Origin of the sequence: Inquilinus sp. CA228, assembly GCF_052078665.1 — a bacterium.
Classification (GTDB): Bacteria; Pseudomonadota; Alphaproteobacteria; order DSM-16000; family Inquilinaceae; genus Inquilinus.
Genome location: NZ_JBQJIK010000016.1, coordinates 1 through 106,631, shown reverse-complemented (window position 1 = coordinate 106,631; position 106,631 = coordinate 1). Strand labels below are relative to the sequence as shown.

Sequence of the window (106,631 nt, the reverse complement as noted above, 5' to 3'; positions counted from 1 at the left end):
CCGGGCCAGCCCGGAGGTCCGCGCCGCCTATCTCGGCGAGGAGGCGGCGTGACCGCGCTCCTGGAGATCGAGGGGCTGGAGGCCGGCTATGGCGGCGCCCAGGTGCTGTTCGGCGTCTCCCTGACCGTGGCGGCGGGGGAGATCGCGACCCTGCTCGGCCGCAACGGCATGGGCAAGACCACGACCATCCGCAGCCTGCTGGGCCTGCTGCGCCCCGGCGCCGGTCGCATCCGCTTCGACGGGTCCGACATCACCGGCCTGCCGCCCTACCGCATCGCCCAGGCCGGCATCGGGCTGGTGCCGGAGGGCCGGCAGATCTTCCCGACCCTGACGGTCGAGGAAAACCTGGTCGCCACCGCCGCGGACCGGTTCGGCCGCGCTGCGCCCTGGAATCTCGACCGGGTCTACGCCGTCTTTCCGCGGCTGGCGGAGCGGCGGCGGCACCGCGGCAGCCAGCTCTCCGGCGGCGAGCAGCAGATGCTGGCGATCGGCCGGGCGCTGATGACCAACCCGAAGCTCTTGGTGCTGGACGAGGCGACCGAGGGGCTGGCGCCCTTGATCCGGGCCGAGATCTGGAGCTGCCTCGACCGGCTGAAGGGCGAGGGCCAGTCGATCCTGATCGTCGACAAGACGCTCGACGCCCTGCTGCGCCTGGCCCAGCGCCACGCCGTGATCGAGAAGGGGCGGGTGGCGTGGAGCGGCAGCAGCGCCGAGCTCGCCACAGCCGAGGGCATACGGGAGCGCTATCTCGCGCTATGATCGGGGCATCGTCGTCCAGCCCGGAGTGCCAGATGAACACCGCCAATCTCCAACTCGAAGGTGTCTACGCCGCCCTGACCGGGCTGATGACGGCGCTGCGCGACAAGGGGCTGCTCAGCCTGGACGAGATCGACCAGGCGCTGGCGAAGGCGGAGGCCGGCCTGGTTGCCGATGTCCGGCGCCCGGCCGAGGTCAGCGCCGCCAATGTCGAGGCGATCTGCTTCCCGCTGCGCTATCTCCGCATGGCCAACCGGGCCGCGGCCGAGGAGCCGGCGCCGGCCTTCTCCGTCCTCGCGGCCCGCGTCGGGCAGAGCAAGGTGCGGGCTCCATCTGTCTGACAAATAGCCGTTGCGTCGCCTCCCGACCGCTGCCAGAGTTTCGCCGGGGCTCGGAAGAAGCCCCTGGTGACTGTGTTTCGACAGCACGATTTTGGGAGGACGTTCATGGGCGATCGCGAGCATCGCAGCCGGCGTGATTTCATCATGGCCGCTGCGGCCACGGCCGGCGCGGCAGCCGCGCTCGGCGGGCTGGATTTCAAGATGGCGGCCCAGGCGGCGGAAGCTGCCGGCCGGTCCGAAAAGCCGCTGAAGGCCGCCTTTTCCAACGCCGGGCTGCAGGCCACCTGGTGCGCCCAGGGCAAGCAGGCGGCGGAATACTGGGGCAAGCTGTTCAACGTCGAGATCACCTGGTTCGACGGCGAGCTGGCGGCGCCGAAACAGCGCACCGCGATCGACAACATGGCCTCCCAGAAGTGGGATTTCGTGGCGATCCAGGCCTTCGGCATCGGCACCCTGACCCAGCCGGTGCAGAAGATGATCGACGCCGGCACCCCGGTGATCGACATGGACACGCTGATCGCGCCGCTGGACCAGCTCAACGTCCATTCCTTCCTGGCCCCGGACAACGAGTTCATGGGCGGGGCCGTGACCCAGGCGCTGTGCAACGCCATCGGCGGCGAGGGCACCATCATCATGACCCAGGGCGCGCTCGGGCACACCGGGGCGCAGGGCCGGGCCCGCGGCTTCGAATCGGTGGTCAAGCAGTTCCCGAAGATCGAGGTGCTGAACACCGACCCGGCCGACTGGGACGTGTCGAAGACGGCGCGCATCTGGGAAACCCACCTGACCAAGTATCCGAAGATCAGCGCCGCCTTCTTCCACAATGACGACATGGCGCTGGCCGCCTACAACGTGATGAAGGCCCGCAACCGGACCGACATCCTGATCGGCGGCGTCGACGCCATGCCGCCGGCGATCCAGGCGGTGGCGGAAGGCCGCATGTTCGCGACGGTGCGCAACCCGTCCTGCCGCATCCATGGCGGCGCGGTGATCGCCGGGGTCGCGGCCGTGACCGCCGGCGAGAAGAGCGGGGAGGGCGGCATCCCGAAATCCGTGGTCACCGACGGTCCGGTCGTGACCAAGGCGAACGCGGCCGGGATGCAGTGGATGCAGGATCACTTCCTGATCTGATCGCGGCCCGCGGCAGGACAGATGGTTCCGAAGTACCCCGTACCGTCATTGCGAGCGCAGCGAAGCAATCCAGAGGCCCCACGATCCAGCCCCTGGATTGCTTCGTCGGCTTCGCCTCCTCGCAATGACGGCGGGTGGCTGAAAGCAGACAGACCCGGACGATGACCCAGACCCCTGTGCTCGAGCTCAGCGGCATCTCGAAGGCGTTCGGCGGCGTCCGCGCCCTTCGGGATGTCGACTTCGTGCTCAAGGCCGGCGAGATCCATGGCCTGGTCGGCGAGAACGGCGCCGGCAAGTCGACCCTGATGAAGATCATCGCCGGCGTGCATTCCGGGTATGAGGGCCGGATGCGGATCGACGGCCATGACGTGCGGTTCCGCTCGGCCCGCGACGCGCTGGCGGCCGGCGTCGGCATGGTGCATCAGGAGCTGAGCATCGTGCCGGACCTCAGCGTGGCCGAGAACGTGTTCCTCGGCGCGCAGCCGCTGACCCGGCTCGGCCTGGTCGACTGGGCCGGCATGCGGCGCGCGGCGGAGGAGCAGCTGCGCCGCCTCGGCATCGATCTCGACCCGCGCACCCCGGCCGGCGCGCTGCCGATCGGGCTGCAGCAGCTGATCGAGATCGCCCGGGTGCTGTTCTCCGGCGCCCGCATCATCATCCTGGACGAGCCGACCTCCGCCCTGTCGCCGCCGGAGATCGAGCGGCTGTTCGGGGTGCTGCGGCGGCTGCGCGACGAGGGCCGCAGCTTCGTCTTCATCTCGCATTTCCTCGACGACATCCTGCGGATCTCCGATTCGGTGACGGTGTTCCGCAACGGCCAGCGCGTCATGAGCGGAGCGGCGGCCGAGACGAGCAAGACGATGCTGATCGATCGCATGATCGGCAGCGGCCATGACGAGCTGGGGGAGAGCTATACCGGCGAGTTCCGGCTCGACCCGAAACCCGGCCATCCGGTGGCGCTGTCGGTCGACGGGCTGTCGCTGGCCGGCCGCTACCGCGACATCTCGCTCGAGGTACGGGCCGGCGAGGTGCTGGGCATCTACGGCTTCATGGGCTGCGGCCAGCTCGAGCTGGCGCGCACCCTGTTCGGCAAGCTGCCGTCCGACAGCGGCCGGATCTCGGTCGCCGGGCGCCCGGCGCGGCTGTCCAGCACCGCCAAAGCGCGCCGCGCCGGCATCGCCTTCGTGCCCGAGAGCCGGCGGGCGATGCTGTTCCACCACGAGCCGATCTACAAGAACGTCTCGATCGCCATCCTCGACCGGATCTCGCGCTGGCTGCTGAAGCCGGAATCCGAGCGCGGCATCGCCCGCAAGCATGTCGAAACGCTGCGCATCCGCACCCCGCATGTCGATGCCGAGCTCGGCGCCCTGTCCGGCGGCAACCAGCAGAAGGTGGCGCTGGCCAAGTGGCTGACCTACCCGCCGCGCGTGCTGATCCTGAGCGAGCCGACCCGCGGCATGGATGTCGGCGCCAAGGAGGATGTCGTCGGCATCGTCCGCGGCCTGCGCGACCAGGGCATCGGCGTCGTGGTGGTCTCGGCCGAGCCGGAGACGGTGCTGGCGCTGGCCGACCGCATCCTGGTGATGCGCAAGGGCCAGATCGCCCGTGAATTCGCCGACGGCACGGTCAGCAAGGACCGCCTGCTCGAGGCGGCGTGACAGGGGGCGGAAACCAGATGGACGCGCAGATCAAACCGACCCGCAGCGCCGGCGCCCGGCTCGGCGCCATGCTGGGCAGCCAGTTGCGCAACATCGCGCCCTTCATCACGCTGATCGCCCTGCTGGTGTTCTTCGGCGTCGCCAGCCCGTCCTTCCTGACGGTCGACAATTTCAGCAACATCCTGAACCAGGTGTCGGTCACCGCGATCATCGCCGTCGGCCTGACCTTCGTCATCCTGTGCGCCGAGATCGACCTGTCGGTCGCCGCCATCGCCAATGCCGCCGGCATCGTCGTCGCCTTCCTGACGGTGCAGGAATCCTATGTGAACATCGCCAATGTGCCGCTGCCGGGCTGGGCCGCGATCCTGGTGGCGCTGGCCAGCTGCGCGGCGCTGGGCCTGATCAACGCCTTCGGCGTGACCCGGATCGGCATCCCGTCCTTCATCATGACGCTGGCGATGATGCAGATCGGCGCCGGCATCTGCGCCATGCTGGTGCGCGGCCAGATCGCCTATGCCGTGCCGCCGATCCTCGTCACCCTGGGCTCGGGGTCGATCGGCGGCGTTCCCTGGATCGTGATCGTGGCCGGAATCACGCTGCTGGTCGCGCATCTGGTGCTGACCTATACGCGCTTCGGCCGCTACGTCTACATGGTCGGCGGCAATCGCGAGGCCGCCGAGTTCTCCGGCGTCAACGTCCGGGTCGTCATCGGCGCGGTGCTGGTGATCTCGGCGGTGTGCTCGGGCCTCGCCGGCATGCTCGGCGTCGCCTATTTCGGCAGCGCCCAGCAGAATGAGTTCGATACCTTCCTGCTCGACGCCATCGCCGCGGTGGTGGTCGGCGGCACCAGCCTGTTCGGCGGGCGCGGCGGCATCGGCAACACCATCATCGGCGTGCTGATCCTGGGCGTGCTGAACAACGGCCTAGACCACGTCGACATCGACAGCTTCCTGAAGATCCTGATCCGCGGCCTGATCCTGCTGGCGGCGCTGGTGATCAACGTCTACGCCCAGCGCCTGAGAACGGTGCGGAACCCGGTGGCGTAGCGGACCGCGTCTCGCCACAATCCTGCGCCACAACTCGGGATCGGCGAGATGGGGAGGGGGCCACCTTGCAGACCGCCTTCACCCGGGACCAGCTGGCGCGGCCCGACATCGCCGAAGCCGACGGCATCCTGAAGACCTGCGTCCATTACGGCTTCTGCACCGCCACCTGCCCCACCTATGTCCTGTTCCGCGACGAGAACGACTCGCCGCGCGGCCGCATCGACCTGATCCGGGCGATGCTGGAACGGGACGGCCCTCCCGATGCGAAGACCGTGCATCACCTCGACCGCTGCCTGTCGTGCCTGTCCTGCGTGACGACCTGCGCGGTGAAGGTCGATTACGCCCATCTGATCGACATCGCCCGCAACCATATCGAGAAGACCTTCCGGCGTCCCTGGTCCGACCGCCTGCTGCGCGGCCTGCTGGCGCGGACGCTGCCCTATCCCGGTCGGTTCCTGGCCGCGCTGCGCCTGGCGTCGCTGGCACAGCCGTTCGCCGGCGCGATGCCGGGGCGGCGGCGCGGGCTCCTGGCCTTGGCGAAGGCGCGGCCGGCGAGACCGGGCCTGCTGGCGCCGGCGGCCTATCCCGCCCAGGGCGAGCGGCGGCTGCGCGTGGCGCTGCTCGCCGGCTGCGCGCAGCAGGCCCTGGACCGCGAGGTCAACGCCGCCACGATCCGCGTGCTGCAGCGGCATGGCTGCGAGGTCGTCGTCGCGGCCGGTGCCGGCTGCTGCGGCGCGCTGCCGCTGCATATGGGCCGCGAGGTACAGGCGAAGTCGCTGGCGGCGGCGACTGTTGCCGCCTGGTCCGGCCTGCTCGACCGCGGCCTCGACGCCGTGGTCGTCAACGCCTCCGGCTGCGGCACCACGGTGAAGGATTACGGCCATCTGCTCGGGACGGACCCGGCGCGGCGCATCGGCGCCCTGGCGCGCGACGTCACCGAGATCCTGGCGCAGCTCGGCCTGCAGGCGACCGGCGGGATGAAGCCGTACCGTGTGGCCTATCACGACGCCTGCTCGCTGCAGCACGGGCAGCGGGTGACCGAGCCGCCGCGGCAACTGCTGCGGCAGGCAGGCTTCGCCGTGCTCGACGTGCCGGAGAAGCATTTCTGCTGCGGCTCCGCCGGCACCTACAACCTGCTGCAGCCCGACATCGCCGATGCGCTGGGCCGGCGCAAGGCGGCGCATGTCGAGGGCGTCGACCCCGACATCGTCGCCGCCGGCAATCTCGGCTGCATCGTGCAGATCGCCCGGTTTTCCGCGGTGCCTGTGGTTCACACGGTCGAGCTGCTCGACTGGGCGACCGGCGGACCCGAACCGGGCGATGTGCGGAGCCGACCCCTGAGGGAGCCGGCTCCGGTCGTTGCAACCGTCGAGACGGACGCAACGCCCGCCGCACCGGGTGGAGCGCCGTCCGGCAATCCGGGATTCTGGTGAAGGGGGGATGATCATGGCTTCCGAAGCATTCTTCTCCGAGATCGGCAGCGTGCTGGGCGCCGACGGCGTCAACCGGTCCGAAGAGACCATCCGCCGCTACGGCGAGAACACCATGCCGGGCGGCGATGTGCGGCCGGCGGGCGTGGTCACTCCGCGCTCCACCGCCGAGGTGCAGGCGATCGTGCGGGCGGCCAACACGCATGGCGTGCCGCTCTATCCGGTGAGCACCGGCTACAATATCGGCCTCGGCTCGCGCTCCGCGCCGCGCTCGGGCCAGGTCGTGGTCGATCTCGGCCACCGCATGAACCGGATTCTCGAGATCGACGAGACGCTGGCCTTCGCCGTGGTCGAGCCCGGCGTCAGCTACCAGGCGCTTTACGACGAGCTGGTCCGCCGCGGCGACCGGCTGATGCTCGACGTCACCTCCGGCCCGCCGCAGGGCGGCATGATCGGCAACGCCCTCGACAAGGGCGCCGGCTACACGCCGTATTTCGACCATTTCGGCTTCGCCTGCGGCCTCGAGATCGTGCTCGGCACCGGCGAGATCCTGCGCACCGGTGACGGCGCGCTGGATGCCGACACCCTGGCCAACTGGCACGTCTCGAAATACTCCTTCGGGCCGATCCTCGACGGCCTGTTCGCGCAGTCGAACTACGGCATCGTCACCCGCATGGGCGTCTGGCTGCTGCCGCGCCCGCCCGCTGTGCGGTCGTTCCACTTCACCTTCCCGGAGGATGACGACCTGGCGGAGGTCGTCGATCTGTGCCGGCCGATGAAGCTGTCGAATTTCGTGCCGACGCTGTTCCGGGTGGCGAACGACCTCTACCTCTGCGGCTCGGAGGGCGAGAGCCCGGAATACCAGGCGTCCGGCGGCAAGCGGTCGATCTCGGACGAGGGTCGCCGCGCCTTGCGCGAGCGGCATGGACTCGGCGCCTGGACCGTGTCCGGCGCCTTCTACGGCCCCAGCGCGGCCGCGCTGGAGCCGATGGTCCAGCGCGTGCGCGACCATTTCGGGCGCAGCGGCAAGGCCCGCTACATCGAGCATGCCGATGCCGGCGCGATCCCGCCGCTGCAGGTCGCCATCAACGCCTTTTCTGGCATCCCGAGCCTGGGCGAGCTCGGCCTGCTGAAATGGCGGCCGGGCGGCGGCAACCTTTGGTTCCTACCGGGCACGCCGATGGACGGCAAGGTCGCCAACGAGTTCCAGCAGCTGTGCCGCGGCATCTGCGAAGCCCATGGCATGGACTACATGGCGATGAATGTCTGCGGGCCGCGCTTCGCCCGCGGGCTGCATGTGCTGACCTTCAACCGCGAGGATGCCGGCGAGTGCGCCCGCGCCGATGCCTGCTACCGCGCAATGTCCGAGGCGGTGGCGGGGCGTGGCGTCTTTGTCGGGCGGGCTCCGGTCCAGTATCACGACTTCCATATGGCGCAGGCCATGCCCGCCTACCGCGATGTCTGCAACGGTGTGAAGCGGGCCCTCGATCCGAATGGTGTCATCGCGCCGGGGCGGTACGGGATCGGCTGACGGGCGGTCCGTCCGCCGGTTGACCGGCTGATCCTGCTGGCGGCGCTGGTGATCACCGTCTACGCTCAGCGCCTGCGGACGGTGCGCGGCGCTACGTCCGCTTGACGGCGCTGCGCCGATCCTTATCTAGGGGACGCCCGACGCCCCCTCGTCGGGGTCGATGCACCATTAGATGACGGAGCCCATGGCCACCTCGCAGACCGGTCCGGCCGCGCCTACGGACGACCACGAGGACATCCTGTATCCGGAGGCGGGCCCGTTCGTCCTGCTCCATCTCGCCAGCTTCGCAGCGATCTGGACCGGCGTCACCTGGCAATCCCTGGTGATCTGCGTGGTCCTGTATTTCCTGCGCATCTTCGCGATCGGGGCCGGCTACCACCGCTATTTCGCCCATCGCGCCTATTCCACCGGCCGGGTGTTCCAGTTCATCCTGGCCTTCCTGTCGCAGAGCACGGCGCAGAAGAGCACGCTGTGGTGGGCCGCCAAGCACCGGCACCACCACCTCCATTCCGACACCGGGCAGGACGTGCATTCGCCCCGGCACCGGGGCTTCGTCTATGCCCATCTCGGCTGGATCTTCTCGACCCGCCACCGCACCACGGATCTGAGCAAGATCGCCGATTTCGCGCGCTATCCCGAGCTGATGCTGCTGCACAAATACGAGCTGACCCCGGCCGTCATCCTGGCGGCGATCACCTTCCTGATCGGCGGTTGGCCCGGGCTGGTGGTCGGCTTCGTCTGGAGCACGGTGCTGGTCTATCACGGCACCTTCTGCATCAATTCCCTGGCCCATGTGCATGGCCGCAAGCGCTATGTCACCGGCGACGATTCCCGCAACAACTGGCTGCTCGCCCTGATGACCATGGGCGAGGGCTGGCACAACAACCACCACGCCTATCAGAGCAGTGTGCGCCAGGGCTTCAGGTGGTGGGAGGTCGACCCGACCTTCTACATCCTGAAAGTCCTGTCCTGGTGCGGCGTGGTCTGGAACCTCAAAACTCCGCCCGAGGCCGTGCTGCGCAACGAGCAGCGCCTCGGCAGCAAGATCATCGAGCGCGCGGCGGCCGAGCTGGCGGCGAGCTTCCCGACGGAGCGGATCGCGGCGGCGCTGCACGAGGCGCTGGCCCACGCCCATGCGCCGACCCTGGCCGACCTCCGTGACGCCCTGGCGACGGCGCAGCACAAGACCGTGGACCTGCTGGCCAAGGCGCATCTCCCGAGCTTCCCGACGCGGGACGAGGTCCGGTTGCGGGCGGCGGCGATGTTCGCGAAGTCCCGGTCGATGGAGGACATCGTCGAGCGGGCCCATCGCCTGGTCCTGGAAGCCGTCGGCCGGCGCCTCGCCGCGGCCTGAGCCGCGCCATCGATTGACCACCCGTCCCGCGCCGCCTACTGTGCCGCCATCGCGCAGCCGGTTCCCCGAAGGCGGACGCCAGAGGGGTGAAAAGGGAACGCGGGACGGTCTGTCCTTTCAGGCCTGATCCGCGGCTGCCCCCGCAACTGTAGGCGGCGAGCCCACCTCCGACAGCCACTGGCCGATGGCCGGGAAGGCGGAGGCAGGCGATGACCCGCGAGCCAGGAGACCTGCCGGCGAGGCGATGCGTGCGAACCGCCGGGCGGGGTGAACCGGTGGCGCGGGATGCGCGGCGCCTGCGGGCACCGTCTCCGGCGTCCAAGCCCTGTCCGGCCGAGCGAAGGGCGAGGGCGTGTTGCATCGACCAATCCATGGCTGAGCTGGCGGCGGCGACGCTGGTGCTGGGCGGCGCCCGGTCGGGCAAGAGCCGCCATGCCGAGGCGCTGGTCGAGAGCCAGCCCGGCGACTGCGTCTACCTCGCCACCGCCGAGGCCTGGGATGCCGAGATGGTGGAGCGGATCTCCCGCCACCAGGCGCAGCGCGGCTCGCGCTGGCGCACGGTCGAGGCGCCGCTGGATCTGGTCGAGACGCTTGGCCAGGTGGCAGGCCCCGGCCGCGCCGTGCTGGTCGACTGCCTGACCCTCTGGCTGTCCAATCTCATGCATGCCGACCGCGACATCGCCGCCGAGACCGATCGGCTGGTGCGCTGGCTCGCCGCGCCCCCGGGCCCGGTGGTGCTGGTGTCGAACGAGGTCGGGCTCGGCATCGTCCCCGACAACGCCCTGGCCCGCGCCTTCCGCGACCATGCCGGGCGCCTGCACCAGGCCGTGGCCGCCGCCGTGCCCAAGGTCGTCTTCGTCGCTGCCGGCCTTCCCCTGACCCTGAAATCCGCCTGAAGGATCCCCATGCCCGCAAAGATTCCGGCCACCGTTATCACCGGCTTCCTCGGCGCCGGCAAGACCACGCTGATCCGCCACCTGCTGCAGACCGCGAATGGCCGCCGGCTGGCCCTGATCATCAACGAGTTCGGCGATGTCGGCGTGGATGGCGACCTGCTGCGCAGCTGCGGCGACGCCACCTGCCGCGAGGAGGATGTGGTGGAGCTGGCCAATGGCTGCATCTGCTGCACCGTGGCCGACGACTTCATCCCGACCATCGAGAAGCTGCTGAACCGCGCCGAGCCGCCGGAGCACATCGTGATCGAGACCAGCGGCCTGGCCCTGCCCAAGCCCCTGGTCAAGGCCTTCGGCTGGCCGGAGATCCGCACCCGGGTGACGGTCGACGGCGTCATCACCGTGATCGACGGCGCCGCCATGTCGGAGGGCCGTTTCGCGCCGGACGAGGAGGCCTTGGCGGCCCAGCGCGCCGCCGATGAGGCGCTGGACCATGACAGCCCGCTGGAGGAGCTGTTCGAGGACCAGCTGGCCTGCGCCGACATGGTGATCCTGAATAAGACCGACCTGCTGGACGACGACTCGCTATCCGCCGTCTCCACCGATCTCGCCGCCCAGCTGCGGCCGGGGGTGAAGGTGGTCAAGGCCCGGCACGGCGCCATCGACGCCGCGGTGCTGCTGGGCCTCGGCGCCGCGGCCGAGGACGACCTGGCGGCGCGTCCCTCGCATCACGATGCGGAGGAGGAGCACGACCACGATGATTTCGAGAGCTTCCATGTCGACCTCGGCACGGTGGTCGACCCGGACGCCCTGGCGCGCAAGCTGAAGCCGGTGATCGAGGCGCACGACATCCTGCGGCTGAAGGGCTTCGCTGCGGTCGAGGGCAAGCCGATGCGGCTGGTGGTGCAGGCGGTCGGCGGCCGCATCCAGCATTATTACGACCGCGCCTGGCGCACCGACGAGGCCCGCGGCACCACCCTGGTGGTGATCGGCGAGCGCGGCCTCGACCGCGCCGCCATCACCGCGGCGCTGGCGGCCTGATGCATCTCCTCGCCACCAGGCCGGGCAGCATCGCCGACGGGTCGGAGGCGGTCGATCTGGGCCAGAGCCCGGGCGACATCGTCGTCCTGACCGCGGCGGACACCGAGCTCGCCTGCCTGTCGGCGGCACGGTCCGGCTTCGGCGAGGAGTTTCCGCGACTGCGCCTGGCCAACCTGCTGCAGCTCGGCCACAACCTGTCGGTCGACACCTATGTCGACGATGTGGTCAGCCGGGCGAAGCTGGTGGTGGTGCGCCTGCTGGGCGGGGCCGGCTATTGGCGCTATGGCATCGAGCAGGTGCACGCCGCCTGCCGGCGCGAGGGCATCGCGCTGGCCGTGCTGCCGGGTGACGACAAGCCGGATGCCGATCTCGACGACCTCTCGACATTGCCGGCGGAGGCGAGGGGGCGGCTGTGGCGGTATCTGGTCGAGGGCGGCATCGAGAACGCCCGCAGCTTCCTGGCCTATGCCGCCACCCTGGCCGGCCACGACCTGCCCTGGGCCGAGCCCCGGCCGCTGCTGCGCGCCGGCCTGTACTGGCCCGACCTGCGGCACCCGTCCTATGCCGAGATCGCCGGGCGCTGGCAGGACGGCGCCCCCGTCATCGGCCTCGTCTTCTACCGCGCCCTGGTGCAGGCCGGGAACCTGGCGCCGGTCGATGCGCTGGCGGCGGCGCTGCGGCAGCGCGGGCTGAACCCGCTGCCGATCTTCGTCTCCAGCCTCAAGGACGCGGTCTCGGCCGAGCTGGTGGCGGAAGCCTTCGCCCGCCACCCGCCGGCGGTGATTCTGAACGCAACCAGCTTCGCCGTCTCCAGCCCCGGCGGCCCGGCCCAGCCGACGCCCTTCGACGCGGCGGACTGCCCCGTCCTGCAGGTGGTGTTCGCCGGCGGCGGCGAGGCGGCGTGGCGCGACGGCACGCGCGGGCTGTCGGCCCAGGATCTGGCGATGAATGTCGCCCTGACCGAGATCGACGGACGGGTGCTGACCCGCGCCGTGTCCTTCAAGTCGGAGGCGCGCTGGGATCCCCTGACCGAATGCACCGTGGTGTCCTACCGCCCGGTGCCCGACCGGATCGATTTCACCGCCAACCTCGCCGCCGCCTGGGCCGGGCTGCGCCGCACGCCTCCGGCCGGGCGCAAGGTCGCGCTGGTCCTGGCCAACTACCCGAACCGCGACGGCAGGCTCGGCAACGGCGTCGGCCTCGACACCCCGGCCGGAACCGTCGAGGTGCTGCGCGCCCTGGCCGCCGCCGGCTACCGGGTCGAGGACGTCCCGGCCGATGCCACCGCCCTGATGGCCCGGGTCTCCGCCGGCCCGACCAATGCGCTGGAGGGCCGGGCCGGCCGCTCCGGCGGCGTCTCCTATCCCCTGGCCGACTACCGCGCCTTCTTCGACGACCTGCCTGGGGCCGTTCGCACCGCAGTGACGGCCCGCTGGGGCACGCCCGAAGCTGATCCCTTCGTCGAAGGCGACGCCTTCCGCCTTGCGGTGCATCGCTTCGGCCATGTCGTCATCGGCGTGCAGCCGGCGCGCGGCTACAACATCGACCCGCAGGCGACCTATCACGACCCGGCGCTGGTGCCGCCGCACGGTTACCTGGCCTTCTACGCCTGGCTGCGGCAGGGCTTCGGGGCGCAGGCGATCGTGCACATGGGCAAGCACGGCAACCTGGAATGGCTGCCGGGCAAGGCGCTGGCGATGTCGCAGGACTGCTTCCCGGAGGCCGCCTTCGGCCCTGTCCCGCATCTCTACCCCTTCATCGTCAACGACCCGGGCGAGGGTACCCAGGCCAAGCGCCGCACGGCCGCCGTCATCATCGATCACCTGACGCCGCCGCTGACCCGGGCCGAGAGCTACGGCCCGCTGAAGGATCTGGAGGCGCTGGTCGACGAATACTACGAGGCCGCCGGCATGGACCCGCGCCGGCTGGCCCATCTGCGCGACCGCATCCTCGACCTCGCCCGGTCGACCGGCCTGGACCGCGACTGCGGCGTGGCGGCGGATGCCGATTCCGACTCCGCCTTGGCGCAGATCGACAACCATCTCTGCGAGCTGAAGGAGATGCAGATCCGCGACGGGCTGCACATCTTCGGCCGCTCGCCCGAGGGCGACCAGCGCACCGACCTGCTGGTGGCGCTGACCCGGGTGCCGCGCGGGACGGGGCAGGGCGGCGACGCTTCGCTGATCCGCGCTTTGGCGAATGATCTGGGCCTCGGCTTCGACCCGCTGGACTGCCGCTTCGGCGACGCCTGGGCTGGGCCGCGGCCGGCGGTGCTGGGGCCGGAGACGGGCTGGCGGACCCATGGCGACACGGTCGAGCGGCTGGAGGCCTTGGCCCACGATCTGGTCGGCGGCACGCGCCAGCCGGATGCCGGCTGGGCCGCCACCGCCGCCGTTCTGGCGGAGATCGAGGCGGCCGTTGCTCCGTCCGTCGACCGCTCTGGTGCCGCCGAGATCGACGGGCTGCTGCGCGGCCTGGCCGGGCGCTTCGTGGCGCCGGGATCTTCCGGCGCGCCAACCCGCGGCCGGCTCGACGTGCTGCCGACCGGCCGCAACTTCTACTCGGTCGACAGCCGCACGGTGCCGACCCCGGCCGCCTGGCATCTCGGCTGGAAATCCGCCTCGCTGCTGGTCGAGCGGCACCGGCAGGAGCATGGCGACTGGCCGCGCACCATGGCGCTGAGCGCCTGGGGCACCAGCAACATGCGCACCGGCGGCGACGACATCGCCCAGGCCCTGGCGCTGCTGGGCGTGCAGCCGCGCTGGGACCCGGCGTCCCGCCGCGTCACCGGATTCGACGTGATGCCGGAGGGCGTGCTGGGCCGGCCTAGGGTCGACGTGACCCTGCGCGTCTCCGGCTTCTTCCGCGATGCCTTCCCCAGCCAGATCGACCTGTTCGACAGCGCCGTCCGCGCCGTCGCCGCGCTGGACGAGCCGGAGGCGGCGAACCCGCTGGCCGCGCGCGTCCGGGCCGAGACCGCGGCGTTGGTCGAGGGCGGGATGCCCGAGGCCGAGGCGCGCCGCCGTGCCGGCTTCCGGGTGTTCGGCTCCAAGCCCGGGGCCTATGGCGCCGGTCTGCAGGCGCTGATCGACGAGAGGCTGTGGCGCGACGAGGCCGATCTCGGCCGCGCCTATCTGGAATGGGGCGGCTGGGCCTATGGCGACGGCGCCGAGGGCGCGGCGGCGCACGACCTGTTCGCCCGCCGGCTGGAGACCGTCGAGGCGGTGGTCCACAACCAGGACAACCGCGAGCACGACCTGCTCGATTCCGACGACTACTACCAGTTCGAGGGCGGGCTGGCGGCGGCGATCCACCATTTGTCCGGCGCCCGGCCGGCGGTCTGGCACAACGACCATTCGCGGCCCGAGCGGCCGGTGATCCGGACCCTGCGCGAGGAGATCGCCCGCGTGGTCCGCGCCCGGGTGGTCAACCCGAAATGGATCCGCGGCGTGATGCGCCACGGCTATAAGGGCGCCTTCGAGATGGCGGCGACGGTCGACTACCTGTTCGCCTTCGCCGCCACCACCGACGCGGTGGCCGACCACCAGTTCGACCTGGTCTATGACGCGATGCTCGGCGACCCCGAGGTGCGCGCCTTCCTGGAGCAGGCCAACCCGGCGGCGGCGCGCGAGATCGCCGAGCGGCTGCAGGAGGCGCTGGATCGCGGCCTGTGGCAGCCTCGCGCCAATGCCGTCTACCATGAGCTCGATGTGCTGACGAAGGAGCCCGGCCGATGAACACCGACGGCATGACCGAGGACGAGATCAACGCCCGCCACGCCGAGAAGATGGCGAAGAAGAAGGCGGTGCGCGACCGGATGCTGGCCGGCAAGACCATCGAGAAGGGCCTGCTGATCGTCCACACCGGCAAGGGCAAGGGCAAGTCGACTGCCGCCTTCGGCATGGTGCTTCGGTCGATCGGCCACGGCTTCCGCACCGGCGTGGTCCAGTTCGTCAAGGGCAGCTGGGACACCGGCGAGCGCCATGTGCTGGAGCGGTTCCCGGACCTCGTGACCATCGCCGCGATGGGCGAAGGCTTCACCTGGGAGACGCAGGACCGCGAGCGCGACATCGCCGCCGCCCACGCCGCCTGGGAGGCCGCCAAGGTGATGATCCGCGACCCGTCCTACCGCCTGGTGCTGCTGGACGAGCTGAACATCGTGCTGCGCTACGACTACCTGCCGGTGGCGGAGGTGGTGGCCTTCCTGCGCGACGAGAAGCCGGCGGACACGCATGTCATCGTCACCGGCCGCAACGCCAAGGACGAGCTGATCGAGATCGCCGACCTGGTCACCGAGATGACGATGATCAAGCACCCGTTCCGCGACGGCGTGAAGGCGCAGGCCGGGATCGAGTTCTGATGTCCTCCGGTGGGCGTCCGCCCGCCCTGATGATCCAGGGCACCGGCTCCGATGTCGGCAAGTCGCTGATCGTCGCCGGGCTGTGCCGGGTCTTCGCCCGGCGCGGCCTGCGGGTGCGGCCGTTCAAGCCGCAGAACATGTCGAACAACGCCGCGGTGACGGCCGATGGCGGCGAGATCGGCCGGGCCCAGGCGCTGCAGGCGCGAGCCTGCGGCATCGACCCGACCGTGCACATGAACCCGGTGCTGCTGAAGCCGGAGAGCGAGACCGGCGCCCAGGTCATCGTCCAGGGCCGCCGCATCGCCACGCTGAAGGCCCGCGACTACGCCGCCCGGAAGCCCGAGCTGCTGGCGGCGGTGCTGGACAGCTGGCGGTCCCTGTCGGCCGAGGCCGACCTGGTGCTGGTCGAGGGCGCCGGCAGCCCGGCCGAGGTGAACCTGCGGGCCGGCGACATCGCGAATATGGGCTTCGCCGAGGCGGCGGACCTGCCGGTGGTCCTGGTCGCCGACATCCATCGCGGCGGCGTCATCGCCAGCCTGGTCGGCACCCATGCGGTGATCGCGCCGGCGGAAGCCGCCAGGATCCGCGGCTTCATCGTCAACCGCTTCCGCGGCGACGCGGCGCTGTTCGCCGACGGCATGCGCATCGTCGCGGAGCGCACCGGCTGGCGCGGTCTCGGCATCGTGCCGCATTGGCCCGAGGCCGCCCGGCTGCCGGCCGAGGACGCCAACGCCCTGGCCGAGATCGAGACGCCGCGGGGCCGGGCGATCACCGTCGCCGTGCCGGTGCTGTCGCGCATCGCCAATTTCGACGACCTCGACCCGCTGCGGCTGGAGCCGGATGTGGCGGTGCGGATGGTGCCGCCCGGCGAGGCGCTGCCGGGCGACGCCGACCTGGTGCTGCTGCCGGGGTCGAAATCGACCATCGGCGACCTCGCCTTCCTGCGCGCCCAGGGCTGGGACATCGACTTGATGGCCCATGTCCGGCGCGGCGGAAGGGTGCTGGGCCTGTGCGCCGGCTTCCAGATGCTGGGCCGCCGGCTGCACGACCCGGACGGCATCGACAGTGCGCCCGGCTCGGCCGACGGGCTGGGCCTGCTCGACCTCGAGACGGTGATGACGCCGGAAAAGAGCCTGGTCGCCGTCGCCGGCACGCACCGGCCGACCGGCACCGCCATCCGCGGCTACGAGATGCATGTCGGCCGCACCGAGGGCCCGGCTTTGGCCCGGCCGCTGCTCGATCTCGACGGTCGGCCGGACGGCGCAGTGTCTCCGGACGGCCGGATCGCCGGCTGCTATGTCCACGGCCTGTTCGCCGCCGACGGTTTCCGCTCCGCCTTCCTGGCCGGCTTCGGGCCGCGCGCGCAGGCCGGCCTGGCCTATGACGCCACGGTCGACGCCACGCTGGACGGGCTGGCCGACCATCTGGAGCGGCATCTCGACCTGCCGGCGCTGTCGAAGATCGCCGGGCTTGCCGCGTAGGTTGGGTTCGCAAGGCGAACCCAACATTTCGATGCCGATCTCGCGGTTGGACGTTGGGTTCGCGTCGCGAACCCAACCTACAGAATCAGTGCTATCGCGACCGTCACCAACACCAGCATCACCCCAGCGCCGCTGGTGACCGCGAGCGCCCGGCGGTTGTCGCGCGGCGTCGCCTCCGCCCGGCCGCCATCGCCCATCCAGGAATCGGGTACCACCGTGCCGTGGTACTGCCGCGGCCCGGCCAAAGCCAGGCCGAGGCCGCCGGCCATCGCCGCCTCCGGCCAGCCGGCATTGGGCGAGCGGTGCTTCGGGGCGTCGCCGAGCATCGCCCGCCACGCCGCGCCGATGCGGCCGCCACCGAACGGCGCGGCCAGGGCCAGCAGGGCGCCGCACAGCCGGGCCGGGACCAGGTTGAGAAGATCGTCCAGCCGCGCCGAGGCCCAGCCGAACGCCTCGTGCCGGGCGGTGCGGTGGCCGACCATGCTGTCGGCGGTGTTGACCGCCTTGTAGACCAGGATGCCGGGCAGGCCGAGCAGCGCGAACCAGAAAGCCGGCGCGAACACGCCGTCGGAATAGTTCTCGGCGTCGCTCTCGATCGCGGCGCGGCACACCCCGGCCAGGTCCAGGCTCTGCGGGTCGCGGCCGACGATCATCGACACGGCGCGGCGCCCGCCCTCCAGCCCTTCCAGCTCGCAGGAAGCGGCCACGGCGGCGACATGGTCGTGCAGGCTGCGCTGGGCCAGGAAGATTGCAGCGATCACGATCTCCAGCAGCCAGCCGAAGGGCAGGGCGCGCAGCAGGGCGGAGAGGACCCAGCCGATGCCGCCGGCCAGCAGCACCAGCAGCAGCGTCGCGGCGATGCCGGCGGCCCGGCGCCGGGCCGGGGCGTCGCCGTCATGGTTCAGGCGGCGGTCCAGCCCGCCGATCAGCCGGCCGGCCAGAACGACCGGATGCGGCAGCCGCCGCCACAGCCAGGGCGGGTCGCCGACCAGCGCGTCGAGCAGCAGGGCCGCGGCCAGGATCCAGAGGTGGTGGTAGATGTCGAGCATGCCCACGCTCTGGCCGTCCCGGCCGCCGCGGTCAAGCCCGGCCTGACGGAACGGCCGTCACTGCTTGCCGTAAAGACTCGCGAACAGGACCGCCACGGCAACCGCAGCCAGCGCGACGAGGCCGATCTTGATCCAGCTCCAGGGCCGCTGGCCCTGCACCTCGCCGGTGCGGCCGTTGATCACGAAGCTGTAGGTCTTGCCGCCATAGCGGAAGCTGTTCAGCCAGATCGGCAGCAGGACGTGCTTGAAGGTCACCCCGGCGTAATCGGTCTGCAGGGCGTTGATCATCTGCTGGTTGCCGCCGATGTCGCTGCGGACATCGCCGCGGATCACCGACTCCATCTTCGCCTTCGCCGTCTCGAAGCCGTCGGCCAGGCCGACCTGATAGTGCTGGGCGCCGAAGCCGCTCAGATAGCGCCCGTCATAGGGAATCAGCGCCCCCAGATCCCATGGCTCCAGCCGGTCCAGATAGCCTTCCGGCAGCGATCGGCTGGCCACCACCGTGACATCGTCGAAGTCGCGCGCGACCCGGCCGCTGCACGGCGTCCAGCGCGTCTCGGTCACCGTGCGCGTCTGGTTGCCGTCCCGGACCGTCCGCACGATGGTGATGCCGCGCTGGCCGGTGTAGTCGCTCTGCGTCGCGGCGTCGTAGGTCCAGTACGGCACATACATGCCGATGAAGCCGGCATCGGTCCTGGCCAGGCGCTTCACGTCGTTCGGCGCGAACCACAGGCCTAACAGCCAGGCCTCATATTTCGCCCGCGCCGCCTTGCCGTCGAAGCCGAAGGGCAGCAGGGCGCCGGGCGTCAGATGGGTCACGGCGCGCGGTTCGAGCACGATCGGCGTGCCGCAGAACGGGCAGCGCGACGCCTGGATCGCCGGGTCGAGCTGGAATTCGGCGGCGCAGCGCTTGCAGGAGACGACCGACACGGTCTCGGTCGGCGCCTGCTGCTCCGCATCCGCCAGCCCGGCCGCATAGTCGATCTCGGCGACGGTCGACCAGGGCGAGACGGCGATCGGGTTCTCATGCCCGCAATAGGGGCATTTCAGCACCTGCGTGCCGGGCGCGTATTCGAGCTGCGCGCCGCAGGACGCGCAGGCAAAGGCCATGTCCGCCATGATCCGGAATCAGGCCTGCGGCAGCGGCGGCGGCAGGTCGGTGAACAGCGCGGCCAGGCCAGCGACCTCGCCGGCCTTGCTCCAGCTCGCCATGCCCTGGGTCCAGACCAGGCTGTCGCGGGTCAGGCGACCGTCGCGCACCATCCCCTGCAGCTCGGCTGCCGGGAACGGGCCGGACTGCTTGCCGCCGATGGCGACGTGGTAAGCCTCGGCCCCGGGCAAGGGCGGCGGCGCCGAGCCGGCGGCCGGAGCCGAGGCCTGCTGCACCGCGCCACCCATGGCGGAAGCGAGCCCCCCGGCCGTCGCCATACCGATGCCGATGCCGGCGGCCCCGCCCGGGTTCTCGGCCGCGGCCTTGATCGCCTCGGCGGTCTGAAACTGGGTGTAGCGGCCGAGATCGCCGACCACGCCCATGCTGCTGCGGCGGTCGAGCGCCTTCTCCACCTCCTCGGGCAGCGAGACGTTCTCGACCAGCAGCGTCGCGATCTCCAGGCCGTAGGCGTCGAACTCCGGCTGGATCGCGCCGCGGATGACTTGGCCGACCTTGTCGTAATTGGACGACAGGTCGAGCACGGGGATGCCCGACTTCGCCACCGCCCCGGCGAAGCTGGTGACGATCAGGTTGCGCAGCTGCTCGGTGATCTCGTCGGTGGTGAAGCGGCCGTCGGTGCCGGCGATCTCGCGGATGAAGGCGGCCGGGTCCTTGACCCGGATGGCATAGGTGCCGAAGGCGCGCAGCCGCACCGGCCCGAACTCCGGGTCGCGCAGCATCACCGGGTTCATCGTGCCCCATTTCAGGTCGGTGAACCGCTTGGTGTTGAGGAAATAGACCTCGGCCTTGAACGGGCTCGCGAAGCCGTATTTCCAGCCCTGCAGCGTCGACAGGATCGGCAGGTTCTTGGTCTCCAGCGTATACATGCCGGGCTGGAAGACGTCGGCCACCTTGCCCTCGTTGACGAAGACGGCGACCTGGCTCTCGCGCACCGTCAGCTGGGCGTTGTACTTGATCTCGTTGTTGTGCCGCTCGAAGCGGTAGACGATGGTGTCCTGGGTATCATCGGTCCATTCGATGATGTCGATGAATTCGCCGGCAATCTTGTCCCACAGGGCCATGGCCAATCTCCGTCGCCGGCCCCCCACGGGCCGGATCGCAGGCGGACGATACTATCAGCTTGGGACGAAAAAGAGGCGGAACGGATGGTGACGGTGCGGCCGGCGGGGCCGGGTGATCGCGCAGCGCTGCAGGCGGCGCTGGTCGACATGCAGGAGTACGAGCGGGCGCTGCACGACACCCGCCTGCCGGGCAGCAAGACCGCGTGGCCCTATCTGGACTGGCTCGAGGGCCATGCGGCGGAGCGCGGCGGGCTGGTCCTGGTGGCGGTGTCGGCCGAGGGCGACCTCGCCGGCTTCGCCGCCGGCTGGGTGCAACAGGACGACCTGATCTCCGAGACCGCGGATTCGAACCGCTTCGGCTACGTCTCGGACGTCTACACGGCGCCGGCCTGGCGGGGGCACGGCGTCGCCGGGCGGCTGCTGGCGGCGATCGAGGCCCATCTGCGCGGCACCGGCGTAGTCCGGATGCGGATCGGCGTGCTGGCGAGCAACGACAGCGCCATCCGCGCCTACCGCAAGCACGGCTTCGATCCCTACGAGATGGTGCTGGAGAAGCGGCTGTGACCGCTTGGGCCGGGACGGAGCGCCCCGGCCCGCCGCGACGTTAGCTGCGCGAGTGCGGCTGCGGCGCCCGGGCCGCGGGCGGCGCCAGCTTCACGCCCGGCATGGTGCGGGGCAGGGCGCGCGGGTCGAGCCTGAGGTCGTAGCGCTCGGCCAGAAGCGCGGTGCCCATGATCAAGAGCCCGGTGCCGGAGACGACCAGGAACGGCAGGTACCAGGCCAGGTCGGTCAGCACCATGCCGAGCAGCACCACGCCGGCCGCCGTCTCGGGGATGCCGCTGCCGGCGCCGCTGCGGTAGCCGGAGCGGCGCGAGCTGCCCTTCTTCGGCGTGCGCACGAAGCCGCTGCGCCGGCCGAGGAAGGCCTCGATCACGCCCACCGAGTTCGACAGCGACAGGCCGGCGTTCAGCGCCATGGTGGCCAGCATGTCCATCGCGGCCTGGCCCAGCCGCTCGCGCCGCACGGCGCAGCGGCCGGAGATCAGGAAGGCGGCGGTGCCGGAGATGCCGAGCACGGTCGAGACCACGCCCAGCACGGTCAGCGCCACCGGCTGGTCGAAGCCGATGCTCAGGAACATCAGCGTGTTCACCATCGCCAGCGCGCCGAGCGGGTAGAACAGGCACTGCAGCAGCTGCAGGGTGACCACGACCTTGGTCTTGCGCGGCAGGGCCGAGCGCCAGATCGTCGGCAGCAGCTTGCAGGCGACCTGGGCGAAGCCCTTGGTCCAGCGGAACTGCTGCACCCGCCAGGCGGCGATGCTCGACGGCAGCTCGCCCGGCACGGTGATGTCGGACAGGTAGCGGGCGCGCCAGCCTTTGAGATGGGCGCGCAGGCTGAGGTCGAGGTCTTCGGTCAGCGTGTCGGCCTTCCAGCCGCCGGCGTCCTCGATCGCGGCGCGGCGCCAGATGCCGCAGGTGCCGTTGAAGGGCAGGGGTAGGCCGGTCATGCTGCGGGCCGGCTGCTCGATGCCGAAATGCGCGTCCAGCATCAGCGTCTGGGCGCGGGTCAGGCGGTTCTCGTCGCCGTTCAGATGCTCCCAGCGGCCCTGCACGAAGGCCAGGCGCTTGTCGTTCTCCAGCACGCCGACGGTGCGGCGCAGGAAGTCCGGCCGCGGGATGAAGTCGGCGTCGAAGATCGCGACATAGGGGTGGTCGGTGACGCCCAGCCCGGCATGCAGCGCCCCGGCCTTGAAGCCGATGCGGTCGACCCGGTGAAGGCGGTGGGCGTCGACGCCGGCGGCGCGCAGCTCCTGCACCGCCGCCTCGGCGATCTCGCGGGTCTCGTCGATGCTGTCGTCGAGCAATTGGATCGTCAGCTTGTCCTGCGGCCAGTCGAGGGCCGCGGCGGCGCCGAGGATGCGGCGCACCACATGCCGCTCGTTGAACACCGGAATCTGGATCAGGACCCTGGGCAGGTCAGCGTCCGGGGTCGGGGCCGTTCCCTGATTCGGCAGGCTCTGCCCCTGTGACTGATGCCGCCAGAAGGTGATCGCGAGCCAGAGCAGATTGCATGACAGGAGGCACAATAGCGTCAGCGCGATGGCCAGTAGACCGTAGACGCTGAATTCGAAGATCTCCAAGGGGGTCAAGATGGCCCGGCCTTTTCTTGCGTATAGTCAGAACTCAAAACAGCCGACTCATGTCGTTGTTCCGTCATAGTACCGTATCGGCACCCATGCGACATCAAACGCAGCGGAACGTGGCGTCAGCATGGCAGCCATCGGGCGGCCGGTGGAAACGACTGTCGGAAGGCCTTGAATCGTCGGACTTGTACGATAGGCTGGGCACCGGCCCGCCGTCCCGGGGGCGCGAGAGGAAACCGCCATGACCAAACCCGTCGTCCTCGCCCTGGCCGGCCTGATGCCGGGCCCCTTCGCCGAGCTGGAAGCGAACTGCACCGTGCACCGGCTGTGGGAGGCCGAGGATCGCGAGGGGCTGATCAAGCGCGTGGCGCCGGAGGTCCGCGGCATCGTCACCGGCCCGGGCGTTTCGGCGGAGCTCATGGACCGGTTCCCGGCGCTGGAGATCATCGGCAATTTCGGCGTCGGCTACGACAAGGTCGACACCGTCCATGCCAAGAAGCGCGGCGTCCGCGTCACCAACACCCCCGGCGTGCTCGACGACGAGGTCGCGGATCTCGGCCTGCTGCTGATGCTGGCGACGGCGCGGCGGCTCTGCGTCGGCGACCGCTTCGTCCGCGCCGGCAAATGGACCCAGGGCGGCCTGCCGCTGGCCCGCAGCCTGCGCGGCAAGCGCCTCGGCGTGGTCGGCATGGGCCGGATCGGCCAGGCGGTGGCGGAGCGGGCGAAGGTGTTCGGCCTGTCGATCGCCTGGCACGGGCCGCGGGCGAAGCCGGAGATCGACTCTCCCTATTATCCCGACCTGGTGGCCCTGGCCCGCGACAGCGACGTGCTGGTGCTGTGCTGCCCGGGCGGCGCCGCCACCCACCACATCGTCAACCGGGCGGTGATGGAGGCGCTGGGCCCCGAGGGCATCCTGGTCAACATCGCCCGCGGCACGGTGGTGGACGAGCCGGAGCTGGTCTCGGCCCTGGTCGACGGCCGCCTGGGCGCCGCCGGGCTCGACGTGTTCGAATACGAGCCGAAGGTGCCGGAGGCGCTGTACGGCCTCGACAACGTGGTGCTGCAGCCGCATGTCGGCAGCGCCACGGTCGAGACCCGCAACGCCATGGCCGACCTCGTCGTCCGCAACATTCTGGCCCATTTTGCCGGCCAGCCGCTGCTGACTTCGGTGGTGTGAGGAAGGGGGCGATCTCGCCCCCCTGTTCCGCCTACCGCCCGTTCGCCTTGCGCCAGGCGGCGAAGTCGAGCTTGGTCTGCTCCTCGGTCGCCGGGTAGAGGCCGAGGATCGAGCGGCCCTTCATCACCTCCTCGGTGACGAAATCCTCGAAGGCGGTCATCTCGACCGCCTCGTCGGCGATCTCGTCGGCGATGTTCGCGGGGATCACCACCACGCCCTCGCCGTCGCCGACCACGATGTCGCCGGGGAACACCGGCGCGTCGCCGCAGCCGATCGGCACGTTGATGTCCAGCGCCTGGTGGCGGGTCAGGTTGGTCGGTGCGGCCGGGCGGTTGTGGTAGGCGGGGATGTCGAGCTTCGCGATCTCCGGTGAATCGCGGAAGCCGCCATCGGTGACCACGCCGGCGACGCCGCGCTTCATCAGCCGCGCCACCAGGATCGACCCGGCCGAGGCGGCGCGCGGGTCCTTGCGGCTGTCGATGACGAAGACGGCGCCGGGCGGGCAGTCCTCGACCGCCTTGCGCTGCGGGTGGGCGCGGTCCTGGAACACGCTGAGCGGGTTCAGATCCTCGCGCGCCGGGATGTAGCGCAGGGTGAACGCCTCGCCGACCATCGGCGCGCCCGCTGGATTCAGCGGGTGCACGTCCTGGATGAACTGGTTGCGCAGGCCGCGCTTGAACAGGGCTGTGGTCAGGGTGGCGGTGCTGACGGTCTTCAACTTGTCCCGGGTCTCGGGCTTCAATCCGGTCATTCGATCATCCTCGTTCGGAAGGGTCAGCCGCCGACGGCGCCCTGGGTGCCCACATAGAGCGCGTATACGGATTGGCTGGAGGCCATGAACAGGCGGTTGCGCATCTCGCCGCCGAAGCACAGATTGGCGCAGCGCTCGGGCAGGGCGATCCGGCCGATCGGCTTGCCGTCGGGGTTGAAGATCTTCACCCCGTCCAGTTCGTCGCTGCCCATGCCCCAGCCGCACCAGAGATTGCCGTCGACATCGACGCGCAGTCCGTCCGGCGTGCCGGGGCCGGCGTCGATCAGCACCCGCCGGTTGGCGATGCGCCGGCCGCCCTCGACAACGTCATAGGCGACGATCAGCCGGTTCGGCACGGCGCGGGATTCGACGAGGTAGAGGAGCGACTCGTCGGGCGAGAAGCACAGGCCGTTCGGACCCTTGACGTCCTCGGCGACGACGGTGAGAGCCCCGGTCTCCGCATCGATCCGGTAGACGTTGGCGGGCAGCTCCGGCTCCGCCTTGCGGCCCTCGTAGTTGCCGGTGATGCCGAACGGCGGGTCGGTGAACCAGACCGAGCCGTCGGACTTGACCACGACGTCGTTCGGGGAGTTCAGCCGTTTGCCGTCCAGGCCATCGGCCAGCACGGTGACGGTGCCGTCATATTCGGTGCGGGTGACGCGGCGGCCGAGATGCTCGCAGGTGACCAGCCGCCCCTGGCGGTCGCGGGTGTTGCCGTTGGCGTTGTTGGAGGGCTTCCGGAAGGCGCTGACCGCCCCGGTCTCCTCATCCCATTTCAGGATCCGGTCGTTCGGGATGTCGCTCCACAGAAGGGCACGGCGGTCGCCGAACCAGACCGGCCCCTCGGCCCAGCGGCAGCCGGTGGCGATGCGCTCCACCGCGGCGCTGAAGATCCGATAGGGCGCGAAGCTGGGGTCCAGCACCTGCACCGCCGGGTCGGGGTACCGGGTCGAGGGCGTCCAGCCATCCCGGATCTCATCCTGTCCGCTCATCGCCGGTCCCTTCAGAAGATGTCCGGTTCGGCCACCGGGGCGCCGAAGCCGGTCTCGAGGAAGTCGAAATCGCAGCCCTCATGCGCCTGGCGGATGTGGCGGTTGAACATCCAGCCATAGCCGCGCTCGTAGCGGGGCTGCGGCGGCGTCAGCTCGGCCCGGCGGCGCGCCAGCTCCGCCTCCGGCACCTCCATGTCGATGCGGCGGGCGGCGACGTCGAGGGTGACGATGTCGCCGGTGCGCAGCAGCGCCAGCGGGCCGCCGATATAGGATTCGGGCGAGACATGCAGGATGCAGGCGCCGTAGCTGGTGCCGCTCATCCGCGCGTCGGAGATGCGGACCATGTCGCGGATGCCCTGCTTCACCAGCTTCTTCGGGATCGGCAGCATGCCCCATTCCGGCATGCCCGGCCCGCCCTGGGGCCCGGCGTTGCGCAGCACCAGCACGTGGTCGGCGGTGACGTCCAGGTCGTCGCTGTCGATCGCCGCCTTCATCGCCGGGTAGTCGTCGAACACCAGGGCCGGGCCGCTGTGCTTCAGGAAGCGCGGGGCGCAGGCGCTGGGCTTGATGACGCAGCCATCCGGCGCCAGGTTGCCGCGCAGCACCGCCAGCGCGCCCTCGGCATAGAGCGGGTTGTCGATCGGCCGGATCACGTCCTCGTTGTAGATCTCGGCGCCGGCGATGTTCTCGCCCACGGTCCGGCCGCTGACGGTCAGCGCGTCGAGCTTCAGGTGCCCGCGCAGCCGCGTCATCAACCCCGGCAGGCCGCCGGCATAGAAGAAATCCTCCATCAGGTACTGGTCGCCGCTGGGGCGGACATTGGCGATCACCGGCACCACCCGGCTGGCGGCGTCGAAATCATCCAGCGAGATGTCGTGACCGGCGCGGCGCGCCATGGCGACGAGATGGATGATGGCGTTGGTCGAGCAGCCCATCGCCATCGCCACCACGATCGCGTTCTCGAAGGCGGCGCGGGTCTGGATCCGGGCCGGGACCAGATCCTCCCACACCATCTCGACGATGCGGCGGCCGCAGGTCGAGGCCATGCGGATATGGCCGGCATCGGCGGCCGGGATCGAGGAGGCGCCGGGCATGGTCAGCCCGAGCGCCTCGGTGATCGCGGTCATGGTGCTGGCCGTGCCCATGGTCATGCAGTGGCCATAGCTGCGGGCGATGCCGCCCTCGATGTCGAGCCAGTCCTGGTCGCTGATGTTGCCGGCCCGGCGCTCGTCCCAGAACTTCCAGGCGTCGGAGCCGGAGCCGAGCACCTTGCCCTTCCAGTTGCCGCGCAGCATCGGGCCGGCCGGCATGAAGATCATCGGCAGGCCGGCGCTGGTCGCGCCCATCAGCAGGCCGGGGGTGGTCTTGTCGCAGCCGCCCATCAGCACGGCGCCGTCGACGGGGTGCGAGCGCAGCAGCTCCTCCGCCTCCATCGCCAGCATGTTGCGGTACAGCATGGTGGTCGGCTTGACGAAGCTCTCCGACAGCGACAGCGCCGGCAGCTCCATCGGGAAGCCGCCGGCCTGCAGCACGCCGCGCTTCACATCCTCCACCCGGGTCTTGAAGTGGGCGTGGCAGGGGTTGGCGTCGGACCAGGTGTTGAGGATCGCGATCACCGGCCGGCCGGCCCATTCCTCCGGCGCGTAGCCCATCTGCATGGCGCGGGAGCGGTGGCCGAAGGCGCGCAGGTCGTCGGGCGCGAACCAGCGGGCGCTGCGGAGGGTGTCTGGCGTCTTGCGGCGAATGTCGGTCATGGCTCGCTGCCGTCTGGAGGGATCGGTGGCTGGGGCAGGGGGACTCGGGTCTCGGCAACACTAATGCATTAGTGCATCGGCATCCAGGCAGGTATGATCTGACCATGGCAAACAGTGCGGACCTTCGCAGCATGACCGTCACGGCGATCCAGCTCGACCGCGCCCGGCAGGCGGCGCCGCAGGTCTATGAGCGGCTGCGCGGGCAGATCATCGCGCTGACCCTGGCGCCGGGCTCGGTGCTGGCGCGCAACGAGTTGATGGCGCAGTTCGGGGTCAGCCAGACGCCGATCCGCGACGCCCTGCTGCGGCTGGCGGAGGAGGGGCTGGTCGACATCTTCCCGCAGCACGCCACGGTGGTCAGCCCGATCGACCTGCCGGCGGCGCGGCAGGCGCATTTCCTGCGCCGGTCGGTGGAGCTCGAGGTGGTGCGCAGCCTGGCGCAGCGCGAGGACCGGTCCTTCGTGCCGCGGCTGCAGGCGCTGATCGCCCGCCAGCGCGGCATGCTCGACGCCCAGGATCTCGAGGCCTTCGCCGAGACCGACCAGTCGCTGCACCGCCGGCTGTGCGAGGCGGCGGAGGTGCCGGACCTGTGGGCCCTGATCCGCAGCCGCAGCGGCCATCTCGATCGCCTGCGGCGGCTGCACCTGCCGGCGCCGGGCAAGGCGCAGTCGATCCTGGACGACCATGCCCGCATCCTCGACGCCATCGCCGACGGCGACGCCGACCGGGCGCAGGAGGTGCTGCGCCAGCACCTGTCCGGGACACTGGCGCAGGTCGACGAGATCCGCGCCAGGTTCCCGGATTATGTGAGAGGGTAGACTCAGTCCGGAACCCGCTGCTCCCGCCACCAGACAGAGGCGCCGGCGGCGACGATGACGGCGCAGCCCAGGGTCGGGCGCGCGCCGATCACGTCGCCGAACACCAGCCAGCCAAAAGCCAGGCCGTAGATCAGCTGGCTGTACTGGAACGGCGCCAGGGTGGAGGCGGGGGCCTGGCCGAAGGCCGCGATCAGCAGGGTGTGCGACAGCAGGCCCAGCAGCCCCATGGCCACCATCAGGCCCCAGCCGGCCGCGTCGGGCGGCGTCCAGACGAAAGGCTGCGCCAGGCTCAGCAGCACCGTCCCGACCAGCGCGGTGATGAACAGGGTGGTGCGGGGATCCTCGCCGTCCAGGCGCCGCGTGGCGACCAGGCCGATCGCCCAGAACAGCGCCGACCCGAAGGCGACCAGGCCGCCGACGAATCCGACACCGTCGCCGCTGGGCCAGACGATGATCAGCATGCCGGCGAAGCCGGCCGCCACCGCGGCCCAGCGGTGCGGGCCGACATGCTCGCCCAGGAACAGCACCGACAGCACGATCACCAGCAGCGGCGCGACGAAGGAGATGGCGAACAGGTCGGCCAGCGGCATCAGGCTGAAGCCGACGATCGCGAGCACCGCGGAGGCCAGCAGCGCCAGGGCGCGCGCCAGTTGCAGCGCCGGCCGGGCGGTCGCGGCCATCCGCCGGAAGCAGGCGGGACCCGCGATCAGCAGCATCGGCAGCGCATGGAAGGTGTAGCGCGCCCAGGTCACCTGGATCGGGTCGTAGCTGCCGGTCAGCACCTTGGACACGGTGTCCATGGTGGTGAAGCTGCCCATCGCCGCCAGCATGAGCAGCATGCCGGCGGCGGGGGCGGCCGCGGTCCGCGGCAGGGCGGTCATGGCCTGCGGGTCCGTCAGGGCGTCTGCACGCCCCGCGTGTTCAGGTAGACCGCCCGCAGCGAGGTCGTGGCGCAGATGAACAGGCGATTCTTCTTGACCCCGCCGAAGCAGACATTGGCCACCACCTCCGGCACCTTGATCTTGCCGATCAGCGCGCCGTCCGGGGCGTAGCAATGCACGCCGTCGCCGGCGCTGGTCCAGATGTTGCCGTGATGGTCCAGGCGGAGGCCGTCGAACATGCCGAAGGTGCAGTCGGCGAAGACCTCGCCGCCGGCCAGCGTGCCGTCGTCGCGCAGTTGGAAGCGGCGGATGTGCTTGGGCCCGTTCGGGTCGTGGCTGGCGCCGGTGTCGGCGACGTAGAGCAGCTTCTCGTCCGGCGAGAAGGCGATGCCGTTCGGCTTGACGAAATCGGTGGCGATGGCCTTCAGCGCCCCCGATTTCGGGTCGAAGCGGTAGACGTGGCAGCCATCCTGCTCGATCTCGGACTGGTGGCCTTCGTATTCCGACAGGATGCCGTAGGACGGATCGGTGAACCACACCGTGTCGTCCGACTTCACCACCACGTCGTTCGGCGAGTTCAGGCGCTTGCCGTTGTGGCTGTCGGCCAGGACGGTGACGCGGCCGTCATGCTCGGTGCGGCTGACGCGGCGGCCGCCATGCTCGCAGGACACCAGCCGGCCCTGGCGGTCACGGGTGTGGCCGTTGGTGTAGTTCGACGGGTTACGATAGACGCTGACGCTGCCGTCGGTCTCGTCCCAGCGCATGATCCGGTTGTTCGGGATGTCGCTCCACAGCAGGGTGCGGGCGTCGCCGAACCAGACCGGCCCTTCCGACCAGCGCAGCCCGATGTCGCTGGCCAGCACGTCGATATGGACATTGCCCATGACATAGCCCGCGAAGCGCTTGTCCAGCACCTCGAAACAGGGGTCGAGCATCCCGGTTTCCTCCCTTGGCCCGGGCCTGGCCCGGACGGTCCCATTGATCGGACATAACCGGCCGGAGTGTTGCGCCCCGCTGCGGGACCCGTCAACGATTCGGCGGATGAAAAATCGGTCAGGCTGTAGAGCGGCCGCCGCGGCCATACAGCACCAGCATCAGGATAATGACCAGGCCATAGATGATCTGCCGCCCGGCCTCCGGCATCTGCATCACCGACAGCACGCTCTGCAGCAGCACGATCAGGATGGTGCCGACCACGGTGCCGGCATAGCGGCCCTGGCCGCCCAGGATGTTGGTGCCGCCGATCACCACCGCGGCGATGGCGGGCAGCAGGTAGGGGTCGCCCATCGCCTGATAGGCCTTGCTGGAATAGCCGGAGAGCAGGATGCCGGCCACCGCCGAGCACAGCCCGCACAGGATGAAGCCGCCGAGGATGACGAGCCGGGTGTTGACGCCGGACAGGTAGGCCGCGGACTCGCGGTTGCCGATGGCGTAGATGTAGCGGCCCATCGGCGTGCGGGTCAGCAGGAAGACGATGCCGAGCGACAGCAGGGCCCAGACGAACACCGCCATCGGGATCCCCAGCACCTCTGTCTTGGCCAGGAACTGCATCGGCGGCGTGGCCATGGTGGTTGGCGAGAAGCCGCCGGTCAGCATCACCATCAGCCCGCGCAGCACGGTGTTGACGCCGAGGGTGAAGATCATCGACGGCACGCGCAGGAAGGCGACTCCGAGGCCATTGAACAGCCCGACCAGGGCGCCGACCGCCAGGCCGACCGGGATCGCCTCGGGCCCGCCGATCGCGGTCGCCAGCATGGCCGAGGCGGCGACGGTCCATGGCACCGACAGGTCGATATGGCCCATCAGGATCACCAGCATCATCCCGGCGGCGACCACGCCGAGGAAGGAGGCGACCTTGAGCTGCTGCAGCAGGTAGGTCGGCGACAGGAAGGTGGCCGTGCCCTGGGTGATCGCGGTGTAGGCGGTGCCCGCCGCCAGGATCAGGATGACGAAGCCGCAGGCCACCAGGATCGGCCGGTCGATGGAGCGGAGATAGGCTTGCATCGGTCCTCCGCTACCCGAACAGCTGCAGGCGGTTCTTGACCGTGAACACCCGGGCGGCGCCCAGCGAGACCGCGGCCAGCAGGATGATGCCCTCGGACAGCGGCTGCAGCAGCGGGTTGGCCAGGAAGCCGACGATGCTGTCCTCCGGCACCACGCGGAAGCAGAACGAGATGGCGCGCAGCACCATGACGCCGATGATGGAGGCGACGGCGCCGCCCGATCCGCCGAACAGCGAGGTGCCGCCGATCACCACCGCGGCGATCGAGTTGAGGGTGTAGCCGCCGGCCATCGGCGTGTCGGCGTTGCCGCTGCCGGTCTGCAGCGCCAGATAGACCCCGGCGATCGCGGCGAACAGCCCGGCCAGGGTGAAGGCCGCCAGCTTCGACCGGTCGATGGCGACGCCGGACATGAAGGCCGCCTGCTCGGACGACCCGATGGCGTAGCAGCCGCGCCCGGTCACCGAGTTCTTGAACGGCAGCCAGACCAGCAGCACCACCAGCACGATCAGGATCATCGGCACCGGGATCGCCTGGATCGCCTGGAACCAGCCCGGCAGGTCGCCGCCCCACCAGCCATAGGTGTCGGCCACGTCGAACAGCGTGTTGGTGGCGGCCCAGGACAGGTCGCTGTCGACCGCGCCGCCAGGGGTCGGGCGCAGGAACAGGGCGATGCCGATCAGCACCGCCCCGGTCGCCAGCGTGGCGATGATCGGCTGGATCCGGCCGTAGACCACCAGGGCGCCGTTGACGAAACCGGCCAGCAGGCCGGCGCAGAGACACAGCACGATGCCGAAGGCCAGCTCCCAGCCGCTGCCGGTCAGGAGATGCGAGGCCAGGCAGTTCACCATCGTCATCAGCGGCCCGACGGAGAGGTCGAGCCCGCCCAGCAGCACCGGCACCGTCTGGGCCATCGCCACCAAAGCCAGGGTGAAGGTCTCGTTTGCGTTCTGGACGATCAGGTCGGCGCTGCCGCCGCGCGGATGCTGGTAGGAGTAGAGGCCGTAGAACAGCACGAACAGGGCGATGGCCAGCAGCAGGCCGCCCTGGCGCGAGGCGCGGTGGAGCAGGTTGGTCATGCCGGCATCGCCTCCGCCGCCTGGCCGTTGGTCTCGAGGTTCAGGGCGCTGGCGACGATGTTGGTCTCAGTGATCGCGCCACCCTCCAGCGTCCGGATCACCCGTCCGCCATACAGGATCAGCACCCGGTCGCAGCAGCCGATCAGCTCGTCATAGTCGGTGGAATAGAACAGGATCGAGGTGCCGGCCGCCGCCAGGTCGTGCAGCAGCTGGTAGATCTCCTGCTTGGTGCCGACATCGATGCCGCGGGTCGGGTCGTTCAGCAGGACGATGCGGGCCTCGGTCAGCAGCCATTTGGCGATCGCCACCTTCTGCTGGTTGCCGCCGGACAGGGTGCCGACCGCGGCGTCGGCCGACCCGATCTTGATCCGCAGCGCCTCGACCATGCGGGCGATGCTGTCCGCTTCGCGCTTGCGGTCGATGACGCCGCCCCGGGCCATGCCGCCCAGGGCCGCGAGGGTGATGTTCTCGCCGACCGACATCGGCAGCAGCAGCCCCTCGGTCTTGCGGTCCTCCGGGATCAGCGCCATGCGGATGCCGGCGCTCTTGGCCTTGCTCGGGCTGCCGATCCGCACCGGCCGGCCGTCGACCAGCACGCTGCCCTCGACCCCGCGCAGCACGCCGAACAGGGCCAGCAGCAGCTCGCGCTGGCCCTGGCCGTCCAGCCCGCCGAGGCCGACGATCTCGCCGCGGCCGACGGTCAGCGAGATGTCGGCCAGGCGATGGCCCCAGCGCAGGCCGCGGGTCTCCAGCACCGGGGACGGCGCCTCGGTCCGGACCGGCTTCGGCGGATAGACGTTGTGGATCTCGCGGCCGATCAGCATCCGCACCACCTCGTCGTCGCTGCGCGCCCCGGCCGGGAAGGTGTCGATGTGCCGGCCGTTGCGGAACACCGAGCAGGTGTCGCACAGCGCCTTGATCTCCGGCATCCGATGGGAAATATAGAGGATCCCTAGCCCCTCGCGGCGCAGCCGGTGCAGCAGGGCATAGACCTTCTCGACATCCGCCGCGGTCAGGGCCGAGGTCGCCTCGTCGAGGATCAAGAGGCGCGGGTCGCGCCCCAGCGCCTTGGCGATCTCGACCATCTGCCGGCGCGACAGGGGCAGCGCCTTGACCGGCAGCCGTGGGTCGATGTCGGCGCAGCCGATCCGCGCCAGCAGCTCCTCCGCCCGCCGCCGCTGGGCCTGGTGGTCGATCAGGCCGAGGCGCCGGGGCGGCCGGGTGATGCAGATGTTGTCGGCAACCGACAAATCCGGCACCAGCGACAGCTCCTGGAACACGCAGACGACGCCGGCCGCATTCGCCGCCTGCGGCGAGGCGAAGCTGGCCGGGCGGTCGTCGATCAGCATCTCGCCGGCGCTGGGCTGCACCACCCCGGCGATGATCTTGATCAGCGTGCTCTTGCCGGCCCCGTTCTCGCCCAGGACTCCGTGGATCGACCCGGCGCGGGCCGCAAACTCCACCTCGCGCAGCGCGTGCACGCCGCCGTAATGCTTGCTGACCCCGGTCAGGCGCACCAACGGCGGCGTGTCCGCGGCGACGGTCATTGCCGACGCCACCGTGCTTACTTGTTCTCGGCGGTCTGGGCCATGATCTGCGGCGCCGTGAAGGTGATGCCGCAGGGTTCGAACGCGTTCGGCGCGAAGAAGTCGACCGTCAGGTTCGACCAGTAGTTCTCGCCGTCCTTCAGCGTCTTGTAGTCCGCCACCGGGATCGGGATCGACACCATCTGCGGCATCGTCTCGCCCTTCAGCGCGGCGATCGCCGCCTTGGTGGCGATGGCGACGAGGGCCGGAGACTGGCCGTAGGACAAGCCCTTCAGCCCTTCGCCCTGGAATTGGGCGATCTGCTGCCGGAACAGGTTCTCGCCTTCGCCCGACATCGGCACGAACGGATGCTTGGCATCGATCAGCGCCTGCACCGTGCCGTTCGACCCGCCCTGGGTGAAGATGCCGTCGAAATGACCGTGCACGGCCAGCGCATCGGCCGTGGCCTTCTGCGAATCGCCCGGCGCCCAGTTGCCGACGACCTCGACGATGTCGAAGGGCTTGGCCGCCTCCTTCATCGTCTTCTGGAAGCCCTCGTGCCGGTCGCGGTCGACCGAGTTGCCGGGCAGGCCGCGCACCTCGAGGATCTTGCCGCCATTGGGGATGTGGTCGATCAGGAACTTGGCCGACATCACCCCCATTTCCCACTGGTCCTCGTTGATCTGCATCACCTCTTTGGTGTCGAGGACATTGTCGAACGGCACCAGCACGACGTTCTTGCGGTTGGCCAGCTTGATCACCCGGTCGAAGCCGGTCGGGCTGACCGCGATGGTGACGATGGCGTCGAAGCCCTGGTTGATGAAGTCCTCGATCGTGCCCAGCTGCGCCGCGGCGTCGGTGCCGGTGGAGACGACCTTGAACTCCTTGATGTCCTTGGCGACCTCCGGCAGGGCGGCATAGGCCTTGGCGGTCTGGATCATCTGGATGCGCCAGATGTTGCCGACGAAGCCGTTGACCAGGGCGATGCGGTACGGCCCCGGGCGGGCGTCCCATTTGAAGAACTTGGTGTCCTTGGCCCAGGGCGCGAAGCATCCGGGCAGATAGCCCGGCCCGTCCACCGTCTTCGGCGCCGCGACAGCGAGGGCGGTCAGGGCCGTGGTGGAGAGAATGACAGCCGCGGCGACCGCGGCGAAACGGTGAAGCAGCATATGGGTCCTCCCTGAAATGGGTCTATTGCCCGGCGAACGATTCAAACTCGTCCGACTTATTTAACGGCCGAAATGTTGCGCCGATCGGGGACAGCCGTCAATTCATCAGACAGAATGCAGCGTCGTTCCCATCTCTTCAGGAGGATGGCGCGGCCCAAAAGTCCGACGTAAAGTAGCGGCCGCCCAAGATCCGCCAGGCAAGCCCAAGAACGCGTGCAAAACCGATGCCCAGCCCCAGCCTCTTCATCCGCCTGAACCGCGACGACAATGTCGTTCTCGCCCGCGCCGACATCACGCCGGGCACGCCGATCCCGGAGGAGGGGGTGACCACCGCCGGCCACATCCCGGCCGGCCACAAGATGGCGACCCGGCCGATCGCGGCGGGCGAGCCGATCCGGCGCTACAACCAGATCATCGGCTTCGCCACCGAGGCGATCGGGACCGGCGAGCACGTCCATGTCCAGAACTGCGCCATGGGCGATTTCGAGCGCGACTACGCCTTCTGCGCCGACGCCAAGCCGACCGCGATGCTGCCGGAAGCCGAGCGCGCGACCTTCCAGGGCTTCCGCCGCGCCAACGGCAAGGTCGGTACCCGCAACTACATCGGCATCCTGTCGTCAGTGAACTGCTCGGCCACCACCAGCCGGATGATCGCCGCGCATTTCGAGCGCTCCGGCGTGCTGGAGCAGTTCCCGCATGTCGACGGCGTGGTGGCGATCACCCATTCGACCGGCTGCGGCATGGCGGATTCGGGCGAAGGCTACGACAACCTGCAGCGCACCCTCTGGGGCTACGCCCGCAACCCGAACTTCGCGGGCGTGCTGATGATCGGGCTGGGCTGTGAGGTCAACCAGATCGACTTCCTGCTCGACGCCTACCAGATCGAGCGCGGGCCGCTGTTCCAGACCATGAACATCCAGAACCTGGGCGGCACGCGGAAGACGGTCGACCACTGCATCGCCAGGGTGATGGAGATGCTGCCGGAGGCCGACCGCGCCCGGCGCGAGACCGTGCCGGCCAGCGAGCTGATGGTGGCGCTGCAATGCGGCGGCTCGGACGGCTATTCCGGCATCTCGGCCAACCCGGCGCTGGGCGCCGCGGTCGACCTCTTGATCCGCCACGGCGGCAGCGCCGTGCTGTCGGAGACGCCGGAGATCTACGGCGCCGAGCATCTGCTGACCCGGCGTGCGGTCAACCGCCAGGTCGGCGAGAAGCTGATCGCCCGGATCAAGTGGTGGGAGGGCTACACCAGCCGCAACGGCGGCGAGATGAACAACAATCCGTCGCCGGGCAACAAGCGCGGCGGCCTGACCACGATCCTGGAGAAGTCACTGGGCGCCGCGGCCAAGGGCGGCACCACCAACCTGGTCGAGGTCTACAAATACGCCGAGCAGATGACGGCCAAGGGCTTCGTGTTCATGGACACGCCCGGCTACGACCCGGCCTCGGCCACCGGCCAGGTGGCGGGCGGGGCGCAGATCGTCTGCTTCACCACCGGCCGCGGCTCGGTCTCCGGCTTCAAGCCGGCGCCCTGCATCAAGGTCGCCACCAACTCCACCATGTACCGGCACATGGAGGAGGACATGGACATCAACTGCGGCACCATCATCGACGGCGACGAGTCGATTGAGCAGGCCGGCCGCCGCATTTTCGAGATGTTCCTGGCCGTGGCCTCGGGCGCAGAGACCAAGAGCGAGGCCCAGGGCTTCGGCGACAACGAGTTCGTGCCCTGGCAGATCGGCGCGGTGATGTGAACGGCGGCAACGCCGGACGAGAAGAGAAGCGGGAAGGGATACCCATGAAGAACACCATCTCCGTCGCGGCCTGCCTGCCGGCGGATGCCGACCGCGCCACCCTGGTCGGCCGGGTCTGGCTGCCGCAGGTCGAAGGGCCGGCGGTGGTGGCGCTGCGCGGTGGCCAGGTGATCGACATCACCCGGGCCGCGCCGACCGTCGCCGACCTGATCTCGGCCGCCGACCCGGCCGCGCTGGCCAAGGCCGATGGGCCCGTGATCGGCAGCGTCGCCGACCTGCTGGCCAATGCCGACGAGACCGCGCGCGACACGTCGAAGCCCTGGCCGCTGGCGCCGATCGACCTGCAGGCGGTGAAGGCGGCGGGCGTCACCTTCGTCGCCTCGATGCTGGAGCGGGTGATCGAGGAGCAGGCGCGCGGCGACGCCACCAAGGCCGACGCCATCCGCCAGCGCATCGTCTCGATCATCGGCGACGACCTCGCCGCGATCCGGCCCGGCTCGGCCGACGCGCAGCGAATCAAGGACGTGCTGCTGTCCCAGAACGCCTGGTCGCAGTATCTCGAGGTCGGCATCGGCCCGGACGCCGAGATCTTCACCAAGAGCCAGCCGATGTCCTCAGTCGGCCTCGGCGCCGAGATCGGCATCCTCGCGATCTCGACCTGGAACAATCCCGAGCCCGAGATCGTGCTGGTGGTGGCGCCGAGCGGCAAGGTCGTCGGCGCCACGCTGGGCAACGACGTCAACCTGCGCGACCTCGAAGGCCGCAGCGCCCTGCTGCTCGGCAAGGCCAAGGACAACAACGCATCCTGCGCCATCGGCCCCTTCATCCGGCTGTTCGACGGCGGCTTCGGCATCGACGACATCCGCAAGGCGGACCTGGCGATGGCCGTGCACGGGCCCGAGGGCTACACCCTGCAGGGCCACAGCTCGATCTCCAAGATCAGCCGCGACCCGCTCGACCTCGCCGGCCAGATGCTGGGCCCGAACCATCAGTATCCGGACGGGGCGGTGCTGTTCCTCGGCACCATGTTCGCGCCGACCGACGACCGCGACGCGCCGGGCATGGGCTTCACCCACAAGATCGGCGACATCGTCACCATCTCGACCCCGAGCCTGGGGACGCTGGTGAACCGGGTGAACCACAGCGACAAGATCGCGCCCTGGACCTTCGGCGCCCGGGCGCTGATGGCCAGCCTGGTGAAGCGCGGGCTGCTGTGAGGCCCGCGGCCGGGTTCGCTCCTGGCGGACCCGGCCGACCCGCTAATCGAACCGGCTGAAATCCGGCTTCCGCTTCTCCATGAAGGCGGTGAAGGCCTCCTTGGCCTCGGCGGATTTGAGCTGGGCGCCGAAGGCCTCGACCTCCAGGGTCATGGCCTCGCGCACGGCGTTGCGGTGCGGCGCCTGCAGCAGCGCCTTGGTCTGGCGGACAGCGGCCGGCGGCAGGGCGGCCAGGCGCGCGGCCAGGGCGTTGAGCTCGGCGTCGAGCGCGGTCTCGGCGACGGTCTTGGTGATCAGCCCCGCCGCCAATGCGGCCTCGGCGTCGAAGCCTTCGCCGGTCAGCAGCCACCAGGCGGCCTTCAGCCGGCCGACGGCTGCAGGCAGCAGCAGGGTGGAGGCGGCCTCCGGCACCAGGCCGAGCTGGACGAAGGGCAGCTGGAACCGCGCCGAGGGCGTGGCCAGCACCACGTCGCAATGCAGCAGCAGGGTGGTGCCGATGCCGATCGCGGCGCCGCGCACCCCGGCGACCAGCGGCTTGGGAAAGCCGGCCAGGACATCGAGGAAATCCAGCACCGGCTGCATCCCGGCCGACTTGGCGTTGGCGAGGAAATCGGCGATGTCGTTGCCGGCGGAGAAGTCGTCGCCACCCCGGAGGACGACGACGCGCACCGAACGGGACGTGGCCGCAGCGCGCAGCGCGGCCGTCAGCGCCTCGTACATGGCGCGGTTGATCGCGTTCTTCTTCTCCTGCCGGTTGAGCCGGATCGTCATGACCGGGCCCGTGGTGCCGGTCAGAACCGGGTCGGCCATGGCGTTATCCTTCCAGGATGTGAGAGAGGCGCAGGCTAGTCAGTTGTGCCCGGGTCTGTCGAGGCAGGACGCGATGACCCGACCAACCCCCGGGCGGCGGCGGCGCCGGTGGCGAAGCAGCCCTGCAGCAGGTAGCCGCCGGTCGGCGCCTCCCAGTCCAGCATCTCGCCGCAGGCGAAGACGCCCGGCAGGGCCTTCAGCTCCAAAGCCGGGTTCAGGGCATCGAGGCAGATTCCGCCGGCGGTGGAGATGGCGCGGTCGAGCGGCCGGAGGCCGGTGACGCGCAGCGGGATCGCCTTGATCGCGGCCGCCATGGCCTCGGGCGCCGCCAGCGCGTCGGCGGCGAAGCCTTCGCGCAGCAGGGAATAGGCCGGGCCGGTCAGCGACAGGGCGCGGCGCAGCCGGTTCGGGGCGCTGTCGCTGCTGCCCGCGTGCGACAGCCGGTCGGCGATCTCCGCCGCATTCATGTCCGGCCGCAGGTCGAGCGTCAGCGCCGCGCTGCCATCCCGCGCGATCGCCTGGCGCAGCCCAGGCCCCAGCGCGTAGACGGCGCCGCCTTCCAGGCCGGTGGCGGCGATCACCGCCTCGCCGCGCACGGTGCGGCCGGCGAAGGTCAGGGCGATTCGCTTCAACGGCGTGCCGGCGAAGCGGTCACGCAGATGCGCCGACCAGGCGATCTCGACGCCGGCATTGGCCGGAAGCAGCAGCGCGATGCCGACGCCGCGCGCCGCCAGGATCGGCGCCCAGCCGCCATCAGCGCCCAGCCGCGGCCAGCTGGCGCCGCCGAGGGCCAGGATGGTGGCGTCGGCCCCGGCTTCAAACTCTCCCTCCGGCCCGCGCAGCACCGGCCGGTTGCCGGCGGTGAGGCCGATCCAGTCGTGCCGGGTGCGGATCTCGACGCCGAGCTGCGCCAGCCGGACCAGCCAGGCGCGCAGCAGGGGCGAGGCTTTCAGGCTCTCCGGGAACACCCGGCCGCTGGAGCCGACGAAGGTCGGGACGCCGAGGTCCCGGCTCCAGGCCTGCAGATCGTCGGGCGTGAAGGCGCGGACCAGCGGCTCGATCCAGCCCTGCGCCGCACCGAAGCGGGTGACGAAGCGGTCGAGCGGCTCGGAATGGGTCAGGTTCAGCCCGCCGCGCCCGGCCATCAGGAACTTGCGTCCGACCGTCGGCATGCGGTCGTAGACGGTGACGCGCCGCCCGGCCTCGGCCAGGCGCTGCGCCGCGATCAGCCCGGCGGGGCCGCCGCCGATGATGGTGATGGATTGCGACATGGCGCGGACCCTAGCAGCCTGCGCCAGCCGTTCAATCGTCGTGATGCCCTTCGATCAGCTTGCGCTCGACCGAGCGCAGGTGCCGGCGCATGGCCCGCCCCGCCGTCTCCAGGTCGCGCTCGGCGATCGCGTCGACGATGGCGTCGTGCTCGGCGAAGCTGTGATGGTCGGCCGGCGGCCGCGGGATGTCGGCGCGCAGCCGGCCCCAGACCACCGTCCGCCGCACCGTGTTCAAGAGGTCGAACAGCGCCACCAGCACGGTGTTGCGGGTCGCCTCGGCGATCAGGCGGTGCAACTGGTTGTCGAGCGTCTCGTATTGCCGCCAGCTCTCCGCCGTGCGGGTCTTGGCGATGACCAGGCGCAGCTTGCGCAGATCCTCGGCCGAGGCGTGCAGCGCCGCCTCCTGCGCGATCTGCGGCTCGACCAGGAGGCGCGCGCGCATCACCGCGGCGGGGGAGGTGCGCGACGCGATCGCCGCCGCGTCGTCGACCTCCTCGATCGGCCGTGACCCGAGGAAGGTGCCCTTGCCGACATGGCGCCAGATCTGCCCCTCGGCCTCCAGCGCCGCCAGGCCCTTGCGCAACTCGCCGCGAGACAGGCCCAGGGTCTCGCACAGCTCGCGCTCCGGCGGCAGCCTGCCGTCGGAGGACAGCGCCTGCTGGGCGAGATAGGCGCGGAGCTGGGTGAGGGCTCCCTGGTCCTGATCGAGCGACATGGTGAAACCAATTTCCATATTGGTTCAGGCTTACCGAATTTCGGCCGGCATGGTCAAGTCGAGGATTGACCGGAAATCCCCGGCCTGCTAACCAATATTTAATTGGTTAAGGAATAATTCCGACATTGGTCAAAGCGCGGGCGCAAAGCCCGCCGATGCGAGGGAGGAGAGAGCCATGCCGTGCCTTGCCACCCGATTCACCCGCCGCGCCGCGATCCTGTTCGCCCTGCTGTTGGCGCTGCCGCTGTCCGCCAGGGCGGCGGACCCGGTCCGGATCGCCTTCGGCGACATCCCGTCGGTCGAGAGCCTGAACTTCCTGATCGCGATCGAGCGGACCCGCGCCCGCGGCGTCCCGGTCGAGCTGACCTTCTTCAAATCCGAGGACATCGCCGCCCAGGCCGTGGTCAGCGGCCAGGCCGATATCGGCGTCGGCACGCCCTATGCGCTGCTGCAGAAGGTCGGGGCGCCGATCCGGCTGTTCTTCCAGATGAGCACGCTGCGCTTCTATCCGGTGGTGAACACCGAGTTCTACCAGGACTGGAAGGACCTGGACGGGCAGGAGGTGGCGGTGCATTCCCGCGGCTCCGGCACCGAGGCGATCATGATGCTGATGGCCCAGCGCAGCGGCATCAAATACGGCAAGGTCAGCTACGTGCCGGGGTCGGAGGTCCGCACCGGGGCCCTGCTGCAGGGCGCGGTCAAGGCCACGATCGTCGACTCCGCCGGCTGGCGCCTGCTGCAGGAGAAGGGCGGCGGCAAGTTCAAGCTGCTCGAGGTCGGCGAGGTCAACGCCAGCGACGAGGCGCTATTCGCCAACACCGAGTTCCTGGAGAGCAACGCCGAGGCCGCCGGCATCCTGGCCGAGGAGCTGCTGAACACCTGGCGCGAGATCGCCGCCAACCCGGCCAGCGTCGGGGAGCTGCGCAAGACCTACAAGCTGCTGGCCGACCTGCCGGCCGAGCTCGAGCCCGAGATCGTGCCCTTCTACCAGGACTCCGTCACCGCCGGCATGTATCCGCTGAATGGCGGCAGCGAGGTGGCGGTGAAGGACGACTTCGCCTTCTACGCCGTCGCCGGCCAGCTGCAGGGCGACCCGGCCACGCTCAAGGTCGAGGATTTCTGGACCTTCACGCCGCTGAACAAGGCGCTGAACAAGGTCGGCCGGAAGTGACGGTTGTCGCCGAAGCCGGGCGGAGGGGGAGTGTCCTCTCCGCCCTGGCCGCCGACCCGCTGTTCTGGCGCCTCGCCTCGATCGTCGTGCTGTGCGGCGGCTGGGAGATCGCGGGCCGGATCCCGGTCAACTACGCGCTACCCTCGTTCAGCGCCACGGTCGCGGCGTTCGGGCGGCTGGTGGCCGACGGCAGCCTGGCGATGGCCTATCTCGACACGCTGCAGCCGCTGCTGCTCGGCCTCGTCATCTCTGCCGTCGCCGGGATCGGCTGCGGCGTCGCCATGGGGCTGAACCGCAGCCTGGAATGGGCCGGGGCTCCGATCTTCATCGTCATGCAGGCGGCGCCGATGGCGGCGCTGATCCCGCTGACCACCTTCATCTACGGCATCGGCCTCACCGCCAAGATCGTCGCCGTGGTCATGCTGGCCCTGCCGGTGATCGTGCTCAACAGCTACCAGGCGGTGCGCCATGTCGGCCCGTCGCTGGTCGACATGGCCCGGTCCTTCATGGCGACCCGGCGGCAGGTCGTACGCAAGATCGTGATCCCGGACGCCAGCCCGATGATCTTCGCCGGCCTCAGGCTCGGCATCTCGGCCGGCTTCATCGGCGTGGTCCTGGCCGAGTTGCTGATCACCCCGACCGGGATCGGCGACCTGATCACCTATCACCGCTCGGTCGCCGACTATCCCGAGATGTACGCGACCATCGCCTCCATCATCCTGTTCGCGGCGGTGACCGTGGGCGCGCTGCAGCGGCTCGAAGTCGCCCTGTTCCGGCCGGAAAAGCGAGGACAGCCATGAGCAAGAGCAGCGCCGCCATGCCGTTGCCCCGGAACCAAGCGGTAGCAGAGCCGGCCGAGCCCGCAGTCGAGGTCCGCGGCATCGTCAAGCGCTACGGCACCCAGGTCGTGGCGCTGGACGGCGTCTCCCTGGCCTTCCGCGCCGGCGAGCTGACCAGCCTGCTCGGCCCGTCCGGCTGTGGCAAGACCACGCTCCTGAAGATCATCGCCGGGCTGTTGGAGCCGACCGAAGGCGAGGTGCTGGTCCGTGGCCGCGCCGTGGCCGGGCCGGGGCCGGACCGCGCCTTCGTGTTCCAGGACTTCGCGCTGATGCCCTGGGCCACGGTGCTGCGCAACGTCGCCTTCGGCCTGGAGCTGAAGGGCGTACCGAAGGCCGAGCGCGAGGAGACGGCCCGCCGCCACATCGCCCGGGTCGGCCTCGCCGGTTTCGAGGACCGCTACCCGCACCAGCTGTCCGGCGGCATGCGCCAGCGCGTCGGCCTGGCCCGGGCGCTCGCGGTCGACGCCGAGGTGCTGCTGATGGACGAGCCGTTCAGCGCGGTCGACGAGCAGACCCGGCGCAAGTTCCAGGAGGACCTGCTGGCGCTGTGCCGCGAGGAGCGCAAGACCTTCATCGTCGTCACCCATTCGATCGAAGAGGCGGTCTACCTCTCCGACCGCATCGTCCTCTTGTCGCCGCGGCCCGGCCGGGTGTCGGAGATCGTGGTGCCCGAGATCCCGCGCCAGGGCACGCCGGACGAGATCCGCCGCGACCCGGTCTATATCGACACGGTCGAGGACATCTGGCGCGGCCTGCGGCGCTATGTGGAGTAGGGGGTCATGACCGTCTTCGGCCACCGCATCCCGATGATGGCGTCGCTGATCCTCTGGGCCCTGGTCTGGGAGGTCGTGGGCCGGCTCGACCTCGTCCTGCTGCTCCCGCCCTTCTCCGAGGTCGTCGCGGCGCTGTTCACCGTGGTGCCGACAGGCAGCTTCCTCGACGCCGCCCTGATCACGGTGGTCAGCTTCGCCCTCGGCATGGCGCTCGCCATCGCCGTCGGCGTGCCGCTCGGCGCGCTGATGGGCCGCTTCACCGCGGTCGACCAGTTCGCCGGCATGTGGGTCAACCTGTTCGTCAGCGCGCCGCTTTCGGCGCTGGTGCCGGTGATCATGCTGCTGTTCGGCATGGGCACGACGACCGTCGTGGTCACGGTCTTCCTGTTCGCCGTCTGGATCATCGCGCTCGACACCCGCGCCGGCATCCGGCACGTGCCGCCCTCGCTGGTGGAGATGGCGCATTCCTTCGGCGCGACGCGCTGGCAGACCGCCAGCCGGATCCTGCTGCTCGCTGCCTTGCCGGAGATCCTGGCCGGCATCCGGGTCGGGCTGATCCGCGGCGTCAAGGGCGTGGTGGTCGGGCAGCTGCTGGTCTCGATCATCGGCTTCGGCGCGCTGTTCGAGCTCTATTCCCGCAACTTCCTGATGGCCGAGTTCTGGGCCCTGACCCTGGTCCTCTTCGCCTTCGCGCTTGTCCTCTCCGGGCTGGTCTCCCGGCTCGAGCACCGCATCGCCTATTACGCAGGAGTACGACAGTCATGAATATGGCCACGCCCGGGACCACGGAATACGTCATCGCGCCGCCGCCCGTCCCGGCGCTGCCCGTGCTCGGCACCGGCCGGCTGTTCCCGGTCCACCGAATCTACTGCGTCGGCCGCAACTACGCGGCGCATGCGGTGGAGATGGGGCACGACCCGGATCGCGAGCCGCCGTTCTTCTTCCAGAAGAACCCGTCCAACCTGCGCAGCGATGGCCGCTTTCCCTATCCGTCGGCGACCTCCGACGTGCATCACGAGATCGAGCTGGTGGTGGCGCTGAAGTCGGGCGGCCGCGACATCCCGCTCGAAACCGCGCTCGACCATGTCTTCGGCTATGCCGTCGGGCTCGACATGACCCGGCGCGACCTGCAGGGGGAGGCCAAGAAGCTCGGCCGGCCCTGGGAGGTCGGCAAGGCGTTCGAGCATTCGGCACCCTGCGGCCCGATCCGGACGGTCGCCGAGATCGGCCACCCCGCCGCCGGCACCGTCTGGCTCGACGTCAACGGCCAGCGGCGGCAGGAGGGCGACCTGAACCAGATGATCTGGAAGGTGCCGGAGATGATCTCCTACCTCTCCGGCCTGTTCGAGCTGCAGCCGGGCGACCTGATCTTCTCCGGCACCCCGGCCGGGGTCGGGGCGGTGATCCGCGGCGACGAGATGGTCGGCCACGTCGACGGCATCGGCGAGATCCGGGTGGCAGTGGTTTGACCGGGGCGGTCGGGTCCGCGGGGGGCGGACCCGACTGGCTCTACCCGAAGTTCAGCATCACGTGGCGGACGACGGTGTAGTCCTCCAGCCCGTACATCGACATGTCCTTGCCGTAGCCGGACATCTTCAGCCCGCCATGCGGCATCTCGCTGGTCAGGGTGAAATGCGCGTTCACCCAGACGCAGCCATACTGCAGCCGGGCCGCGGTCTTCAGCGCGGTCTTCACGTTGCTGGTCCAGACCGAGGAGGCGAGGCCGTAGTCGCTGTCATTGGCCCAGGCGATGGCGGCGTCCGGATCGTCGAATCTGGTGACCGAGACCACCGGCCCGAACACCTCCTTGCGCACGATCTCGTCGCTCTGCAGCGCGCCGGCCACCAGGGTCGGCTTGAAGAAGTAGCCGTCGCCCTCGGCCTTGCCGCCGCCGGTCACGATCTCGGTGTGCTTCTGCGCCGCCGCGCGCTCGACGAAGCTGGCCACCCGGTCGCGCTGGCGCTCGCTGATCAGGGGGCCCAGCTCGGTCGCCGCGTCGTCGGGAGAACCGTATTTCAGGCTGGCGACGGCGCCGGCCAGGTCGGCCACCAGCCGGTCGTAGATCTTCGGCCCGGCATAGATCCGGCAGGCGGCGGTGCAGTCCTGCCCGGCATTATAGAAGCCGCCGGCGCGCACCCCCGCCACCACGGCGTCGAGGTCGGCGTCGTCGAACACCAGCACCGGCGCCTTGCCGCCGAGCTCGAGATGGGTGCGCTTCAGGTTCTTCACCGCCGCCTGCAGCACCTTCTGGCCGGTGGCGATGTCGCCGGTCAGCGACACCATCCGCACCTGCGGATGGGCGGTCAGGGCCGAGCCTACGGTCTCGCCGCGGCCGGTGACGATGTTGATCACGCCCTTCGGAAACAGCTCGGCCAGGGTGCGGCCCAGCTTCAGCGCGGTCAGCGGCGTCTGCTCCGACGGCTTCATCACCACGGTGTTGCCCGCGGCCAGGGCGGGAGCCACCTTCCAGGCCAGCATCATCAGCGGGTAGTTCCACGGCGCGATCGACCCGACCACGCCGATCGGGTCGCGCCGGATCATGCTGGTGTGGTTGGCGACGTATTCGCCCGCGGCCGAGCCGGTCAGGCAGCGCGTCGCCCCGGCGAAGAAGCGGAAGGTGTCGATGATCGCCGGCAGCTCGTCTTCCAGCACCCGGGCATAGGGCTTGCCGCAGTTCAGCGATTCCAGCCGGGCGAAGGCTTCGGCCTCGCGCTCGATCGCATCGGCCAGCCTCAGCAGGTGCCCGGCGCGCTGCGCCGGCGTGGTGACCGACCAGCTCTCGAAGGCGCGCGCAGCGGCGGCAACCGCGGCGTTGAGCTGGGCCTGGGACGCCTCCGGCACCTCGACGATCAGCTTGCCGGTCGCCGGGTTCAGCACCTGCTCGGCCTGGCCTTCGCCCTTTGCCAGGGCGCCGTCGATCAGAAGCTCGATGTCCATGGAATGTCTCCCTGAGGGCGCTCCGCGCTCACTTGCCGGAGCCGGAGAAGTCGTGGGTGTCGCGGGTGAGGTAATAGGCGCCGAGGATCGGCAGGAAGGTGACGACGATGACGATGATCGCCACCACATTCGTCACCGGCCGCTGCCGCGGCTTGATCAGCTCGCTCAGCATCCAGATCGGCAAGGTCTGCTGCTGGCCGGCGGTGAAAGTGGTGACGATCACCTCGTCGAAGCTGAGCGCGAAGGCCAGCATGCCGCCGGCCAGGAGGGCCGTGGCGATGTTCGGCAGCACCACGTGGCGAAAGGTCTGGAAGCCGTCGGCGCCGAGGTCCATCGAGGCCTCGATCAGCGAGCCGGAGGTGCGCCGGAACCGGGCCAGCACATTGTTGTAGACGACGACGATGCAGAAGGTGGCGTGGCCGATGACGATGGTCCAGAAGCTGAACGGGATCTCCATCAGCGAATAGGCCGAGCGCAGGGCGATGCCGGTGATGATGCCGGGCAGGGCGATCGGCAGGATGATCAGCAACGACAGCGACTCCCGCCCGAAGAAGCGGCTGCGCCAGACCGCGGCGGCGGCGCAGGTGCCCAGCACGATCGCCAGCAGCGTCGCCATCGCCGCCACCTTCACCGACAGCCACAGCGCCGCCCAGATGTCCGGCCGGTCCAGCCAGGCGACGGCGAACCATTGCAGCGTCAGGCCGGGCGGCGGGAACTGGAAGGTCTTCTCGTCGCTGGAGAAGGCGTAGAGCAGGATGAACAGCAGCGGCACATGCAGGAACAGGATGCCGCCGAGCGCCATCATCCGCAGGCCGAGCGGCGCGCTGGTGCCAGCCGTGGCTTTGCCACTAGAGCGCATCGAAGGCCCCCAGGCGCTTCGCCGCCGTCAGATAGACCGCCATGATCACGATCGGCACCACGGTGAAGGCGGCGGCCAGCGGCACGTTGCCGGCGGTGCCCTGCAGCTGCAGCACCACCTGGCCGATGAAGGGGCGGGAGGAGCCGATGATGCCGGGGATGATGTAGTCGCCGAGGGTCAGCGAGAAGGTGAAGATCGACCCGGCGGCCACGCCCGGGAAGGCCAGTGGCAGGATCACCGTCCAGAAGGTCTGGGAGGGCCTGGCGCCGAGATCGGCCGAGGCCTCGGTCAGCGACCGCGGCACCCGCTCCAGCGCCGCCTGCACCGGCAGGATCATGAAGGGCAGCCAGATGTAGACGAAGACCACGGCGGTGCCGAGATAGGCGCTGGACAGCGACGCGCCGCCGACCACCGGCAAGGCCAGGATTCCGTCCAGCAGCCAGGTCAGGTGCAACTTGGCGGCCAGCCAGGTGACCACGCCCTCGCGCGCCAGGATCAGCTTCCAGGCATAGACCTTGACCAGGTAGCTCGACCACAGCGGCAGCATGATCGCGATGTAGAAGGCGGCCTTGGCCCGGCCGCGGGCGTAGCGCGCCGCGTAATAGGCGATCGGGAAGCCGATCAGCGCGCACAGGATCGTCACCGCTGCGGCCATCCCCGCGGTGCGCAGCACCACGTCCATGTTGGCGGCGGTCAGCAGGTCGGCATAGGTCGACAGGGTGAATTCCGGGACGATCATCCCGGTGAAGCCGTCGACCGAATAGAAGCTTTGCAGCAGCAGCGCGAACAATGAGCCGAGATAGACCACGCCGAGCCACAGCAGCGGCGGCGCCAGCAGCAGGATCAGCAGCAGCCAGCCGTTGCGGTACAGCAGCCGCGCCGCGCGCCGGCCGATTCCGTCCGCCGCCGGGGCGGGCAGGGTGGCGGCCATGGTCATGCCGCGACCTCGGCCAGCGGATGGGCGTGGTCGCGCCGCCAGGCCAGCCGCACCGCCTGTCCCGGCGTCTTGGGTGCCGTGTCGAGATTGGATTCGACCACGTCGACGGCGCCGCCGGGGCCCAGCGCGACGCGGTAGCGCGTGGTGGCGCCGAGGAAGCTGACGCCGTCGACCGTGCCGGCCACCTCGACCGCATCGGCCGGCGCCGGCTGGCCGTCGTTCAGGATCCGGATGCGCTCCGGCCGCAGGGCGAAGGGCCGGGCCTGGCCCATCAGCTTCCCGGCGGTGGCGGCGTCGACCATGTTGGAGGCGCCGACGAAACCGGCGACGAAGGCGGTGGCCGGCCGGTCGTAGATCGCGGCGGGCGTGTCGATCTGCTCGACCCGGCCGCGGTTGAACACCGCCACCCGGTCGCTCATCGCCAGGGCCTCGCCCTGGTCGTGGGTGACATAGACGAAGGTGATGCCGACCTGGCGCTGCAGCGCCTTCAGCTCCTCCTGCATCGCCTCGCGCAGCTTGAGGTCGAGGGCGCCGAGCGGCTCGTCCAGCAGCAGGACGGAGGGGCGGTTGACCAGGGCCCGGGCCAGGGCGACGCGCTGGCGCTGGCCGCCCGACAGCTGGGCCGGCCGGCGCCCGGCGAAGTCGCCGAGCTTGACCATCGCCAGCATCTCCTCGGCCCGGCGCCGCCGCTCCGGCTTCGGCACGCGCCGGATCATCAGGCCGTAGGCCACGTTCTCCCACACGCTCATATGCGGGAACAGGGCGTAGTCCTGGAACACGGTGTTGACGTCGCGGTCATAGGGCGGCGTGGCCGAGACGTCGCGGCCGTGCAGCAGCAGGTGGCCGGCGGTCGGCTGCTCGAACCCCGCGATCAGGCGCAGGCAGGTGGTCTTGCCCGAACCCGAGGGCCCGAGCATCGAGAAGAACTCGCCGTCGCGGATCTCGAAGCTGGCATCGTCCACCGCCCACACCGACCCAAAATGGCGGCTGACATGGTCGAAACGGACGGCGGTGCTGCGGTCGGTCATGGGATCGGCCCGTCGGTATGCAGGTGCGATGCGGCCTGGCCGGCTCCCCCTCACCCGAAATCGCTGCGCGATTTCGACCTCTCCCAAAGGAGAGGTGAAGGGCCACGCCTCCGATTCCCTCTCCTCGGGGAGAGGGAGGGGCCCGGCCCGCTTGGGCCGGGAGGGTGAGGGGGCGAGAGCGGTCTACCGCCCGCCGAGGACGGCGATGTAGTCCGTGGCCCAGCGCAGATAGGGCACGCAGCCTTCCGGATGCGCCTCACACTGCTGGCGCGGCGTGGTCCAGAAGTGGATCTTCTCGAAATTGTCGAAGCCGTTGGTCTTGCAGCCCTCGGCGCCGAGCAGCTCGTTGCCCTTGCAGGCGTCGGGCACCACCGGCACCGAACCGAACCATGCCGCGAGGTCGCCCTGCAGCTTGGGGTTCAGCGAGTGCTGCAGCCATTTGTAGGCGCAGTTCGGATGCGCCGCGTCGACATGCAGCATGGTGGTGTCGGCCCAGCCCGTCGCCCCTTCCTCGGGGATGACGCTGGCGATCGGCTTGTTCTGCGACTTCAGCAGGTTGACCTGGAACGGCCAGGTCGAGGAGGCGACGACGCCCTCGTTGACGAAGTCGTCGACCTGGGCCATGGCGTCGTGCCAGTAGCGCATCACCAGCTGGCGCTGGCCGCGCAGCAGGTCGAGCGCCGCCTTGTACTGGGCCTCGTTCAATTGATAAGGATCTTTGATCCCCAGTTCGGGCTTCGCCTTCATCAGGTACAGCGCCGCATCGGCGATGTAGATCGGCCCGTCATAAGCCTCGATCCGGCCCTTGTTCGGCTTGCCGTCGGGCAGGGTGGTCGGCTCGAACACCACGCTCCAGCTCTTCGGCGGCTCCTTGAACACCTCGGTGTTGTAGGCCAGCACGTTCGGGCCCCATTGGTAGGGCACGCCGTAATGCTTGCCGTCGACGGTGAACCAGGGCGCGTTCTGCAGCCGCGGATCGATCGTCTTCCAGCCGGGCACCAGCTCGGTGTTGATCTCCTGCACCCGCTTTCCGTAGATCAGGCGCAGGCTGGCGTCGCCGGAGGCGGTGACGAGGTCGAAGCCGCCCTCGTTCATCAGCGCCACCATCTCGTCCGAGGTGCCGGCGGTCTTGACGCTGACCTTGCAGCCGGTTTCCTTCTCGAAGCCGGTGACCCAGTCATAGGCCTTGTCGGTGTCGCCGCGCTCGATATAGCCGGCCCAGGCGACGATATCGACCTGGCCCTCGCCCGTCCCGATGGCCGTCAGCGGCGCGGCGCCCGCCAGGGTGGTGGTGCCGAACACGGCGAGGGCGCTGCCCAGGGCGAGCATCCGGCGAAGCTGCGATCCCATCTCGATCTCCCCGTTGTTTGTTGGGGAGAATGGTAGGTCCGTTGCCGGAATGCCGAGAAATATGAAATATCCTGTTTTGCTATCGGAGAAACCGATGGCTACAGCGACCGCAGGCGCGGCGCCGGATGGGTGCGGGCGACCTGGATGAAGGTCTCGGCCTGGGTCGACAGCGGCGAGCCGCGGCGCCAGACCACGCCGACATCGAGCGTCGGCAGCGGGTCGGCCAGCGGCCGCGCCTCGATCCGGTCGCCTTCCAGCGACCACGGGCGGTAGGCCATGTCGGGCAGGATGGCGACGCCGGCGCCGGTCGCCACCAAGCTGCGCACGGCCTCGACCGAGGCGGTGCGCAGCACCCGCTTCGGGATCAGCCCGGCCGCCCGCCAGAACAGGTCGCTGGCCTCGACGATCTCGTCCACCGCCAGCGCGATCAGCGGCTCGTCGACGATCTCGGCCAGCGGGATCGCCTCGCGCCCCATGAAGCGGTGGTCCGGCGGCAGCCACAGCCGGCTCTCGGAGCGGACCAGGATCTCGCTCTCCAGCGCGTCGCGGTTGTCCAGGGTCGAGACGATCATCACCGCGACCGCGATCTCGCCGTTGATCATCAGGTGCTCGATATAGGTCCGCTCCTCCTCGATCACCTCGACCGTGACGTTCGGGAACACCCGCCGGAAGCGGGCCAGCAGATCGGCCAGGAAATAGCCGGAGACCATGGTGGTGACGCCGAGCGGCAGCGTGCCCTGCACCGCCTCCGGCAGGGTCTTCAGCGCGTTCTGGGCGTCGGCCACCGCCGCCAGGATGGTGCGGGCATGGCGCAGGAACTGGTGGCCGGGATAGGTCAGGATGACGCCGCGGGCATGGCGCTCGAACAGCCGGGCGCCGGTCTGCTCCTCCAGCGCCTTCAGCGCATCGGTGATCGCCGATTGCGAGATGCCGACCGCCGCGGCGCCGCCGGAGACTGAGCCGGCCTCCGCCACCGCGGTGAAGTAGGCGATCTGGCGCAGCGTGACGTTCATGCCGCCACGGTCCCGCGGCCTAGTCTCAGCAGCAAGAAAAATCGATGGGAGGGGGCATGGATCGGCAAAACCGAACGAAATATCCTGACCTGTCATGCAGGGCAGGAATGCGATCGGCGGTAAGCCTTGACTTTTGTGCACTGCGCAACGACATTCCGGTCGCTGCCAATGCAGCCGTCGGCCACCGATCGCGTGAGCGCTCCCTCCGGGATGCGTCCTGTCGGTCCCGATCGAAGTCATCCGACTGCCCAGATCGCGCGGGGCGTCATCGTCAACCCCGCGCTTATCGCCATGACTCCGGCACGAACCGGAGTCCAGTGGTTCGGCGTCGTTGTTACTGAAAGCATCCCTTGACCAACTTTACCGATCTCGGCCTGAACCCGCTCCTTCTCAAGGCGCTGTCGGCTGAAGGCTACGAGACCCCGACGCCGATCCAGGCGCAGTCCATTCCTCATCTGCTGCAGGGCCGCGACCTGCTGGGCGTCGCCCAGACCGGCACCGGCAAGACCGCCGCCTTCGCCCTGCCGATCCTGCACCGGCTGATGGCCGACCGGCGCACCCCGCCGCGCCGCGGCTGCCGCGTGCTGGTGCTGAGCCCGACCCGCGAGCTGGCCAGCCAGATCGCCGAGAGCTTCCGCGTCTATGGCCGCCACCTGCCGCTGACCCGCACCACCGTGTTCGGCGGCGTCGGCATGGGCCCGCAGATCCGCACCATGGCGCAGGGCGTCGACATCCTGGTCGCCACCCCCGGTCGCCTGCTCGACCTGATGTCCCAGAACGCCATCCGGCTCAGCGATCTCGAAGTCTTCGTCCTGGACGAAGCCGACCAGATGCTCGACATGGGCTTCATCCATGCGATCCGGAAGATCGTCGCCACCATCCCGGCGAAGCGGCAGAGCCTGTTCTTCTCCGCCACCATGCCGTCCGACATCTCCGACCTGGCCGGCCGCCTGCTGACCGACCCGGTGCGGGTCGAGGTCGCGCCGGTCGCGACCACGGCCGAGCGCATCGACCAGCGCGTCATGTTCGTCGAGAAGGACGACAAGCGCTCGCTCCTGACCGAGATCCTGCGCGACGACGAGAGCATCCGCCGCGTCCTGGTGTTCACCCGCACCAAGCACGGCGCCGACCGCGTCGCCAAGCAGCTGGTCCAGGCCGGCATCAACGCCGACGCGATCCACGGCAACAAGTCGCAGAGCCAGCGCGAGCGGGCCCTGCTGGGCTTCCGCAACGGCAAGGTCCGGGTCCTGGTCGCGACCGACATCGCCGCCCGCGGCATCGATGTCGACGGCGTCTCCCATGTGATCAACTTCGAGCTGCCGAACGTGCCGGAGAGCTATGTCCACCGCATCGGCCGCACCGCGCGCGCCGGCGCCGACGGCATGGCGATCTCGTTCTGCGACGTCGAGGAGCGGGCGTTCCTGCGCGACATCGAGAAGCTGATCCGCCAGCCGGTGCCGGTGGTCGAGGACCACGCCTACCGCTCCACCATCCCGTTCCGTCAGGGCGGCGCCGGCCCGGCGCCGCGCCAGAGCCAGCATCGCGGCGGCCGGCCGCAGGGCCAGGGCCAGCGTCCGCAGGGCCATCAGGGCCAGCGCCCGCACGGCCAGGGGCAGCGGCCCCAGGGCCAGGGCCAGCGTCCGCATGGCCATGGTCATCAGGGGCAGGGCCAGCGCCCGGCGCAGCCAAGCGGCGACCGCCGTGCGGCGCCGGCCAATGATGGCGGCGCGGCGCCGATGCGCCGCCGCCCCGTCGGGCGGTAACCAAAGGATGCGCCGGGGCTTCGGTCCCGGCGTCCTTCCCGATAGACTGCGGCCATGACCTCGACCGCCGACACGCACCGCCTCTCCGTGGCGCCGATGATGGACTGGACGGACCGGCATTGCCGGTTCTTCCTGCGCCAGGTCTCGCGCCGCGTCCGGCTGTACACCGAGATGGTGACGACCGGGGCGGTGCTGCATGGCGACCGCGAGCGCATCCTCGGCTTCTCCGAGGCGGAGCAGCCGGTGGCGCTGCAGCTCGGCGGCAGCGACCCGGAGGCGATGGCCAAGGCCGCCGCCATCGGCGCCGACTGGGGCTATGCCGAGATCAACATGAATGTCGGCTGCCCCAGCGACCGGGTGCAGTCCGGCCGCTTCGGCGCCTGCCTGATGGCGGAACCTGCGACCGTCGCCGCCTGCGTCGCCGCGATGCGCGCCGCCTGCGACGTGCCGGTCACGGTCAAGTCGCGCATCGGCATCGACGATCGGGACAGCTATGAGGCGCTGGTGGCGTTCATCGGCACCAGCGCCGAGGCCGGCTGCGACACCTTCATCGTCCACGCCCGCAAGGCCTGGCTGAGCGGGCTGAGCCCGAAGGAAAACCGCGAGATCCCGCCGCTGCGCTACGAGGTGGTGCACCGGCTGAAGCGCGATTTCCCGCACCTCACCATCGCCATCAATGGCGGCATCACCTCGCTCGACATGGCCGCGGAGCAGCTGACCCATCTCGACGGCGTCATGATCGGCCGTGAGGCCTATCAGAACCCTTGGATGCTGGCCGAGGCCGACCGCCGCATCTTCGGCGAGGACGGCCCCGTCCGCAGCCGCCGCGACGTGGTCGACGGATTCCTGCCCTATGTCGAGGCGATGCGCTCCCGCGGCGTGCCGCTGGGGTCGATGACCCGCCACATCCTCGGCCTGTACCAGGCCGTGCCGGGCGCCCGTGCCTTCCGCCGCCACCTGGCCGAGAACGCCCATCGCCCGGGGGCGGGGCCGGAGGTGCTGCGCGCCGCCGTCGACCTGGTCGAGACGGCGATCGAGCAGCGGCGGGCGGCCTGACGACAAGACGATCGGGCCGCCGCATTGCGGCCTTGACAGCCGGGGTGTCGCCTCGTACTTAGGCGGCCCCGACGACGCGGGGGCGCGTAGCTCAGCGGGAGAGCACTCCCTTCACACGGGAGGGGTCACAGGTTCAATCCCTGTCGCGCCCACCATCCTTCTCAAGCACTCAGCTGCAGTTCGGCACCACGTCCGGTGCCTCTCCGGACACCAGCCCGATCTGGCCGTGCTCAGCGTGTCTGCGCCGGCTGCCGATGCGGCCCCGACGCTTTCCGGGCGTTCCCGATCCAGCGCAGCAATGGGCGTTCAACGACGGCATGGAAGGCGCACCCGACCGCAACCGTGACGCCGCCGATCAAGAGGAACGACAGCCACTCCGGCACCGATCGCAGGCCGGCCGCCACCGCAACCTTGCCGAACAGAGACAGCAGCGGATAGTGCGTCAGGTAGATCGAGTAGGACGCAGCACCGAGGAACACCAGGATTCTCGGAATGCGGATCCGAGCGGTCGCCTCCAGCCGCCCAAGACCGACGATAAGCAGTGCGCTTCCGAGGCCATAGAGCAGCGGTCCGGCCTTCGAGCGACCGTAGACCAGCTCGGCGCCGCCGTAGGCCAGGAAAACCAAGGCGCCGACTGCGGCGACAGTCCCGGCAGGCAGCTTGACGCCCGATCTGTAGACGACGGCCGACAGCATGCCGAGCGGGAACAGCAAGTTCATCGGCGAGGCCAGGAAACCAATGAAGGATGGTGCGTCCGGAGAGATGGCATGGAAGATGACGATGCCGACGCCCCAGGCGCCGAAGAGGACGAGGCCGGCTGTCCGATTCCAGATCAGCACAGCAAAGGCCGCGTAGAACAGGACCTCGTGGTAGAGGGTCCAGGCCACCGCGACGACGTTGTTGCCATCCGCATAGACCAGCGTAAAAGACGACAGAATCGTAACGGGGTCAGTTTCGTAGCCCTTGCCGAATGACGGAACCGCGAAATAGATCGAAACGACCCCGACGAGCACGACCCAGTAGATTGGATAGATGCGCTGGAATCGGCGCCAAAGATAGCGAGCCAGCTGGTCGACACGACCGACGTCGCGTCCGTGAGCGAAGACAATAATAAACCCGCTGAGGACAAAGAAGAACTCAACGCCCGCATGGCCGAAATCAAATATCGGCCCGAATGGCCGGCCGGAAAAGTATTTTGGTCCATGGAATATATCCGTATTCAAATGATAAAGCACGACCAGCAGCGCGGCAATGCCTCTGCACGCTTGAATTGACAGCAGCAATCAATTTCCCCCATATCGGAATAGACAGACGGTGATGCATCAGCGCCACGGTGTCAAGAAGCGCGTACTTGGATGTCAAGGCGGTCGAAACAGGCCTCGGATTTCCTCGGCTGAGACGCGGCTCGGCTGAAAGGTGAGCTGGCTCTTGGCCGGGCACCCCTGGTTATCGCCGCAATCGCGCCCCAGTTTCTTCCCAGTCTGGCGCCCCGTCGCCACTGCGAGGTACAAGACGCGCATGCCCCGTCTCCTCCCCAACGCCATCGCCGCCCTGGCCGGCGTCCTGGCTGCGGCAAACCCCGCCGCGGCCGCCGATGCCAGCGCCCGCATGACCTATGATGTCTATGTCGGCGGCGTGCGCATGCTGGAGGTGACCTCCGGCGTCTCGCTGGCGGGCGACCGCTACGACGTCGGCCTGTCGGCCCATGTCGTCGGCATCGCCGCCACCTTCAGCGACTGGCGCTCGAACGTGCAGTCGAGCGGCGGGCTGGACGGCGCCCGGGTGCGCCCGGCCCGCAACGTGGTCGAGCGGATCAACGGCGACGACGCCAGGACCACCACCATCACCTTCCTCGGCGGCGGCCGGATGGATGTCGAGATCGTGCCGAGCAAGAAGCCGAAGCGCGAGCAGACCATCCCGCCGGAAAAGCTGGTCCATGCGGTGGACCCGCTGAGCGGCGTGGTCGCCATCCTGCAGGCCCTGCATCTCGGCGCCGAGGCCTGCCAGGGCCAGGTGCCGGTGTTCGACGGGCGCCGGCTGTACCGCGCTGACCTGGCCGATGGTGGCACGGTGACGGTGGAGAAATCGGATCTCGGGATGTATGGCGGGTCGGCCCAGCGCTGCACTGTGTCGCTGACGCCGATGGTCGGCGATTTCAACTTCGGCGACGAACGGCGCAACGCCAAGCCGACCGAGTATCTCCAGCCCAGCTCGCGGGCGCCGGACCAGCGGGTGATCGACACCTGGCTGGCCTCCCCCGGCGCCGGATTGCCGGCGGTGCCGGTGCGGATCCAGAGCGAGTCCCCCTGGGGCCGCGTCATCGTGCATCTCCGCGCGATCCAGGTCGGCGCCTCCTGATCTCAACCGATGCGCGTAACCCGTCGCAACAATAATTGAATTTCGCTTTCGCGGCGTCCGTGGCAGACCACGCGGGACATGGTCCGTGATTGTGGAGCCCCCGTGAGCGCTGTCGCCTGCCTCATCCTCGCCGCCGGCAAGGGCACCCGGATGAAATCCGACCGTCCAAAGGTGATGCACGAGATCGCCGGCCGGTCGATGCTCGGCCATGTGGTCGCCGCCGCCCAGGCGCTGGCGCCCGAGCGGATCGCCGTGGTGGTGGGGCCGGGGATGGAGGCGGTGGCGCAGAGCGTCGCCCCGGTCCCGACCGTGATCCAACCGGCGCAGCGCGGCACCGGTGACGCGGTGCGCGCGGCGCTGCCGGCGATCGTGGGCTTCGAGGGCGACGTCATCGTGCTGTTCGGCGACACGCCGCTGCTGACCACGGCGACGCTGGAGCGGCTGGTCGCGGCCCGCCGCGCCGCCGAGGATCCGGCGGTGGTGGTGCTGGGCATGCGCCCGGCCGACCCGCTGCAATACGGCCGGCTGGTGCTGACCGGCGACGGCGGCCTCGACCGCATCGTCGAATATTCCGAAGCCAGCGCGGACGAGCGCCGGATCGGCCTCTGCAATGCCGGCATCATGACCTTCGACGGCCGCCGCCTGGCGGAGCTGATCGCGGCGCTGAAGGCCGAGAACGCCAAGGGCGAGTTCTTCCTGACCGACACGGTCGAGGCCGCCCGGGCCCGCGGCTGGGCCTGCAGCGTGGTCGAGGGCGACCCGGCCGAGGTGCTGGGCATCAACTCCCGGGTCGAGCTGGCCGATGCCGAGGCCATCCTGCAGGACCGGCTGCGCCGCCAGGCCATGCTCGGCGGCGCGACGCTGGTCGACCCGAAGACCGTCTGGCTCTCGGCCGACACGAAGCTCGGGCGCGACGTGGTGATCGGGCCGTCGACCTATTTCGGCCCCGGCGTCACGGTCGAGGACGGGGTCGAGATCCTGGGCTTCAGCCATATCGAGGGAGCGACGATCCGCACCGGCGCCCGCATCGGTCCCTTCGCCCGGCTGCGCCCGACCACGACGGTGGGCGAGGGGGCGCATATCGGCAATTTCGTCGAGCTGAAGGCGGCTGATCTCGGCGCCGGCGCCAAGGCCAACCATCTGACCTATCTCGGCGACGTCTCGGTCGGCGAGAAGACCAATATCGGCGCCGGCACCATCGTCTCGAACTACGACGGCTACAACAAGTTCCGCACCAGCATCGGCGCCGAGGTCTTCGTCGGCTCCGACACCGTGCTGGTGGCGCCGCTGACGGTCGGCGACCGCGCCAACATCGCCGCCGGCAGCGTCATCACCCGCGACGTCGCCCCGGACGCGCTGGCAATCGGCCGCGCCCGGCAGGAGGAGAAGCCCGGCTGGGCGCCGCGCTACCGCGCGAAGAAGAAGGCGGAAAAAGCCAAGCGCGAGCAGGAGAAGGGCTGATGTGCGGCATCGTCGGCATCGTCGGGACCCGGCCGGTCGCCTCCCGCCTGGTCGAGGCGCTGAAGCGCCTGGAATATCGCGGCTATGATTCCGCCGGCATCGCCACCCTGGTCGACGGCCGGATCGAGCGCCGCCGCGCCGAGGGCAAGCTGGTCCATCTCGAGAGCCGGCTAGGCGAGGCGCCGATCGACGGCACCATCGGCATCGGCCACACCCGCTGGGCCACCCACGGCCGCCCGAGCGAAAACAATGCCCATCCGCATGCGACCGACCGGGTCGCGATCGTGCACAACGGCATCATCGAGAATTTCCGCGAGCTGCGGCAGGAGCTGGAGGCGCTCGGCCACGTCTTCGCCACCGAGACCGATTCCGAGATCGTCGCCCATCTGGTCAGCCACTATCTCGACCGGCAGATGGCGCCGCGCGAGGCCAGCGCCGCGGCGCTGAAGCGGCTGGAGGGCGCCTTCGCCCTGGCCTTCCTGTTCAACGGCGAGGAGGACCTGCTGGTCGTCGCCCGGCGCGGCTCGCCGCTGGCCATCGGCTTCGGCGACGGCGAGATGTATGTCGGCTCCGACGCGCTGGCGATCGGGGCGTGGACCGACAGGATCTGCTATCTCGACGAGGGCGACTGGGCGGTGATCGCCCGGTCGGGCGTCGAGATCTATGACGCCGCGGACCGGTCGGTCGCCCGGCCGGTCAAGCCGATCGCGACCACCGGCGCGCTGATCGGCAAGGGCGATTTCCGCCACTACATGCTGAAGGAGATCTACGAGCAGCCGGCGGTGGTGGGCGACACGCTGCGCACCATGCTGGACCCGGCGACCCGGGCGATCGTGCTGCCGCCGCTGCCCTTCGACTTCGCCACGGTGCCGCGCGCCACCATCGTCGCCTGCGGCACCGCCTTCTATGCCGGCATGGTGGCGAAATACTGGTTCGAGACCGTGGCCCGGCTGCCGGTCGAGCTCGATATCGCCTCGGAGTTCCGCTACCGCGAGGCGCCGCTGCCCGAGGGCGGCCTGGCCATCTTCGTCTCCCAGTCGGGCGAGACCGCCGACACGCTGGCGGCTTTGCGCTACGCCCGGTCGCAGGGCCAGCGCATCCTGTCGATCGTCAACGTGCCGGACAGCTCGATCGCCCGCGAGAGCGACGCGGTGATCCAGACCCTGGCCGGGCCGGAGATCGGCGTCGCCTCGACCAAGGCCTTCACCACCCAGCTGACCGTGCTGGCCTGCCTGGCCGTCGCCGCGGCCCGGGCGCGCGGCGCCATCGACGCGGCGCGGGAGGCGGCGCTGTCCACCGCCCTGACCGAGGTGCCGAGCCGCCTCGCCGACGTGCTGAACCACGACGCCACGATCCGCGACCTCGCCCACCAGGTGGCGCTGGCGCGGGACGTTCTCTACCTCGGCCGCGGCCTGTCCTACCCGCTGGCGCTGGAGGGCGCCTTGAAGCTGAAGGAGATCAGCTACATCCACGCCGAGGGCTATGCCGCCGGCGAGATGAAGCACGGGCCGATCGCGCTGATCGACGACAAGGTGCCGGTGATCGTGCTGGCGCCGCGCGATCCTGTCTTCGACAAGACCGTGTCGAACGTGCAGGAGGTGATGGCCCGCGGCGGCAAGGTGATCTTCTTCTCCGACCGGGAGGGGATCGAGAGGCTGGGGCCAGGCCCGGTGGCGGCGATCGACCTGCCGGGCATCGACCCCTTCGTCGCGCCGATCCTCTACGCCGTGCCGGTGCAGCTCCTGGCCTACCACACCGCCGTGGCCAAGGGCACCGATGTCGACCAGCCCCGCAACCTCGCCAAGAGCGTCACGGTGGAGTAGGGGCTGTCGGTCCGCCGATGCCTATGCCGGCTTTGAGAAGCTGTACCTTCCGAACTCTGCAGCAAGGACCTCCGACATGCCCCCGCATTCCGGCTTTCTCGATTTTCCCGCACACCTGCCCGGCGGCGTGCAGCCGCGCATCGTGCTGTTCGGCGCGCCGCATGGCAGCACCTATCCCGGTGCCGATCCTTCGGGCTTCGCCGGCGCGGCGGCCGCCATCCGCGCCGCCAGCCAGGACGATGCGCAGTTCCTCGACAGCTGGGACTTCGACCTTGGCGGCCCTCTCTTCGAGGGCCGTGAGCCCTGCTGCGTCGATGCCGGCGATCTGCCGACTTCGGTCTTTGACAATGCCGGAAATCGCAAGCTGATCGAAGAGAGGACGCGCGCCATCCTCGCCGCCGGCGCCGCACCGCTGATGATCGGGGGCGATGATTCCGTGCCCATCCCTTTCATCGCCGGCTTTGCCGATCATGGCCCGATCTGGATCCTGCAGATCGATGCCCATATCGACTGGCGCGACGAGCGCTATGGCGAGCCCTTGGGCTATTCCAGCACCATGCGCCGGGCGAGCGAGATGCCACATGTCGCCGGCATCGTGCAGGCGGGTATCCGGGGCCTTGGCAGTGCCCGGCCCTTGGAGGTCGAGGCCGCCAGGCGCTGGGGCGCGCGCCTCGTCACGGCGCGGGAGATCCACGCCGAAGGCGTCGAAGCCGCCCTCGGGCACATGCCCGCGGGCGCGCGCGTCGTTGTGACCCTCGACTGCGACGGGCTCGATCCCAGCGTGATGCCGGGCGTCGCCGGCCGCACGCCCGGCGGGCTGACCTATCAGCAGGCGATCGGACTGATCGAGGGGGTGAGCCGGCGCGGACGCCTTGCCGGCTTCGACCTCATTGAATTCCAAACGCCCGCTGATATGGACGGCATCACGGCGCTCACCGCTGCGCGCCTTCTCGTCAATGTGATCGGACGCATCGTCAGGCAGGCTTGAACCGGTCATCGGCGCGTGTCTGATGCCGATGCCGCGCGAACCATTAGGGGTCACTGCAAGAGTAGGGCGTAACCGTGTTCCGACGACCGCGGCCATCGGATCACGGTTGCCGACGAGGGGCGGGCGGTGCGGTTATCCTTGACTTATTTGTTCCCTTTATGTTCCAATGATGGCATGGACAGTGCCTCCACCAGGGATGAGATCCCGTCCGTCGCATCGCCGGCCACGGACGAGGCTGCCCGGGACATCGAGATGCTGTCCGAGATGGCGGAGCTCGGCCTGGAATTCGCCCGGGCGTTCCAGGCCGCGAGCGTCAAGGCCATCAAGGACGGCGATCTCGACAAGGCCGGGGAAGCCCATTTCAGCAGCCTCGCCCTCGGTGTCCGCCGCGCCATTGCCCTCAAGGTTCGGCTGCGCGAGCGGCAGGAGGAGGCCCGGCGCGAGGCCGAGGACGGATGGAGCCGGCGGCAGGCGGCGAAGGATGACCGCCGCCGTGGCGTCGTCCGCGGCGTCACCCGGGCCATCGACACCGCACCCGATGCTCCTGAGGCCCGGGAGCGGCTGACCGTCGATCTGTGGACGCGGGTGTCCGAGACCGACCGGATCGACGCCGACCTGGCCGACACCGCCCTGCCGATCGAGACCCTGATCCTGCGCCTGTGCCGCGACCTCGGGATACAGCCCCACTGGCCCGCGGTCGCGGCTGCGGCGCCGGCCGTATCCCGGACCGCGCCGCCACCACCGTGGCCGCGCGACTGGAGTCCCCGGCACGGCCGGATGCGCGAGCCCGACCCCGCGCTTCCGCGCGAAGAAGACGACACCAGCTGAGCGCCGGGCGCGTGCCCCATTCTGGATCTTGCCGAAACTATTTGCGTCGCCCCTCCCGCCCTGCAGGAGAGGGCGGAGGCGCTTGCGTGTCAGGCGCAGATTGGGTTCGCCTCCGCGAACCCAATCTGCGAGGCCGCTCTTTGCCGCCGCGGGGCGAGGCGCCGCGGAGCCGTTCGCTCAGCCCGCCAGCCAGACCTTGTTCAGATGCATCTCGCGGGCGAAGTGGTATTCGAAGCCCTGCACCTTGTCGGTGCTGGCGGTGAAGATCTTCAGCCAGAACGGGATGATGGCGATCGCGTCCTCCTGCATGATCTCTTCCAGCCGGTGCACCAGCACCTTGCGCTTCTCCAGGTCCAGCGTCGCCTGGGCCTGGTCGAGGATCTTGTCGAACTCCGGGTTGGCGTAGCCGGTCTCGTTCCAGGCGACGCCGCTGCGGTAGCCCAGTGCCAGGACCTGCACCGCCAGCGGCCGGGTCAGCCATTGCGTCACCGAGAACGGCCATTTGGTCCAGCGGTCCCAGAAGGTGGCGCCGGGCAGGACGTTGACCTTGAGGTCGATGCCGGCCGGCTTGACCATCTCGGACAGCACCTGGGCGGTGTCGATCTCGTGCTTCAGCGCGTCCTGGCAGCTGATCTCGATCGACAGCCCGTTCGGATAGCCGGCCTCGGCGAGAAGCTTCTTGGCCTTGTCGATGTCCGGCGCCGGCAGCGGCAGCGGCGTGTATTCCGGGTGGATCGGCGAGACGTGGAAATCCTCGCCGGGCGTGCCGAAGCCCTGATAGGCCAGCTCGGTCAGGCGCTTATGGTCGACGCAGGCCTGGATCGCCTGGCGCACCGCCTTCTTGTCGAAGGGCGGCTCGCTGAGGCGGAAGCGGGCGACGCCGGTCTCCGCCGTCAGCTTCTCGTACTGCTTCAGCCCCGGCACGCCCTGCACCGCCGGCAGCAGGTTGACCGGCACCTGGCTCACCAGGTCGACCTGGCCGGAGCCCAGTGCCGCCAGCCAGGCGGCCGGGTCGCTGCCGAGGTCGATATACTCGACGCCGTCGAGATAGACCTCCTCGCCCCAATACTCCGCCGCCGGCCGCTTCTCGAACACGGCGCGCGACCCCACCGCCACCTCCTTCAGCCGGAACGGCCCGGTGCCGACCGGGGCCTTCATCAGGTTGGCGCCGGACTTGGCGAAGTCGCGATGGGTGATCAGCGCCGGATAATCGCCCAGGCTTTCCGGGAATTGCAGCATCGGGCTCTGCAGATGGAAGCGAACGGTGTGGTCGTCGACCCGCTCCAACGCGTTCGGCGCGATCTTGACCGCGTCGCCGTCCTTCACCGTCAGGCCGCTGAACCGGCCCTGGTTGGACGAGCCGGTCTTGCTGTCGAGCCAGCGCTCGAAGGTCTTGATCACGTCGTCAGCGTTGAAGTCGTCGCCATTGTTCCACTTCACGCCCTTGCGCAGATGGAAGGTCCATTGGCTGACATCGTCATTGGCCTCCCATTTCTCCGCCAGCCAGGGCCGGGCGACGTCGTCGGTGCCGATCGACACCAGCGGCTCGATGATCAGCCGGCCGACATTGCCCTTCTCCGACCAGTCGTAGATCGCCGGGTCGGCGCAATCCATCACCGGCATGCCGATGCGCAGGATCCCGCCCTTGCGCGGCGTCTCCTGCGCCAGGGCCTGCGGGATCGCGGCCTCGCCGGTGATCCGCCCGGCCAGGGCGTAGGCGGCCGGCGCCGCCATGCCCAGCAGCGCCGCGGTGCGGATGAAGTCGCGCCGTCCGATCCGGCCGGCCTTGAGCTGCTCGGCCATCGGCGGAATCGCGGGATGAAGCCTTGTCTCGTCGTCCATGAAGCGCCCCTGTTGTTGGTGTCCGGTCCCTGATGAACCGGTTTCGGTACGGTCAGTTCAGCGGCAGCCGGCGGAAATGCCCCGGCCGGAACGGGTCGTGGAAATGCTGCATCGGCCCGTGCTCGACGAAGTGGCGGTGCCAGCGGTCCAGCGCCTGGCGGTCGAGGGTGACGCCGAGCCCAGGCCCGTCCGGCACCCGCACCGTGTTGCCGGTCTGGCGGAACGGCCCGCCCTCGATCACGTCGCCGACCTGCCAGCGGAACAGCGACTGCGCCGGCTCGCGGATCCAGGCTGTCGCCGCCGAGACCTGGAGATAGGCGGCGGTGCAGATGCCGGTGTCGCCGCTGTAGCACCAGAAATCGACGCCCGTCGCCTCGCAGCCAGCGATGAAGCGCAGCGTCCGGCCAATGCCGCCATGCACGGCGAAGTTGGTGACGAAGGCGTCGGGCACGCCCAGCGCCAGGGCGCGGCGCAGGTCCGGCACATGCGAGGAGAACGGGATGGCGCTGTGCTGCCGCAGCTTCTGCATCTCCTCGAAGGTCGCGACCGGATCCTCGTAGTTGCGGATGTTGTAGGGCTCGATCGCCTGCAGCACATGGCGCGCCGTGGGCAGCGACCACTGCATGTTGGAATCGAGCCGGATCATCGCCTCCGGCCCCAGCGCCTCGCGCAGCTTGCGGACGGTTCGGATCTCCAGCTCCGGGTCGCCGAGGCTGAGCTTGCCCTCGAACATGGTGGAGCCATGCGCCTCGCGCATCCGCAGGCAATAGTCGACGATGGCCTCGGCCGACATCTCGCCGCCGGCCGCGCCCGCGGCCTCGCGGAAGCTGAAATACTCGGTGAACGGGATGTCCTGCCGCACCGCGCCGCCGAGCAGCTTGTGGATCGGCTGGCCCCATTCCTTGCCGCGGATGTCCCACAGCGCCATCTCCAGCGCGCCGAAGGCGATCACCACGGCGTTCTCGCCGGTGTTGGCGGTGATCTGGATCGATGGCAGGCACAGGCTCTCGATCGCGGCGATGTCGAGCGGGTCGTGGCCGATGATCCGCGGCGCCAGCTCATGCTCGATGATCGGGCCGAAATGCCACCACGGCGCCTCGCCGAGCCCGGTGATGCCGGCATCGGTCTCGACCTCGACGATGCATTTGGAGGAGCCGGGATAGGCCCCGACCGACCAGTGGAACGGCGCGTCGAGCGGGATGTTGACCGGGGTCGTCCGGATCCGGGTGATCTTCATGCGGCCCTCCGGGAACGTAGGTCACAACCGTCCCCGACCGCCCGGGGCAGCGTAAACCGAATTCTCCTCACCCCTGCATGAGGTCAATCGATGCAAGAGGCCAGCTCATGGAAGGCACGGGCCACCATCAGGTCGAGATGGCCGCCGCCGGCATTCTTGAACAGGGTGATCTCGTCGGCCGAGCGGCGGCCCGCGGCGCCGGCGCACAGTTCGGCCAGATCGGCGACGACATCCGCCGGGGCGATGGCGCCGGCGGCGATCGCCTGGGTGAACTCGCCGCAATGGCCGACGGCGAAGCGGCGCGTGTCGACGAACAGGCGGGCCCGGCGCATCGCCGCGTCATCAGCCTCGCGCATCTCCGGGGTGAAGGATCCGACCAGGTCGACATGCGCCCCCGGCTTCAGCCAGGCGCCGCGCAGCACCGGCTCCCGGGACGCGGTGACGCAGGAGACGATGTCCGCCGCCCGCACCGCCGCCTCGGCGTCCTCGACCGCGCCGATCTCGATGCCCGGGACGGAGAGGGCGGCCGCCAGATCTCGCGCCTTCTCCGCCGTGCGGTTCCAGATCACGACGCGCCGGATCGAGGGGCGGACGGCCAGCAGGTAGCGGATCTGCGTCTCCGCCTGCGCCCCGGCGCCCAGCACCGCCAGCGTCGCGGCATCCGGTCGGGCCAGCAGGTCGGCACCGAGGGCGGAATCGGCCGCGGTCTTGGCGCGGGTGAAGCTCTCGCCGGTGATCACCGCCTGCGGCTTGCCGTCCTGCCCGTCGAACAGCACGACGACGGAGCGGATGTTCGGTCCGGCGCCGCGCCCCTCATTGCCCGGAAACACCGCGGCCAGCTTCGCCCCCAGCGCCGCGCCCGGCTGCCACGCCGTCCAGGTCAGCAGGCTGTTGGGCGCGCCCGGCTCTTCCAGCAGCAGGCGCTCGACCGCGCCGATCCCCTGCCGGTGCCCGTCGCGCAGCCGTTCGACCAGCCACAGCGGATCGAACTCCAACGCATCGGCGTCGATGGCGAGGATCGGCGCCATCACAAATCCTTCAGCAGCCGCAGCGCGTCGTACACCGCGGCGTGGATGTTGCGGGAGGAGACGGCGTCGCCGATCCGCCACAGCACGAAGCGGCCCTCCGGATTGCGCCTCACCGCCTGCGGGCGGTTGGCGATCATCGCCTCGTAATCGACCGCGCCGAGGTTCGACGACAGCGGCTTCAGCGCGAAATACAGCTCGTCGAGCGGCAGGGTGCCGTGCTCGACCACCACCTGGTCGGCCCGCTTCTCCACCGTGCGCCGGCCGTATTCGTCGCGGAAGCTGGCGACCAGCCGGTTGCCGTCGCGCCGCACGCTCTCCAGCCGCAGGTTGATGGTGACCTGCACGCCATGCTCGGAGAAGGCGCGGAAATAGGCCGGATAGCTGGTGCCGCCGACATCCGGGGCCAGCATCCGCTCCGGCGTCACCAGCTCCAGCCGGCTGCCGGCGCCGGCGATGAACTCGGCCGCGGTCAGGCCGGGATGGGCGCCGTTGTCGTCGTACAGCAGCACGGTCTCGGCCGGCTTGGCGGCGCCGGACAGGATGTCCCAGCTGGTGGTCACCAGCTCCTCGCCGGCATCGAGGAAGCCGGTGTTCGGCAGGCCGCCGGTCGCCACCACCACCACGTCAGGCGCCTCGGCCAGCACGTCGCCAGCCTCGGCATAGGTGTTGAACCGCATCGCCACGCCGTGGCGCTCGCATTCGGCCATGCGCCAGTCGACGATGCCCAGGATCTCGCGCCGGCGCTGCAGGCCGGCGGTGATGCGGATCTGACCGCCCGGCTGGTCCGCCGCCTCGAACAGGGTGACGGCATGGCCGCGCTCGCCGGCCACCCGCGCCGCCTCCAGCCCGGCCGGGCCGGCGCCGACCACCACCACCTTGCGCCGCGGCCCGGTGCTGCGGGGCACGACATGCGGCATCGTCGCCTCGCGCCCGGTGGCGGCGTTGTGGATGCAGGCCGCCTGGCCGCCATAGATGCTGTCGATGCAGTAGCCCATGCCGACGCAGGGCCGGATCTCGGCCTCGCGCCCCTCGATCACCTTGCGGGCGATGTGCGGGTCGGCCATGTGCGGCCGGGTCATCCCGACCATGTCCAGCTTGCCGCTCTCGATCGCGTGGCGGGCGGTGGCGACGTCCTGGATCCGGGCGGCGTGGAAGGTCGGCACCTTGGCCGCCGCCCGCACCTCGCCGGCGAAGTCGAGATGGGGGGCGGAGCGGGCCCCCATGCCGGGGATGACATGCGACAGCGCCTCGTCGGTGTCGATGTGGCCTTTGATGACATTGACGAAGTCGATCAGGCCGGAGGCGACGAGCCGGCGCGCGATCTCCAGCCCCTCGGCCTTGGACAGGCCGCGCTCCCAGTCCTCGTCGCAGACCATGCGGGTGCCGACGATGAAACCCGGCCCGACCCGCTCGCGGATGGCGCGCAGCACCTGGAAGGCGAAGCGCAGCCGGTTGTCCAGGTCGCCGCCATATTCGTCGTCGCGCTGGTTGGTGGCCGGCGACCAGAACTGGTCGATCAGGTGGCCGTAGCATTCGAGCTCCATCCCGTCGAGCCCGCCGGCCTGGACCCGCTCGGCGCCGTCGGCATAGGCGGCGACGATGCGCTCGATGTCCCAGTCCTCCATCGCCTTGGGGAAGGCGCGATGCGCCGGCTCGCGCACCGGGGAGGGGGCGACGACCGGCAGCCAGTCCTCCTTCGACCAGCTGGTGCGGCGGCCGAGGTGGGTGACCTGGATCATCACGGCCGCGCCGTGCGAATGCACGTCGTCCGCCAGCTCCTTCAGCCAGCGCACCACCTCGTCCTTGTAGAGCAGGATGTTGCCGAAGGCCTGCGGGCTGTCCGGCGCGACGACGGAGGAGCCGCCGATCATGGTCAAGGCGATGCCGCCCTTGGCCTTCTCGGCATGGTACAGCCGGTACCGCTCCTTCGGCAGGCCGTCCTCGGTGTAGGCCGGCTCATGCGCGGTCGACATGAAGCGGTTGCGCAGGGTCAGGTGGCGCAGCGTGTACGGCTGCAGCAGGGGATCGGCGTTCGACATGTCCGTTGGCGGATCGTTGCGACGGTTTCACTCTTCCGGCCCGTCCGCCGATGGTAAACCGAATTTCCTTCACGCCGGCATGAGCCCAGTCGATGCAAACCCTCCGCGGCAGTCTTCCCTCGCTCAACGCCCTGGCGGTGTTCGAGGCGTCGGCGCGGCGGCTCAGCTTCTCCAGGGCGGCGGACGACCTGGCGATCACCCAGTCGGCGGTCAGCCACGGCATCCGCCAGCTCGAGGCCTCGCTCGGGCTCGACCTGTTCATCCGCCACCATCGCCGGCTGGAGCTGTCGCCGGAGGGCGAGCGGCTCTACGCCGCGGTCGCCACCAGCCTGTCCGCGATCGCCCAGGCGGTCGACGACATCACCGGCCGGTCCATGGCGGCGGCACAGCGCGAGATCGTGATCGGGGTCTCGACCTCGATGGCGGCGCATTGGCTGCTGCCGCGCTTCGCCGCCTTCCGCACCGCCTTTCCCGCCATCCCGCTGCGGATCCAGACCATCGACCGCGATGCCGATCCGGGCGCCGACGGGATCGACGTCGCGATCCGGCTCGGCGACGGCAAATGGCCGGACCACGACACCATCCCACTGTGGGAGGAGCATGTGCATGCCGTCGCCAGCCCGGCCTATCTGGCGGCGCATGGCCCGCTGCGCGACGCCGCCGACCTGTATGGCTGCCAGTTGATCCATTACGAGGATGCGCTGCGCCGCCGCGCCACCTGGAGCGAGTGGTTCGCCGCCCTCGGCCTGCCGGCGCCGGGGCCGGCCCGGTCGCTGCGCGTCACCGACCATGCGGTGGCGCTGCAGGCGGCGATGGACGGGCAGGGGGTGACGCTGGGCTGGCGGCCGATCATCGACGACCTGATCCGGACCGGCCGCCTGGCCGACGCCTTTCCCCGCCACCTCGACACCGGCCGGCGCTTCTACATCGTCACCATGCGCGGCGCGACGCTGCGCAAGCCGCTGTCGCTGTTCTGCGACTGGCTGGCCGCCCAGGCCGCGGCGATGAAGGGGTGGTGACTCCCCGCCCTGCCAACCATGTCCGAAAACCGCGAGCGCGATCGCTTCGGACGTGACATGGTCGGGCCATGGAATCGCTCGATCCAGAAGCCTGCTATCGCGCCCTGCTGACCCGCGACCCGCGGTTCGACGGGCGAATCTTCGTCGGCGTGACCTCCACCGGCATCTACTGCCGGCCGGTGTGCCCGGCCCGCACAGCGAAGTTCGAGAACTGCCGGTTCTACGCCTCCGCCGCCGCGGCGCAGGAGGCCGGGTTCCGGCCCTGCCTGCGCTGCCGGCCGGAGACGGCGCCCGACCTCGCCTCCTGGCGCGGCACATCCAACACCGTGTCGCGCGGCCTGGCACTGATCGCCGACGGCGCGCTCGACGGCGGCGAGGCGGGGGTCGAGGCGCTGGCCGAACGGCTCGGCGTCGGTGGCCGCCAACTGCGCCGGCTGTTCCGGCAGCATCTCGGGGCCACGCCGGTCGCCGTGGCCCAGACCCGGCGCGTGCTGTTCGCCAAGCAGATGATCCAGGAGACGCGGATGCCGATGGCCGAGGTGGCGCTGGCCGCCGGCTTCGGCAGCGTCCGCCGCTTCAACGAGACCTTCCACGACCTGTTCCGCCGCCCGCCCAGCGCGCTGCGCCGCCGGGCCTGGGCCGGGCTGCCGGTCGATTCGGTCGCCGCCGGCGGGGTGACGCTGCGGCTGCGCTACCGCCCGCCCTATGACTGGCCGGCGATGCTGGCCTATCTGCAGGCCCGCGCCATTGACGGGGTGGAGCAGGTGGCGGGCGGCGCCTACCGGCGCAGCGTCGCCGAGGGCGACGAGATCGGCACCGTCGAGGTCCGGCACGAGCCGGCGCGCGACAACCTGGCGGTGCTGGTGCGCTTCCCCTCGGTGCGCGCCCTGCCGGGCATCCTGGCCCGGGTGCGGCGCGTGTTCGACGTCGGCGCCGACATCGAGACGATCGGCGCCCATCTGTCGCAGGATCCGTTCCTGGCGCCGCTGGTGGCGCGGCGACCGGGGCTGCGCGCCCCCGGCGGCTGGGACGGGTTCGAGCTGGCGGTGCGTGCCGTGCTGGGCCAGCAGGTCACCGTGGTCGCCGCCCGGCAGCTGGCCGGCCGTCTGGTGTCGATCTGCGGCGCCGAGGTACCGGAGGCGGCGCGGCTGAACCCAGCCTTGTCCCGCGCTTTCCCGTCGCCGCAACGGGTCGCCGCGGCGGATCTCGGTGCGCTCGGCATGCCCGCGTCGCGCCGGGCGACGCTGACCGCGCTGGCCGAGGCCGCCATCGCCGACCCGCACCTGTTCCGCCCCTTCGGCACGGTGGAGGAGGCGATCGCCCGGCTGCGCCGGATCCGCGGCATCGGCGACTGGACGGCGCAATACATCGCCCTGCGCGCCCTGCGCGAGCCCGACGCCTTCCCGGCCAGCGACATCGGGCTCTTGCGCGGAGCCGCCGATGGCGCCGGGGTGCGGCCGACCCCGGCCGACCTGCTGCAGCGGGCCGAGCCCTGGCGGCCCTGGCGCGCCTATGCCGCCCAGCATCTCTGGGCCGCGGATGCCGTGCCGGTGGCGAGGGCGAAGCATGGCTGAGGCACTGGTCTTCGACCGCATGCCGAGCCCGCTCGGCGAGCTGGTGATCGTCGCCGACGATGCCGGCCGGCTGCGCGCCATCGACTGGGCCGAGGAGGAGGGGCTGCGCGCCCGGCTCGCCCGCAGCCTCGGCGGCGACGATTTCACCCTGGCGCCGCAGCGCGACCCCGCCGGCCTGACCGCGGCGCTGGAGGCCTATTTCGCCGGCGACCTCGCCGCGATCGACACGCTGCCGGTCGAGGCCGTCGGCACCCCGTTCCAGCGCGCGGTGTGGGCGGCGCTGCGCGGCATCGCCTGCGGCACCACCGTGTCCTATGGCGAGATCGCGCGGCGGATCGGCCAGCCCGGCGCCATGCGCGCCGTCGGCCTGGCCAACAATTCCAATCCGATCCCGATCGTGGTGCCCTGCCACCGGGTGATCGGCGCCGACGGCTCGCTGGTCGGCTTCGGCGGCGGCCTCGACCGCAAGCGCTGGCTGCTGGACCACGAAGGCGCCGGCAGCCCGCAGCTGTCCCTGGCCATCTGAACCAAAACCCTGGGAGAGAACCGCTCATGACCGCCACCCGTCAGGCCGATGCCCTGCAGCAGTTCCGCCGCCTGCACCAGGACGGCATCCTGCTGCTCGCCAATGCCTGGGACGCCGGCAGCGCCCGGCTAATCGAGAGCCTCGGCGCCAAGGCCATCGCCACCACCAGCGCCGGCGTCGCCTGGGCGCATGGCTATCCGGACGGCGACGTGCTGCCGTTCGACCTGCTGGTCGCCACCACCGCCGACATCGCCCGCATCATCCGGGTGCCGCTGACCGTCGACGCCGAGGGCGGCTACAGCGACGACCCGGCCGCGGTGGGCGAGGCGATCGCCCGGCTGATCGGCGCCGGGGCTGCCGGCATCAACCTCGAGGACGGGGCGGGGGCGCCGGACCTGCTCTGCGCCAAGATCGAGGCGATCAAGCGCGCCGCCGCCCGCAGCGGCCAGGACGTGTTCATCAACGCCCGCACCGACGTCTATCTGCGCGGCTTGGCGCCGGAGGGCGGCAAGGTGGCGGAGGTGCTGGCCCGGGCCGAGCGCTACCGCGCCGCCGGCGCCGACGGCATCTTCGTGCCGGGCGCGACCAAGCCCGACGAGATCAAGGCGATCGCGGCCGCGGCGCCGCTGCCGCTGAACGTGATGTCCCGGCCAGGGCTGCCCGGTGCGGCGGAGCTCGCCGCCCTCGGCGTCCGCCGCCTCAGCGCCGGCTCCGGCATCAGCCAGACGGTGTTCGCCCGGATTGCCGAGCTGGCCCGGTCGTTCCTGCAGGACGGTGTGTCCGACCCGCTGGTCGGCAAGGCGATGCCGTATCCGGAGATCAACGCGCTGATGACGGAGCGGTAGGTCAGACCCCGGCGCGGCCGTCGAGCCGCGCCGCCAGGCTGTCCAGGCTGGGCTCGAACCAGATCTCGCGGCCGCGATTGGCCTCCCGCACCCAGTCGCGCAGGGCGCTGCTGGCGGCGAGATGCGTGGAGATGTCGCCGATGACGACCAGCTTGAGCCAGTAGTTGACCGCCTTCTGGGCGATCTCTCCGGCGAGGCCGGTGCGCAGCTGGAAGAAAGCCGGCCCAAGGCGCGAGGCGGGCAGGGCGATCACCGAGGCGCCGGCGAACATCGCCTCGCCGATCAGGTCGACGGCGCGCTGCGGACTATCGATCATCGGCCCCTCCGCGTCGCAGGCCATGATCGTCTCGCTGCCGGCGTGCAGCAGTTCGGTCATCGGCGAATGGTCACGAAACTCATTTCGACTCAAGCTCACCTGTCCAGCGGTTTCGACCGGCCCAGAAGGGGCATTCCGGGCAGGGTTCGCCGTCCGGATAGTCGATGCCCTCCTCGTGAGGGCAGCCAATGATGCGATCCACAATGGCCACAGAATGGACCTCATGCTCGCGCAGGAACGCGGCGATCTCGGCGAAGATCGTCTCGTCCGCCCGCACGTCGCCGTCTTCAGCAAACCATCGACGCAGCTCCGTCGCGCCAGTATCCGGACCAGGGACGACACTGGCGACCACCTTCGTGGCACGGCGGTCGTCGGGGCCGTAGAAGGCGATCGTCCCCATCGGGTAGCCGCGCGCGCCCCGCTTCGCCTTCTTTTCGAGCCACTTCCGCGGCTGCCATCCCAGCTTCATGGCCTGCCATCCAAAGCCGAAGGCTGGCGGATGGGGTGGGATTCGAACCCACGGTGACGTCGCCGCCACGCCGGTTTTCAAGACCGGTGCCTTAAACCGCTCGGCCACCCATCCGGACCGGCCGCACCATACGGATTTGCCCCGCCGGTTTCAAACCGCTTCGTATCGGCAGCGCTGCCGAGACCACCGCGGCAATATCCGACAATTGAAATCGTGGGTTGTCAGTTTTCGCCGCGAACCGAAGCGGTTACGGGCCGTACTGTCAAACCGGTCTGCACGCCAATACAACCTATGAGGGCAGGCGGAGATTCACAGAAATACTGGGCGCCGACCAACGCCGCCGATCGGCCGGCCAGCACATGCTCAGATATGCCGAAGCGAGGCGGGACGAATATGCTGGACCATTGACCGGATGTTGTGACATACGGGTTGACATGACTGCCGAACCGATCCTGCCCCGGTCCGGACGCCGTTCTTTTTGCGTGAGATCTAGCCGCACGAAGTCGGATCGTTTCCCGGGACTCGCCGTCGTTGCAGCCATCGGCGTGGCGCTGTTTGCCACCGGATGCGCTCCCTCCCAGCCGGGAAAGGGGAGCATCGCCGAACGGCCCATTCTCGCGCGCCCCGCCGATCCGGGGGTCGTCGCCATCAACGGTGTGCGCTATGTGGCGCGCACCGACCGCGATTCCGTGCAGGTCGGCACCGCCACCTGGTACGGGCCCGGCTTCCACGGCCGCAAGACTGCCAATGGTGAGCGCTTCGACAGCGGCATGGTCACCGCCGCGCATCGCAGCCTGCCGATGCCCAGCTTGGTCAAGGTCACCAATCTCGACAACGGCCGGACGCTGATCGTCAGGATCAACGACCGCGGCCCGTTCGTGCGGTCGAAGATCATCGACATGTCCGCCCGCGGCGCGGAGCTGCTGGGCTTCCGCGGCAACGGTACGGCCCGGGTCAAGATCCAGGTGCTGGAGGAGGCGGAGCGTTTCCAGGCGCTGCAGCAGCAGCGCGACCAGGCGCGGAAGAGCCAGGTCGCCTCGGCCGGCAAGGACGACGACCTGATCGACACGCGCTACATCGCCGTGCCGCCGGCGCCGCGGGTGCCCGACCGGCTGCCGGAGATCGTCGGCAATGCCGGGGACGAGGCCAAGCCGAACCCGGCCGGCCTGTTCGTCGCCGCCGCCAAGGCCACCCGGCCGCAGCAGGTCGCCTCGCTGTTCGACGCCCTGCGCCGCTTCGGTCCGGTCTCGACCGCCGCCGCGTCCGGCGCGGTCGAGTTGCGCATCGGCCCCTTCATCGACCCCAAGGCCGCATCGAGCGCCTTGAAGCAGATTGCCAGCGCGGGCTATTCCGGAGCACGCATCGTCGCCGAGTGAGCCCCTTCGGTTCGCGGCGCGACGAGGCCGCAACCGAGGACGGATCGCTTGGGCACGCGCGGACAGTTCATCACCCTGGAGGGCGGCGAGGGCTCGGGCAAGAGCACCCATGTCCGCCGGCTCGCCGCCGATCTCGCCAAGCGCGGCCTCGAGGTCGTGGCCACGCGTGAGCCCGGCGGCTCGCCGGGGGCGGAGGCGATTCGCAACCTCCTGGTCAAGGGCGACACCGACCGCTGGGATCCGGTCACCGAGGCGCTGCTGCATTTCGCCGCCCGGCGCGACCATCTGCGGGTCACCGTGCGCCCGGCGCTGGAGCGCGGCGCCTGGGTGGTGTCCGACCGCTATGCCGACAGCTCGATGGTCTATCAGGGCTGGGGCATGGGCGTGGACCGCGATGCCCTCGACGCCCTGTTCCAGATCGCCACCGACGGGCTGAAGCCCGACCTGACCCTGATCCTCGACGTGCCGGTCGAGACCGGCCTGGCCCGCGCCGGCGCCCGCCGCGGCGGCGAGGACCGCTATGAGCGGATGGGCAAGGCGCTGCACCAGCGCCTGCGCGAGGGCTTCCTGGCGATCGCCGCGGCCGAGCCGGAGCGCTGCGTCGTGATCGATGCCGGCGGCACGGTCGACGAGGTCGCTGCCGCCATCCGCACCGCGGTCGACGCCAAGTTCGGGAAGGCGCCATGACCGGCGAATTTCCCGCCCCCCGGGCCAATCCGCGGCTGCTGGGCCATGAGGCGGCGGAGGCCGCGTTCCTCGAGGCGCTGCGCGCCGGCCGGCTGCCGCATGCCTGGCTGATCACCGGCCCGCCCGGCATCGGCAAGGCCACCTTCGCCCATCGGGTCGGCCGCTTCCTGCTGGCCGGCGGGCCGCGCGGCGCCCAGAGCCTGGAGATCCCGGCCGACCACCCGACCTTCCGCCGCGCCGCCGCTTCCGGCCATGCCGACCTGCTGACCATCGAGCGCAATGGCGGCGGCGAAGAGGAGAAGAAGCGCCGCAGCCGCGAGATCCCGGTCGAGCAGATCCGACGGATCGAGCCCTTCCTGCGCCTGACCGCCGCCGAGGGCAACTGGCGCGTCGTCATCGTCGACGAGGCCGAGGCGATGAACCGCAACGGCGCCAACGCCCTGCTGAAGATCCTGGAGGAGCCGCCGGCCCACGCCATCCTGCTGCTGAGCTGCGGCAACCCCGGCGCGCTGCTGCCGACCATCCGCTCGCGCTGCCGCCACCTGGCGCTGGAGCCGCTGCCGGACGCGACCGTCGACCGGCTGCTGGCCGAGCACGCGCCCGAGCTCGACCCGGAGGAGCGGGCGTCGCTGGTCCGCCTGGCCGAGGGCAGCATCGGCCGGGCGGCGTCGCTGATCGAGGAGGGCGGGCTCGGCCTCTACCGCGACATGCTGGGTCTGCTCGACGACTTCCCGCGGGTCGATTTCCGCGCCGTGCACAAGATGGGCGACCGGATCGGGCCTGTCGCGGCGGAATCGAGCTGGCGCCTGTTCACCGGGCTCCTGATCTGGTGGATGGAGCGGCTGGCCCGCGCCGCCGCCCGCGGCACCGCCCCGGCCGAGATCGTGGCGGGCGAGGGGGCGGTGATGCAGCGGGTGGTCGGGGCCCTGGGACGGGCCGGCGGCCTTGATCGCTGGGTGGAGCTGTGGGACAACACCCGCCGTCTGTTCGCTCAGGCGGACGGGTCCAACCTCGATCGGAAGCAGGTTCTCCTGCAGGCGTTCATCGGTATCGAGCGCGCCTGCAACGGCTGACCGCCGCCATAGCACGGAAAGAGGCCGCGATGCCGGCGCCGAAGACATTCTACATCACCACCCCGATCTACTACGTCAACGACAAGCCGCATATCGGCCACGCCTACACCACGCTGGCCTGCGACGTGCTGGCCCGGTTCAAGCAGCTGGACGGCTTTGACGTCCATTTCCTGACCGGCACCGACGAGCACGGCCAGAAGGTGCAGAAGGCGGCCGAAGCGGCCGGGGTGGACCCGCAGGCCTTCACCGACCGCGTCAGCCAGAACTTCCGCGACCTGGCCGCGGCGATGAACTTCAGCAATGACGACTTCATCCGCACCACCGAGCCGCGCCACATCAAGGCGTCGCAGGCGATCTGGGAGGCGATGAAGGCCAATGGCGACATCTATCTCGGCGGCTATGCCGGCTGGTACTCGGTGCGTGACGAGGCGTTCTACGGCGAGGACGAGCTGACCGTCGTCGACGGCAAGCGCATCGCCCCGACCGGCGCCGAATGCGAGTGGGTGGAGGAGCCGAGCTACTTCTTCCGCCTCTCCGCCTGGGGCGACCGGCTGCTGGCCTTCTACGAGGCCAATCCCGACTTCATCGCGCCGGAGTCCCGCCGCAACGAGGTGATCGCCTTCGTCAAGGCGGGCTTGCGCGACCTGTCGATCAGCCGCACCACCTTCAACTGGGGGGTGAAGGTGCCGGGCGACGAGGCGCACATCATGTATGTGTGGGTCGACGCGCTGACCAACTACCTCACCGCCGTCGGCTATCCCGACGTGGACTCGGACAGCTTCAAGCATTGGTGGCCGGCCGATCTGCACATGGTCGGCAAGGACATCCTGCGCTTCCACGCGCTGTACTGGCCGGCCTTCCTGATGTCGGCCGGGCTGCCGGTGACGAAGCGGGTCTTCGCCCATGGCTGGTGGACCAACGAAGGCCAGAAGATCTCGAAGTCGCTCGGCAACGTGATCGACCCGCTGGAGCTGATCGAGACCTACGGGCTCGACCCGGTGCGCTATTTCCTGCTGCGCGAGGTCTCGTTCGGCCAGGACGGCGACTTCTCGCGCCGCGGCATGGTCCAGCGCACCAATGGCGAGCTGGCCAACGGCTTCGGCAACCTGGCCCAGCGCGTGCTGTCGATGATCGGCAAGAACTGCGACGGCCAGGTGCCCCAGCCCGGCAGCCTGACCGACGAGGACCGCGCCCTGCTGGCCCAGGCGCCGGCGTTGCTGGAGACGCTGCGGCGCGAGTTCGACGTCCAGGCCTTCCACCGCGGCCTCGACGCGGTCTGGGCCGTGGTCGGCGAGGCCAACCGCTATGTCGACGAGCAGGCGCCCTGGACGCTGCGCAAGTCCGACCCGGCGCGGATGGCCACGGTGCTGTGGGTGCTGGCCGAGACGGTGCGGCGCCTGTCGATCCTGATGCAGCCGGTGATGCCGCAGTCGATGGCCAAGATGCTCGATCAGCTGGCCGTGGCCGCCGATGCCCGCGGCTTCGACCGGGTCGGCGACGGCCACGCGCTGGTGCCCGGCACGACGCTGCCGGCGCCGCAGGGCGTGTTCCCGCGCTATGTCGAGCCGGAGGCCGAGGCTTGATGCTGGTCGACAGCCACTGCCATCTCGACTTCCCGGATTTCGCGGCGGAGATCGACGACGTGGTCGGCCGTGCCCGGGCGGCCGGGGTCGGCTGCATGCTGACCATCTGCACCCGGCCGGACCGGCTGCCGGCCACGATCGCCCTGGTCGAGCGGTTCCCGATGCTCTACGGCGCGGCCGGGGTGCATCCGCATGAGGCGAAGGATTTCACCGATCTCACGGTCGAAGGGATCCTCGCCCTCGTCGCGCATCCGAAGATGGTCGGCATCGGCGAGACCGGCATCGACTATCATTACGGCCTCAGCCCGGCCGAGGCCCAGCAGGAGAGCTTCCGGCGCCACATCCGGGCGGCGCGGATCGCCGACCTGCCGGTGATCGTCCACACCCGCGAGGCCGAGGCCGACACGCTGCGGATCCTCGAAGAGGAAGGGCAGGGCGGCGACCGGCCGCCGCTGCGCGGTATCATCCATTGCTTCAGCGGAACGCGGCAACTCGCTGAAGAATCAGTGAAACTCGGACTTCACATCTCCCTGTCCGGGATCGTGACCTTCAACCGGTCCGAGGACATCCGCGCCACGGCGAAGGACCTGCCGCTCGAGCGTATCCTGGTCGAGACCGATGCCCCGTACCTGGCGCCGGTGCCGAAGCGCGGCAAGCGCAACGAGCCGGCCTTCGTCGCCCACACCGCTCAGCGGGTGGCCGAGCTGCACGGGTTGTCAGGTTCCGATTTCGCTCGAAGAACGAGCGACAACTTCTTCAGTCTGTTTACAAAGATTCCAAAGCAAGAGGCCTGAGCGATGCGTGTGACGGTGCTCGGCTGCGGCGGTTCGATGGGGGTGCCCATGGTCGGCGGCATCTGGGGGACCTGCGACCCCGCCAACCCGCGCAACCGTCGGCGGCGCCCGTCGATCCTGGTGCAGAGCGACAGCACCACCATCCTGATCGACACCTCGCCCGACCTGCGCGATCAGCTGCTGGACCACGACGTCAAGCGGGTCGACGCGTTGCTCTACACCCACGCCCATGCCGACCACATCCACGGCATCGACGACCTGCGGCCGCTGGCCTTCAAGCAGCCGATCAACGCCTATATGGATTCGGCGGTGCGGCAGGAGTTGGAGGAGCGTTTCGGCTACACCATGACCTCGGTCGAGATGGACCGCGGTTTCTACCACCCGTTCCTGGTGCCGCATCTGCTGGACGGGCCGTTCCGGGTCGGCGACATCGACATCCTGCCCTTCGAGCAGGACCACGGCCGCAGCGTCTCGATGGGCTACCGCTTCGGCCGCTTCGCCTATTCGACCGATGTCGTCCGCCTCGACGACCGCGCCTGGGCGGCGTTGGAGGGGGTGGATCTGTGGATGGTCGATGCGACCCGGCCGGAGCCGCATGTCTCGCACGCCCATCTGGCGCTGACGGTGGAGTGGATCGAGCGGCTCAAGCCGAAGCAGGCCTGGCTGACCCATATGAACCACCAGATGGACTATGACTGGCTCTGCCGGCAGTTGCCGGGCCATGTCCGGCCGGCCCATGACGGGCTGGTGATCGAGATCGGCTGAGGCGGAGCCCGTAGGTTGGGTTCGCCTCGGCGAACCCAACATCGCGATGCGAGGGACAAATGTTGGGTTCGCAAATGCGAACCCAACCTACGGCGGTAGCTCAGCGGCGCGGCGGCCGGCGCGGCTGCGGGGCCGGGTTGGCGGCCTGGTTCGCGGCGGCGCGCTCGGCCAGCGCCAGCTCGGTCTTCAGCTCGGCGATCTTGCGGTCCATGGCATCCCGCAGCGTCTTCGAGGTGTGGATGCCGAGATGGGCGCGCTTCTGCTCCAGCTCCTGCAACTGCTTCTGCTTTTCCTCGCGGTTCCGGCGAATCGGGGCGCCGTCGGACCGCTGTCCGTCAAAAGAACGCATAACTGACCCTACACTGGGTTTTCGGAGGGATGCCATGGGCACGGCCCGGGCCGCGCCGCATCCGCGGAAGCGTTGGCCTAACCGATCCGGGGGCCATCGTGCAAGCTGGTATGTCGCCCGCCCTCGCGCTACGGTCGCTCCCTTGCGACCAAGGGACGGGGACGGAGAGGGCGCCGTGCAGCCATCGACACGCAGATTTCGACTTTGGCGCGCCGCGGCCCTGGCGCTGCTGATCGGCCTGTTCGCCGCGGCCCCGGCCGGCGCCGGCCCGAAGGACCACCGCTTCCGCATCACCGACGAACTCGGGCCCGACCAGATCGAGGAGCTGATCGCCGTCGGCATCGACGGCCGCACCGTCGGCGTCCTCCACGTCACCAAGGACGACCCGATCGCCGAGCTGCAGGTCAAGGTGCCGGCCGGGCGGACGGTGCGCTATGAGCTGTGCGGCTTCCTGGTCGTCGAGACCCCGGAGGGCGGCCGCCGCCAGCACCCGGTCAACCACACCGGCACGATCGCGGACGCCGACGGGCGCGAGCTGAAAGCCTTCAACCAGAACAACGAGGTCTTCTTCCTGCAGGACAGCGCGCCGCAGGACGCCGATGCGGCGAAGACCGCGATCGTCGGCACCGGGCAATGCGCCCAGCCGGTCGCCTGACGACAACACACGATAGGTAGGACGGAAACAGTTATGCAGACGCCCTGGACCGCCGATACGGCGCGCTACGAGACCGCCCGATTCCGCCGCTCCGGCCGCAGCGGGCTGCAACTGCCGGAGATCTCGCTCGGCCTGTGGCAGAACTTCGGCGGGGTCGACCATGTCGAGACCGGCCGCGCCGTGCTGCGCCGCGCCTTCGACCGCGGCGTCACCCATTTCGACCTGGCCAACAACTACGGACCGCCCTACGGCTCGGCCGAGGAGAATTTCGGCCGCATCTTCGCCGCCGATTTCCGGCCCTACCGCGACGAGCTGCTGATCTCGACCAAGGCCGGCTACGACATGTGGCCGGGGCCCTACGGCAATTTCGGCTCGCGCAAATACCTGGTCGCCAGCCTGGACCAGAGCCTCAAGCGCATGGGGCTCGACTATGTCGACATCTTCTACTCGCACCGGCTCGACCCCGAGACGCCGCTGGAGGAGACGATGGGCGCGCTCGACCATGTCGTGCGCCAGGGCAAGGCGCTCTATGTCGGCATCTCCTCCTACTCGCCGGAGGCGACCCGCCAGGCCGCGGCGATCCTCAAGGATCTCGGCACGCCCTGCCTGATCCACCAGCCGTCCTACTCGATGCTCAACCGCTGGGTCGAAGATGGGCTGCTTGACACGCTGGAGGAGCTCGGCATCGGCTGCATCGCCTTCTCGCCGCTGGCGCAGGGCATGCTGACCTCGAAGTACCTGGACGGCGTGCCGGAGGATTCGCGGGCCAAGCGCGGCCGTTCGCTGCAGTCGAAGCTGCTGTCGGAGGGCAACATCGTCCGCATCCGGGCGCTGAACGAAATCGCCAAGCGCCGCGGCCAGACCCTGGCGCAGATGGCGCTGACCTGGGTGCTGCGCGACCCGCGCGTCACCTCGGCCTTGATCGGCGCCCGCTCGGTGGCCCAACTCGACGACAGCCTCGACGCGCTGAAGGGCGCGCCGCTGACCGCCGAGGAGCTGGCCGAGCTCGACCGCCACGCCCTTGACGGCGGCATCGACCTGTGGCGCGCCTCCTCGACCGCCAAGGCGGCTGGGTAGGGAGCGGATCAGCCGGCGTGCCTCAGCGCACGCCGGCGCGCATCCATCGTGGTGATGAAGCCGGCATAGCTCCAGCCCAGATGCTTGGCTGAGGTCTGGACGCCGGTGGCGCGGTCGAACTGTTCCGACAGGGCGCCATCGGCCGGGGTGAAGGCCTGGACCGTGGCCAGGAAGGCGTCGCCGCGGCTCCGGAACGCAGCGGCCAGGCGCCGGTGATCGTCCGCCCCCGGCTCGGCGCCCAGCGCCCGGGCGACGAAGCCGCGGTTCTCGGCTGTCAGGGCGAAGGTGGCGCCGCCCGCCAGCGCCGCGGCCAGGCGGTAATGGAACTCCGCCGCCGCCAGGGTCGCGATGTACCAGGCGCCGCCGCCGTAGTAGCGATCCTCGCGGTAGCGGCCCAGCGCGGGGGCCGGCCGCCGTCCGGCGTTGATCGGGAACAGGCCGGCAAAGAGATCCTCCAGCGCGGCGAGCGTCGCCTGGGCACTTGGATCGAGCACGCTGTGCGGCCCCGAGGGCAGCCCGGCATGCAGCACGCCGAGGATCACGGCGATGTCGAGGTCGCGGCCCGGCGTGCCGGAGGCGGCCGGCAGCAGGCTGGCATAGGCGCCGGCCCGCCAGTGGCTGTCCGCGGCCGCCGCGAGCGCCGTGGCGGCCTCCCGGCATCGCCCGGCAGTCTCGGCGTCGCCCTGCGCCTCCAGCCACTCCGCGCCCTGGCGCAGCGCGGCGCATTGCACCACGCCCGTGTAGTAGTCATGGCCGAGGCTGTCTTCCCAGATCTCGAAGCTGGGCTCGGCGTGATGCGCCAGGACGAAGTCCAGATCGATGCGCAGCAGCCCGGCCGCCTCGTCCCGGATGCCCGGCTCCAGCACCCCGTCCTCCAGGCAGCGCAGCAGGGTCAGGGCCTGCAGCGCCGACCCGTCATGCTGCGGCCGCGACCAGTTCAGCGTGTCCAGCGTGCTGTCCGGGTTGACCCGGACCTCGCCCCAGATCCGGTCGCCGGCGACGCCGCGCAGATCGGCCTCGGACCGGACATGCTGCACGAAATCCGGGTCGACGCCCCGGCGCGGATCGCCCTTGGCCAGCACCGCGGCGCCGGTCAGGCCGCGCAGGCCGAGGCTGAAGCGGATGAAGTCGCGGATGTGGCCGGCATCCGCCGCCGGCCGTGTGCCGTCCGCCACCAGGATGCGGAGGGCATCCATCACCAGCGCCGAATCCCGGAACCAGTGGAAGAAATAGTCCGGGTCCGGGTCGTAGGCGCCCATCACCGCCGAGGCCACGACCGATCCCGGCCGCGGCACGATGCGCTGGCGAAAGGGCGGCCGTTCCTTCACCAGGTGGGTGGCGGAGACGCCGAGCGTCAGGTTGCGGGCGGCGACCGCGTATTGTCGGTCGAGCCACCCGGCAAAAGCGGTGTTTCCGGAGGGGCTCAAGCCTCGATCAGGCCGAGCCGGGTCTCGATCCGGTCGAGCCGTTTCTCGATCTTGTCGAAGCGAACGGAATGCTCGGCCAGAACGACTTCGACACGCGCGGTGTTGACCTCGAGCCGCCCGACACGGGCGGTCAGGTCGTCCAGGCGATCAACCACGCGGTCCATGCCGGCGCGGAGATGCCGGAGGTGTTCGAGGACGAGGTTTTCGGTCTTCTCGTTCATGGCGATCAGTGTAGCAGAAATTCCGAAAGCAGGGCGACGACGGCAGGGAGAGACTGCCCGCCGCCCATCACCGCTTGTCCAGATGCGGACTCTGGAAACCGAGGTTGCGCAGGCCGCGCTGGACGTCCGGATCGCCCATGAACAGCCGCCACAACAGCCCGCTGCGGAAATTCTCGATCATCACCACGATCGGGCCCTGGTCGATCGCCAGATAGGTGTCGGCCACCCAATTCGCCTGCTCGGAGAAGGCGTCGACGAAGCCGTATCTGTCCCAGATCCGGTCGCCGAGCTTCTCGTAGAAATGCCGCAGCGCCCGCATCGACTGCTCGGGCGCGTAGGGCATGGCCGACAGGGCCGCGGTCGGGGTGATGACGCCGAGGTCGTTGTCCGGGGCATGCGCCGAATAGCCGCCCGGGGTATCGCTGGCGGTCAGGCCCCAGCAATCCGGCCCGTAGCCCTTGAAGCCGTTCGGGTTGCGGACACAGTGCTCGTGGTTGATCAGCGTGTGTCGGCGGTTCTGCTCCCAGTAGTCGGCGTACTGGTCCTTCAGCCCGCGCGGGTCGAGGCCGAGGAAGGAGTAGTGGCTGAAGAACAGCGGCCCGCCATAAGGCATGCCTAGCGGCAACTCGATGTCGTAGTAGCGGCGCTGGCTGAGGAAGTACCGGCCGACGGCCCAGCCGCGATGATAGACCTCGGCGTCGATGGCGTAGCGCGGCGAGGCCGCGGCGATGACATAGGCGATCAGGCACTCGTTCCAGCCGCGGATCTCGTGGCCCATGCCCCAGCCGTTGTTGGCGCCCCAGTGCCAGAACAGCACGTTCAGCCCGCCGCGCGTGTACCAGCTCCACTCGGTCTCGTTCCACAGCCAGCCGATATGGTTGCGCAGCTCGGTCTCGTCGGCGGCGTCGCGGTCGAAATAGCGGCGGGCGGTCAGCAGGCCCTGGAACAGGAAGGCGGTCTCGACCAGGTCGCCGCCGTCATCCTTGCGGCTGAACGACACCGTGGCGCCGGTGCGGCCGTCGAGGAAATGCGGAAACACGCCGTGATGCGAGGTGGTGTGCTCCAGGTGGCGGACGATGGTCATGAGCCTCTCGACCGCGGCCGCGCGCGCGATCCAGCCGCGTTCTGCCGCGACGATGATGGCCATGATGCCGAAGCCGGAGCCGCCGGTCGTGACCCAGTCGTTCGGCGCCTTGCCGGCGCGGTCGGTACGGTCGGGGATCATGCCGCTGACCGGATGCGCCGCCTCCCAGAAGAACTGGAAGGTCTGGCGCTGCACGAGGTCGAGCAGGGCGTCGTCCGACAGCGCCGCGGCGCCCTTCTTGGAAGCGCGGCGGGCCGGTGCCGGTCGTTTGGTCATTCCATCGGGTCTCGGTGGTGGAGCAGGGGGGCGAAGCCGGCGGAGGAGGGGATGGCCCGCCGCGGCGGCCGGCCGATCGGGATCCGGCGCTCGCCGGTGACCTCGTCGGTCAGGTGCAGCTTCAGGACGCGGGTGTAGAAGCCGTTCTTGACCTCACGTCGGGCGATGGTGATCACCGCCGTCTCCGGCAGCTCGTGCTCGAAGATCGACATCGCGGTCTTCCGCCGCTCCTCGTCCAGGGAGTCGACCATCTCGTCGATGAACACCCATTGCGGCTTGTGCAGCAGCAGCCGGGCGAAGGTCAGGGTCTGCAGCTCGTCGCTGGTCAGCTCCTTGTCCCAGTTCCTGACCTGGTCGAGCGAGATCTCGTGGTGCCCCATCTCGGTGCGGCGCAGCGTGGCGCAGATCTCATCATCGGTGAAGCTGGCCGAATCCAGCGGGTAGGTCAGGGCGGCGCGCAGGCTGCCGGGCGGCAGGTAGGGCCGCTGCGGCAGGAACATGGTGCGGGCCTGGGGCGGCATCAGGATGCGGCCGGTGCCCCAGGGCCACAGCCCGGCGAAGGCGCGGAACAGCGTGCTCTTGCCGCCGCCGGTGCGGCCGACGATCAGGACGTGCTCGCCCGGCCGGATCTCGACCTGCTCGTCGTCCAGCACCGCCAGGCCGCCGGCCGACAGCACGCCCAGCTTCTCGAAGCCCAGCGTGTCGCCGGCGCCTTCGGCGATCTCGATCTTGCGCGGCTCGCCGTTCAGGTTCTCGAGCGTCACCAGGGTCTCGCGGAAGCTCATCACGCGCAGCAGCGTCGCCCGCCAGTCGGCCAGGTTGCTGAAGTTGTCGACGAACCACCGCAGCGCCTGCTGCACCTGCACGAAGGCGCCGACCGCCACCATCAGCTCGCCGAAGGTCAGGTCGCCGCCGAAATAGCCGGGCGAGGCGACCAGGATCGGCGCGACGATGGTGAACCAGCCATAGCCGGCGGTGATCCAGGTCAAGTTGGTGACGGCGCGGACATAGCGCAGCATCACCGCGATGATCCGGTCGAGATCGCCGTCCAGGCGCCGGCGCTCGTCCGCCTCGCCGCTGTCGAGGGTGATGCCGTCGACATGCTCGTTGACCCGGACCAGGGCCGCGCGCAGGTCAGCCTCGCGGGCATAGCGCTCGGCGTTGATGTTGATCAGCGGCCGGCCGACGCGAAAGCTCACCCAGGAGGCGGCGGCGGCGTAGAGCAGGGCGCACCAGACCATGTAGCCGGGGATCGAGATCGGCATGCCGTCGATCTTGAGGGCGATGCCCTGGGACAGGATCCACAGCACGCCGACGAAGCTGATCAGCAGCAGGGTCGATTGCAGCAGGCCGATGCCGAGATCGGTCGACAGCTCGGTCAGGTGGCGCGCGTCCTCATGGATGCGCTGGTCCGGGTTCTCGCCGATCTCGCCGGCACCGGCCAGGCGGAAGGCGCGCTTCGGCTTCAGCCACTCGCCGAACAGGTCGCGGGTCAGCCCGGCCCGCAGCCGCACCTTGAGCGACTGGTTGAGCCAGGCCTGGGCGACATTGAGCGTCAGCAGCACGCCGGCGATGAAGACGAAGACCACCAGCTGGTGCAGGAATCCGCTCAGGCTCTTCTGCGCCAGCGCGTCATAGAAGGGCTGGTTCCAGGCATTCAGCCGGATCTGCGCCCCCGCGGTCAGGGCGATGACGACGACGACGCCGGCAATGAGACCGAGGATGCGCTTCCAGTCGGGCGACGCCCGCAGCGTCCGGAACAGGGTCAGGAGCTGAGAGAGGAGAGTCTGGCTGACGATCGAGTGCTCTTGACCAGCAGCCGTTTGCGACGCCTCGGGCGCCTGTGCCATTGAACCTGTCCGATCCCTACCGCTTCTTGCGCTCCCCTTCGGGATGCTTGCCTCGATCATACGCATAGACGCGATGTCGGTCGTACACCGAATTGAAACACCAGATTTTGTGCGGGTTTGCGCGCCCATCACGACACCCGTTCCGCACGAGTGTCGGCGAGGAGGCGGCAGACTCGGTGGGACAGCCCCCGGAGATCGGCCGAAAATCGTCCAGCATCGTGACGCACCGAAGCGGTAGAAGAAATCGCCCCTCGCCCCTTCACATCGACAATCATGCCGCTTCTAATGATCTGCATCTCAGAAACAAAATGACCGTTACATTGCGAGATTGGTGATGAGCTCCGATTGAAGACATGGTCTTCACTAGAAGGGTAACACGGAGCTCGGGCCGATCCTCCATCAATATCGGATGAAGCCGGCGAAACGAGGGCAGGGCTGCCACATTGTCGAGCGTCGTGGGATTCCGGCCACAGCGATGACCGTCGCGCTTCGGCTCGCAGCGAAGCGGCCCGGTCGGGCTTCGGAATCGGGATCTGAAGGGCCGTGTCCATGTCCCTATGGAAGCACGAGCCGCCGGCCCGGGCTGTGACTGCCGTAACAGCCCGGGCCTGTGTCGTCCGATCGTGTCAGAAAGCCACGCGGTCGCCGCCCTTCAGCTCCAGGATCTCGCGCGCCTCGTCCGGTGAGGCGATCTCCAATCCCAGCCCCTCGATGATCTGGCGGGCGAGGCGGACCTGCTGGGCGTTCGATTCCGCCAGCTTGCCGGGGCCGGCCCAGAGCGAATCCTCGAGCCCGACCCGGACATTGCCGCCCATCGCCGCCGCCATCGCCGCGATCGGCAGCTGGTTGCGCCCGGCGCCCAGCACCGACCATTCGTACTGGTCGCCGAACAGCCGGTCGGCGGTGCGCTTCATATGCGCCACATCCTCCGGATGCGGGCCGATGCCGCCGAGGATGCCGAACACGGTCTGGACGAACAGCGGCGGCTTGACCAGGCCGTGCTCCAGGAAGTGGTGCAGGTTGTAGAGATGCGAGGTGTCGTAGCACTCGAACTCGAAGCGGATGTCGTCGTCGCTCAGCGTCTGCAGCACGAACTCGATGTCCTTGAAGCTGTTGCGGAACACCAGGTCGCGCGAGGCCTCCAGCGCCTCCGGCTCCCATGAATGCCTGAACTCCTTGAACCGGTTGAGCATCGGGAACAGGCCGAAATTCATCGACCCCATGTTCAGCGACGCGACCTCCGGCTTGAAGGTCTGGGCCGGCAGGATGCGTTCCTCGACCCGCATCCAGGGGGCGCCGCCGGTGGTCAGGTTGACGACGCAGTTCGAGCGCTGCTTGATCACCTTGAGGAACGGCTCGAAGGCCTGCGGCGTCTGGTCGGGCTTGCCGGTCTCCGGGTCGCGGGCGTGCAGATGGACGATGGCGGCCCCGGCCTCGGCCGCGCCGATCGCCGCCTCGGCGATCTCGGCGGCGGTCACCGGCAGGTGGGGCGACATCGACGGGGTGTGGATCGCCCCGGTGACGGCGCAGGTGATGATGATCTTGCGGCTCTTGGCCATCTGGTCTGTCCTTCGGCTCAGGAAACGGTCGGGTCTTCGGTCTGCGCCGCCTTGTGGGCCTTCAGCGCCGCGAGGCGACGGTCGCGCCAGGCGCTGCGGGCGGCCAGCCGGCCGGCGTCCGGGGTCTCGCCCCAGCCGGCCAGCAGGCGGGCGACGGTGGGGCCGTCCCATACCTCCGGCTTGGCGGGGTCGGCGGCGAGGCGTCGGTAGAATCCGGTGTAGCGGGCGCAGTAGTCGGGGATGCCGCCCGGCGCGTTCAGTTCGATGGTGCCGAAGGGGCCGAGGAACGACCAGCGCAGGCCGAGCCCATCCTTGATGGTCTTGTCCAGGTCCTGCGGGCTGATCACGCCGTCGCCGACCAGCCGGAAGGCCTCGGCCAGCAGCGCGCCCTGCAGCCGGTTCAGCACGAAGCCGTCGACCTCGCGGTGGACCGTGACTGGCTCCTGTCCCACGGCGCGATAGATCCGTCGTGCGCGCTCGATCGTCTCGGGGGAAGTCCAGGGCGCGCCGCACAGCTCGACCACCGGCACCAGATGCGGCGGGTTGACCGGATGGGCGACCAGGCAGCGGTCGCGTCCGGCCAGGTTCTCGGTGAAGCGCGAGGCGACGATGGCCGAGGTGGAGGAGGCGAGGATGGCGTCGCGCGGCGCCAGCCGGTCCAGCTCGGCGAACACCGCGCACTTGACCGCGACATCCTCGGGCAGGTTCTCCTGCACCAGCTCTGCCCTGGTCACCGCATCGGCCAGGGATCCGGCGGCCCGGACCCGTGCCGCGGCGCCGGCCGGGTCGTCGACCAGCCCTTGGCTGGCGAGCTCGGCCAGGCCTTCGGCGATCAGCCCCGGCGCAGCGTCGAGGGCGGCGGCGCTGGTATCGGTCAGCCGCACCTGCCAGCCGGCGGCGGCGAAGACGATCGCCCAGGACCGGCCGATCAGCCCGGTGCCGATGATCGCGACGGTCGGCATGCTGCGCTTCCTCTCCCGAACATTCGTTGTGGCAACGGTCCGACAAAGTCGGCCCCGGGTCCAGACCGCGATCGGCAACCCAGGCCGGCTTGGTTGTGATGGCCCTCCGGGATAGGGTTGCTGGCAATGAGCAAGGAGGAGAACGCCATGGATCTCGGCATCAAGGGCCTGCGCGTCCTGGTCACCGCCGGCGCGTCCGGCATCGGGCGGGAGATCGTCCGCGCCTTCGTGGAGGAGGGGGCGCGGGTGCATGTCTGCGACGTCGACCGGGCGGGGCTCGAATCGCTGGCGGCGGAAAGCCCGGCCATCAGCACGACCCCGGCCGACATGTCCGATCGGGCGTCTGTCGCCCGGCTGTTCGACCAGGCGCTGGCGGCGCTGGGCGGGCTCGACTGCCTGGTCAACAATGTCGGCATCGCCGGCCCGACCGGCCGGGTCGACCAGATCGATCCGGAGGAGTGGGACCGGACGCTGGCGGTCAACATCACCGGTCAGTTCAACTGCACCCGCCTGGCCGTGCCGCATCTGGCCAAGAGCAACAATGCCAGCATCGTCAACCTGTCCTCCTCGGCCGGCCGGCTGGGCTTTCCGCTGCGCACGCCCTATGCCGCCTCGAAATGGGCGGTGGTCGGCTTGACCAAATCGCTGTCGATCGAGCTTGGGCCGCTCGGCATCCGGGTCAACGCGATCCAGCCCGGCATCGTCGAGGGCGACCGCATCCGCCGGGTCTTCGCCGCCAAGGCGGCGCAGCGCGGCGTCACGCCGGAGGCGATGCTGGACCAGTCCCTGGCGCAGGCCTCGATCCGGGAGATGATCCAGCCGCGCCAGCTGGCCGACCAGATCCTGCTGCTGGCCTCGCCGCGCGGCCGCACCATCTCGGGCCAGGCGATCAGCATCTGCGGCGACCTGCAGTCGCTGGCCTAAGCCGCCGTGGCGAGGCCCGGCAGGGCGTTGCGGACCGATTGCGTCAGGATGACCGCCAGGCGGACGGTGACGCCGAGCCCGGCCGCCACGGCAGCTGGGCGAGATCACCGGCGCGGCGTGACCCAGGTCACCTCCGGCTCCGCGGCCCGGATGCGATGGTCCGGGCACAGCACAGGCGGCGGGACCCACCGCTGCCGGAAACTGGAGTCAGAAGCCTTGCTTCAACATCGGATGTCCCCGGCCGACTACCTCGTCGCCTCCTGGTCGCAGGCCGAGTCCAGCACGCCGACACGGCTGGACCTGAGCACCGCGAACAGCAACCGGGCGATCCGCGTCCTGGTTGCCGACGACGACCCGGCGACGCGGGAGACGATCGTCGACTATCTCGAGAGCCACGGCGTGCGCGCGGTCGCGGCCGCGGGGCGCCAGGAGATGGCCCGCCACATCGCCAGGGGCGAGCTGGACGTGGTGATCCTGGATCTGCAGCTCGGCGAGGGCGACGGCCTCGCCCTGCTGCGCGAGATGCGGGCGAAATCGGCCATCCCGGTGATCATCGGCACCGGTCGCGGCCAGGAGGAGATCGATCGCGTCATCGGGCTGGAGCTCGGCGCCGACGACTGTCTGAGCAAGCCATTCGGGCTGCGGGAGCTGCTGGCGCGGATCCGGGCGATCCTGCGCGGCCGGGACCTCGCGCGGGCGGCGCCGCAGCGGGCCCCCGAGCGTGGCCGCTGCCGCTTCGGCGGCTGGCAGCTCGACCGGCGCCTGCGGCGGCTGACCGACTCCCAGGGGGCCGTGGTGCCGCTGTCGAAGGCCGAGTATGCGCTGCTCGTCGCCTTCGTCGCGGCGCCGCAGCGGCCGCTGTCGCGCGAGCAGCTGCTGCAGGCGACGCGGATCCGCGAGGATGTGTTCGACCGCACCGTCGACGTGCAGGTGCTGCGGCTACGCCGCAAGCTGGAGACCGATCCCAGCGCCCCGAAGATCATCCGGACGGAGCGCGGTGTCGGCTATGTCTTCAGCCTGCCGGTCGAGGCGCTGTGACCGGTCGGCCTCAATGGACCGCCCGGTCTTCGCCGCGCAGGGCGTTCCGCGCCCGCGCCAGGCGGGAGCGGATGGTGCCGATCGGGACATGCAGGCGCTCGGCCGCCTCTTCATAGGAGGCGCCGTTGATCGCCACCAGGTGCAGCACCTCGCGATGGCTGCGCGACAGGGAGGGCCAGCGTGCCTCCACTTCGCGCACCTCGATCACCTCGGTCTGGTTGGCCGGGGCGGGCAGGTCCCAGCCCTCGATTGGCACCATCTCGGTCTGGTTGCGCTTGCCCGAGACGAATTTCGAAAGGTGGAGGCGGCGCATCATGACGATCAGCCAGGCCACGATGTTGCTGCCGGGCCGCCAGAGATGGAGCTTCAGGGCGGCCCGCAGCAGGGTCTCCTGGATCAGGTCGTCGGCATCCGCCCGGTTGCGGGTTAGGCTCACGGCATAGCGCCGGAGATCCGGAATGCAGGGAGCGACGGTCGCGAGGAACTGTCGCTCGGTTGCGGCTGAGATGGCCGGCATCGGGGAGCGTCCGTGTTGCGACTGAGTACCCAACGAAACCGATGGGCGGCCGGACTGTTCCCTTAAAAATTCTTGTCTTCCGAGCCTCCGGCGCAATGAAATCCCGCTTCGTTTGCCGTACATCGCTGCGGTGTCCCAAATCGGCGCCCCCCGACTATCAATTGATAAGCGGTTTCATGTGCGCCAATCCGCCGCCGTGATCGGCAAGATACACGAAGCGGCATTTGTCTGAATTGATGAATTCTTGTGCAGATGATCGCTCGATCGGCCGATCTGCCTTTGTCGCGGCGCGGGCGGAACAATCGCCGTGGCTCGGCCATTGCCTCATTGTCCTCCGCCGCGGCGCGGCGGAAGGCGACCCTGCCAGCCTGAAGGGGAAGTCCAGTGAAACTCGTCCTACTCGCCGCCGCGGCGGTCCTCGTCGCCTCGCCGGCCTTCGCCGACTGCCAGTCGGACGCCCAGGTCCAAGCGGAGAAAGTCCGCACTGCGCAGCAGCTTCTGAGCAACCAGGCCAACGCGCCGATGACGGAGCAGTGCCGGACCGGCTCCACCCTGATCGCCGAGGCCAAACGCCTCAACGTGATCAATCGCAACTGCCAGGCGCGGCTGCAGCTTACGGCCCAGGATCTGCAGCGGGCCGACCAGCGGATCCAGGCGGCGGACCAGGAATACGCCACCCAATGCGGCGGCTGATCCGTCCCGCTTCAGACAGGGCCGGTCCATTCGGACCGGCCCTGTCCACGTCAGCGCGTCGCCGGCGTCACGGCGGCGTGGATTGCGGCCGGCTGGCGCGCCGGGCCGAAGCGGACGGAACCGAAACGGCCGTGGCCGGATTGTTCGACCATGGAAGTCTCGCTGTTTCACAACCCCAAAGCCGGCGACGGCGACTGGCCGGCGGACAAGCTGGTCCGCCTGCTGGAGATGTCCGGCTTCGCCCCGGTGCATTGCTCGACCCGCAGCAAGGAGCTGGAGCAGGCGCTGGAGAATCCGCATGACCTGGTGGTGATCGCCGGCGGCGACGGCGCCGTGGCCGAGATCGTGCGGGCGCTGCACGGCCGCGGCCATACCGTCGTGATCCTGCCGACCGGCAGCTCCAACAACATCGCGCGGGCGCTCGGCATCGTCGAGGAGCCGCGCCACATCGTCGCCGGCCTGGCCAAGGCGAAGCGCACGCCGCTCCGGATCGGCGTGGTCGAGGGGCCGGAATGGTCCCGCAACTTCGTCGAGGCGGTCGGCATGGGTCCCCTGGTCACCGCGATCGAGCAAGGTGCCGCCGGCGGCAAGGAGCACGGCTCCGACCTGGTCGGAGAACGGCGGGACGAGTTGCGCCGCATCGTCGCCGACTGCGAGCCGCTCGAGGTCAGCCTGACCGTCGACGGCAAGCGGCTGGACGAGAAGATGCTGATGCTCGAGGTGATGAACCTGCCGATGATCGGGCCGAACCTGTTGCTGGCGCCGGAAGCCGACCCCGGGGACGCGCATCTCGACGTGGCCTGGCTGCCGGCGGCGAAGCGCCGGTCGATGCTCGCCTGGCTGAAGGACCCGGAGGCCAGGGGATCGCCGCTGCAGCGGAAGAAGGCCGAGCGGGTCGAGCTGCACCCGCAGGGTGGCAGCCTCCATGTCGACGACACGGTGGTCGAGGGCGGCGAGGCCACGCTGACCATCCGCATCGAGCCCAAGCCGGTGATCGTCCTCACCCCGGGAGATGACGAATGACCAGCGCGACCGACGACCTGTCCACGGCCCAATTGCAGCAATGGGAGGAGACGGCGATCGAGTTCGCCAGGCTCGCCGGGGCCGAGATCGTCGCCTCGCTCGGCCGGACCTTCAGCGTCCGATACAAGACCGGGGCCGGGCAGGGGGACGATCTGCTGTTCCGCGATCCCGTTTCGGAGGTCGATCAGCGGGTGGAATCCCTGATCCGGCTGCGCCTGGCGGAGCTCTATCCCGACCACGGCATCATCGGCGAGGAGATGGAGGACCATCCGGCCGGGCCCGACAGCCCGGTCTGGGCGATCGATCCGGTCGACGGAACCACCAATTTCGTCAATGGCTTACCGCTGTTTGCTGCGTCGATCGGCCTGCTGCATCGCGGCCGGCCGGTGATCGGCGCCGTGTGGTGCTCGACCAGCCACGCCCTGCGCTCCGGCGTCTATCACGCCAGTGGCCGCGGCCCGCTGAGCTTCGACGGGGCGAAGCTGGAGGTCGGCCCGAACCCGGCGGTGCGCCGGCGCCTGGCGGGAGAGCCGCGGCTCGACCCCGGCACGGTGCTGCCGTGGGAAACCCGCAAGACCGGATCGGCCGCGATCGAATGCGCCTTCGTGGCGGCCGGCTTGCTGGAGGTGGCGCGGTTCGAGCGGCCGAATGTCTGGGACGTCGCCGGCGGGCTGTGCTTGGTCACGGCCGCCGGGGGCACTGCCTTCACGCTGTCGGACCAGGAGCGGGGCTGGGAGCGCTTCTCTGGCTTCGGCGACGATCCCCGCAGCTGGCACGGCCAGCTCGTGATCGGGCCCGAGGCCGCCGCCATCCGACGCAAGGATGCCGCCGCGTGATCCGGTCTGGATCTCTTTGTTGAAGTTTGTGCTCTAACGCATTGATGCATTGCAGATACAACGAGAGATCGCGCGAGAGTGAGCTAGGCATGGCCTGAGGTCATATCATATTTTCCATAATATATATTATCCGACTTTCATATAGCCCTCGGCTCCTTGCCCACGAGCCGCTTGCCTGCCCCCTACGGCAGCGTGATGGCCACCGACAGATCCTGCGCGCCCCGGACGGCGAATTTGAACGCCCGGCCCTTCGAGATCTCCGGCAGCAGCTGCTGCAGCCGGTCGATCGCATTGGTCAGGTGGATCGTGTAGTCCTCCCCAGGGTCGCGCGACGCGACGATGGCGCGCAGCGTGTTGTCCTCCGGATTGCCGAAGGTGTCGTCGGCCGAGATCACGTAGTGATCCGCCGGGAAGCTCTGCAGGAACGTCGCGGTCATGTTCCGGTCGCTGCCGTGATGCGGCATCTTCAGGATGTCGAGCTTCATCGGCAGCTCGACGTCGGGCATGGCGTCCTCGAGGCCCGCCACGATGTCGTCGCCGCGGGCGTCGCCCGTCAGCAGGATCTTCCGTTTGCCGATCTCGACCAGAAGCACGAGGCTCGACAGGTTCGGAACGGACTCGTCCAGCTTGTCGAGGAACAGGCCGGCCACGGCCGCCGGGCTGCCGGAGGCCTTGGCCCACGCCTTGCGCAAGGCCTCGAGGCGCGGCGCGCGCGGGCCGAGGACCGTGACCTTGGCGCCGTCGATGTCCCGGTGCCCGCTGGTCGAGGACAGCACATCGTTGAAGGGCGGATTGCCCTCGAGCTTGAGTTGCACCAGATAGTCCCGCAGCTCGCGGCCCTGGCCGATGCTGGCGAGGACCGCCAGCTCCCGATGCGTCTGCAGCTTGCCCCCGGCGGCGGCGAGGGTCCCTGTCCCCGCCATCGCCGCCTTGGCGTCCTGCGCCAGACCGGCAAGGCTCGCCTGCCCCGCCTTGGCGGCCGCCGAGCCGAGCAGATCGGCGAAGCTGTTGTGCCAGAAGCGGCGGATGTCGAGCCAGGTCGCGGCGCCGGGCCTCTTCTCCGCGATGCCGCCGATCATCTGCAGCACGCCGTTGACGTGGTCGTCGTCGACATGGCTGAGCATGGCAAGGTCGACGGTCAGCGTCTCGGCGCCGCCGCGGAGCTGTTCGAGCCGCGGCTTCAGGACGTTCTTCCAGACGCCGGCCGGGCCGCCATCGATGATCCACAGCCGCTGCTGCCTGCCCTGCTGGTAGCGCAGCAGCAGGGCGTCCCCGAACTTCGCATGCACGGCCTCGAAGACGATCATCGCCCCCTCCCCCTATACCGATTGCAGCGCCCGCAGGATGTCGAGCATGCCCGCGCCCTGGAAATTGGCCTCGCGGCCGAGGTCCGTCGCCGACCGGCACAGCACCTCCTTGATCCGCTCCGGATGCCCGACCAGCTCGCGGTGCCGCGCCATCAGGAGCGCCGCCGCGCCGCTGACATGGGGGGCGGCCATGCTGGTGCCGTCCATGCGCTTCGTGCCGCAATTGGGGATCGGCGCCGTCACCTTCTCCCCCGGCGCGACCAGGTCCGGCTTGCGCCGGCCGTCCCCGGTCGGTCCCCGGCTCGAGAAGTAGCTGACGCCATAAGAATGCGGATGGCTGCGGTGGGTCGAGCCGACGGTGATGACGGCGTCGGCATTGCCGGGATCGGTGATGCTGATGTCGCGATAGACACCGAACGGCCCGCCGCCGGCCAGCGGATCCTCGAAGCCCTGGTTGCCGGCGGCGGCGACGACGACCACGCCGTCGCCGACCAGACGGCTGCACTCCTCGCAGATCGGGGTGCGGCCGCAGGCGTAGCTGAACACCTCGTGCTTCAGCGACAGGCTGAGATTGACGCCGTGGATCACCGGATTGTCCCGGTTCCGGTTGAGATAGGCGACCACCTGCAGGGCCGACATGATGGTGAACTCGTCGCCGTTCCCGTCCTTGTCGAACACCCGGAAGTCGAAGAGGCGCAGGTCGGGGCACAGCCCGACGAGATCGAGCCCCTCGTGGTTCTCGGCCCCCGGCCAGTGCCCGGCCAGGATCCCGGCGACATGCGTGCCGTGCTCATGCGCCGGCTTCTCGTACGTCTCGGCCCGGTGCGGCACGGTGATGATCGGCAGGAGTACGTCCCAGTCGATCTCGCGGCCGAGACAAACGCGGCGATTGAGGTCGCGCAGCTCCTCCCGCTCCGCCTTGTTGAGCTTTTTGCTGCGGCCGCCGGCCGTGGTCACCTTGGCCGCCTGGCGGGACGACAGCAGGTCGCGCAGGAAGGTGAAGTCGTAGGTCGCGACAATGCGCGACTGCTCGATCGGGATGTCCTGCGGCCCGGCCGGCGGCTGGTACCGCCCGCGGTCCAGGAACGCCGGATGCACGGCGTCGATGCCGCAGTCGATGACGCCCCAGGCCAGGCCCTGGCTGCGGATCTGGAACACGTTCTGGGCCGCGTCGCCCTTGACCGCGGCGCGGGATTCGAACAGGGCGGTGGCGGTGGTCCGGTTCAGGCTGATGTTCCAGATCTCGCCGGGCTCGCCGCTCGCGGGCGCCCGGACGATGCGATCAGCCAGACCGAGGAACCCGTCCAGGATCGGGCGGATGCGGTCGATGCCGTTCGCATCGGCCTGCAGCGCGTCCGCCAGCGCTGCCCGGTTCGGGTCGGCCGGCGGGATCGCGATGAAGCCGGCCAGGACCACGAAGCGCAGATACTCCCAGCTCTTGGTGGTGCTCAGCAGCCGCTTCAGGCTGATCCCGTCGGGACGGTCGAGCCATTGGCGGATCGGCGCGAAGCTGGCCAGCTCGAGCGGCAGCCCGAGCCACCAGCTGGTCATCGGCACCACCACACAGATCAGCTCGGCGAAGGTGAGCCGCACCACCACCGAGGAGCGGCTGTAGGCCAGCCGTGTCTCGGCGCGGCGGCGACGGCGGTCCGCTGCCGGCTCGGCGGCGTAGTAGCTGTCGAGCCCCTGCTCCAGCATCACGGCCACGTTGCCGGCGGTGTGGCCGGCGCGGGGCGTGAGGATCAGGTCATGCCGCTTCGCCGCGTCGGACCGGGCATAGGCCAGCCAGACATCCGGCAGGATCGGGCTGTCCTGCGTGAAGCGCTGGTGGCCGAAGGTCCGGAAGATCAGCCGGCGCAGCGTGTCCTCGGTGATGGCCGGCGCCGCCGGGGCGGGTCTGGAAGGTCGTGCCATCGGTCATACCTCCGCCTGCGGGCCCGGGGTCACGCCGAGAAGGGGGCATGGAAGGGCGGGAACAGCGGGAAGGACGTCCCCTGCTGCACCAGCATCACGACCAGGATCACCGCCGCCCACAGGGTGATCGCGATGCCGACGTCGACGACGCGGTTGATGATGACCTCCTCGTCTCCGATACCGGTGGTCACGGCCTCGAAGACCTCCCAGAGCACGGTGAGCGCCACGATCAGCCAGAACGGCACGAACCAGATGCCGAAGACGATTCCGGCGAAGCCGTGGGCGATGGTCCAGATGTCGACAGGCCGGGAATCCGTGGTCGGATCGAGCTTTGCGTCGATCAAGACCACCACGCCGGTCAGCACAGCCCAGACCGCCACGGCGCCCCAGCGCAGCCAGGCCGGCAGCGCGAACCCGTGGGTCAACGAGATCAGGAGAGCGCCGATCACAATGAAGAGGGCCGCGGCCACCAACGACCACAGGTTGGGTCGGGTGCCGGCGGCAGCTGCGTCAGCCATGACAAAGCTCCATGGGATTGGCCGTCCACCGATGCGCCGAGGCCGTGCCCCGGCGCATCGCTCGGACGGCTCGGAACGATCAGACCACCGCGCCGATGACGATGCCGCCGACGATCGGGACGATCAGCACCACCCACTCGAGCCACGACGCCGGATTGAACTGCGCGCCGCCGATGACGGTGACGCCGCTGCTGCTGGAGCCGCTGGCCTGGACGAAGGGCCTTCCGACCACCGGCACGAAGATCAGGCCAACGGCGGACACCAGGCAGCCGATACCCATGCCCATGGCAGTGTTCGCCATCTTAGGCGCCCAATCGAGGACCTGCGGCAGCGGCAGAACGATTGCGAGCACGCCGATCACGGCCACGATCGCGATGAGAATCCATCTCATGACTATCTCCTTTACAATATAAAATCACTATATAGTTGCTATATCGATATTTATGAATTTCAAATCATGATCTTGATCTTATGATTATTGTATGATATTCGTAGATCTTGGTCAAATTATGGCGTCAATCCATTTGATTTCAAGGATTTGAAGAGATGTCGATGCAGGCCATCGGGCTGGACCGGCTGCGCATACCGTTCTTCGTCGCCGCCGCCGTCCTGCTGTTTCTGGTGATCCTGGTGGAACTGGCCTCGATCGCCGTCCTGGGGACGGCGGCCCCGGCCGGCTTCGATCCGCCGACGCCGGGCTTCGGAATCCGCTACCTCGCCATCCTCGACCTGCTGCTGGCCTATGCCGTCGCGACCATGGCGCTCGGTCTGATCCTGCCGCGCGGGGTCCAGGGCCGGGTCCAGGGCATCGTCGGCCTGATCCTGTCGCTGCTGGGCCTGCTGGCGGCGATCGTGCTGATCTTCCTGGCGCTGGGCGCGCTGATTCTGATGGTCACCCTGCTGCTCGCGGTCCCCTTCGGCACCATCGCCTATCTCGCCGTCTGGGGAGACTTCCCGGAGAGCGCGGCGCGGATCACCCTGTCGCTGGTCATGCTGTTCAAGCTCGCCTTCTGCGTCTGCCTGGTGCTGGCGCATCAGCGCTTCCTGCAGAACAAGGGCCTTGTCATCCTCGCCGCCGTCTCGCTGGGCGCCACCTGGGTGGTGGCCTTCCTGCACAGCTTCCCGCCGGGCTTCCTGGTCAGCATCGCCGACGTCATCGGCGCGCTGGTGATCGCCATCGTCGGCGCGATCTGGCTGATCCTGCTGCTGATCGGCTCGATCTTGGCAGTGGTCGCCAGCCTGCGCAGCGTCCGGGTGGGCTGACATCAGCGGAACTCCGCCTTGGCAGCGGCCGGGCCCAGCGCCCGGAAGACCAGCTTCCCGCCTTCGGGATAGATGACGATCGACGCCTCGGCGTCGTCGGCACCGCATCGGACCCCGCCGCCGGACCTGCGGCGCTTCTCCCAGCCATCGGTGCAGAGATCGCCGATCTCGGCATCGGTGAAGGTCGCGCCGGAGATGCAGAGGCAGGCCTTCTGCGGACAGCTCCTCCCCTCCCCGTCCCTGCACTCGTACCGCACGGCGATGCCGCGCCCGGACGTCAGCGCCAGGCGGGCGACGCGCAGATCCTCGTCCGCGGCGGAGGCCCGGCGCTCGACCTCCGCTCCGGCATTCACCGACACCCCCGGCGGGGTCATCTCCAGCCCCGGCGCGAAGGGCGACATGACCGCGTTCATCGCCGCCGCCCAGTCCGGCGGATCCCAGCCCTTCTCCTCCAGCGCCTCCTGATCGGAGGGCGGCGGGTTCCCGGACTCCGGCGAGTGCAGGCTGCCGAAGGCGATCACCGCGGCGAAGGCGACGCCGACCAGGACGAGGATGACGATCAGGAGGCGCATCGGGCGGCGTCCCTAGAAGCCGACGCTGACGATCCAGGCGAAGAACGCGGCCAGGCCGGCGGTCACCAGAACGTTCAGGGGAATGGCCACAGGCAGGTCCCAGCATTGCCATCCCGGGCCGGTCCGGGAGTTTTTGTTGGCAATCGTGTAGGCCATCACCTCCCAGGGGTCGTTGTAATAGCACCAGTAGAGGATGGTATCGCCGACCGACTTGGCGATCAGCCCGACGATCAGGGCGGGCAGGAACAGCACCGCCATCCAGCCCATATAGGAGAACCAGAAGAACGGCCCGAGGATCCGGTTCTGCCAGACATGGATGAATTCGTGGTTGTGCAGGGCCGAGCCGGGCCGGTGGTCGCCGGAGTTTGTGTGCAGCATCCGGCTCATTACCGCCCCTTGGGTGAAGGCGAAGTCCTTCTTCAGGCAGAAGCCGCTCCTGTAGCGATGCGCCGATTGCCGGTTCTCCGGTTCGCCATCGGCATGATCGCCCCAGACGATGTTGATCAGGTGCAGGAGCACACCGTTGGTCGATCCGGCGAGCCCCCAGGTGACGTCGAGCAGGAAGGTCAGGACGCCGAAGCCGAGCCAGCGCTGGATCGCCCAGAGCCCGTCGTTCAGCCCGACCAGGCCGCCGATGACAAGCGCGATCCAGAGCAGCCCATCGACGCCGATGATCGGGTCACCGAAGGCCCAGCTCACCAGGTTGATGACGCCGGGCCAGATCGTGAACAGCAGGCTGGTGACCACGACCGTGCCGTCGGTGTTGCCGCCGAGATCGAGCACCAGGCTGATGAAGGCGCGGGCCAGGAACGCGCCCAGCGCCGCGGTGAGGAAGGTCTCGAGGGCGCGCAGCGCCACCGACCCGGCGCCGTCGCCTTTTACCGCCCGAATGATCGCGGCGAGGATCGCCCCGACCAGCCCGATGCCCAGAGCGACCAGAAGCGGCTCGAGGGCGAAGATCCGTGCCATCATGGAATAGGCCTCCGTATCGCAGCGGTTATGGGGTGAGCGGCCTGAGCACGACGCGCTCGTCCGGCCGGATCGGGCCGCGCAACCGGCAGCCGATGGTGCTGGGCGAGACGCGGATCGTCAGGTCGACCGCCGATCCCTTGGCGACCAGGGTTCCCGACGCCGGGACGACGGCGATGACCTGATCCGGCGTTCCCGCCTCGCATCGGCCGCTGATCCGGGGGGCGAGGCCGGCGGACTGCAGGCTGCTCGTGGCGGCCTGCTGCGTCGTCGGCACCGCGATGGCGGGAACGCCGACGCCGGGATCGACCGTCAGCCTCACCGTCCCGCCGCGCGCCACCTGCGCCGGCGGCATCGGATCCTGGCCGACCACGGTCTCGGGGGCCTTGCCACCGGCGGCACCGGCGATCCGCTCGACCCGGAAGCCATGGCTCACCCGGAGCGTGCTCTCCGCCGCCGGGAACAGCTGGCCGACGACGTTCGGCAGCTCGGCGCCCGCGGCCACGCGCAGCGTGACCTGGCCGCCGTCCTTCAGCTTGGTCTCGGCCGCCGGGTCCTGGCCGGTGACGATGCCCGGCGCCTTGTCGCTGTCGGGGTCGGTCTCCTGGACGACGGTGAACTTGGCTGCGGTGAGCTGCTGCTCGGCCTCGACGAACGGAAGGTCGACCACGTTCGGGACCTTCGTTCCGCTGGCCGGCCACAGGAAGATCACCGCCACCACCGCGGCGACCACGGCGACGCCGCCGCCGATCGCGGCGAAGATCCACCACGGCAGCCCCTTCTTCGGGGCGGCGACCGGCGGGGCGGCGACGTCGAAGACGACGACCGGGCTTTCCGCGAAGTCGTTGTCCGGGTCGTTGATCGCCACCGCCCGGACCTTGAGGGAATAGGTCCCCGCCGTCGCCGTCGGTGGAGTCTTGATCCGGACGGTGAAGGTGTGGGTGCCGCCGGCGGCGAAGTCGCGCTCGCTCTCGCCGTCGACGCTGAACCACTCCGCCTTGGCTTCGCCCTGCGGCTCGATCGTGACCCGGCCGGAGAGACCCTGGTTGGTCTTGTTGGTGACGGTGAAGGTGACCGCGCCGGTGCTGAAGGTCTGGTCGCCCTCGGTCTCGTGCTTCAGCGCGGCCTTCGGCGGAATATCCGGAATCTCGAAACTCGGCATGACTATTCCTCTCTGCTCATTCTCCGGTCGCTGGTCGGCGTCCTCGAATTCGACTGCGCTGGTGGCGTGGGCCGACAGCGACCAGGACGCCGATGCCCAGCGCCGCCGGGACGGGGCTCGAGGGCGAAGATCGGTGCCATGGCCGCTGCTGTCCTCTGCCGCGGCTACTGGGTGACTGGTCTGAAGACGAAGCGATCGGTAGGCTTGAGAAAGATCGGCGGGATGATGAAGCAGCTGCCGATTGTGGACCGGACACGGATAATCAGGTCGACCGTCGCCCCCTTGGCGACGAAGGCTCCCCGGGCCGGGCTGATGTCGATAACCTCGTCGACTATCCCCGAAACCTGACAACGGCCGGTGATCCGGACGCCGAGCCCGGCGCCTTGCAGGGTGTTCACGGCGGTCTGCTGCGTCGTCGGGATGGGCATGTTGGGAACCGCGACGCCGGGATCGACCGTCAGTTTCACCGTCCCGCCGCGCGCCGCCCGCTCGGGCGGCAGCGGAACCTGGCCGACCACGGTCTCGGGGGCCTTGCCGCCGGCCTGACCGACGACCCGCTCGACCTTGAAGCCGTGACCGAGCCGAAGCGCGTTCTCCGCCGCCGCGAAGGGCTGGCCGACGACGTTCAGCACCTCCACGCCCTGGGCGACGCGCAGCGTGACCTGGGCCCCCTCGTCCGCCTCGGTGTCCGCCCCGGGGTCCTGGCCGGTGACGGTGCCCGGCGCCTTGTCGCTGTCGGCGTCGTTGTCCTGGACGACGGTGAACTTGGCTGCGGTGAGCTGCTGCTCGGCCTCGGTGAATGGAAGGTCGACCACATTCGGGACCTTCGTCCCGCCGCCGCCCGTGAACAGGATGACCGCCACCACCACGCCGGCGACCACGGCGACGCCGCCGCCGATCGCGACGAAGATCCACCAGGGCAGCTTCTTCTTCTTGGTATCGACGACCGGCGGGGCGGCGATGTCGAAGACGACGACCGGGCTTTCCGCGAAGTCGTTGTCCGGGTCGTTTATCGCCACCGCCCTGACCTTGAGGGAATAGGTCCCGGCCGTCGCCGCTGGCGGGGTCTTGATCCGGACGGTGAAGGTGTGGGTGCCGCCGGCGGCGAACTGGCGCTCGCTCTCGCCGTCGACGCTGAACCACTCCGCCTTGGCCTCGCCCTGCGGCTCGATCGTGACCCGGCCGGAGAGGCCCTGGCCGGTCTTGTTGGTGACGGTGAAGGTGACCGCGCCGGTGCTGACCGTCTGGTTGTTTTCGGTCTCCTGCTTCAGCTGGGCCTTGGGCGGAATATCCGGAATCTCGAAACTCGGCATTTGACTATCCCTTTCTACTCAATTCTCCGGCCGCCGGGCGGCCCCCCTCGAATTCGACCTCGCTGGTGACGTGGGCCGGCTTCTCCGCCTCGATCACGCGGTACACGAGATCCTTCACCTCCAGTGCCGCCGGCGGGGCACGGACCCGAAGATGGAACGGCCGCGGTGCGCCCTGCTCGTCCGGCGGGTTCTCCTCGATGGCGAAACCGGGAATACCGGTCGCGACCTCGAGGAAGCGCAGCAGCCCGTCGGAGGTGCCGCGCCAGCGGCCGAGCTCCGCCGCCTGGGCGGTCAGCTCGCGCAGCCGCCCCAGGCCGGCGGCGTAGCGCGGCGGCGCCTGGGGTCCGCCCGGCCAGTCCAGGTAGCGGTCGAGGTCGAGCCAGCTCGCGAGATAGGGCACGAACCGGTCCGGGGTCCGCCGCGCGTCGAAATGGCTGTCGAGGCCGTCGAGCACGGCGTCCGCCGGGGCGTGCATCGTCTCCATGACCACGAGCAAGGTTTCCAGCAGGCGGCCGGAGCCGAGCGCCGCCCGGTAGGTCTCCGGCAGGAAGCGGGCGATCTGGTCGGCCTTCACGACCCACCTCCCCCGGGATCGCCCGAGACGACGGTGATGCTGTGGCGGCCGGCGCAGTACAGCCAGTTGCGCGGCAGCGGCGCGCGGTCGTTGAACACGGTGGCCGACACCGACACGAAGGTCTGTCCGCCATCGGCGCTGCGGCACAGCCCCACCGGCCCGCCGGCCAGTGCGACGACACCGCCATCCGCGGCGGGCGGCGCCGCGGCGACCGCCAGAACCGGATGCCATAGCCGGTCCTTGTCCCGGATCGGCAGGCCGGAACCGAGCTTGCTGGCCTCCCAGGTCGGTGCGGCCGCGCTGTTGTCGAGGATCAGCACCCCTGCCCGGTTCGACCCGGCCAGGACCATGTTGCCGGCGAAGGCCAGGCCTTCGCAGGAGCCGCCCTGCCAGCCGAGATTGACCCGCTTCCAGCCTTCCGCATCATCCTCGCCGGTGACCCGCAGCTCGATGCGCGCGGCGCCCTCGCCCTGCTGCCCGGCCTCGGCCGAGAGGCCGGCCCAGAGATAGTCGCGCGCGTTGTAGCGCTGGACCACCAGGACCCGGACGTCCTTGTCCTTCAGGCCGATCGGGCGGAAGGTCTCCGACAGCCCGGCAGCGGCGGACAGGAAGACCCCCCCCTTCATCCGCGCCGCGGCGGCCACCATGATCACGCCCGAGGGCGAGGTCACGGTGGTCACGGCGTAGAAACCGCGGTCGTCGATTGCGGCGTCGCCGACCTTGATCGCCACGGGCCCGCTGTCGCGGCCGGGCTGGATCCGGAACAGGCCGCGCTCGGCCGCGATCAGCAGCTCGGACAGGCCGGCCCGGGTGAGCCAGACGGCGTCGGTCACGGGGAATTCGAACGCGGCCGCGTTGCGGGTCCAGGTCTCGCCGCAGTCGCGGGAGATGTGGATGGCGCCCTGATCCCCGCGCTGGACGCCGAGCGCCAGCAGTCCCGGATGGTCGGGGTCGCGGCGGATGAAGCGCACCGTCTCGCCCGGATCGGCAAAGATGCGGGCCCAGCTGTCGCCGTCGTCCAGGGTCCGGTGCAGCCCGTCCGCCGCGGCGGCGAACCAGGTCCGCGGCTGATGCGGGTCCCGCACCATGTCGATCACGTCGCGATTCGGCGCGTCGTCGACGGCGAGGGAGATCTGGTCGGCATATTGCACGCCCGGCTCCGACAGCAGCGCCTCGTAGACGTCCGACACCCGGATCACCCGGCCGAAGGGCCGGTCGCGCAGCGGTGAGAACAGCAGGTTCAGGCGGCGGTGCAGCCGGGTCTCGACCGAGGCGGCATCCTCCTGCCGCCCGACCACGACCCGGGCGGTGACCGACACGGCGCGGCCGTGGGCCCAGCCGACGACCGTCCGCACCCCGAGCGGCCGCCGGGCATCGACGATCTTGTCGACCCGCGTCCGCAACGCCTCGACCTGATGCTGGGTCAGCACCTCCGGCGTCACCGCGTCCTGGGGCGAAGCATCGGCCTCGATCGACGGCACCAGCAGGATCTCGACCACGCCCGGATCGGCATGCCGCCAGGCCTGGGCCTGGGCATAGGCCCGGGCCTGCGCCACGCCGCCGACGCCGGCGGCCAGGCGCTCGAAGTCCCGCGCGGTGACCGCGCATCGGCTGTAGCCGAGGATCTCCGGCCCGCGCCGCATGGCGTCCTGCACCGCCTCGCCGTCGGCGCCGCCGACGGCGCGCTCGGCGTTGCTGGCCGTCACCCCGTCGGGCACGTCCTTGAGCACCGTCAGGGTGCCGGCCGCGACATTGCCCGAGCGCCCTCCCCCACGGCGGTACCAGACCCGGATCTCGCGGTTGGCCGGCGGCGTCGCGGCCAGGGTCGCGGCGCCGTCCATGCCGCCGGCGCGGGCCGGGGCGAAGACGATCCGGCCCTCGGCCCGGTCGACGACATAGGCGCAGTCCCCGGGGGCGCAATCGGCGAAGCTGTCGACCTCGGTCCAGATGCGATAGGCCTTGCCGTCGAAGGCCCGCGACGGACTGCCTTCCGCCAGCTCCTGCGGGGCCGTTTCGACGCCGACGACGAGGTCAAGATCGTCGCCCGACGGCGCGATCACCGGCGGCCGCTTCAGCCGGACGCTCTGGCCCGGCGCGCCGGACCCAAGCCCGGTCAGCTCGCCCGCCACCGGCTCGCAATGCAGGGCGGGCAGATCCAGGCTGGCCTGGCCTTCCGCCAGGGTGCCGCCGCGCGTCACCACGAATTCGACCGAACCGTCGGTGGTCGCGACCCGGGTGCCCTGTGGGATGGCGATCGCCCCCGTCGCCTTGCCGCCGCGCGCAAAGGTCAGGGTGACCGATGCCGCGGCCGGGGCCCGCAGCTTGATGCCCATCAGGTTGAGCAGGCTGACATAGACCTTCTCGGGCACCCGGTTGAGCCGGTAGAGAAGGTTGTCGGTGAGGAAGGCGAAGGCCTCGATCAGGGTCACGCCGGGATCGCTCGGTGACCGGTCCGTCCAGGCCGGACAGGTGCGGTCGACGACCGTGAGGGCTTCGGCCACCAGCTGGCGGAAGGTGCGATCGTCGAGCTTGGGGCTGGGCAGCGGCATCAGACGACGCCTCCGTTCAGATCGACCGAGAAGGCCACTCGGCCGAGACCGTTGGTCGACCGGACCCGGTAGTCCAGTTCGACGGTGAGACGGGTCCCGCTGTCCTCCCCCGGCTCGCCGGCGATCGCAGCGCCCGCGTCGAGGCGCAGGACGTCGATGCGGGGCTCCCAGCGCTGCAGCGCCTGGCGGATGTAGTGGATCGCCAGGCCGGCGGTGGTGGCGTCGTTGGGCGCGAACATCAGGCGGTGCAGCGGGCAGCCGTAGTCGGGCCGCATCACCCGCTCGCCGGGGATCGTCGTCAGCAGCAGGATGATCGACTGCCGCACCATGACGTCGTCCGCGATCATGGCCACGCCGCCGGCCGGGGTCAGCAGCGGCCCGCCGGGCGCAGGCCCGTCGCCGAGGCCGCCGCCGAGGGCCACGCCATCGAACCGCCATCCGCGCATCGCCGGGCTCATGCGTCCGCCGTCACGAAAGGCTGGCCGGGCTCGACGACCTTGTAGTTGACGATGCCGGGGGGAGAGCCGTCGGTGAGCCCGCGGACGGAGTCGAGGCAGACCGGTTCGCCCTCCACCGTCAGCAGCGTCGAATAGCCCTCGCGGACGGCCAGCGTGTTCAGGCAGGGGCGCAGGCCGACGACCGGGTTGGTGTTCGGGCAGTGCCGGATGTTGCGGTGCTCGGGGTCGTCGTCCACCAGCACCTGGCGGTCCTCGATGCGGACCAGGGTCTGGGTCGGCTTGATCGTCACCTGCCCGCCATGGTCGCAGATCAGAACGGCGTCCTCGGTCAGCCACAGCATGTCTCAACCCTTCCTGAAGTCGATGGCGTTGGCGCGGATGGTGACCCTGCGGCCGGGCGCCTCGATGGTGAGGTCGGTGGTCGACCGCAGGACGGTGCCGTCCGGGCCGAGCTCGAGCATGTCGCCGGCGGAGGTCTCAAGCCGCGCCAGCGCCCGCTCGCCGTCGAGCGTGAAGACCTGGCCGCTCGGCGAGCGGAAAGTGAAGGATCGCCGGCCCTCGCCGGCGGCGCCGGGCCATTCGCGCTCGCCGAACAGGCCGCCCATCACGATGCCGCGGGCGGGGTCCCCGTCGGGGAACAGGATCAGGACGCTGTCGTCGAGCTCGGGCAGGACGGAGAGGCCCTTGCCGGTTCCGGCGCCGGCGGCCAGCACCGGCAGCCAGTCGGTCTCGATGCCGGCATAGGCCGGCAGCGCCGCGCGCACCCGCGATAGCCGCTGCGGGTCGTCGACGGTGCAGATCCGGCCCAGGGTGATGGCCGGCGC

At 69.8% G+C, this 106,631-nt stretch carries 99 protein-coding genes, 2 tRNA genes and 1 riboswitch; of the genes, 50 read left to right on the top strand and 51 right to left on the bottom strand.

Annotation, left to right across the window (positions count from 1 at the left end; translation table 11 throughout):
- From ACTOWL_RS10305 to ACTOWL_RS10240, 14 genes are all read left to right on the top strand, one after another.
- A partial coding sequence (locus tag ACTOWL_RS10305; protein ID WP_441321132.1) for a hypothetical protein occupies positions 1-52 on the top strand: 52 nt, incomplete at its 5' end.
- Positions 49-759: an ABC transporter ATP-binding protein gene (locus ACTOWL_RS10300; RefSeq protein WP_441321131.1), complete on the top strand. Its 711-nt coding sequence runs from the start codon at positions 49-51 to the stop codon at positions 757-759. The genes ACTOWL_RS10305 and ACTOWL_RS10300, both read left to right, overlap by 4 nt.
- A gap of 32 nt (positions 760-791) precedes the next feature.
- Complete coding sequence (locus ACTOWL_RS10295) at positions 792-1,097, top strand: hypothetical protein (RefSeq protein WP_441321130.1); 306 nt, start codon at positions 792-794, stop codon at positions 1,095-1,097.
- Positions 1,098-1,202: 105 nt separating this feature from the next.
- Complete coding sequence (locus ACTOWL_RS10290; protein WP_441321129.1) at positions 1,203-2,228, top strand: sugar ABC transporter substrate-binding protein; 1,026 nt, start codon at positions 1,203-1,205, stop codon at positions 2,226-2,228.
- 161 nt (positions 2,229-2,389) lie between these two features.
- Positions 2,390-3,886: a sugar ABC transporter ATP-binding protein gene (locus ACTOWL_RS10285; protein WP_441321128.1), complete on the top strand. Its 1,497-nt coding sequence runs from the start codon at positions 2,390-2,392 to the stop codon at positions 3,884-3,886.
- Between the two features lie 17 nt (positions 3,887-3,903).
- A complete protein-coding gene (locus ACTOWL_RS10280) occupies positions 3,904-4,932 on the top strand; it encodes an ABC transporter permease (RefSeq protein WP_441321127.1) in 1,029 nt (342 codons plus the stop codon).
- 65 nt (positions 4,933-4,997) lie between these two features.
- Positions 4,998-6,365: a glycolate oxidase subunit GlcF gene (gene glcF, locus ACTOWL_RS10275; protein WP_441321126.1), complete on the top strand. Its 1,368-nt coding sequence runs from the start codon at positions 4,998-5,000 to the stop codon at positions 6,363-6,365.
- A 13-nt stretch (positions 6,366-6,378) separates the two neighbouring features.
- The gene (locus ACTOWL_RS10270) at positions 6,379-7,893 is read left to right on the top strand and encodes an FAD-binding oxidoreductase (protein WP_441321125.1); all 1,515 of its coding nucleotides are present in this window, start codon (positions 6,379-6,381) and stop codon (positions 7,891-7,893) included.
- A 184-nt stretch (positions 7,894-8,077) separates the two neighbouring features.
- Positions 8,078-9,247 (top strand): acyl-CoA desaturase, encoded by a 1,170-nt coding sequence (locus ACTOWL_RS10265; RefSeq protein WP_441321124.1) that lies wholly within the window; start codon positions 8,078-8,080, stop codon positions 9,245-9,247.
- A gap of 41 nt (positions 9,248-9,288) precedes the next feature.
- Positions 9,289-9,499, top strand: a riboswitch (cobalamin riboswitch).
- Between the two features lie 119 nt (positions 9,500-9,618).
- The gene (cobU, locus tag ACTOWL_RS10260; RefSeq protein ID WP_441321123.1) at positions 9,619-10,143 is read left to right on the top strand and encodes a bifunctional adenosylcobinamide kinase/adenosylcobinamide-phosphate guanylyltransferase; all 525 of its coding nucleotides are present in this window, start codon (positions 9,619-9,621) and stop codon (positions 10,141-10,143) included.
- A gap of 9 nt (positions 10,144-10,152) precedes the next feature.
- Positions 10,153-11,181 (top strand): cobalamin biosynthesis protein CobW, encoded by a 1,029-nt coding sequence (gene cobW, locus ACTOWL_RS10255; protein ID WP_441321122.1) that lies wholly within the window; start codon positions 10,153-10,155, stop codon positions 11,179-11,181.
- A complete protein-coding gene (cobN, locus tag ACTOWL_RS10250; RefSeq protein ID WP_441321121.1) occupies positions 11,181-14,918 on the top strand; it encodes a cobaltochelatase subunit CobN in 3,738 nt (1,245 codons plus the stop codon). The genes cobW and cobN overlap by 1 nt, the downstream gene beginning before the upstream one ends.
- Positions 14,915-15,541, top strand: coding sequence for a cob(I)yrinic acid a,c-diamide adenosyltransferase (gene cobO / locus ACTOWL_RS10245; protein ID WP_441321120.1), 627 nt, complete (start codon positions 14,915-14,917; stop codon positions 15,539-15,541). Before cobN ends, cobO begins: the two co-directional genes overlap by 4 nt.
- Entirely contained in the window at positions 15,541-17,022 is a 1,482-nt protein-coding gene (locus tag ACTOWL_RS10240) for a cobyric acid synthase (RefSeq protein ID WP_441321119.1), read from the top strand. The genes cobO and ACTOWL_RS10240 overlap by 1 nt, the downstream gene beginning before the upstream one ends.
- A gap of 77 nt (positions 17,023-17,099) precedes the next feature.
- On the opposite strand, the gene cbiB is transcribed toward ACTOWL_RS10240, so the two are convergent.
- The 3 genes from cbiB to ACTOWL_RS10225 are packed head-to-tail and all read right to left on the bottom strand — an operon-like array spanning position 17,100 to position 20,303.
- A complete protein-coding gene (gene cbiB / locus ACTOWL_RS10235; protein WP_441321118.1) occupies positions 17,100-18,071 on the bottom strand; it encodes an adenosylcobinamide-phosphate synthase CbiB in 972 nt (323 codons plus the stop codon).
- 57 nt (positions 18,072-18,128) lie between these two features.
- Entirely contained in the window at positions 18,129-19,181 is a 1,053-nt protein-coding gene (locus ACTOWL_RS10230; RefSeq protein WP_441321117.1) for a hypothetical protein, read from the bottom strand.
- Positions 19,182-19,199: 18 nt separating this feature from the next.
- Entirely contained in the window at positions 19,200-20,303 is a 1,104-nt protein-coding gene (locus ACTOWL_RS10225) for an SPFH domain-containing protein (RefSeq protein ID WP_441321116.1), read from the bottom strand.
- A gap of 84 nt (positions 20,304-20,387) precedes the next feature.
- Between ACTOWL_RS10225 and ACTOWL_RS10220 the strand changes: the two genes are divergently transcribed.
- Positions 20,388-20,867: a GNAT family N-acetyltransferase gene (locus ACTOWL_RS10220; protein WP_441321115.1), complete on the top strand. Its 480-nt coding sequence runs from the start codon at positions 20,388-20,390 to the stop codon at positions 20,865-20,867.
- Positions 20,868-20,907: 40 nt separating this feature from the next.
- On the opposite strand, the gene ACTOWL_RS10215 is transcribed toward ACTOWL_RS10220, so the two are convergent.
- Complete coding sequence (locus tag ACTOWL_RS10215; protein ID WP_441321114.1) at positions 20,908-22,452, bottom strand: glycosyltransferase; 1,545 nt, start codon at positions 22,450-22,452, stop codon at positions 20,908-20,910.
- A gap of 235 nt (positions 22,453-22,687) precedes the next feature.
- Between ACTOWL_RS10215 and ACTOWL_RS10210 the strand changes: the two genes are divergently transcribed.
- Positions 22,688-23,623 carry a 2-hydroxyacid dehydrogenase gene (locus tag ACTOWL_RS10210; RefSeq protein WP_441321113.1) on the top strand — a complete coding sequence of 312 codons (936 nt, stop codon included), beginning with the start codon at positions 22,688-22,690 and terminating at the stop codon, positions 23,621-23,623.
- 31 nt (positions 23,624-23,654) lie between these two features.
- Here ACTOWL_RS10210 and ACTOWL_RS10205 read toward each other — a convergent pair whose 3' ends face one another.
- The 3 genes from ACTOWL_RS10205 to araD are packed head-to-tail and all read right to left on the bottom strand — an operon-like array spanning position 23,655 to position 27,120.
- On the bottom strand, positions 23,655-24,374 hold the full coding sequence (locus tag ACTOWL_RS10205; protein ID WP_441321112.1) for a ribonuclease activity regulator RraA: 720 nt from the start codon (positions 24,372-24,374) through the stop codon (positions 23,655-23,657).
- Positions 24,375-24,397: 23 nt separating this feature from the next.
- The gene (locus ACTOWL_RS10200; RefSeq protein WP_441321111.1) at positions 24,398-25,366 is read right to left on the bottom strand and encodes an SMP-30/gluconolactonase/LRE family protein; all 969 of its coding nucleotides are present in this window, start codon (positions 25,364-25,366) and stop codon (positions 24,398-24,400) included.
- A gap of 11 nt (positions 25,367-25,377) precedes the next feature.
- On the bottom strand, positions 25,378-27,120 hold the full coding sequence (gene araD / locus ACTOWL_RS10195) for an L-arabinonate dehydratase (RefSeq protein WP_441321110.1): 1,743 nt from the start codon (positions 27,118-27,120) through the stop codon (positions 25,378-25,380).
- Positions 27,121-27,224: 104 nt separating this feature from the next.
- On the opposite strand from araD, the gene ACTOWL_RS10190 reads away from it, so the two are divergent.
- Positions 27,225-27,938 carry a GntR family transcriptional regulator gene (locus tag ACTOWL_RS10190; protein ID WP_441321109.1) on the top strand — a complete coding sequence of 238 codons (714 nt, stop codon included), beginning with the start codon at positions 27,225-27,227 and terminating at the stop codon, positions 27,936-27,938.
- 2 nt (positions 27,939-27,940) lie between these two features.
- On the opposite strand, the gene ACTOWL_RS10185 is transcribed toward ACTOWL_RS10190, so the two are convergent.
- From ACTOWL_RS10185 to ACTOWL_RS10160, 6 genes are all read right to left on the bottom strand, one after another.
- A complete protein-coding gene (locus ACTOWL_RS10185) occupies positions 27,941-28,819 on the bottom strand; it encodes a DMT family transporter (RefSeq protein ID WP_441321108.1) in 879 nt (292 codons plus the stop codon).
- 14 nt (positions 28,820-28,833) lie between these two features.
- Positions 28,834-29,754: an SMP-30/gluconolactonase/LRE family protein gene (locus ACTOWL_RS10180; RefSeq protein ID WP_441321107.1), complete on the bottom strand. Its 921-nt coding sequence runs from the start codon at positions 29,752-29,754 to the stop codon at positions 28,834-28,836.
- Positions 29,755-29,872: 118 nt separating this feature from the next.
- Positions 29,873-30,823, bottom strand: a complete 951-nt coding sequence (locus ACTOWL_RS10175; RefSeq protein WP_441321106.1) for an ABC transporter permease — start codon at positions 30,821-30,823, stop codon at positions 29,873-29,875.
- 10 nt (positions 30,824-30,833) lie between these two features.
- Entirely contained in the window at positions 30,834-31,898 is a 1,065-nt protein-coding gene (locus tag ACTOWL_RS10170; RefSeq protein WP_441321105.1) for an ABC transporter permease, read from the bottom strand.
- On the bottom strand, positions 31,895-33,445 hold the full coding sequence (locus ACTOWL_RS10165) for a sugar ABC transporter ATP-binding protein (RefSeq protein ID WP_441321104.1): 1,551 nt from the start codon (positions 33,443-33,445) through the stop codon (positions 31,895-31,897). The genes ACTOWL_RS10170 and ACTOWL_RS10165 overlap by 4 nt, the downstream gene beginning before the upstream one ends.
- A 17-nt stretch (positions 33,446-33,462) precedes the next feature.
- Entirely contained in the window at positions 33,463-34,593 is a 1,131-nt protein-coding gene (locus tag ACTOWL_RS10160) for a sugar ABC transporter substrate-binding protein (RefSeq protein WP_441321103.1), read from the bottom strand.
- 224 nt (positions 34,594-34,817) lie between these two features.
- Between ACTOWL_RS10160 and ACTOWL_RS10155 the strand changes: the two genes are divergently transcribed.
- Entirely contained in the window at positions 34,818-36,347 is a 1,530-nt protein-coding gene (locus ACTOWL_RS10155) for a UxaA family hydrolase (RefSeq protein WP_441321102.1), read from the top strand.
- 44 nt (positions 36,348-36,391) lie between these two features.
- Positions 36,392-37,564: a fumarylacetoacetate hydrolase family protein gene (locus ACTOWL_RS10150; RefSeq protein WP_441321101.1), complete on the top strand. Its 1,173-nt coding sequence runs from the start codon at positions 36,392-36,394 to the stop codon at positions 37,562-37,564.
- 42 nt (positions 37,565-37,606) lie between these two features.
- On the opposite strand, the gene ACTOWL_RS10145 is transcribed toward ACTOWL_RS10150, so the two are convergent.
- From ACTOWL_RS10145 to ACTOWL_RS10135, 3 genes are read right to left on the bottom strand one after another with little or no spacing between them, the layout of a single operon-like run.
- Entirely contained in the window at positions 37,607-38,374 is a 768-nt protein-coding gene (locus ACTOWL_RS10145) for an enoyl-CoA hydratase-related protein (RefSeq protein WP_441321100.1), read from the bottom strand.
- 35 nt (positions 38,375-38,409) lie between these two features.
- Complete coding sequence (locus ACTOWL_RS10140) at positions 38,410-39,645, bottom strand: TIGR03862 family flavoprotein (RefSeq protein WP_441321099.1); 1,236 nt, start codon at positions 39,643-39,645, stop codon at positions 38,410-38,412.
- A 31-nt stretch (positions 39,646-39,676) separates the two neighbouring features.
- Entirely contained in the window at positions 39,677-40,360 is a 684-nt protein-coding gene (locus tag ACTOWL_RS10135; RefSeq protein WP_441321098.1) for a FadR/GntR family transcriptional regulator, read from the bottom strand.
- 175 nt (positions 40,361-40,535) lie between these two features.
- Here ACTOWL_RS10135 and ACTOWL_RS10130 point away from each other — a divergent pair, with 175 nt between their 5' ends.
- The 5 genes from ACTOWL_RS10130 to ACTOWL_RS10110 are packed head-to-tail and all read left to right on the top strand — an operon-like array spanning position 40,536 to position 44,612.
- The gene (locus ACTOWL_RS10130; RefSeq protein WP_441321097.1) at positions 40,536-41,531 is read left to right on the top strand and encodes an ABC transporter substrate-binding protein; all 996 of its coding nucleotides are present in this window, start codon (positions 40,536-40,538) and stop codon (positions 41,529-41,531) included.
- Positions 41,528-42,331, top strand: a complete 804-nt coding sequence (locus ACTOWL_RS10125) for an ABC transporter permease (RefSeq protein ID WP_441321096.1) — start codon at positions 41,528-41,530, stop codon at positions 42,329-42,331. The genes ACTOWL_RS10130 and ACTOWL_RS10125 overlap by 4 nt, the downstream gene beginning before the upstream one ends.
- Positions 42,328-43,143 (top strand): ABC transporter ATP-binding protein, encoded by an 816-nt coding sequence (locus ACTOWL_RS10120; protein WP_441321095.1) that lies wholly within the window; start codon positions 42,328-42,330, stop codon positions 43,141-43,143. Before ACTOWL_RS10125 ends, ACTOWL_RS10120 begins: the two co-directional genes overlap by 4 nt.
- A 6-nt stretch (positions 43,144-43,149) precedes the next feature.
- Positions 43,150-43,908, top strand: coding sequence for an ABC transporter permease (locus ACTOWL_RS10115; protein WP_441321094.1), 759 nt, complete (start codon positions 43,150-43,152; stop codon positions 43,906-43,908).
- Entirely contained in the window at positions 43,905-44,612 is a 708-nt protein-coding gene (locus ACTOWL_RS10110; RefSeq protein ID WP_441321093.1) for a fumarylacetoacetate hydrolase family protein, read from the top strand. The genes ACTOWL_RS10115 and ACTOWL_RS10110 overlap by 4 nt, the downstream gene beginning before the upstream one ends.
- A gap of 40 nt (positions 44,613-44,652) precedes the next feature.
- Here ACTOWL_RS10110 and ACTOWL_RS10105 read toward each other — a convergent pair whose 3' ends face one another.
- The 6 genes from ACTOWL_RS10105 to ACTOWL_RS10080 form a co-directional block, all read right to left on the bottom strand.
- The gene (locus ACTOWL_RS10105) at positions 44,653-46,080 is read right to left on the bottom strand and encodes a gamma-aminobutyraldehyde dehydrogenase (RefSeq protein ID WP_441321092.1); all 1,428 of its coding nucleotides are present in this window, start codon (positions 46,078-46,080) and stop codon (positions 44,653-44,655) included.
- 28 nt (positions 46,081-46,108) lie between these two features.
- Positions 46,109-46,939, bottom strand: coding sequence for an ABC transporter permease (locus ACTOWL_RS10100; RefSeq protein WP_441321091.1), 831 nt, complete (start codon positions 46,937-46,939; stop codon positions 46,109-46,111).
- Positions 46,929-47,876, bottom strand: a complete 948-nt coding sequence (locus tag ACTOWL_RS10095; RefSeq protein ID WP_441321090.1) for an ABC transporter permease — start codon at positions 47,874-47,876, stop codon at positions 46,929-46,931. Before ACTOWL_RS10095 ends, ACTOWL_RS10100 begins: the two co-directional genes overlap by 11 nt.
- Positions 47,873-48,904 (bottom strand): ABC transporter ATP-binding protein, encoded by a 1,032-nt coding sequence (locus ACTOWL_RS10090; protein WP_441321089.1) that lies wholly within the window; start codon positions 48,902-48,904, stop codon positions 47,873-47,875. Before ACTOWL_RS10090 ends, ACTOWL_RS10095 begins: the two co-directional genes overlap by 4 nt.
- A 183-nt stretch (positions 48,905-49,087) precedes the next feature.
- Complete coding sequence (locus tag ACTOWL_RS10085; protein WP_441321088.1) at positions 49,088-50,254, bottom strand: ABC transporter substrate-binding protein; 1,167 nt, start codon at positions 50,252-50,254, stop codon at positions 49,088-49,090.
- A gap of 98 nt (positions 50,255-50,352) precedes the next feature.
- The gene (locus ACTOWL_RS10080) at positions 50,353-51,267 is read right to left on the bottom strand and encodes a LysR family transcriptional regulator (protein WP_441321087.1); all 915 of its coding nucleotides are present in this window, start codon (positions 51,265-51,267) and stop codon (positions 50,353-50,355) included.
- Between the two features lie 350 nt (positions 51,268-51,617).
- Here ACTOWL_RS10080 and ACTOWL_RS10075 point away from each other — a divergent pair, with 350 nt between their 5' ends.
- The 3 genes from ACTOWL_RS10075 (at position 51,618) to ACTOWL_RS10065 (ending at position 54,241) form a co-directional block, all read left to right on the top strand.
- Complete coding sequence (locus tag ACTOWL_RS10075; RefSeq protein ID WP_441321086.1) at positions 51,618-53,030, top strand: DEAD/DEAH box helicase; 1,413 nt, start codon at positions 51,618-51,620, stop codon at positions 53,028-53,030.
- Between the two features lie 54 nt (positions 53,031-53,084).
- Positions 53,085-54,086, top strand: coding sequence for a tRNA dihydrouridine(20/20a) synthase DusA (dusA, locus tag ACTOWL_RS10070; protein ID WP_441321085.1), 1,002 nt, complete (start codon positions 53,085-53,087; stop codon positions 54,084-54,086).
- Between the two features lie 80 nt (positions 54,087-54,166).
- Positions 54,167-54,241 (top strand) — tRNA-Val (locus tag ACTOWL_RS10065).
- A gap of 75 nt (positions 54,242-54,316) precedes the next feature.
- Here the strand turns inward: ACTOWL_RS10065 and ACTOWL_RS10060 are convergent.
- Complete coding sequence (locus ACTOWL_RS10060) at positions 54,317-55,369, bottom strand: acyltransferase family protein (protein WP_441321084.1); 1,053 nt, start codon at positions 55,367-55,369, stop codon at positions 54,317-54,319.
- A 235-nt stretch (positions 55,370-55,604) separates the two neighbouring features.
- Here ACTOWL_RS10060 and ACTOWL_RS10055 point away from each other — a divergent pair, with 235 nt between their 5' ends.
- The 5 genes from ACTOWL_RS10055 (at position 55,605) to ACTOWL_RS10035 (ending at position 61,544) form a co-directional block, all read left to right on the top strand.
- On the top strand, positions 55,605-56,444 hold the full coding sequence (locus ACTOWL_RS10055) for a DUF3108 domain-containing protein (RefSeq protein WP_441321083.1): 840 nt from the start codon (positions 55,605-55,607) through the stop codon (positions 56,442-56,444).
- A 102-nt stretch (positions 56,445-56,546) separates the two neighbouring features.
- A complete protein-coding gene (glmU, locus tag ACTOWL_RS10050) occupies positions 56,547-57,905 on the top strand; it encodes a bifunctional UDP-N-acetylglucosamine diphosphorylase/glucosamine-1-phosphate N-acetyltransferase GlmU (RefSeq protein WP_441321082.1) in 1,359 nt (452 codons plus the stop codon).
- Positions 57,905-59,728, top strand: a complete 1,824-nt coding sequence (gene glmS / locus ACTOWL_RS10045; protein ID WP_441321081.1) for a glutamine--fructose-6-phosphate transaminase (isomerizing) — start codon at positions 57,905-57,907, stop codon at positions 59,726-59,728. The genes glmU and glmS overlap by 1 nt, the downstream gene beginning before the upstream one ends.
- Positions 59,729-59,804: 76 nt before the next feature.
- Positions 59,805-60,716: an arginase family protein gene (locus ACTOWL_RS10040; protein ID WP_441321080.1), complete on the top strand. Its 912-nt coding sequence runs from the start codon at positions 59,805-59,807 to the stop codon at positions 60,714-60,716.
- A 138-nt stretch (positions 60,717-60,854) separates the two neighbouring features.
- Positions 60,855-61,544: a hypothetical protein gene (locus tag ACTOWL_RS10035; protein ID WP_441321079.1), complete on the top strand. Its 690-nt coding sequence runs from the start codon at positions 60,855-60,857 to the stop codon at positions 61,542-61,544.
- A 177-nt stretch (positions 61,545-61,721) separates the two neighbouring features.
- Here ACTOWL_RS10035 and ACTOWL_RS10030 read toward each other — a convergent pair whose 3' ends face one another.
- From ACTOWL_RS10030 to ACTOWL_RS10015, 4 genes are all read right to left on the bottom strand, one after another.
- The gene (locus tag ACTOWL_RS10030) at positions 61,722-63,347 is read right to left on the bottom strand and encodes an ABC transporter substrate-binding protein (protein ID WP_441321078.1); all 1,626 of its coding nucleotides are present in this window, start codon (positions 63,345-63,347) and stop codon (positions 61,722-61,724) included.
- 91 nt (positions 63,348-63,438) lie between these two features.
- Positions 63,439-64,623 (bottom strand): mandelate racemase/muconate lactonizing enzyme family protein, encoded by a 1,185-nt coding sequence (locus ACTOWL_RS10025; RefSeq protein WP_441321077.1) that lies wholly within the window; start codon positions 64,621-64,623, stop codon positions 63,439-63,441.
- 83 nt (positions 64,624-64,706) lie between these two features.
- A complete protein-coding gene (locus tag ACTOWL_RS10020; RefSeq protein ID WP_441321076.1) occupies positions 64,707-65,651 on the bottom strand; it encodes an ornithine cyclodeaminase family protein in 945 nt (314 codons plus the stop codon).
- Positions 65,651-67,690, bottom strand: a complete 2,040-nt coding sequence (locus tag ACTOWL_RS10015) for an oxidoreductase (protein ID WP_441321075.1) — start codon at positions 67,688-67,690, stop codon at positions 65,651-65,653. Before ACTOWL_RS10015 ends, ACTOWL_RS10020 begins: the two co-directional genes overlap by 1 nt.
- A gap of 92 nt (positions 67,691-67,782) precedes the next feature.
- Between ACTOWL_RS10015 and ACTOWL_RS10010 the strand changes: the two genes are divergently transcribed.
- From ACTOWL_RS10010 to ACTOWL_RS09995, 4 genes are all read left to right on the top strand, one after another.
- Positions 67,783-68,709 (top strand): LysR substrate-binding domain-containing protein, encoded by a 927-nt coding sequence (locus tag ACTOWL_RS10010; RefSeq protein ID WP_441321074.1) that lies wholly within the window; start codon positions 67,783-67,785, stop codon positions 68,707-68,709.
- 68 nt (positions 68,710-68,777) lie between these two features.
- Positions 68,778-70,283 (top strand): AlkA N-terminal domain-containing protein, encoded by a 1,506-nt coding sequence (locus ACTOWL_RS10005; protein ID WP_441321073.1) that lies wholly within the window; start codon positions 68,778-68,780, stop codon positions 70,281-70,283.
- Complete coding sequence (locus tag ACTOWL_RS10000) at positions 70,276-70,809, top strand: methylated-DNA--[protein]-cysteine S-methyltransferase (RefSeq protein WP_441321072.1); 534 nt, start codon at positions 70,276-70,278, stop codon at positions 70,807-70,809. Before ACTOWL_RS10005 ends, ACTOWL_RS10000 begins: the two co-directional genes overlap by 8 nt.
- Positions 70,810-70,835: 26 nt before the next feature.
- The gene (locus ACTOWL_RS09995) at positions 70,836-71,654 is read left to right on the top strand and encodes an isocitrate lyase/PEP mutase family protein (RefSeq protein ID WP_441321071.1); all 819 of its coding nucleotides are present in this window, start codon (positions 70,836-70,838) and stop codon (positions 71,652-71,654) included.
- Between the two features lies 1 nt (position 71,655).
- Here ACTOWL_RS09995 and ACTOWL_RS09990 read toward each other — a convergent pair whose 3' ends face one another.
- From ACTOWL_RS09990 to ACTOWL_RS09980, 3 genes are all read right to left on the bottom strand, one after another.
- Complete coding sequence (locus ACTOWL_RS09990) at positions 71,656-72,030, bottom strand: DUF4180 domain-containing protein (protein WP_441321070.1); 375 nt, start codon at positions 72,028-72,030, stop codon at positions 71,656-71,658.
- A 19-nt stretch (positions 72,031-72,049) separates the two neighbouring features.
- Positions 72,050-72,439 (bottom strand): hypothetical protein, encoded by a 390-nt coding sequence (locus tag ACTOWL_RS09985; RefSeq protein ID WP_441321069.1) that lies wholly within the window; start codon positions 72,437-72,439, stop codon positions 72,050-72,052.
- 24 nt (positions 72,440-72,463) lie between these two features.
- Positions 72,464-72,553: transfer RNA gene (locus tag ACTOWL_RS09980), tRNA-Ser, on the bottom strand.
- A 551-nt stretch (positions 72,554-73,104) separates the two neighbouring features.
- Here ACTOWL_RS09980 and ACTOWL_RS09975 point away from each other — a divergent pair.
- The 6 genes from ACTOWL_RS09975 to ACTOWL_RS09950 are packed head-to-tail and all read left to right on the top strand — an operon-like array spanning position 73,105 to position 78,717.
- A complete protein-coding gene (locus tag ACTOWL_RS09975; RefSeq protein ID WP_441321068.1) occupies positions 73,105-73,815 on the top strand; it encodes a septal ring lytic transglycosylase RlpA family protein in 711 nt (236 codons plus the stop codon).
- 48 nt (positions 73,816-73,863) lie between these two features.
- A complete protein-coding gene (gene tmk, locus ACTOWL_RS09970) occupies positions 73,864-74,502 on the top strand; it encodes a dTMP kinase (protein WP_441321067.1) in 639 nt (212 codons plus the stop codon).
- Entirely contained in the window at positions 74,499-75,575 is a 1,077-nt protein-coding gene (locus tag ACTOWL_RS09965; protein ID WP_441321066.1) for a DNA polymerase III subunit delta', read from the top strand. Before tmk ends, ACTOWL_RS09965 begins: the two co-directional genes overlap by 4 nt.
- Before the next feature lie 29 nt (positions 75,576-75,604).
- On the top strand, positions 75,605-77,158 hold the full coding sequence (gene metG / locus ACTOWL_RS09960; RefSeq protein ID WP_441321065.1) for a methionine--tRNA ligase: 1,554 nt from the start codon (positions 75,605-75,607) through the stop codon (positions 77,156-77,158).
- Positions 77,158-77,952, top strand: coding sequence for a TatD family hydrolase (locus ACTOWL_RS09955; protein WP_441321064.1), 795 nt, complete (start codon positions 77,158-77,160; stop codon positions 77,950-77,952). Before metG ends, ACTOWL_RS09955 begins: the two co-directional genes overlap by 1 nt.
- 3 nt (positions 77,953-77,955) lie before the next feature.
- On the top strand, positions 77,956-78,717 hold the full coding sequence (locus tag ACTOWL_RS09950) for an MBL fold metallo-hydrolase (protein ID WP_441321063.1): 762 nt from the start codon (positions 77,956-77,958) through the stop codon (positions 78,715-78,717).
- Positions 78,718-78,817: 100 nt separating this feature from the next.
- On the opposite strand, the gene ACTOWL_RS09945 is transcribed toward ACTOWL_RS09950, so the two are convergent.
- Positions 78,818-78,994 carry a hypothetical protein gene (locus ACTOWL_RS09945; protein ID WP_380304295.1) on the bottom strand — a complete coding sequence of 59 codons (177 nt, stop codon included), beginning with the start codon at positions 78,992-78,994 and terminating at the stop codon, positions 78,818-78,820.
- Between the two features lie 247 nt (positions 78,995-79,241).
- Between ACTOWL_RS09945 and ACTOWL_RS09940 the strand changes: the two genes are divergently transcribed.
- Together ACTOWL_RS09940 and mgrA are read left to right on the top strand one after the other, a co-directional pair.
- Entirely contained in the window at positions 79,242-79,721 is a 480-nt protein-coding gene (locus ACTOWL_RS09940; RefSeq protein WP_441321062.1) for a hypothetical protein, read from the top strand.
- 33 nt (positions 79,722-79,754) lie between these two features.
- Positions 79,755-80,798 carry an L-glyceraldehyde 3-phosphate reductase gene (mgrA, locus tag ACTOWL_RS09935; protein WP_441321061.1) on the top strand — a complete coding sequence of 348 codons (1,044 nt, stop codon included), beginning with the start codon at positions 79,755-79,757 and terminating at the stop codon, positions 80,796-80,798.
- 8 nt (positions 80,799-80,806) lie between these two features.
- Here the strand turns inward: mgrA and ACTOWL_RS09930 are convergent, their stop codons facing one another.
- From ACTOWL_RS09930 to ACTOWL_RS09905, 6 genes are all read right to left on the bottom strand, one after another.
- Positions 80,807-82,225, bottom strand: coding sequence for a glycoside hydrolase family 15 protein (locus tag ACTOWL_RS09930; protein ID WP_441321060.1), 1,419 nt, complete (start codon positions 82,223-82,225; stop codon positions 80,807-80,809).
- Positions 82,222-82,446, bottom strand: coding sequence for a hypothetical protein (locus ACTOWL_RS09925; RefSeq protein WP_441321059.1), 225 nt, complete (start codon positions 82,444-82,446; stop codon positions 82,222-82,224). The genes ACTOWL_RS09930 and ACTOWL_RS09925 overlap by 4 nt, the downstream gene beginning before the upstream one ends.
- Before the next feature lie 67 nt (positions 82,447-82,513).
- Positions 82,514-83,806 carry a glucoamylase family protein gene (locus ACTOWL_RS09920; protein WP_441321058.1) on the bottom strand — a complete coding sequence of 431 codons (1,293 nt, stop codon included), beginning with the start codon at positions 83,804-83,806 and terminating at the stop codon, positions 82,514-82,516.
- Positions 83,803-85,656 carry an ABC transporter ATP-binding protein/permease gene (locus ACTOWL_RS09915; protein WP_441321057.1) on the bottom strand — a complete coding sequence of 618 codons (1,854 nt, stop codon included), beginning with the start codon at positions 85,654-85,656 and terminating at the stop codon, positions 83,803-83,805. The genes ACTOWL_RS09920 and ACTOWL_RS09915 overlap by 4 nt, the downstream gene beginning before the upstream one ends.
- Before the next feature lie 626 nt (positions 85,657-86,282).
- Positions 86,283-87,215, bottom strand: coding sequence for a 3-keto-5-aminohexanoate cleavage protein (locus ACTOWL_RS09910; RefSeq protein ID WP_441321056.1), 933 nt, complete (start codon positions 87,213-87,215; stop codon positions 86,283-86,285).
- Positions 87,216-87,232: 17 nt separating this feature from the next.
- Positions 87,233-88,177: a 3-hydroxyacyl-CoA dehydrogenase gene (locus ACTOWL_RS09905; RefSeq protein WP_441321055.1), complete on the bottom strand. Its 945-nt coding sequence runs from the start codon at positions 88,175-88,177 to the stop codon at positions 87,233-87,235.
- A 126-nt stretch (positions 88,178-88,303) separates the two neighbouring features.
- Between ACTOWL_RS09905 and ACTOWL_RS09900 the strand changes: the two genes are divergently transcribed.
- Both ACTOWL_RS09900 and ACTOWL_RS09895 read left to right on the top strand, forming a co-directional pair.
- Entirely contained in the window at positions 88,304-89,101 is a 798-nt protein-coding gene (locus ACTOWL_RS09900) for an SDR family oxidoreductase (RefSeq protein ID WP_441321054.1), read from the top strand.
- Positions 89,102-89,317: 216 nt separating this feature from the next.
- Positions 89,318-90,139 (top strand): response regulator, encoded by an 822-nt coding sequence (locus ACTOWL_RS09895; protein WP_441321053.1) that lies wholly within the window; start codon positions 89,318-89,320, stop codon positions 90,137-90,139.
- A gap of 10 nt (positions 90,140-90,149) precedes the next feature.
- On the opposite strand, the gene ACTOWL_RS09890 is transcribed toward ACTOWL_RS09895, so the two are convergent.
- The gene (locus ACTOWL_RS09890) at positions 90,150-90,656 is read right to left on the bottom strand and encodes an RNA polymerase sigma factor (RefSeq protein WP_441321052.1); all 507 of its coding nucleotides are present in this window, start codon (positions 90,654-90,656) and stop codon (positions 90,150-90,152) included.
- 384 nt (positions 90,657-91,040) lie between these two features.
- Here ACTOWL_RS09890 and ACTOWL_RS09885 point away from each other — a divergent pair, with 384 nt between their 5' ends.
- From ACTOWL_RS09885 to ACTOWL_RS09875, 3 genes are all read left to right on the top strand, one after another.
- Entirely contained in the window at positions 91,041-91,349 is a 309-nt protein-coding gene (locus tag ACTOWL_RS09885; RefSeq protein ID WP_441321051.1) for a hypothetical protein, read from the top strand.
- 150 nt (positions 91,350-91,499) lie between these two features.
- Complete coding sequence (locus ACTOWL_RS09880; RefSeq protein WP_441321050.1) at positions 91,500-92,372, top strand: diacylglycerol/lipid kinase family protein; 873 nt, start codon at positions 91,500-91,502, stop codon at positions 92,370-92,372.
- The gene (locus ACTOWL_RS09875) at positions 92,369-93,208 is read left to right on the top strand and encodes an inositol monophosphatase family protein (RefSeq protein ID WP_441321049.1); all 840 of its coding nucleotides are present in this window, start codon (positions 92,369-92,371) and stop codon (positions 93,206-93,208) included. Before ACTOWL_RS09880 ends, ACTOWL_RS09875 begins: the two co-directional genes overlap by 4 nt.
- Before the next feature lie 182 nt (positions 93,209-93,390).
- Here ACTOWL_RS09875 and ACTOWL_RS09870 read toward each other — a convergent pair whose 3' ends face one another.
- The 4 genes from ACTOWL_RS09870 to ACTOWL_RS09855 form a co-directional block, all read right to left on the bottom strand.
- Positions 93,391-94,515 (bottom strand): hypothetical protein, encoded by a 1,125-nt coding sequence (locus tag ACTOWL_RS09870; protein ID WP_441321048.1) that lies wholly within the window; start codon positions 94,513-94,515, stop codon positions 93,391-93,393.
- 12 nt (positions 94,516-94,527) lie between these two features.
- Complete coding sequence (locus ACTOWL_RS09865; protein WP_441321047.1) at positions 94,528-96,429, bottom strand: S8 family serine peptidase; 1,902 nt, start codon at positions 96,427-96,429, stop codon at positions 94,528-94,530.
- Between the two features lie 29 nt (positions 96,430-96,458).
- The gene (locus ACTOWL_RS09860) at positions 96,459-96,947 is read right to left on the bottom strand and encodes a hypothetical protein (protein ID WP_441321046.1); all 489 of its coding nucleotides are present in this window, start codon (positions 96,945-96,947) and stop codon (positions 96,459-96,461) included.
- Positions 96,948-97,026: 79 nt separating this feature from the next.
- On the bottom strand, positions 97,027-97,338 hold the full coding sequence (locus ACTOWL_RS09855) for a hypothetical protein (RefSeq protein ID WP_441321045.1): 312 nt from the start codon (positions 97,336-97,338) through the stop codon (positions 97,027-97,029).
- Between the two features lie 155 nt (positions 97,339-97,493).
- On the opposite strand from ACTOWL_RS09855, the gene ACTOWL_RS09850 reads away from it, so the two are divergent.
- Complete coding sequence (locus ACTOWL_RS09850) at positions 97,494-98,210, top strand: hypothetical protein (RefSeq protein ID WP_441321044.1); 717 nt, start codon at positions 97,494-97,496, stop codon at positions 98,208-98,210.
- Between the two features lie 2 nt (positions 98,211-98,212).
- On the opposite strand, the gene ACTOWL_RS09845 is transcribed toward ACTOWL_RS09850, so the two are convergent.
- The 9 genes from ACTOWL_RS09845 to ACTOWL_RS09805 form a co-directional block, all read right to left on the bottom strand.
- Entirely contained in the window at positions 98,213-98,782 is a 570-nt protein-coding gene (locus ACTOWL_RS09845; protein WP_441321043.1) for a hypothetical protein, read from the bottom strand.
- A 12-nt stretch (positions 98,783-98,794) separates the two neighbouring features.
- A complete protein-coding gene (locus ACTOWL_RS09840) occupies positions 98,795-99,754 on the bottom strand; it encodes a hypothetical protein (protein WP_441321042.1) in 960 nt (319 codons plus the stop codon).
- 25 nt (positions 99,755-99,779) lie between these two features.
- The gene (locus ACTOWL_RS09835; RefSeq protein ID WP_441321041.1) at positions 99,780-100,913 is read right to left on the bottom strand and encodes a PASTA domain-containing protein; all 1,134 of its coding nucleotides are present in this window, start codon (positions 100,911-100,913) and stop codon (positions 99,780-99,782) included.
- Between the two features lie 164 nt (positions 100,914-101,077).
- Positions 101,078-102,226 carry a PASTA domain-containing protein gene (locus tag ACTOWL_RS09830; RefSeq protein WP_441321040.1) on the bottom strand — a complete coding sequence of 383 codons (1,149 nt, stop codon included), beginning with the start codon at positions 102,224-102,226 and terminating at the stop codon, positions 101,078-101,080.
- A gap of 4 nt (positions 102,227-102,230) precedes the next feature.
- Positions 102,231-102,800, bottom strand: a complete 570-nt coding sequence (locus tag ACTOWL_RS09825) for a phage tail protein (RefSeq protein ID WP_441321039.1) — start codon at positions 102,798-102,800, stop codon at positions 102,231-102,233.
- Positions 102,797-105,349, bottom strand: coding sequence for a baseplate J/gp47 family protein (locus ACTOWL_RS09820; protein WP_441321038.1), 2,553 nt, complete (start codon positions 105,347-105,349; stop codon positions 102,797-102,799). The genes ACTOWL_RS09825 and ACTOWL_RS09820 overlap by 4 nt, the downstream gene beginning before the upstream one ends.
- Positions 105,349-105,795, bottom strand: coding sequence for a GPW/gp25 family protein (locus ACTOWL_RS09815; RefSeq protein ID WP_441321037.1), 447 nt, complete (start codon positions 105,793-105,795; stop codon positions 105,349-105,351). The genes ACTOWL_RS09820 and ACTOWL_RS09815 overlap by 1 nt, the downstream gene beginning before the upstream one ends.
- Positions 105,796-105,803: 8 nt before the next feature.
- Positions 105,804-106,148, bottom strand: a complete 345-nt coding sequence (locus ACTOWL_RS09810) for a hypothetical protein (protein WP_441321036.1) — start codon at positions 106,146-106,148, stop codon at positions 105,804-105,806.
- 3 nt (positions 106,149-106,151) lie between these two features.
- Positions 106,152-106,631, bottom strand: a 480-nt coding sequence (locus tag ACTOWL_RS09805; RefSeq protein WP_441321035.1) for a phage baseplate assembly protein V, incomplete at its 5' end; no start/stop codon positions are given.

Coding starts and splice junctions, on each gene's coding strand:
- cbiB (WP_441321118.1), bottom strand. CDS start 18,071: ATGCTCGACATCTACCACCACCTCTGGATCCTGGCCGCGGCCCTGCTG.
- ACTOWL_RS10230 (WP_441321117.1), bottom strand. CDS start 19,181: ATGGCCTTTGCCTGCGCGTCCTGCGGCGCGCAGCTCGAATACGCGCCC.
- ACTOWL_RS10265 (WP_441321124.1), top strand. CDS start 8,078: ATGGCCACCTCGCAGACCGGTCCGGCCGCGCCTACGGACGACCACGAG.
- ACTOWL_RS09815 (WP_441321037.1), bottom strand. CDS start 105,795: ATGCGCGGATGGCGGTTCGATGGCGTGGCCCTCGGCGGCGGCCTCGGC.
- ACTOWL_RS10290 (WP_441321129.1), top strand. CDS start 1,203: ATGGGCGATCGCGAGCATCGCAGCCGGCGTGATTTCATCATGGCCGCT.
- ACTOWL_RS09925 (WP_441321059.1), bottom strand. CDS start 82,446: ATGAACGAGAAGACCGAAAACCTCGTCCTCGAACACCTCCGGCATCTC.
- ACTOWL_RS10010 (WP_441321074.1), top strand. CDS start 67,783: ATGCAAACCCTCCGCGGCAGTCTTCCCTCGCTCAACGCCCTGGCGGTG.
- ACTOWL_RS10165 (WP_441321104.1), bottom strand. CDS start 33,445: ATGACCGTCGCCGCGGACACGCCGCCGTTGGTGCGCCTGACCGGGGTC.
- ACTOWL_RS10095 (WP_441321090.1), bottom strand. CDS start 47,876: ATGACCATGGCCGCCACCCTGCCCGCCCCGGCGGCGGACGGAATCGGC.
- ACTOWL_RS10220 (WP_441321115.1), top strand. CDS start 20,388: ATGGTGACGGTGCGGCCGGCGGGGCCGGGTGATCGCGCAGCGCTGCAG.
- ACTOWL_RS10160 (WP_441321103.1), bottom strand. CDS start 34,593: ATGCTGCTTCACCGTTTCGCCGCGGTCGCCGCGGCTGTCATTCTCTCC.
- ACTOWL_RS09850 (WP_441321044.1), top strand. CDS start 97,494: ATGTCGATGCAGGCCATCGGGCTGGACCGGCTGCGCATACCGTTCTTC.
- ACTOWL_RS10190 (WP_441321109.1), top strand. CDS start 27,225: ATGGCAAACAGTGCGGACCTTCGCAGCATGACCGTCACGGCGATCCAG.
- ACTOWL_RS10025 (WP_441321077.1), bottom strand. CDS start 64,623: ATGAAGATCACCCGGATCCGGACGACCCCGGTCAACATCCCGCTCGAC.
- ACTOWL_RS09870 (WP_441321048.1), bottom strand. CDS start 94,515: ATGATCGTCTTCGAGGCCGTGCATGCGAAGTTCGGGGACGCCCTGCTG.
- ACTOWL_RS09920 (WP_441321058.1), bottom strand. CDS start 83,806: ATGACCAAACGACCGGCACCGGCCCGCCGCGCTTCCAAGAAGGGCGCC.
- ACTOWL_RS10185 (WP_441321108.1), bottom strand. CDS start 28,819: ATGACCGCCCTGCCGCGGACCGCGGCCGCCCCCGCCGCCGGCATGCTG.
- ACTOWL_RS10115 (WP_441321094.1), top strand. CDS start 43,150: ATGACCGTCTTCGGCCACCGCATCCCGATGATGGCGTCGCTGATCCTC.
- ACTOWL_RS10020 (WP_441321076.1), bottom strand. CDS start 65,651: ATGGCGCCGATCCTCGCCATCGACGCCGATGCGTTGGAGTTCGATCCG.
- ACTOWL_RS09835 (WP_441321041.1), bottom strand. CDS start 100,913: ATGCCGAGTTTCGAGATTCCGGATATTCCGCCGAAGGCCGCGCTGAAG.
- ACTOWL_RS09855 (WP_441321045.1), bottom strand. CDS start 97,338: ATGAGATGGATTCTCATCGCGATCGTGGCCGTGATCGGCGTGCTCGCA.
- ACTOWL_RS10005 (WP_441321073.1), top strand. CDS start 68,778: ATGGAATCGCTCGATCCAGAAGCCTGCTATCGCGCCCTGCTGACCCGC.
- cobU (WP_441321123.1), top strand. CDS start 9,619: ATGGCTGAGCTGGCGGCGGCGACGCTGGTGCTGGGCGGCGCCCGGTCG.
- cobW (WP_441321122.1), top strand. CDS start 10,153: ATGCCCGCAAAGATTCCGGCCACCGTTATCACCGGCTTCCTCGGCGCC.
- ACTOWL_RS10170 (WP_441321105.1), bottom strand. CDS start 31,898: ATGACCAACCTGCTCCACCGCGCCTCGCGCCAGGGCGGCCTGCTGCTG.
- ACTOWL_RS10110 (WP_441321093.1), top strand. CDS start 43,905: ATGAATATGGCCACGCCCGGGACCACGGAATACGTCATCGCGCCGCCG.
- ACTOWL_RS10080 (WP_441321087.1), bottom strand. CDS start 51,267: ATGAACGTCACGCTGCGCCAGATCGCCTACTTCACCGCGGTGGCGGAG.
- ACTOWL_RS09965 (WP_441321066.1), top strand. CDS start 74,499: ATGACCGGCGAATTTCCCGCCCCCCGGGCCAATCCGCGGCTGCTGGGC.
- ACTOWL_RS10240 (WP_441321119.1), top strand. CDS start 15,541: ATGTCCTCCGGTGGGCGTCCGCCCGCCCTGATGATCCAGGGCACCGGC.
- ACTOWL_RS09915 (WP_441321057.1), bottom strand. CDS start 85,656: ATGGCACAGGCGCCCGAGGCGTCGCAAACGGCTGCTGGTCAAGAGCAC.
- glmS (WP_441321081.1), top strand. CDS start 57,905: ATGTGCGGCATCGTCGGCATCGTCGGGACCCGGCCGGTCGCCTCCCGC.
- ACTOWL_RS10285 (WP_441321128.1), top strand. CDS start 2,390: ATGACCCAGACCCCTGTGCTCGAGCTCAGCGGCATCTCGAAGGCGTTC.
- ACTOWL_RS10135 (WP_441321098.1), bottom strand. CDS start 40,360: ATGTCGCTCGATCAGGACCAGGGAGCCCTCACCCAGCTCCGCGCCTAT.
- ACTOWL_RS10205 (WP_441321112.1), bottom strand. CDS start 24,374: ATGACCGGATTGAAGCCCGAGACCCGGGACAAGTTGAAGACCGTCAGC.
- ACTOWL_RS09810 (WP_441321036.1), bottom strand. CDS start 106,148: ATGCTGTGGCTGACCGAGGACGCCGTTCTGATCTGCGACCATGGCGGG.
- ACTOWL_RS09830 (WP_441321040.1), bottom strand. CDS start 102,226: ATGCCGAGTTTCGAGATTCCGGATATTCCGCCCAAGGCCCAGCTGAAG.
- mgrA (WP_441321061.1), top strand. CDS start 79,755: ATGCAGACGCCCTGGACCGCCGATACGGCGCGCTACGAGACCGCCCGA.
- ACTOWL_RS09820 (WP_441321038.1), bottom strand. CDS start 105,349: ATGCCGCTGCCCAGCCCCAAGCTCGACGATCGCACCTTCCGCCAGCTG.
- ACTOWL_RS09990 (WP_441321070.1), bottom strand. CDS start 72,030: ATGACCGAACTGCTGCACGCCGGCAGCGAGACGATCATGGCCTGCGAC.
- ACTOWL_RS09955 (WP_441321064.1), top strand. CDS start 77,158: ATGCTGGTCGACAGCCACTGCCATCTCGACTTCCCGGATTTCGCGGCG.
- ACTOWL_RS10225 (WP_441321116.1), bottom strand. CDS start 20,303: ATGGCCCTGTGGGACAAGATTGCCGGCGAATTCATCGACATCATCGAA.
- ACTOWL_RS10155 (WP_441321102.1), top strand. CDS start 34,818: ATGCCCAGCCCCAGCCTCTTCATCCGCCTGAACCGCGACGACAATGTC.
- ACTOWL_RS09845 (WP_441321043.1), bottom strand. CDS start 98,782: ATGCGCCTCCTGATCGTCATCCTCGTCCTGGTCGGCGTCGCCTTCGCC.
- metG (WP_441321065.1), top strand. CDS start 75,605: ATGCCGGCGCCGAAGACATTCTACATCACCACCCCGATCTACTACGTC.
- ACTOWL_RS09860 (WP_441321046.1), bottom strand. CDS start 96,947: ATGGCTGACGCAGCTGCCGCCGGCACCCGACCCAACCTGTGGTCGTTG.
- ACTOWL_RS09950 (WP_441321063.1), top strand. CDS start 77,956: ATGCGTGTGACGGTGCTCGGCTGCGGCGGTTCGATGGGGGTGCCCATG.
- ACTOWL_RS10100 (WP_441321091.1), bottom strand. CDS start 46,939: ATGCGCTCTAGTGGCAAAGCCACGGCTGGCACCAGCGCGCCGCTCGGC.
- cobN (WP_441321121.1), top strand. CDS start 11,181: ATGCATCTCCTCGCCACCAGGCCGGGCAGCATCGCCGACGGGTCGGAG.
- ACTOWL_RS10175 (WP_441321106.1), bottom strand. CDS start 30,823: ATGCAAGCCTATCTCCGCTCCATCGACCGGCCGATCCTGGTGGCCTGC.
- ACTOWL_RS09865 (WP_441321047.1), bottom strand. CDS start 96,429: ATGGCACGACCTTCCAGACCCGCCCCGGCGGCGCCGGCCATCACCGAG.
- ACTOWL_RS10000 (WP_441321072.1), top strand. CDS start 70,276: ATGGCTGAGGCACTGGTCTTCGACCGCATGCCGAGCCCGCTCGGCGAG.
- ACTOWL_RS10030 (WP_441321078.1), bottom strand. CDS start 63,347: ATGGCCGAGCAGCTCAAGGCCGGCCGGATCGGACGGCGCGACTTCATC.
- ACTOWL_RS10105 (WP_441321092.1), bottom strand. CDS start 46,080: ATGGACATCGAGCTTCTGATCGACGGCGCCCTGGCAAAGGGCGAAGGC.
- ACTOWL_RS10120 (WP_441321095.1), top strand. CDS start 42,328: ATGAGCAAGAGCAGCGCCGCCATGCCGTTGCCCCGGAACCAAGCGGTA.
- ACTOWL_RS10150 (WP_441321101.1), top strand. CDS start 36,392: ATGAAGAACACCATCTCCGTCGCGGCCTGCCTGCCGGCGGATGCCGAC.
- ACTOWL_RS09840 (WP_441321042.1), bottom strand. CDS start 99,754: ATGATGGCACGGATCTTCGCCCTCGAGCCGCTTCTGGTCGCTCTGGGC.
- ACTOWL_RS10015 (WP_441321075.1), bottom strand. CDS start 67,690: ATGTCGAACGCCGATCCCCTGCTGCAGCCGTACACGCTGCGCCACCTG.
- ACTOWL_RS09910 (WP_441321056.1), bottom strand. CDS start 87,215: ATGGCCAAGAGCCGCAAGATCATCATCACCTGCGCCGTCACCGGGGCG.
- ACTOWL_RS10210 (WP_441321113.1), top strand. CDS start 22,688: ATGACCAAACCCGTCGTCCTCGCCCTGGCCGGCCTGATGCCGGGCCCC.
- ACTOWL_RS09900 (WP_441321054.1), top strand. CDS start 88,304: ATGAGCAAGGAGGAGAACGCCATGGATCTCGGCATCAAGGGCCTGCGC.
- ACTOWL_RS10140 (WP_441321099.1), bottom strand. CDS start 39,645: ATGTCGCAATCCATCACCATCATCGGCGGCGGCCCCGCCGGGCTGATC.
- ACTOWL_RS10085 (WP_441321088.1), bottom strand. CDS start 50,254: ATGGGATCGCAGCTTCGCCGGATGCTCGCCCTGGGCAGCGCCCTCGCC.
- ACTOWL_RS09985 (WP_441321069.1), bottom strand. CDS start 72,439: ATGAAGCTGGGATGGCAGCCGCGGAAGTGGCTCGAAAAGAAGGCGAAG.
- ACTOWL_RS10200 (WP_441321111.1), bottom strand. CDS start 25,366: ATGAGCGGACAGGATGAGATCCGGGATGGCTGGACGCCCTCGACCCGG.
- cobO (WP_441321120.1), top strand. CDS start 14,915: ATGAACACCGACGGCATGACCGAGGACGAGATCAACGCCCGCCACGCC.
- ACTOWL_RS10180 (WP_441321107.1), bottom strand. CDS start 29,754: ATGCTCGACCCCTGTTTCGAGGTGCTGGACAAGCGCTTCGCGGGCTAT.
- ACTOWL_RS09875 (WP_441321049.1), top strand. CDS start 92,369: ATGACCAGCGCGACCGACGACCTGTCCACGGCCCAATTGCAGCAATGG.
- araD (WP_441321110.1), bottom strand. CDS start 27,120: ATGACCGACATTCGCCGCAAGACGCCAGACACCCTCCGCAGCGCCCGC.
- ACTOWL_RS10295 (WP_441321130.1), top strand. CDS start 792: ATGAACACCGCCAATCTCCAACTCGAAGGTGTCTACGCCGCCCTGACC.
- ACTOWL_RS10130 (WP_441321097.1), top strand. CDS start 40,536: ATGCCGTGCCTTGCCACCCGATTCACCCGCCGCGCCGCGATCCTGTTC.
- dusA (WP_441321085.1), top strand. CDS start 53,085: ATGACCTCGACCGCCGACACGCACCGCCTCTCCGTGGCGCCGATGATG.
- ACTOWL_RS10090 (WP_441321089.1), bottom strand. CDS start 48,904: ATGACCGACCGCAGCACCGCCGTCCGTTTCGACCATGTCAGCCGCCAT.
- ACTOWL_RS10270 (WP_441321125.1), top strand. CDS start 6,379: ATGGCTTCCGAAGCATTCTTCTCCGAGATCGGCAGCGTGCTGGGCGCC.
- ACTOWL_RS10040 (WP_441321080.1), top strand. CDS start 59,805: ATGCCCCCGCATTCCGGCTTTCTCGATTTTCCCGCACACCTGCCCGGC.
- ACTOWL_RS09995 (WP_441321071.1), top strand. CDS start 70,836: ATGACCGCCACCCGTCAGGCCGATGCCCTGCAGCAGTTCCGCCGCCTG.
- ACTOWL_RS09890 (WP_441321052.1), bottom strand. CDS start 90,656: ATGCCGGCCATCTCAGCCGCAACCGAGCGACAGTTCCTCGCGACCGTC.
- ACTOWL_RS10055 (WP_441321083.1), top strand. CDS start 55,605: ATGCCCCGTCTCCTCCCCAACGCCATCGCCGCCCTGGCCGGCGTCCTG.
- ACTOWL_RS09905 (WP_441321055.1), bottom strand. CDS start 88,177: ATGCCGACCGTCGCGATCATCGGCACCGGGCTGATCGGCCGGTCCTGG.
- ACTOWL_RS10145 (WP_441321100.1), bottom strand. CDS start 38,374: ATGGCCGACCCGGTTCTGACCGGCACCACGGGCCCGGTCATGACGATC.
- ACTOWL_RS10280 (WP_441321127.1), top strand. CDS start 3,904: ATGGACGCGCAGATCAAACCGACCCGCAGCGCCGGCGCCCGGCTCGGC.
- ACTOWL_RS09880 (WP_441321050.1), top strand. CDS start 91,500: ATGGAAGTCTCGCTGTTTCACAACCCCAAAGCCGGCGACGGCGACTGG.